General features: G+C 68.4%; 105 protein-coding genes, 1 tRNA gene, 1 pseudogene and 1 riboswitch (1 of these 108 only partly in view). Of the genes and pseudogenes, 42 read left to right on the top strand and 65 right to left on the bottom strand.

Annotated elements, in window-relative coordinates; all coding sequences use genetic code 11:
• Nucleotides 1–158: 158 nt before the first annotated feature.
• Entirely contained in the window at nt 159–1961 is a 1803-nt protein-coding gene (locus ACQ3HB_RS00005) for a glycoside hydrolase family 13 protein (RefSeq protein WP_430916600.1), read from the top strand.
• A gap of 253 nt (nt 1962–2214) precedes the next feature.
• Here ACQ3HB_RS00005 and treZ read toward each other — a convergent pair whose 3' ends face one another.
• The 4 genes from treZ to ACQ3HB_RS00025 form a co-directional block, all read right to left on the bottom strand.
• Nucleotides 2215–4107 (bottom strand): malto-oligosyltrehalose trehalohydrolase, encoded by a 1893-nt coding sequence (gene treZ, locus ACQ3HB_RS00010; RefSeq protein ID WP_430916601.1) that lies wholly within the window; start codon nt 4105–4107, stop codon nt 2215–2217.
• The gene (gene treY, locus ACQ3HB_RS00015; RefSeq protein ID WP_430917738.1) at nt 4104–6650 is read right to left on the bottom strand and encodes a malto-oligosyltrehalose synthase; all 2547 of its coding nucleotides are present in this window, start codon (nt 6648–6650) and stop codon (nt 4104–4106) included. Before treY ends, treZ begins: the two co-directional genes overlap by 4 nt.
• A gap of 20 nt (nt 6651–6670) precedes the next feature.
• Nucleotides 6671–8788, bottom strand: a complete 2118-nt coding sequence (gene glgX, locus ACQ3HB_RS00020; RefSeq protein WP_430916602.1) for a glycogen debranching protein GlgX — start codon at nt 8786–8788, stop codon at nt 6671–6673.
• Between the two features lie 249 nt (nt 8789–9037).
• Nucleotides 9038–10231 carry a serine/threonine-protein kinase gene (locus ACQ3HB_RS00025; RefSeq protein WP_430916603.1) on the bottom strand — a complete coding sequence of 398 codons (1194 nt, stop codon included), beginning with the start codon at nt 10229–10231 and terminating at the stop codon, nt 9038–9040.
• 284 nt (nt 10232–10515) lie between these two features.
• On the opposite strand from ACQ3HB_RS00025, the gene poxB reads away from it, so the two are divergent.
• Together poxB and ACQ3HB_RS00035 are read left to right on the top strand one after the other, a co-directional pair.
• Nucleotides 10516–12249 (top strand): ubiquinone-dependent pyruvate dehydrogenase, encoded by a 1734-nt coding sequence (gene poxB / locus ACQ3HB_RS00030; RefSeq protein WP_430916604.1) that lies wholly within the window; start codon nt 10516–10518, stop codon nt 12247–12249.
• Between the two features lie 175 nt (nt 12250–12424).
• Nucleotides 12425–13150 (top strand): VIT1/CCC1 transporter family protein, encoded by a 726-nt coding sequence (locus tag ACQ3HB_RS00035; RefSeq protein WP_430916605.1) that lies wholly within the window; start codon nt 12425–12427, stop codon nt 13148–13150.
• 70 nt (nt 13151–13220) lie between these two features.
• Here the strand turns inward: ACQ3HB_RS00035 and ACQ3HB_RS00040 are convergent, their stop codons facing one another.
• On the bottom strand, nt 13221–14858 hold the full coding sequence (locus ACQ3HB_RS00040; protein WP_430916606.1) for an MFS transporter: 1638 nt from the start codon (nt 14856–14858) through the stop codon (nt 13221–13223).
• Nucleotides 14848–15879 (bottom strand): glutaminase A, encoded by a 1032-nt coding sequence (gene glsA, locus ACQ3HB_RS00045; protein ID WP_430916607.1) that lies wholly within the window; start codon nt 15877–15879, stop codon nt 14848–14850. Before glsA ends, ACQ3HB_RS00040 begins: the two co-directional genes overlap by 11 nt.
• Before the next feature lie 185 nt (nt 15880–16064).
• On the opposite strand from glsA, the gene rfbB reads away from it, so the two are divergent.
• Nucleotides 16065–17063 (top strand): dTDP-glucose 4,6-dehydratase, encoded by a 999-nt coding sequence (rfbB, locus tag ACQ3HB_RS00050; protein WP_430916608.1) that lies wholly within the window; start codon nt 16065–16067, stop codon nt 17061–17063.
• 378 nt (nt 17064–17441) lie between these two features.
• Here the strand turns inward: rfbB and ACQ3HB_RS00055 are convergent, their stop codons facing one another.
• Together ACQ3HB_RS00055 and ACQ3HB_RS00060 are read right to left on the bottom strand one after the other, a co-directional pair.
• A complete protein-coding gene (locus ACQ3HB_RS00055) occupies nt 17442–19073 on the bottom strand; it encodes a M23 family metallopeptidase (protein ID WP_430916609.1) in 1632 nt (543 codons plus the stop codon).
• 269 nt (nt 19074–19342) lie between these two features.
• On the bottom strand, nt 19343–20167 hold the full coding sequence (locus ACQ3HB_RS00060) for an inositol monophosphatase family protein (RefSeq protein ID WP_430916611.1): 825 nt from the start codon (nt 20165–20167) through the stop codon (nt 19343–19345).
• Nucleotides 20168–20486: 319 nt separating this feature from the next.
• On the opposite strand from ACQ3HB_RS00060, the gene ACQ3HB_RS00065 reads away from it, so the two are divergent.
• Complete coding sequence (locus ACQ3HB_RS00065) at nt 20487–21491, top strand: aldo/keto reductase (RefSeq protein ID WP_430916613.1); 1005 nt, start codon at nt 20487–20489, stop codon at nt 21489–21491.
• Between the two features lie 45 nt (nt 21492–21536).
• On the opposite strand, the gene ACQ3HB_RS00070 is transcribed toward ACQ3HB_RS00065, so the two are convergent.
• From ACQ3HB_RS00070 to ACQ3HB_RS00100, 7 genes are all read right to left on the bottom strand, one after another.
• On the bottom strand, nt 21537–22328 hold the full coding sequence (locus ACQ3HB_RS00070) for a GntR family transcriptional regulator (protein ID WP_430916615.1): 792 nt from the start codon (nt 22326–22328) through the stop codon (nt 21537–21539).
• Between the two features lie 66 nt (nt 22329–22394).
• A complete protein-coding gene (locus ACQ3HB_RS00075) occupies nt 22395–22727 on the bottom strand; it encodes an L-rhamnose mutarotase (protein WP_430916617.1) in 333 nt (110 codons plus the stop codon).
• Nucleotides 22727–24328 carry a sugar ABC transporter ATP-binding protein gene (locus ACQ3HB_RS00080; RefSeq protein ID WP_430916618.1) on the bottom strand — a complete coding sequence of 534 codons (1602 nt, stop codon included), beginning with the start codon at nt 24326–24328 and terminating at the stop codon, nt 22727–22729. Before ACQ3HB_RS00080 ends, ACQ3HB_RS00075 begins: the two co-directional genes overlap by 1 nt.
• Nucleotides 24328–25350, bottom strand: coding sequence for an ABC transporter permease (locus ACQ3HB_RS00085; RefSeq protein WP_430916620.1), 1023 nt, complete (start codon nt 25348–25350; stop codon nt 24328–24330). The genes ACQ3HB_RS00080 and ACQ3HB_RS00085 overlap by 1 nt, the downstream gene beginning before the upstream one ends.
• Nucleotides 25347–26477: an ABC transporter permease gene (locus ACQ3HB_RS00090; RefSeq protein WP_430916622.1), complete on the bottom strand. Its 1131-nt coding sequence runs from the start codon at nt 26475–26477 to the stop codon at nt 25347–25349. Before ACQ3HB_RS00090 ends, ACQ3HB_RS00085 begins: the two co-directional genes overlap by 4 nt.
• Nucleotides 26474–27628 carry a mandelate racemase/muconate lactonizing enzyme family protein gene (locus tag ACQ3HB_RS00095; protein WP_430916623.1) on the bottom strand — a complete coding sequence of 385 codons (1155 nt, stop codon included), beginning with the start codon at nt 27626–27628 and terminating at the stop codon, nt 26474–26476. The genes ACQ3HB_RS00090 and ACQ3HB_RS00095 overlap by 4 nt, the downstream gene beginning before the upstream one ends.
• A 22-nt stretch (nt 27629–27650) precedes the next feature.
• Nucleotides 27651–28709: a sugar ABC transporter substrate-binding protein gene (locus ACQ3HB_RS00100; RefSeq protein WP_430916625.1), complete on the bottom strand. Its 1059-nt coding sequence runs from the start codon at nt 28707–28709 to the stop codon at nt 27651–27653.
• Between the two features lie 269 nt (nt 28710–28978).
• On the opposite strand from ACQ3HB_RS00100, the gene ACQ3HB_RS00105 reads away from it, so the two are divergent.
• Nucleotides 28979–30457 carry a peptide MFS transporter gene (locus ACQ3HB_RS00105; protein ID WP_430916627.1) on the top strand — a complete coding sequence of 493 codons (1479 nt, stop codon included), beginning with the start codon at nt 28979–28981 and terminating at the stop codon, nt 30455–30457.
• Between the two features lie 74 nt (nt 30458–30531).
• Here the strand turns inward: ACQ3HB_RS00105 and ACQ3HB_RS00110 are convergent.
• Nucleotides 30532–30613 (bottom strand) — tRNA-Tyr (locus ACQ3HB_RS00110).
• A gap of 224 nt (nt 30614–30837) precedes the next feature.
• Between ACQ3HB_RS00110 and ACQ3HB_RS00115 the strand changes: the two genes are divergently transcribed.
• The gene (locus tag ACQ3HB_RS00115; protein ID WP_430916629.1) at nt 30838–31326 is read left to right on the top strand and encodes a YajQ family cyclic di-GMP-binding protein; all 489 of its coding nucleotides are present in this window, start codon (nt 30838–30840) and stop codon (nt 31324–31326) included.
• Between the two features lie 36 nt (nt 31327–31362).
• On the opposite strand, the gene ACQ3HB_RS00120 is transcribed toward ACQ3HB_RS00115, so the two are convergent.
• The 8 genes from ACQ3HB_RS00120 to ACQ3HB_RS00155 all read right to left on the bottom strand — a co-directional run bounded on the left by ACQ3HB_RS00120 (nt 31363) and on the right by ACQ3HB_RS00155 (nt 40031).
• The gene (locus ACQ3HB_RS00120; protein WP_430916631.1) at nt 31363–32397 is read right to left on the bottom strand and encodes an alpha/beta hydrolase; all 1035 of its coding nucleotides are present in this window, start codon (nt 32395–32397) and stop codon (nt 31363–31365) included.
• 43 nt (nt 32398–32440) lie between these two features.
• Entirely contained in the window at nt 32441–33394 is a 954-nt protein-coding gene (locus tag ACQ3HB_RS00125; RefSeq protein ID WP_430916632.1) for a hypothetical protein, read from the bottom strand.
• A 148-nt stretch (nt 33395–33542) separates the two neighbouring features.
• Nucleotides 33543–34901 (bottom strand): FAD-dependent oxidoreductase, encoded by a 1359-nt coding sequence (locus tag ACQ3HB_RS00130; protein WP_430916634.1) that lies wholly within the window; start codon nt 34899–34901, stop codon nt 33543–33545.
• Nucleotides 34902–35017: 116 nt separating this feature from the next.
• Nucleotides 35018–36082: a polyprenyl synthetase family protein gene (locus ACQ3HB_RS00135; RefSeq protein ID WP_430916636.1), complete on the bottom strand. Its 1065-nt coding sequence runs from the start codon at nt 36080–36082 to the stop codon at nt 35018–35020.
• Between the two features lie 64 nt (nt 36083–36146).
• Nucleotides 36147–36584, bottom strand: a complete 438-nt coding sequence (locus ACQ3HB_RS00140; RefSeq protein ID WP_430916638.1) for a hypothetical protein — start codon at nt 36582–36584, stop codon at nt 36147–36149.
• A gap of 166 nt (nt 36585–36750) precedes the next feature.
• Nucleotides 36751–38310 carry an APC family permease gene (locus ACQ3HB_RS00145; protein ID WP_430916640.1) on the bottom strand — a complete coding sequence of 520 codons (1560 nt, stop codon included), beginning with the start codon at nt 38308–38310 and terminating at the stop codon, nt 36751–36753.
• 254 nt (nt 38311–38564) lie between these two features.
• Nucleotides 38565–39269 (bottom strand): bifunctional demethylmenaquinone methyltransferase/2-methoxy-6-polyprenyl-1,4-benzoquinol methylase UbiE, encoded by a 705-nt coding sequence (gene ubiE / locus ACQ3HB_RS00150; RefSeq protein WP_430916642.1) that lies wholly within the window; start codon nt 39267–39269, stop codon nt 38565–38567.
• Nucleotides 39270–39467: 198 nt separating this feature from the next.
• Nucleotides 39468–40031 carry a DUF402 domain-containing protein gene (locus tag ACQ3HB_RS00155; protein ID WP_430916644.1) on the bottom strand — a complete coding sequence of 188 codons (564 nt, stop codon included), beginning with the start codon at nt 40029–40031 and terminating at the stop codon, nt 39468–39470.
• 184 nt (nt 40032–40215) lie between these two features.
• Here ACQ3HB_RS00155 and ACQ3HB_RS00160 point away from each other — a divergent pair, with 184 nt between their 5' ends.
• Nucleotides 40216–41466, top strand: coding sequence for an isochorismate synthase (locus ACQ3HB_RS00160; RefSeq protein WP_430916646.1), 1251 nt, complete (start codon nt 40216–40218; stop codon nt 41464–41466).
• A 204-nt stretch (nt 41467–41670) separates the two neighbouring features.
• Here ACQ3HB_RS00160 and ACQ3HB_RS00165 read toward each other — a convergent pair whose 3' ends face one another.
• The 3 genes from ACQ3HB_RS00165 to ACQ3HB_RS00175 form a co-directional block, all read right to left on the bottom strand.
• Entirely contained in the window at nt 41671–42552 is an 882-nt protein-coding gene (locus tag ACQ3HB_RS00165; RefSeq protein WP_430916648.1) for a polyphosphate kinase 2 family protein, read from the bottom strand.
• Between the two features lie 272 nt (nt 42553–42824).
• Nucleotides 42825–44645 carry a 2-succinyl-5-enolpyruvyl-6-hydroxy-3-cyclohexene-1-carboxylic-acid synthase gene (gene menD, locus ACQ3HB_RS00170; RefSeq protein ID WP_430916650.1) on the bottom strand — a complete coding sequence of 607 codons (1821 nt, stop codon included), beginning with the start codon at nt 44643–44645 and terminating at the stop codon, nt 42825–42827.
• A complete protein-coding gene (locus ACQ3HB_RS00175) occupies nt 44642–45145 on the bottom strand; it encodes a PLD nuclease N-terminal domain-containing protein (RefSeq protein WP_430916652.1) in 504 nt (167 codons plus the stop codon). The genes menD and ACQ3HB_RS00175 overlap by 4 nt, the downstream gene beginning before the upstream one ends.
• 71 nt (nt 45146–45216) lie before the next feature.
• Here ACQ3HB_RS00175 and ACQ3HB_RS00180 point away from each other — a divergent pair, with 71 nt between their 5' ends.
• On the top strand, nt 45217–45783 hold the full coding sequence (locus ACQ3HB_RS00180) for a DUF4229 domain-containing protein (RefSeq protein WP_430916654.1): 567 nt from the start codon (nt 45217–45219) through the stop codon (nt 45781–45783).
• Here ACQ3HB_RS00180 and ACQ3HB_RS00185 read toward each other — a convergent pair.
• The 4 genes from ACQ3HB_RS00185 to ACQ3HB_RS00200 form a co-directional block, all read right to left on the bottom strand.
• Complete coding sequence (locus tag ACQ3HB_RS00185) at nt 45724–46767, bottom strand: 1,4-dihydroxy-2-naphthoate polyprenyltransferase (RefSeq protein ID WP_430917740.1); 1044 nt, start codon at nt 46765–46767, stop codon at nt 45724–45726. The genes ACQ3HB_RS00180 and ACQ3HB_RS00185 overlap by 60 nt on opposite strands.
• Nucleotides 46768–47050: 283 nt before the next feature.
• Complete coding sequence (locus ACQ3HB_RS00190; protein ID WP_430916655.1) at nt 47051–48184, bottom strand: AMP-binding protein; 1134 nt, start codon at nt 48182–48184, stop codon at nt 47051–47053.
• Nucleotides 48185–48408: 224 nt separating this feature from the next.
• A complete protein-coding gene (locus ACQ3HB_RS00195) occupies nt 48409–49329 on the bottom strand; it encodes a 1,4-dihydroxy-2-naphthoyl-CoA synthase (RefSeq protein WP_430916657.1) in 921 nt (306 codons plus the stop codon).
• A gap of 25 nt (nt 49330–49354) precedes the next feature.
• Nucleotides 49355–50815, bottom strand: a complete 1461-nt coding sequence (locus ACQ3HB_RS00200; protein WP_430916659.1) for a hypothetical protein — start codon at nt 50813–50815, stop codon at nt 49355–49357.
• A gap of 171 nt (nt 50816–50986) precedes the next feature.
• Between ACQ3HB_RS00200 and ACQ3HB_RS00205 the strand changes: the two genes are divergently transcribed.
• Complete coding sequence (locus tag ACQ3HB_RS00205) at nt 50987–51961, top strand: o-succinylbenzoate synthase (protein ID WP_430916661.1); 975 nt, start codon at nt 50987–50989, stop codon at nt 51959–51961.
• 247 nt (nt 51962–52208) lie between these two features.
• On the opposite strand, the gene ACQ3HB_RS00210 is transcribed toward ACQ3HB_RS00205, so the two are convergent.
• Nucleotides 52209–52667 carry a hypothetical protein gene (locus ACQ3HB_RS00210; RefSeq protein WP_430916663.1) on the bottom strand — a complete coding sequence of 153 codons (459 nt, stop codon included), beginning with the start codon at nt 52665–52667 and terminating at the stop codon, nt 52209–52211.
• Nucleotides 52668–52862: 195 nt separating this feature from the next.
• Complete coding sequence (gene xylB / locus ACQ3HB_RS00215) at nt 52863–54260, bottom strand: xylulokinase (protein WP_430916664.1); 1398 nt, start codon at nt 54258–54260, stop codon at nt 52863–52865.
• 385 nt (nt 54261–54645) lie between these two features.
• Here xylB and ACQ3HB_RS00220 point away from each other — a divergent pair, with 385 nt between their 5' ends.
• Complete coding sequence (locus ACQ3HB_RS00220; protein WP_430916666.1) at nt 54646–55578, top strand: carbohydrate kinase family protein; 933 nt, start codon at nt 54646–54648, stop codon at nt 55576–55578.
• A gap of 204 nt (nt 55579–55782) precedes the next feature.
• Here ACQ3HB_RS00220 and ccsB read toward each other — a convergent pair whose 3' ends face one another.
• From ccsB to ACQ3HB_RS00245, 5 genes are read right to left on the bottom strand one after another with little or no spacing between them, the layout of a single operon-like run.
• On the bottom strand, nt 55783–56841 hold the full coding sequence (gene ccsB / locus ACQ3HB_RS00225; RefSeq protein WP_430916668.1) for a c-type cytochrome biogenesis protein CcsB: 1059 nt from the start codon (nt 56839–56841) through the stop codon (nt 55783–55785).
• Nucleotides 56838–58478, bottom strand: a complete 1641-nt coding sequence (gene resB, locus ACQ3HB_RS00230) for a cytochrome c biogenesis protein ResB (RefSeq protein ID WP_430916670.1) — start codon at nt 58476–58478, stop codon at nt 56838–56840. The genes ccsB and resB overlap by 4 nt, the downstream gene beginning before the upstream one ends.
• A complete protein-coding gene (locus tag ACQ3HB_RS00235; protein ID WP_430916672.1) occupies nt 58462–59208 on the bottom strand; it encodes a cytochrome c biogenesis CcdA family protein in 747 nt (248 codons plus the stop codon). The genes resB and ACQ3HB_RS00235 overlap by 17 nt, the downstream gene beginning before the upstream one ends.
• The gene (locus ACQ3HB_RS00240) at nt 59205–59828 is read right to left on the bottom strand and encodes a TlpA family protein disulfide reductase (protein ID WP_430916674.1); all 624 of its coding nucleotides are present in this window, start codon (nt 59826–59828) and stop codon (nt 59205–59207) included. The genes ACQ3HB_RS00235 and ACQ3HB_RS00240 overlap by 4 nt, the downstream gene beginning before the upstream one ends.
• 3 nt (nt 59829–59831) lie before the next feature.
• Nucleotides 59832–60467, bottom strand: coding sequence for a histidine phosphatase family protein (locus ACQ3HB_RS00245; RefSeq protein ID WP_430916676.1), 636 nt, complete (start codon nt 60465–60467; stop codon nt 59832–59834).
• Nucleotides 60468–60792: 325 nt separating this feature from the next.
• On the opposite strand from ACQ3HB_RS00245, the gene aspS reads away from it, so the two are divergent.
• The 3 genes from aspS to ACQ3HB_RS00260 all read left to right on the top strand — a co-directional run bounded on the left by aspS (nt 60793) and on the right by ACQ3HB_RS00260 (nt 63265).
• Entirely contained in the window at nt 60793–62133 is a 1341-nt protein-coding gene (aspS, locus tag ACQ3HB_RS00250; protein ID WP_430916678.1) for an aspartate--tRNA(Asn) ligase, read from the top strand.
• A gap of 156 nt (nt 62134–62289) precedes the next feature.
• On the top strand, nt 62290–62472 hold the full coding sequence (locus tag ACQ3HB_RS00255) for a YegP family protein (RefSeq protein WP_430916680.1): 183 nt from the start codon (nt 62290–62292) through the stop codon (nt 62470–62472).
• On the top strand, nt 62402–63265 hold the full coding sequence (locus tag ACQ3HB_RS00260) for a putative protein N(5)-glutamine methyltransferase (protein WP_430916682.1): 864 nt from the start codon (nt 62402–62404) through the stop codon (nt 63263–63265). The genes ACQ3HB_RS00255 and ACQ3HB_RS00260 overlap by 71 nt, the downstream gene beginning before the upstream one ends.
• A gap of 126 nt (nt 63266–63391) precedes the next feature.
• Here ACQ3HB_RS00260 and ACQ3HB_RS00265 read toward each other — a convergent pair whose 3' ends face one another.
• Together ACQ3HB_RS00265 and ACQ3HB_RS00270 are read right to left on the bottom strand one after the other, a co-directional pair.
• A complete protein-coding gene (locus tag ACQ3HB_RS00265) occupies nt 63392–63700 on the bottom strand; it encodes a Dabb family protein (protein ID WP_430916684.1) in 309 nt (102 codons plus the stop codon).
• Nucleotides 63697–63960 carry a glutaredoxin family protein gene (locus ACQ3HB_RS00270; protein ID WP_430916686.1) on the bottom strand — a complete coding sequence of 88 codons (264 nt, stop codon included), beginning with the start codon at nt 63958–63960 and terminating at the stop codon, nt 63697–63699. The genes ACQ3HB_RS00265 and ACQ3HB_RS00270 overlap by 4 nt, the downstream gene beginning before the upstream one ends.
• 138 nt (nt 63961–64098) lie before the next feature.
• Between ACQ3HB_RS00270 and ACQ3HB_RS00275 the strand changes: the two genes are divergently transcribed.
• Nucleotides 64099–64404: a helix-turn-helix domain-containing protein gene (locus ACQ3HB_RS00275; RefSeq protein WP_430916687.1), complete on the top strand. Its 306-nt coding sequence runs from the start codon at nt 64099–64101 to the stop codon at nt 64402–64404.
• A gap of 12 nt (nt 64405–64416) precedes the next feature.
• Here ACQ3HB_RS00275 and ACQ3HB_RS00280 read toward each other — a convergent pair whose 3' ends face one another.
• The 4 genes from ACQ3HB_RS00280 to ACQ3HB_RS00295 all read right to left on the bottom strand — a co-directional run bounded on the left by ACQ3HB_RS00280 (nt 64417) and on the right by ACQ3HB_RS00295 (nt 65949).
• Nucleotides 64417–64725, bottom strand: a complete 309-nt coding sequence (locus ACQ3HB_RS00280) for a hypothetical protein (protein ID WP_430916688.1) — start codon at nt 64723–64725, stop codon at nt 64417–64419.
• Nucleotides 64726–64963: 238 nt separating this feature from the next.
• Nucleotides 64964–65062 (bottom strand): 30S ribosomal protein bS22, encoded by a 99-nt coding sequence (locus ACQ3HB_RS00285; RefSeq protein WP_003792170.1) that lies wholly within the window; start codon nt 65060–65062, stop codon nt 64964–64966.
• 150 nt (nt 65063–65212) lie between these two features.
• Entirely contained in the window at nt 65213–65407 is a 195-nt protein-coding gene (locus ACQ3HB_RS00290) for a helix-turn-helix domain-containing protein (RefSeq protein WP_430916689.1), read from the bottom strand.
• A gap of 119 nt (nt 65408–65526) precedes the next feature.
• Complete coding sequence (locus tag ACQ3HB_RS00295) at nt 65527–65949, bottom strand: ArsR/SmtB family transcription factor (RefSeq protein ID WP_430916690.1); 423 nt, start codon at nt 65947–65949, stop codon at nt 65527–65529.
• A 71-nt stretch (nt 65950–66020) separates the two neighbouring features.
• Between ACQ3HB_RS00295 and ACQ3HB_RS00300 the strand changes: the two genes are divergently transcribed.
• Nucleotides 66021–67463 (top strand): TrkH family potassium uptake protein, encoded by a 1443-nt coding sequence (locus ACQ3HB_RS00300; protein ID WP_430916691.1) that lies wholly within the window; start codon nt 66021–66023, stop codon nt 67461–67463.
• Entirely contained in the window at nt 67456–68127 is a 672-nt protein-coding gene (locus ACQ3HB_RS00305; protein ID WP_430916693.1) for a potassium channel family protein, read from the top strand. Before ACQ3HB_RS00300 ends, ACQ3HB_RS00305 begins: the two co-directional genes overlap by 8 nt.
• A 244-nt stretch (nt 68128–68371) precedes the next feature.
• Here the strand turns inward: ACQ3HB_RS00305 and ACQ3HB_RS00310 are convergent, their stop codons facing one another.
• Nucleotides 68372–68827: a GNAT family N-acetyltransferase gene (locus ACQ3HB_RS00310; protein WP_430916695.1), complete on the bottom strand. Its 456-nt coding sequence runs from the start codon at nt 68825–68827 to the stop codon at nt 68372–68374.
• An 82-nt stretch (nt 68828–68909) separates the two neighbouring features.
• On the opposite strand from ACQ3HB_RS00310, the gene ACQ3HB_RS00315 reads away from it, so the two are divergent.
• Nucleotides 68910–69515, top strand: coding sequence for a TetR/AcrR family transcriptional regulator (locus ACQ3HB_RS00315; RefSeq protein WP_430916697.1), 606 nt, complete (start codon nt 68910–68912; stop codon nt 69513–69515).
• Nucleotides 69512–70891, top strand: a complete 1380-nt coding sequence (locus ACQ3HB_RS00320) for a GNAT family N-acetyltransferase (protein ID WP_430916699.1) — start codon at nt 69512–69514, stop codon at nt 70889–70891. Before ACQ3HB_RS00315 ends, ACQ3HB_RS00320 begins: the two co-directional genes overlap by 4 nt.
• A 238-nt stretch (nt 70892–71129) precedes the next feature.
• Here the strand turns inward: ACQ3HB_RS00320 and proC are convergent, their stop codons facing one another.
• Nucleotides 71130–71972: a pyrroline-5-carboxylate reductase gene (gene proC / locus ACQ3HB_RS00325; protein WP_430916701.1), complete on the bottom strand. Its 843-nt coding sequence runs from the start codon at nt 71970–71972 to the stop codon at nt 71130–71132.
• Between the two features lie 43 nt (nt 71973–72015).
• Between proC and ACQ3HB_RS00330 the strand changes: the two genes are divergently transcribed.
• On the top strand, nt 72016–72537 hold the full coding sequence (locus tag ACQ3HB_RS00330) for a hypothetical protein (protein WP_430916703.1): 522 nt from the start codon (nt 72016–72018) through the stop codon (nt 72535–72537).
• Nucleotides 72538–72726: 189 nt separating this feature from the next.
• On the opposite strand, the gene ACQ3HB_RS00335 is transcribed toward ACQ3HB_RS00330, so the two are convergent.
• Complete coding sequence (locus ACQ3HB_RS00335; RefSeq protein WP_430916705.1) at nt 72727–73914, bottom strand: MarP family serine protease; 1188 nt, start codon at nt 73912–73914, stop codon at nt 72727–72729.
• A gap of 152 nt (nt 73915–74066) precedes the next feature.
• Between ACQ3HB_RS00335 and ACQ3HB_RS00340 the strand changes: the two genes are divergently transcribed.
• Complete coding sequence (locus ACQ3HB_RS00340; RefSeq protein ID WP_430916707.1) at nt 74067–75026, top strand: cation diffusion facilitator family transporter; 960 nt, start codon at nt 74067–74069, stop codon at nt 75024–75026.
• A 255-nt stretch (nt 75027–75281) separates the two neighbouring features.
• Here the strand turns inward: ACQ3HB_RS00340 and ACQ3HB_RS00345 are convergent, their stop codons facing one another.
• A complete protein-coding gene (locus tag ACQ3HB_RS00345) occupies nt 75282–76310 on the bottom strand; it encodes an NAD(P)/FAD-dependent oxidoreductase (RefSeq protein ID WP_430916708.1) in 1029 nt (342 codons plus the stop codon).
• Nucleotides 76311–76427: 117 nt separating this feature from the next.
• On the opposite strand from ACQ3HB_RS00345, the gene ACQ3HB_RS00350 reads away from it, so the two are divergent.
• On the top strand, nt 76428–77063 hold the full coding sequence (locus ACQ3HB_RS00350; RefSeq protein ID WP_430916710.1) for a helix-turn-helix domain-containing protein: 636 nt from the start codon (nt 76428–76430) through the stop codon (nt 77061–77063).
• Between the two features lie 155 nt (nt 77064–77218).
• Here the strand turns inward: ACQ3HB_RS00350 and tadA are convergent, their stop codons facing one another.
• A complete protein-coding gene (gene tadA / locus ACQ3HB_RS00355; protein ID WP_430916711.1) occupies nt 77219–77692 on the bottom strand; it encodes a tRNA adenosine(34) deaminase TadA in 474 nt (157 codons plus the stop codon).
• A gap of 52 nt (nt 77693–77744) precedes the next feature.
• Between tadA and upp the strand changes: the two genes are divergently transcribed.
• Nucleotides 77745–78377: a uracil phosphoribosyltransferase gene (gene upp / locus ACQ3HB_RS00360; RefSeq protein WP_430916713.1), complete on the top strand. Its 633-nt coding sequence runs from the start codon at nt 77745–77747 to the stop codon at nt 78375–78377.
• Nucleotides 78378–79013: 636 nt separating this feature from the next.
• Nucleotides 79014–79748 carry a winged helix-turn-helix domain-containing protein gene (locus ACQ3HB_RS00365; protein WP_430916714.1) on the top strand — a complete coding sequence of 245 codons (735 nt, stop codon included), beginning with the start codon at nt 79014–79016 and terminating at the stop codon, nt 79746–79748.
• Between the two features lie 315 nt (nt 79749–80063).
• Here the strand turns inward: ACQ3HB_RS00365 and ACQ3HB_RS00370 are convergent, their stop codons facing one another.
• The 3 genes from ACQ3HB_RS00370 to ACQ3HB_RS00380 are packed head-to-tail and all read right to left on the bottom strand — an operon-like array spanning nt 80064 to nt 82827.
• Nucleotides 80064–81062, bottom strand: coding sequence for a DMT family transporter (locus ACQ3HB_RS00370; protein ID WP_430916715.1), 999 nt, complete (start codon nt 81060–81062; stop codon nt 80064–80066).
• Nucleotides 81062–82294, bottom strand: coding sequence for an AI-2E family transporter (locus ACQ3HB_RS00375; RefSeq protein WP_430916717.1), 1233 nt, complete (start codon nt 82292–82294; stop codon nt 81062–81064). The genes ACQ3HB_RS00370 and ACQ3HB_RS00375 overlap by 1 nt, the downstream gene beginning before the upstream one ends.
• A complete protein-coding gene (locus ACQ3HB_RS00380; protein WP_430916719.1) occupies nt 82294–82827 on the bottom strand; it encodes an Asp23/Gls24 family envelope stress response protein in 534 nt (177 codons plus the stop codon). The genes ACQ3HB_RS00375 and ACQ3HB_RS00380 overlap by 1 nt, the downstream gene beginning before the upstream one ends.
• A 119-nt stretch (nt 82828–82946) precedes the next feature.
• Here ACQ3HB_RS00380 and ACQ3HB_RS00385 point away from each other — a divergent pair, with 119 nt between their 5' ends.
• The 9 genes from ACQ3HB_RS00385 (at nt 82947) to ACQ3HB_RS00425 (ending at nt 91429) form a co-directional block, all read left to right on the top strand.
• Nucleotides 82947–83555, top strand: a complete 609-nt coding sequence (locus ACQ3HB_RS00385) for an RNA polymerase sigma factor (protein ID WP_430916720.1) — start codon at nt 82947–82949, stop codon at nt 83553–83555.
• Nucleotides 83552–84403: an Asp23/Gls24 family envelope stress response protein gene (locus ACQ3HB_RS00390; protein ID WP_430916722.1), complete on the top strand. Its 852-nt coding sequence runs from the start codon at nt 83552–83554 to the stop codon at nt 84401–84403. Before ACQ3HB_RS00385 ends, ACQ3HB_RS00390 begins: the two co-directional genes overlap by 4 nt.
• Nucleotides 84400–84735, top strand: a complete 336-nt coding sequence (locus ACQ3HB_RS00395) for a hypothetical protein (RefSeq protein WP_430916723.1) — start codon at nt 84400–84402, stop codon at nt 84733–84735. Before ACQ3HB_RS00390 ends, ACQ3HB_RS00395 begins: the two co-directional genes overlap by 4 nt.
• A 238-nt stretch (nt 84736–84973) precedes the next feature.
• Nucleotides 84974–85894: a GNAT family N-acetyltransferase gene (locus ACQ3HB_RS00400; RefSeq protein ID WP_430916724.1), complete on the top strand. Its 921-nt coding sequence runs from the start codon at nt 84974–84976 to the stop codon at nt 85892–85894.
• Nucleotides 85891–86811, top strand: a complete 921-nt coding sequence (locus ACQ3HB_RS00405) for an MBL fold metallo-hydrolase (RefSeq protein WP_430916725.1) — start codon at nt 85891–85893, stop codon at nt 86809–86811. The genes ACQ3HB_RS00400 and ACQ3HB_RS00405 overlap by 4 nt, the downstream gene beginning before the upstream one ends.
• A 324-nt stretch (nt 86812–87135) precedes the next feature.
• The gene (locus ACQ3HB_RS00410) at nt 87136–87567 is read left to right on the top strand and encodes a MarR family winged helix-turn-helix transcriptional regulator (RefSeq protein WP_430916726.1); all 432 of its coding nucleotides are present in this window, start codon (nt 87136–87138) and stop codon (nt 87565–87567) included.
• Between the two features lie 257 nt (nt 87568–87824).
• On the top strand, nt 87825–89363 hold the full coding sequence (locus tag ACQ3HB_RS00415; protein ID WP_430916728.1) for an AlkA N-terminal domain-containing protein: 1539 nt from the start codon (nt 87825–87827) through the stop codon (nt 89361–89363).
• A complete protein-coding gene (locus ACQ3HB_RS00420) occupies nt 89360–89863 on the top strand; it encodes a methylated-DNA--[protein]-cysteine S-methyltransferase (RefSeq protein WP_430916730.1) in 504 nt (167 codons plus the stop codon). Before ACQ3HB_RS00415 ends, ACQ3HB_RS00420 begins: the two co-directional genes overlap by 4 nt.
• Before the next feature lie 195 nt (nt 89864–90058).
• Nucleotides 90059–91429, top strand: coding sequence for a cryptochrome/photolyase family protein (locus ACQ3HB_RS00425; RefSeq protein ID WP_430916732.1), 1371 nt, complete (start codon nt 90059–90061; stop codon nt 91427–91429).
• Between the two features lie 233 nt (nt 91430–91662).
• Here ACQ3HB_RS00425 and ACQ3HB_RS00430 read toward each other — a convergent pair whose 3' ends face one another.
• Nucleotides 91663–92406 carry a LuxR C-terminal-related transcriptional regulator gene (locus tag ACQ3HB_RS00430; protein WP_430916734.1) on the bottom strand — a complete coding sequence of 248 codons (744 nt, stop codon included), beginning with the start codon at nt 92404–92406 and terminating at the stop codon, nt 91663–91665.
• The gene (locus tag ACQ3HB_RS00435) at nt 92403–93737 is read right to left on the bottom strand and encodes a sensor histidine kinase (protein ID WP_430916736.1); all 1335 of its coding nucleotides are present in this window, start codon (nt 93735–93737) and stop codon (nt 92403–92405) included. Before ACQ3HB_RS00435 ends, ACQ3HB_RS00430 begins: the two co-directional genes overlap by 4 nt.
• A gap of 185 nt (nt 93738–93922) precedes the next feature.
• Between ACQ3HB_RS00435 and ACQ3HB_RS00440 the strand changes: the two genes are divergently transcribed.
• Complete coding sequence (locus ACQ3HB_RS00440; protein WP_430916738.1) at nt 93923–95065, top strand: ABC transporter permease; 1143 nt, start codon at nt 93923–93925, stop codon at nt 95063–95065.
• Nucleotides 95066–95198: 133 nt separating this feature from the next.
• Nucleotides 95199–95921, top strand: coding sequence for an ABC transporter ATP-binding protein (locus ACQ3HB_RS00445; RefSeq protein WP_430916740.1), 723 nt, complete (start codon nt 95199–95201; stop codon nt 95919–95921).
• Between the two features lie 241 nt (nt 95922–96162).
• On the opposite strand, the gene ACQ3HB_RS00450 is transcribed toward ACQ3HB_RS00445, so the two are convergent.
• From ACQ3HB_RS00450 to thiM, 3 genes are all read right to left on the bottom strand, one after another.
• A complete protein-coding gene (locus tag ACQ3HB_RS00450) occupies nt 96163–97869 on the bottom strand; it encodes a bifunctional hydroxymethylpyrimidine kinase/phosphomethylpyrimidine kinase (RefSeq protein ID WP_430916742.1) in 1707 nt (568 codons plus the stop codon).
• Nucleotides 97870–97985: 116 nt separating this feature from the next.
• Nucleotides 97986–98627, bottom strand: coding sequence for a thiamine phosphate synthase (gene thiE / locus ACQ3HB_RS00455; RefSeq protein ID WP_430916744.1), 642 nt, complete (start codon nt 98625–98627; stop codon nt 97986–97988).
• A 173-nt stretch (nt 98628–98800) separates the two neighbouring features.
• Entirely contained in the window at nt 98801–99679 is an 879-nt protein-coding gene (gene thiM / locus ACQ3HB_RS00460) for a hydroxyethylthiazole kinase (protein WP_430916746.1), read from the bottom strand.
• A riboswitch (TPP riboswitch) is annotated at nt 99662–99763 on the bottom strand. Its footprint overlaps the gene before it by 18 nt.
• Nucleotides 99764–99794: 31 nt before the next feature.
• Between thiM and ACQ3HB_RS00465 the strand changes: the two genes are divergently transcribed.
• Nucleotides 99795–100427 carry a DUF1349 domain-containing protein gene (locus ACQ3HB_RS00465; protein WP_430916748.1) on the top strand — a complete coding sequence of 211 codons (633 nt, stop codon included), beginning with the start codon at nt 99795–99797 and terminating at the stop codon, nt 100425–100427.
• Nucleotides 100428–100431: 4 nt separating this feature from the next.
• Here the strand turns inward: ACQ3HB_RS00465 and ACQ3HB_RS00470 are convergent, their stop codons facing one another.
• Nucleotides 100432–101148 carry a helix-turn-helix transcriptional regulator gene (locus ACQ3HB_RS00470; RefSeq protein ID WP_430916750.1) on the bottom strand — a complete coding sequence of 239 codons (717 nt, stop codon included), beginning with the start codon at nt 101146–101148 and terminating at the stop codon, nt 100432–100434.
• Nucleotides 101149–101221: 73 nt separating this feature from the next.
• On the opposite strand from ACQ3HB_RS00470, the gene ACQ3HB_RS00475 reads away from it, so the two are divergent.
• A complete protein-coding gene (locus tag ACQ3HB_RS00475) occupies nt 101222–101962 on the top strand; it encodes an alpha/beta fold hydrolase (protein WP_430916752.1) in 741 nt (246 codons plus the stop codon).
• Nucleotides 101963–102117: 155 nt separating this feature from the next.
• On the opposite strand, the gene ACQ3HB_RS00480 is transcribed toward ACQ3HB_RS00475, so the two are convergent.
• Genes ACQ3HB_RS00480 through ACQ3HB_RS00495 form a run of 4 tightly spaced genes read right to left on the bottom strand, consistent with a single transcriptional unit; the run spans nt 102118 to nt 105343 of the window.
• Complete coding sequence (locus ACQ3HB_RS00480) at nt 102118–102813, bottom strand: zinc metalloprotease (RefSeq protein ID WP_430916754.1); 696 nt, start codon at nt 102811–102813, stop codon at nt 102118–102120.
• Complete coding sequence (locus ACQ3HB_RS00485; protein WP_430916756.1) at nt 102794–104266, bottom strand: hypothetical protein; 1473 nt, start codon at nt 104264–104266, stop codon at nt 102794–102796. The genes ACQ3HB_RS00480 and ACQ3HB_RS00485 overlap by 20 nt, the downstream gene beginning before the upstream one ends.
• A gap of 17 nt (nt 104267–104283) precedes the next feature.
• Entirely contained in the window at nt 104284–104574 is a 291-nt protein-coding gene (locus ACQ3HB_RS00490) for a hypothetical protein (protein ID WP_430916758.1), read from the bottom strand.
• A complete protein-coding gene (locus ACQ3HB_RS00495; RefSeq protein WP_430916759.1) occupies nt 104567–105343 on the bottom strand; it encodes an ABC transporter ATP-binding protein in 777 nt (258 codons plus the stop codon). Before ACQ3HB_RS00495 ends, ACQ3HB_RS00490 begins: the two co-directional genes overlap by 8 nt.
• A gap of 853 nt (nt 105344–106196) precedes the next feature.
• Here ACQ3HB_RS00495 and ACQ3HB_RS00500 point away from each other — a divergent pair.
• Together ACQ3HB_RS00500 and ACQ3HB_RS00505 are read left to right on the top strand one after the other, a co-directional pair.
• Nucleotides 106197–106313, top strand: a pseudogene (locus ACQ3HB_RS00500) (IS30 family transposase); the annotation flags it as partial.
• Between the two features lie 67 nt (nt 106314–106380).
• A complete protein-coding gene (locus ACQ3HB_RS00505; protein WP_430916761.1) occupies nt 106381–106821 on the top strand; it encodes a DUF1622 domain-containing protein in 441 nt (146 codons plus the stop codon).
• A 38-nt stretch (nt 106822–106859) separates the two neighbouring features.
• Here ACQ3HB_RS00505 and ACQ3HB_RS00510 read toward each other — a convergent pair whose 3' ends face one another.
• Nucleotides 106860–107522: an HAD family hydrolase gene (locus ACQ3HB_RS00510; protein ID WP_430916762.1), complete on the bottom strand. Its 663-nt coding sequence runs from the start codon at nt 107520–107522 to the stop codon at nt 106860–106862.
• 98 nt (nt 107523–107620) lie between these two features.
• Nucleotides 107621–109579 carry an MSCRAMM family protein gene (locus ACQ3HB_RS00515; protein ID WP_430916764.1) on the bottom strand — a complete coding sequence of 653 codons (1959 nt, stop codon included), beginning with the start codon at nt 109577–109579 and terminating at the stop codon, nt 107621–107623.
• 110 nt (nt 109580–109689) lie between these two features.
• Here ACQ3HB_RS00515 and ACQ3HB_RS00520 point away from each other — a divergent pair, with 110 nt between their 5' ends.
• Both ACQ3HB_RS00520 and ACQ3HB_RS00525 read left to right on the top strand, forming a co-directional pair.
• Nucleotides 109690–110178, top strand: coding sequence for an acetyltransferase (locus ACQ3HB_RS00520; RefSeq protein WP_430916766.1), 489 nt, complete (start codon nt 109690–109692; stop codon nt 110176–110178).
• Nucleotides 110175–110888, top strand: coding sequence for a ComEA family DNA-binding protein (locus tag ACQ3HB_RS00525; RefSeq protein WP_430916768.1), 714 nt, complete (start codon nt 110175–110177; stop codon nt 110886–110888). The genes ACQ3HB_RS00520 and ACQ3HB_RS00525 overlap by 4 nt, the downstream gene beginning before the upstream one ends.
• A 60-nt stretch (nt 110889–110948) precedes the next feature.
• On the opposite strand, the gene ACQ3HB_RS00530 is transcribed toward ACQ3HB_RS00525, so the two are convergent.
• Nucleotides 110949–112154 carry an alpha/beta fold hydrolase gene (locus tag ACQ3HB_RS00530; RefSeq protein ID WP_430916770.1) on the bottom strand — a complete coding sequence of 402 codons (1206 nt, stop codon included), beginning with the start codon at nt 112152–112154 and terminating at the stop codon, nt 110949–110951.
• Nucleotides 112155–112314: 160 nt separating this feature from the next.
• Between ACQ3HB_RS00530 and ACQ3HB_RS00535 the strand changes: the two genes are divergently transcribed.
• Nucleotides 112315–112965, top strand: the start of a protein-coding gene (locus ACQ3HB_RS00535) for an FAD-dependent oxidoreductase (RefSeq protein ID WP_430916771.1). Its footprint extends 843 nt past the window's final position; 651 of the gene's 1494 nt are visible here — the first part of the coding sequence; the start codon lies at nt 112315–112317; its stop codon lies beyond the right edge, outside the window.

The following is a 112965-nucleotide window of genomic DNA, read 5'->3' on the forward strand; positions in this document are numbered from 1 at the left end:
GAGGCGGGTCCGGGGCGCGCCCGCGGCGCGGACCCGCGGGCGCGCGAGCGCATCGCGCCGACACAAGGGAAGGCCAGGGGAAGGCCAGAGGAACGACGGAGACGGAGCAGCGGCACGGGCGGCATGAAGCCGTCGGGGCGATGCCGTAGGGTGTGCCCATGGATGCTGCATCGCCCACGCCGATCGACCGTCAGAACCCCACGAACACAGGCTCGGAATGGTGGCGGTCAGCCGTCATCTACCAGATCTATCCGCGCTCCTTCGCCGATGCGAACGGCGACGGCATCGGTGATCTCCCCGGCATCACTGCACGCCTCGATTCCCTGCAGGACCTGGGCGTCGACGCCATCTGGCTCTCCCCCTTCATGACGAGCCCCCAGCGCGACGCCGGCTACGACGTCGCCGACTACTGCGACGTCGACCCGCTCTTCGGAACACTCGCCGACTTCGATGCGATGACCACGGCAGCGCACGCACGCGGCATCCGCGTCATCGTCGACCTCGTCCCCAACCATTCCTCGAGCGACCACCGCTGGTTCCAGGAAGCCCTCGCGGCAGGCCCCGGTTCGGAGGAGCGCGCCCGCTACCTCTTCCGCGACGGCAAGGGCGAGCACGGCGAGATCGCACCGAACAACTGGGACTCCGTCTTCGGCGGACCCGCGTGGACCCGCATCACGGAAGCCGATGGAACACCCGGCCAGTGGTACCTCCACATCTTCGACTCGTCGCAGCCCGACTTCGACTGGAACAACGAGTGGGTGCGCGAACAGTTCCGCGGCATCCTCCGCTTCTGGCTGGACCGCGGGGTCGACGGCTTCCGCGTCGACGTCGCCCACGGCATGATCAAGGCCGAAGGGCTCCCCGATTACACGCCACCCGTTGCCGGCGGCAGCATGGGCGGCGGAGCGGTCGTCGTGGACGCGGCGCACGTCGATGCCACGCTCGTCGGCGCATCCGGCAGCACACCGCCTGTCGGCCTCGAACCGCAGATCGACGCCACCTGGCCCGAATCCGCTCCGTACTGGGGTCAGGACGGCGTCCACGAGATCTACCGCGACTGGCACGAGGTCCTCGCGGCGTACGACGGCGATCGCGTCCTGTGCGCCGAGGCGTGGGTCGACCCCCTCGAGAAGATGGCCCTGTGGGTGCGTCCGGACGAGATGCAGCAGGCGTTCAACTTCCCGTACCTGGAGACGCCGTGGAACGCGGCGGCGCTCCGACCGATCATCGATGAATCGATCCGCGCATTCGGCGCGGTGGGTGCGCCGAGCACGTGGGTGCTGTCGAACCACGACGTCGTCCGTCACGCATCCCGTCTCGCCCTCACGGCCGAGAATCCGCAGGGGCATGGCATCGGCCCGAAGTCGCCCGGCCAGCCGGTCCGCGAGGTCGGTCTGCGCCGTGCGCGTGCGGCGAGCTCGCTGATGTTCGCACTGCCGGGCGGAGCATACGTCTACCAGGGCGAGGAGCTCGGGCTGCCAGAGGTCATCGATCTCCCGGACGACGCCCGTCAGGACCCGACGTGGTTCCGCACGAACCACGAACGCTACGGTCGTGACGGCTGCCGTGTGCCGATCCCGTGGGAGGCCGGCCACCCCGCGTACGGTTTCAACACGACGGGCGCCGCCTGGCTGCCGCAGCCGGACGACTGGAACGACTACGCCCGCGATGCGCAGTTCGAGGTCCCCGGTTCGACGCTCGAGCTGTACCGGACGCTCCTCCGTCTGCGACGTGAGCACACGCTCGGCCTCGGGGCGATCACGTGGCTCGACGGGCTGCCGGATGCGGTCGTCGCCCTCGCGAACGGCCCGGTGACGGTGCTCGCGAACACGGGCAATGAGCCGGTCGCTGTTCCGGAACGACTCCTCGAGACGGACGTCCTCGTTGCGAGCGGTCCGTTCGACGGTGCGACCGTTCCGGCCGACACGACGGTCTGGTTCGCGACGCCGACCGCCGGCTGATCGCTCCGCCCTTCGACAGGCTCAGGGACCGGGTTCCGACTCCACCGTCCGGTCTCCGCGCTGATACCACCGGTCACTGAGCTCCACCGTCCGGTCACTGAGCCTGTCGAAGTGCACCCCATCGAGCACAACTCCTTCAATTCCGACACAGGGCCGAACAACATCCCCGGAATTCCGCGGGTCCGCCCGCCGCCGAACACCGGATCGAAGGAGTTATGCTCCATCACCCTTCGACAGGCTCAGGGACCGGGCGTCACGGGACCAGGATCGCTACGGCGTGGGCGGCCAGACGAAGACCGGACGGAGCCGGCTCGACGACGCCGAACGACTCGCGCAGCGCATCGTGAGGCACCGCGATGTCGGCCACGACCGGCTCCGACCCGAAGTTCACGACGACCGTGGCGGACCCGCGCCGCACGATGAAGAGCCCCGTCGTGGCATCGGCCGTCGCCGACGACTCCGCGAACACCGCACCCTCACGCGCCGAGAACGCCGGCACGCTGCGCCGCACCTCCACGATCCTGCGGTACCAGTCGAGCAGCACGGCATGGCGTCCAGACGCGAGCTCGTCCCAGTCGAGCACGGAACGACGGTAGGTCTCCGGGTCCTGCGGATCGGGCACCGACGCCTCATCCCACCCCATCCTGGCGAACTCCGCCTTCCGGCCCTTCGCCGTCGCCTCCCCCAGCTCCGCCTCCGGATGCGAGGTGAAGAACTGCCACGGCGTCGATGCGGCCCACTCCTCCCCCATGAACAGCATGGGCGTGAACGGCCCGAGCAGCGTCAGTGCCGCGGCGATCGCGAGCTGCCCGTCGTCGAGCGTCGCAGCGAGGCGATCACCGATCGCACGGTTGCCGATCTGGTCGTGGTTCTGGTTCGAGACGACGAGCCGCCACGGCGACGTCGCGTCCAGGTCGAGCGGGCGTCCGTGGTGCCGCTCCCGAAAGCTCGAATACGTGCCGTTGTGGAAGAAGCCCTCGTTCACGACCTTCGACAGAGCCCCGAGCGGCGCGAAGTCGGCGTAGTAGCCGCTCGTCTCTCCAGTCAGCGCGACGTGCAGGGCGTGGTGGAAGTCATCGCTCCACTGCGCGTCGAGGCCGTAGCCGCCTGCACCTCCCACACCGCCGGGACTGCGCGGGGTGATGAGCCGTGGGTCGTTGAGGTCTGACTCCGCGATGAGCGTCAACGGCCGGTCGACGGCATCGGACAACGCCTGGACCTCCGCCGCCAACTCCTCGAGCACGTGGGTTGCGCGTGAGTCGTGCAGGGCATGGACCGCATCGAGTCGCAGACCGTCCACACCGTACTCACCGAGCCACATGAGCGCGTTGTCGATGATGTACCGCCGCACCTCATCGGAGTCCGGGCCGTCGAGATTGAGCCCTGAACCCCATGTGTTCCCCGCGCCGTCCGAGAGGTACGGGCCGAACCGGGGCAGGACGTTGCCCGACGGCCCCAGATGGTTGTAGACGACGTCCTGGACGACCGCGAGGCCCCGCCGATGACAGGCGTCCACGAATCGCCGGTACCCGTCCGGGCCGCCGTACGCCTCGTGCACGGCGAACCAGAAGACGCCGTCATAGCCCCAGTTCCACACGCCGTTGAACGCGTTGACGGGGAGGAGCTCGACGGCGTCGACACCGATGGACACGAGGTGGTCGAGCCGTTCGATCGCGCCGTCGAAGGTGGCTGCGGGGGTGAACGTCCCGATGTGGAGCTCGTAGACGACGGCGCCCGTCAGGTCGCGGCCGAGCCATGCTGGACCGCCTTCGGCCGGTGCACCGGCGGCAGGTGCTCCGGCGGCCCGCGCCCACACCTGCGAACGCCCGTGGACACCATCCGGCTGCCGACGTGAGCGCGGGTCAGCGAAGGGTCCCTCGCCGTCGACGACGTAGGCGTACCGGTCCCCCGCGGCCGCGACGATCGGCAACCCGTCGACGAGTGCAACCCACCAGCCATCGCGTCCGTCGGCGCGGCCCGTGTCGCGGACCATCGGGATGCGCTCCGCTTGCGCGACCGGGTCGACATCCGCAGGACCGCCGAGCGCGAGCTCCAGATCGACCCCTGCTGCGTCGGGCGCCCACACGGGGAAGCCGTCCGGAACCGTGGTGACGATGCGATCGGCGGGAGGCGGGAGTGCTGTCATTCGATGTGTTCCGTTCTGCCGCCCGTGTCGGGTTCGGCTTCGATGTCCGTACCGGTGTCGATGTCCGTACCGGTCCCGGCGGTCTGGGCGCCACCGTCGTCGACCGTCAGCACCGCGACGGGATAGCGGGCGAGCAGCGAGGCGACCGAGATCATCCGCCCGCCGCCTTCCAGAGCGTCACCGCGGTCGGTCCCGACGGTCGATCCGGTGATCACGTCGACGAGCACTCCGTTCGGCACTTGCACGGTCGTCCCGCGCCAGCCGCCGGCTTCGGTGAGCCGATGCGAGAGCCGCGTCGCGACGGTCACGACGCCGCCGCGGGAGAACGCGACGACGTGCTCGGCGGCCGGCCCGCGCGACAGGAGCGGCTCGTACCCGGTGAAGCGTTCCGGGTGGTCGCGGCGCAACCTGAGCACCCGGGAGGTCACGAGCAGTTTCGCCGCCCCGTCGAGATCTCCTTCGAGTGAGGGCAGCCAGCCCGCGTCGAGGCGGCCGAGCAGGCGTCGGCGGCTCTCGAAATCGACCGGCCGACGGTTGTCCGGGTCGACGAGCGACCGGTCCCACAGCTCCGAGCCCTGATACACGTCCGGAACACCGGGCATCGTCAGCTGGATCGCCTTCGCGCACAGGGCGTTCGACCGTCCGGCGGCGTCCAGCTCGCCGACGGCTGCAGCGACCGCCGCGTACGCGCGACGACGATCGAAGACGGCGTCGACGCTCGCGTGCAGCTGCGCCTCGAACGCGGTGTCCGGATCGATCCAGCTCGTGGCATCGCCCGCCTCCCGTGCGGCCTTCTCGGCGTACGCGTGGAGTCGTTGCCGACTGATCGGCCATGCTCCCACGACTGCCTGCCAGAGCAGCTGTTCGAGTGCACGATCCGGGAAGCCGATGGCGCCGTGCAGCGTCGCGACCGTCTCCGCCCAGCGCTCCGGCTGTTCGGAGATCGCGCTGATCCGCGCACGGACGTCCTCGCTGCGTTTCGTGTCGTGCGTGCTGAGGGTCGTGAGCGATGCCGGCCAGGACTCCTGCCGGACGAGCTGTCGCCGATGGAACGCGGCCTGGTCGATCGCGAACTCGGCTGGATCCGCTCCCACCTCGGTGAGTGAGGTGAGCGCCGTGAACCGGTAGAACGCGGTGTCCTCGACGCCCTTCGCCATGACCATGCCGGAGGTCTGTTGGAACCGGATCGCGATCGGGTCCTCCGGGTCGCGCAGACGGACGGCGAGCGCGTTGATGGGTTCGGACAGTTCCGGACGGGTGCCGACGGCCGAGCGGATGGCCTCCTCCGGCCGATCCGCGCCCTCCGGCAGGTAGCTCCGATAGACCGGGAACGCGGCGAGCAGTTCGGCGAGCGCATCGATGACGACGTCGTCGGGGAACGCTGGCTCGGGATCTGCGGCACGGGCGAGACGCGCGAGCCGCCGCACTTCGGAGCCGAGGATGCCGTCGGCGATCGCGCGCTTGGTCCCGTGGACGAGCGTCTCCCACACCTGGCGGGTCTGTCCGGTCGATGCGACCTGTCCGGTCGATGCAGCCGCCGACGAGCCGACGAGCGATGCCGCCCCACCGATGCCGGCGAGCCGTCCGAGGGCATCACGCGCCGACGGGTCCACGAAGAGGCGGTCGACGTCGCCGAGCGCGTCGTAGCCCGTCGTCCCCGCGGTCGCCCAGTCGGAGGGGAGCGCTTCGTCGCCCTCGAGGATCTTCTCGACCCACACCGGTGCACCGCCGGTGAGCCCGGCGAGGCGTTCCAGGTACCCGGCCGGATCCTGCAGCCCGTCGGGGTGGTCGACGCGGAGGCCGTCGGCGAGCCCGTGCTCGAACCAGCGGCGGATCTCGACGTGCGAGTCGTCGAACACGTCGGGGAGTTCGACGCGGATGCCGGCGAGCGAGTTGACCGCGAAGAACCGGCGGTAGTTGAGCTCGGTGTCGGCCCGCCGCCAGTTGACGAGTTCGTAGTGCTGGCGGTCGTGCACCTCCTGCGCTGAGGCGCCGTCGTCCGCGCTCCCCGGCGCGATCGGGAATCGGTGGTCGTAGTAGGCGAGCGCACCGTCGACGAGCTCGAGCGCATCGAGTTCGCCTGCCCCGTGGCCGTCGCCGTCGCCGAGCACCGGCAGCCGGACCCGGCCACCGCCCGCTTCCCAGTCGATGTCGAACGCGTGGGCCGTGGGCGAATCCTGCCCCAGTCGCAGGAGCTCCCACCACCACGCGTTCTCCTTCGGCGTGGCGACGCCCATGTGGTTCGGGACGATGTCGATGAGCACGCCGAGCCCGGCGTCGTGCGCCGCGGCGGACAGGGCCTCGAGCCCCGCCTCGCCGCCGCGTGCCGCATCGATCCCCCGATGGTCGACGACGTCGTAGCCATGCGTCGATCCCGGCTCGGCCGGCAGCACGGGCGAGAGGTACACCCAGCCGACGCCGAGGTCCTGCAGGTAGTCAACGATGCCCGCCGCGTCCTGCAGCGTGAAGTCCGCGGTCAGCTGGAGCCGGTACGTGGACGTCGGGACGGCTGTCCGAGCGGCCGTCGGACCGGCCGTCGGAATCGGCTCAGGAGCGCCCGTGCTCACGGGAGGACGTCCTCGTCGTGGGCCGCGTCGTCATCGGGCGCCGCGGCGGCATCCGCAGCGACGGCGGCAGCGGATCCCGACGAACCGAGCAGCGTGAACGAGGTCCCCTGCACGATGACGGTCGGTGCTCCGGTGTCGAACGACTGCTCAGGATCGCTGGACTCGACGAGCTCCCACGGCGCGCCCGGCGCATCCGGCACGTCGAATTCGACACCGTTCTCGGCCGCATTCAGCAGGAGCGCGAACGCCGTGGACTTGGCGTGCCGGAAGACGAAGGCGATCGATCTGGCGTCCGGGTTCTCCCAGTCCTCCTCGCTGAACGGCTGGCCGTCGGAGCGGACGAGGAGCACGCGATCGTCGGAAGAGGACTCGGGGCCCTGCCTGAACCAGTCCGGACGGAGCGCCGGTTGCGCGCGGCGCAGGGAGATGAGCCGCCTCGTGAACGCGTGCAACGATCGATCGGCGTGCTCCCAGTCGAACCACGACACCTCGTTGTCCTGGCAGTAGGCGTTGTTGTTGCCGCCCTGCGTCCGTCCGATCTCGTCGCCGCCGAGCAGCATCGGCACCCCCGCGGACAGGAGGACGGTCGCGATGAGGTTGCGCCGCTGCCGGTCGCGACGCGCGAGCACGCCCGGGTCATCGGTGGGCCCCTCCGCACCGTTGTTGCTTGAGCGGTTGTCGTTCTCGCCGTCCTTGCCGTCCTCGCCGTTCGCAGCGTTGTGCTTGTGCTCGTAGGAGGTGAGGTCGGCGAGGGTGAATCCGTCGTGCGCGGTCACGAAGTTGAGGCTCGAGAGCGGCGAGCGCCTCGACGCCTCGTACACGTCCGGGCTGCCGAGCACGCGCTGCGCGAGGGTGCCGAGAACGCTGTCAGAGCCGATCCAGAAGTCGCGGACGTCATCGCGGAACTTCCCGTTCCACTCGGACCAGCTCGCCGGGAACCCGCCCACCTGGTAGCCGGCGGTGTCCCACGGCTCGGCGATCATCTTGATGGGCGCGAGCACGGGATCCTGCTCGATGAGGGAGAGGAACGCGCTGTGGATCTCCGCAGCGCCGTCCTGCCTCGTGAGCGTCGTCGCCAGGTCGAAGCGGAAGCCGTCGATGTGCATCTCGGTCACCCAGTAGCGCAGCGAGTCCATGATGAGCCCGAGCGCGGCGGGGTGCCCGACGTTGACGCTGTTGCCGGTGCCCGTCGTGTCGAAGTAGTGCTCCAGGTCGTCCTCGACGAGCCGGTAGTAGGCGGCGTTGTCGATGCCCTTGAGGGAGAGCGTCGGACCGAGGTGGTTCCCCTCCGCCGTGTGGTTGTAGACCACGTCGAGGATCACTTCGAGGCCTGCCGCATGGAACGCCTTGACCATCGCTTTGAACTCGTCGACCTGCCCGCCCTCGTCGCCGACGGAGGAGTACTCGCCGTGCGGTGCGAAGAAGCCGATCGAGTTGTAGCCCCAATAGTTGCGGAGGCCCTTCTCGGCGAGGTGCTGGTCCTGCACGAACTGGTGCACGGGCAGCAGTTCGACGGCCGTCACCCCGAGGTTCTTGAGGTACGCGATCGATGCGGGGTGCGCGAGGCCCGCGTACGTCCCGCGGATCTCCTCCGGCACCTCCGGGTGCAGCTTCGTGAAGCCCTTCACGTGCACCTCGTAGACGATCGTCTCGGCGAGCGGCGTGCGCGGAGCCTCATCGGGCGCGCCCTCGTCCCAGTCGAAGGCGGTGGGGTCGGTGACGACGCCGAGCGGCACGAGACCGGCCGAATCCGTGTCGTCGCGCGTCTCCGGGTCGTCCTGCCTGTGGCCGAACTGCGCCTGACCCCACTCGTAGGAGCCGGACACGGCCGTCGCATGGGGATCGAGCAGGAGCTTCGCGGGATTGTGCCGCAGTCCGTTCGCCGGATCCCACGGGCCGTCGACGCGCAGCCCGTACTTCGTTCCGGGGACGAGCCCGTCGACGAGGTCGTGGAAGACGTGGCCGGTGCGCTGGCGCAGACGCGTCTGCGTCTCCTCGCCGTCCGGGCCGATGATGCACACGGTCACGGTGTCCGCCGTCTCCGAGTAGACGGCGACGTTCGCGCCGTCCCCTCGCACGGTGACACCCAGCGGGTAGGGGGTCGAGAGCGGCATGGCGCCCTTTCACTCGGAGCGGACCGGACGACCACAGGTGCGATCGAACGGGCGGTCACTGCTGGATGATGCCAGCATGCACCACCAAGGCCTCGCAGTCACGAGGTGGGGCGGGGATTGTCTGCGGATCGTCGTCCTGGTAAGCGCTGCCAGAGTCGCAGGAGGTCGATCGCCTGAGGCGGGTCGAGGACCTGCCGGACGGCGTGGCGGCACGCGGTCGCCGACCCGGGCGACCTGCCGATGGAGCGGTCAGCCGCGGAACAGGAGCGTCGCGACGACGCCGAGCACGATGCCGACGACGCCGGAGCCGACCGCGATGAGGGTCGCGATGCGCGGGGGCACACCACGGTCCGCGGCGGCACGGGAACGTGCACGCACACGACGCCCGCGACGGATCCGCGACGCCGACCAGATCTCCCGCAACGAGGTCGCGACCTCGTGCGCCATGGGCCGCTGGGAGGGGTCGCGCGACGTCATCGACGACAGGAGCGGATGCCAGGCGGCCGGAAGATCAGCAGGGATGACGGGGTCGCGGTGGAGGCGTGCGACGGCGGCTTCGACGACGGTGCCGTCGAACTCGCGACGACCGGTGAGTGCCTCCAGCAGCAGGAGACCGAGCGAGTACACGTCGCTCTCCGCGCCGATCGGGCCGCCGTTGACCTGCTCGGGCGAGAGGTACGAGGCCGTGCCGACGAGGAGGTCGGTGTTCGTGAGCCTGGAGCCGCCGATGAAGTGCGCGATGCCGAAGTCGGAGAGCTTCGCGAGGTTCGCGTGGCCGAACGCCGAGACATCGCTGAAGAGGACGTTCTCCGGCTTCACGTCGCGGTGCACGATCGACTTGCTGTGGATGAACGCGAGCGCGTCCGCGAGCTGCGAGCCGAGCGCGGCGGCGTCGCGCGGGAGCATCGGTCCCTCCTCCAGCCGGTCGGCGAGGGTCGCGCCCGGGATGTACTCCATCACGAGGAAGCGGTGCTCGACGCCGCGGTGCAGGATCGATCCTGAGTCGTAGAGTTCTACGAGTCCCGGATGGCGGAGCTCGCCGAGGAGCCGGATCTCGCGTTCTTGGCGGAGGCGGTCGTTCGCCGTCGCGGTCTCGTCGCGGAACAGTTTCACGGCGACTTCGCGCGCGAGGAGCGCATCGGTCGCCCGGTACACGTTGGCGGTCCCGCCCACGCCGAGCCGGTCGCCCAAGCGGTACCGGCCGTTCGAGAGGCTGGGGGCGCTCGCGTCCTCGGTGCCGACACCGACCGCGAATTCGATGGACTCGCCGGAGCCGACGAAGCCCAGGAGGTCGTCCGGGCCGTCCGGGACTGCCGCGTGGTCCCCCGTGTACCGTCCGGAGCGGTCGCCGGTCCGGCCGGCCCGATCGCTCGTTCGGCGCGCGGAACCGGCCGCCGATGCTTCGGCTGCGCCTGCCTCGGGTTCCGGGGCGGTTTCGGTCACGGCGTGCTCCTCGCGGGGTTCGATGGTGCGGTCTGGTGGCCGCCCCTCCGCGTTTCGGCAGGCTGTTCCATCAACCACCGTACGTTCCGATGCTGTTTCGCGCTATTCGACAGGCGAGGGTTGATCAGACGCGACGCGACTGCTACCGCGTCCGACACCTGCCTGGCAACCCCGTGCGAGGGCGGCCGGTCGGGTTGCGCCGCACCCGCCGCAGCGGAAGCATGGGAGGCGATGCGGCTCCGGCATCCGTCCGTCTGCCGCTCCACCAGTCGCAGGGGAGAACCATGGCCACGGTCGCGGAAACAGTCGTCGCAACACTCAAGGCGAGCGGGGTGAAACGGGTCTACGGGATCCCCGGCGACTCGCTCAACGGTTTCACGGACGCGTTGCGGATCGACGGCGACCTCGATTGGGTGCACGTCCGCCACGAGGAGGCCGCAGCCCTCGCCGCCGCCGCCGAAGCGGAACTCACGGGCGAGCTCGCCGTGACCGCCGCGAGCTGTGGGCCAGGCAACCTGCACCTCATCAACGGCCTGTACGACGCCAACCGCTCGCGCGTGCCCGTCCTCGCCATCGCCGCGCACATCCCGAGCTCGGAGATCGGCAGCACCTACTTCCAGGAGACGCACCCGCAGGACCTCTTCCGCGAGTGCAGCGTCTACGTCGAGCTCGTCTCGATCCCCGAACAGTTGCCGCGCGTCCTCGAGATCGCGATGCGCACGGCCGTCGAACGTCGCGGAGTCGCCGTCATCGTCGTGCCCGGCGATGTGATGCTGCAGCAGGCGGTCTCGACGGCCGCCTCCGTCATCCGCGCCGCGTCACCGCGCATCCTGCCGTCCGAGGACGAGCTGACACGCGCCGCCACGATCCTGAACGGCGCCAAGAAGGTCACGATCCTCGCCGGTGCGGGGACCGCTGGCGCGCACGCCCAGCTCGTCGCCGCAGCCGACGCCCTCGCGGCGCCGATCGTCCACGCCCTCCGCGGCAAGGAGCACGTCGAGTACGACAACCCGTTCGACGTCGGGATGACCGGACTCCTCGGGTTCTCGAGCGGCTATCGGGCGATGCTGTCCTGCGACGTCCTCCTGATGCTCGGCACCGACTTCCCCTACCCGCAGTTCTACCCGGACAAGGCGACCGTCATCCAGGTCGACGTCCGCGGCGAGCAGATCGGGCGGCGGCATCCGGTCGACCTCGCGCTCGTCGGAAGTGTCAAGGACACACTCGACGCGCTCCTCCCGAAGCTGCAGCACAGCACCGACCGCAAGCACCTCGACGACGCCGTCAAGCACTACACGAAGACGCGGAAGGGGCTCGACGAGCTCGCGACGGCCGACCACGACGACCAGCCGATCCACCCGCAGTACCTCGCGAAGGTCGTGAACGACATGGCGTCGGACGACGCCGTGTTCATCCCCGACGTCGGCTCGCCCGTCGTCTGGGCGTCCCGCTACCTCACGATGAACGGCAGACGTCGACTCATCGGCTCGTTCAGCCACGGCACGATGGCGAACGCGGTCCCGCACGCGATCGGCGCGCAGGCATCGCACCCGGGTCGTCAGGTCGTCGCGCTCTCCGGCGACGGCGGGCTGACGATGCTGCTGGGCGAGCTCATCACCCTCACGCAGAACAAGCTGCCGGTGAAGATCGTCGTGTTCAACAACTCCTCGCTCAACTTCGTCGAACTCGAGATGAAGGCGGCCGGGTTCGTGAACTACGGCACCGAACTCGTGAACCCGGACTTCGCGAGGCTGGCCGAGGCGATGGGGATCCACGGCGAACGCGTCGAACGCGCGAGCGATGTGGAGGGCGCGATCAAGCGGGCCTTCGCACATGACGGCCCCGCGCTCGTCGACGTCGTGACCGCCCGTCAGGAGCTGTCGGTGCCGCCCGCGATCACGGCGGAGCAGGTGAAGGGCTTCACGCTCTACGCGCTGCGCACGGTCATGTCCGGGCGCGGCGACGAACTCCTCGACCTCGCGAACACGAACATCCTGCGTCGTCTGACCAGTCGCTGAGCCGCACTCCGGTCACTGTGCCGCCGCTCCGGTCACTGAGCCTGTCGAAGTGCCCCCGAACCACCCCACCGGTCACTGAGCCTGTCGAAGTGTCCCCTCCCCCGAACCGCCCCACCGGTCACTGAACTTCTCGAAGTGCGAGAACATCCCGCCTGTTCGGGTGTTGGATGGAGGCATGAGCGACACTCCCGCAGCCCTCCACCCGCACGAGCCGCACGCGGCCGGTCTCGCCGGTCGCCTCAACTGGTTGCGGGCGGGCGTGCTCGGCGCGAACGACGGCATCGTCTCGGTCGCCGCGATCGTCGTCGGTGTGGCTGGCGCGACGGGCGACACCGGCCCGATCCTGACGGCCGGCCTGGCCGGCCTGGTCGGCGGGGCGATCTCGATGGCGCTCGGCGAGTACGTCTCCGTCTCCAGCCAGCGCGACACGGAACGCACGCTCATCAGGAAGGAGCGACGCGAGCTCCACGAGATGCCCGAGGAGGAGCTCGCCGAGCTGCAGGCCCTCTACGAGGGAAAGGGGCTGAGCCCGTCGACGGCGAAGCTCGTCGCCGCCGAACTGACCGAGCACGATGCGCTTGCCGCACACCTCTCGATCGAACTCGGCATCGACCAGGAGGACCTCGCCAACCCGTGGCACGCGGCGCTCGCATCCGCTGTTGCCTTCACGATCGGCGCGCTCCTGCCGTTCCTCACGATCCTGCTCCTGCCCGCGGACATCCGCATCCCGATCACCTTCGCCGCCGTCCTCGCCGCCCTCGCGCTCACGGGCGCGGTCGGCGCGAGGCTCGGCGACAGCCCGATCCTCCGGCCGATGATCCGCGTGGTGGTCGGCGGCGCACTGGCCCTCGGCATCACGTTCCTGCTCGGCACCCTCCTCGGCACCGCGGGCGTCGTCTAGCCGGCTCGCGAGGGATCGCATGCGGCGAGTTCAGGCTGGGGCTGACGAGCCGCATGCGACCCCTCGCGGGCTAGGACGTGGGTGAGACCGGGGCCGGGTCGGGGATCTCGTGCGGGCGGTACTTGGGCAGGCGGCTCGCCGGCAGGATGGCCAAAGCACTCACGGCGGCCAGGATGAGCAGGCCGAGCTTCAGCGCCGACAGGCGGGCCTGCGTGTTCACGGCGACCGCGGCGTCGAGCTGCGCGGGCGTCGCATCGGTCGAGTCCGCGAGCGTCGTCCGCAATTGGTCGTTGCTCACGAAGTTGACGCTGTCGAGGTCCACCTGCGAGACGAGCTCCGGCGGGAGGTCGACGTCCGCGACGACCGCCGTCCCGACGTTGAACGCGAGGATCGTCACGAGCAGCGCCCCGGACACCGCGGTACCGACCGCCGAGGCGAGGTTCTGCGTCGTACCTCGCACGGAACCGACGTCGCCCGCGAGTTCCTTCGGCGCCGCTGTGACGAGCACGTTGAAGACGAGCGTCACGAGCGCGCCCTGCCCCACCCCGAAGACGAAGAGGCCGAGGATCGTCGGCAGCGTCTCCCAGTCGTTCGTCACGACGATCGCCAGCCAGAGCAGCGCCACCGTCGTGAGGCCGAAACCGACCATGCCGATCGTGCGCGGCGGGAACCGTTTGTACAGCCGGACCACGAGCGTCGCCGTGACGAACACCGTGAGGTTGAACGGCATCATCGCGAGCGAGGTGTCGAACGGCGTCCGGCCCTGGACGATCTGGATGTAGAGCGGCACGGTGAAGTTGAGGGCCGCTTCGAGCGACACGACGACGAACATCGCGTAGACGGCCGCCCGCTCCCGTGACGAGCCGAGCACCGCGAGGCTCACGAGCGGCACCTTCCCCGCTTTCGTGCGACGTTTCGTCCAGAGGAAGAACGCCTGGCCGAGGATCACGCCGAGCACGATGAGGAGCGGAGCAGGGGACAGACCGACGACGTCGAACGGTGCAGCGGCGGTCGCCTCCAGCACGCCCCACCCGTTCAGGTTGTTGAACCCGAGGGTGAGCGCCACGATGCCGCCGCCGATGAGGACGGCGGCGACGAGGTCGATCTTCACGGCCGGGTTGCCGGCGTCGGACCGCAACCGGAAGCTAAAGAGGAACACGGCGACCGCGAGGGCGAGCACGATGCCGAACACCGGTCGCCAGCCGACGAACGTCGCGAGCGTTCCGCCGACGAGGAACGCGCTGACCCCGGCGAGGGCGCGAGCGGAGCCGAGCGACCCGATGGCCGTCGCCTGCTGCGCCCCGCGGTAGTTCTCGGCGATCAATGCGACGAGGGACGGCACGATGATCGCGGCCGAGGCGCCGGCAAACGCCTGCGCCGTGATCACCCAGGCGACCGTCGGCGCGAGGATCATCAACGTCGCGGACACGGCGAACAGTGCGACGACGATGCGGAACATGATGATCCAGCCGACTCGCTGCCCGAGCTTCGCGCCCACCATGACGAGGGCTGCGACGACGAGCCCGTAGGTGACGATCGCCGTGCTCACACTCGTCGGCGGCACACCGAAGTCGGCGACCATCCCGCCGAGCGAGACGGGCAACGCGGACACGTTGAACGACATGAGGATCTGGGCGAGGAAGAGTCCGACCATCGGGACCCAGGATGTGCGCGCCTCGGGCGCCGCCTCTGTCTGTTCAGTGCTCATCGTGTGCTCCTTCCGAGGTCCGCTCGGCGGTCGGATGGGTGGCCGATGCGAAGATGTTGAGTCCCAGCGCGCGGGACAGGTATGCGGTGGCGCGCTGGCCCCGCACACTGTTGCCGGCCGAGTCGAGGCGAGGCGAGAAGACGCCGATCCCGCCTTTGCCCGGTGCGATCGTCACGATGCCGCCGGCCACGCCGCTCTTGCCGGGCAGCCCGATCTCGAACAGCCACTCGCCGGAGCGCTCGTACAGGCCGGTCGACGCCATGACGGCCAGGGTGTCACGGCACACCTCCGGCGAGACCACGCGCTCACCCGTGACGGGATTCACGCCGCCGTCGGCCAGGGTCGCGCCCATCACAGCCAGGTCGCGCGCTGTGACGAGGAGTGCGCACTGCTTCGTGTACACGTCCACGACGGCGAGCGGATCCCGTTCGATGCGCCCGTAGCTCTCGAGGAGCCTCGCGATCGCACGGTTGCGCTGGTTCGTCGCCGCCTCTGATTCGTACACGACGGCGTCCAGTTCGAGCCGGCGTCCGGCGAATCGGGACAGACCCGCCTGCACCGCCTCCCACTGCTCCTCCGGGGTGTCGCCCGGCATGAGCGCGGTGGTCGCGATGGCGCCCGCGTTCACCATCGGGTTCATCGGGTGTCCGTCGTTCAGTTCGATCGCGACGATCGAGTTGAACGCGAGACCCGTGTTGTTCACGCCGATGCGCTCGCGCACGACCTCGTGTCCGAACCGCTCGCAGACGAGGGCGTAGACGAACGCCTTCGAGATCGACTGGATGGAGAACGCGACGTCCGCATCGCCCGCGGAGTGGATCTCGCCGTCGACCTCCGCCACGCACACGCCGAACAGTTCCGGATCGACCGTCGCGAGCACGGGGATGTAGTCGGCCACGACCCCCTCGGCGTGGTCGCGGCTGCGACGGTGTGCGAGCGCCACCTGCTGCTCCACCGCCTCCCAGCCGGGGAGTGCGCCCGTCGAGACCTGCTGTTCGACGCCCTGCGAGTCGAGTTCCATCCGTCTGCCCCTCTCGGGACGATGCGATGGCGATGCGATTCCGTCCCGTTGGAATCATCATGCTGCTCGGGTGGCGTCGAGCGATAGACCATCCCGCAACGTCGTCATCGGGCCATCAGGCGACACCTGGAGCGCAAGACCTGCTCAAAGGCACGATCCAGGGGCCATGGGTAGACTCGTGTACCGTGTCCAGACTTCTCGTAACCGGCGGCGCCGGATTCATCGGCTCGAACTTCGTCCACTACGTCCTCGACAACACCGATCACACGGTGACCGTCCTCGACAAGCTCACCTATGCAGGCAACCGCGCCTCGCTCGACGGGCTGCCGGAGGACCGGTTCCGGCTCGTCGTCGGCGACATCCAGGACGCCGCTCTCGTCGACCAGCTCTTCGCCGAGCACGATGCCGTGGTGCACTACGCGGCCGAATCGCACAACGACAACTCGCTGCACGACCCGCGTCCGTTCCTGGACACGAACATCATCGGCACGTACACACTCCTCGAAGCCGCTCGCAAGCACGGCACCCGCTTCCACCACATCTCCACCGACGAGGTCTACGGCGACCTCGAGCTGGACGACCCGGAGCGTTTCACCGAGGACACCCCGTACAACCCGTCGAGCCCGTACTCCTCGACGAAGGCCGGCAGCGACCTCCTCGTCCGCGCCTGGGTGCGTTCGTTCGGTGTGAAGGCGACGATCTCCAACTGCTCCAACAACTACGGTCCGTACCAGCACGTGGAGAAGTTCATCCCGCGCCAGATCACCAATGTGCTCGGCGGCGAACGCCCGAAGCTCTACGGCACCGGCGAGAACGTCCGCGACTGGATCCACGCCAACGACCACTCCTCCGCCGTCCTCACCATCCTGGAGAAGGGTGTCATCGGCGAGACGTACCTCATCGGCGCCGACGGCGAGAAGAACAACAAGGACGTCGTCGAGCTCATCCTCACGCAGCTGGGCCAGCCTGCCGACGCGTACGACCACGTCAACGACCGTCCCGGCCACGACCTCCGCTACGCCATCGATTCGTCGAAGCTCCGCACGGAGCTCGGTTGGACGCCGTCGTTCAGCGACTTCGAGGCCGGCCTCGCCGACACGATCGAGTGGTACCGCGACAACGAGTCATGGTGGGCGCCGCAGAAGGCCGCGACCGAGGCGAAGTACCAGGAGCAGGGTCAGTAGGCCCAACTCCCCGCAGTTCGCCGAACACACACGAACGGGCCCGCTCCTCACGGAGCGGGCCCGTTCCGCTGTCCTCGGGCGGTACCCGTGGTCAGGCCTTGCCTGTCCCGGACGGCCCAGCGTCGCCCTGCCCGCACCGCATCCCCCTACCCCACCCCGAGTCGATCATGCATAACTCCTTCGATTTGCACGGCTCGACGTCGGCAATCCGCGGAACGACGCGGTTCGAGCGTGCATGCGCGGCCGAAATGAAGGAGTTGTGCGCGAGGGTGGATGGCGCAGGCGGACGATGACCGCGAGGAGTGGGGATGTACAGGGAGCCGACGAAGCACGGGATCCGCAGAGTGCAGACGAAGCCTGAAAAGCAGGGAGAAGACGCTAGTTGACGTTGGCGTAGAGCCACTCGAGCGGGTCGACCCAGGTCACGCCGTCGAGGCGGATCTCGAAGTGGAGGTGCGGGCCCGTCGACATGCCGGTGCTGCCGGTGAGGCCGATGATCGTGCCGACCTTGATGGCCTGGCCCTCGACGACCTTGGTGGAGCCGTGCTGCATGTGCGCGTAGACGCTGGAGACGAGCTTGCCGTTGATCGTGTGGTCGACGATGATGTTGACGCCGAGCGAGCCTTCGCCGTCTTCGACGTGGCGGACGACGCCGTCGGCGATGACCTGGATCGGTGCGCCGTCGCCGGGGTTGAAGTCCTGGCCGTGGTGGTCGCTCGAGCAGCCGGCGCAGTCGCGGGCGCCGAAGCGGTCACCGATCTTCACACCGACGGCGAACGGCCACTGGATGGTACCGTTCGGGTCGTTCGTGAACGTGTTCGCCGGGCGGATGCCCATCGCGGCGGCGGCTTCCTCGATCGTGCTCGTGGAGTAGTCGTCTCGTGTGAACGTGAGTTCCGCGGAACCCTCGCTCTCGACGGACTGGCTCTTGGCCTTGTTGCTCTGGCCGTCTCCGTCGCCGCCGATCTGCTGTGCGGTGACGGTGGCTGCGGCGACGTCCTCTGCGGTGAGGAGCGCGTTCGCGGGAAGTGAGGTTGCGACGGCCATGAGGGCGACGAAGCCCATCGCGGCTGCGGCGAAGATCTTGGTCGCGCCCTTGCGGACGGGCTTGCCGCGAGACGCGGACGGCTTGGCGACGGCGACAGCGGTCGAAGCCGATGCGGGAGCCGATGTCTTCGCGGGACGCGTCTGCTTGGGAGCCTTCGGGGCCTTCTTCGGAGCACCCTGGGCTCCGCGAGCTCCGCGGGCCGAGGCTCGCTTGGCGGCGTCGGGCGAGCGGCGCTCACGACGCGATGCGGGCTGAGCGTCCGCTGCGGAAGCGTCGATGTCGTCGTCCGAGGGCTCGTCATCCGAGGACTCGTCGGTCGCCTCGGGTGCGTCCTGCAGAAGACGGGCAAAGGGGAGCTCGGTGTCGGGAGTGACGGGCTCTGCGGCGACGGGGACGCCCATCGCGGCGAGGACCTCGTCGAAGGAGGGCTGCACCTGAGGTGCGGGCTCCGGGTAGTGCACGAAGAGCTCTGGGTTCGTCTGCGGCGTCGCGGATGCTGCCCGCGAGACCGGCGCTTCGGTTGCCGGTGCGGCATCGGCGGCCGGTTCAGCGGCGGGAGCTTCATCTGCAGGGGCGGCGACCAGGCCGTCGATCGTGAGCGTCTCGACGATCTCGTCGGCACGGGTCTCGTCCGCGGGAGCTTCAGGGGCCTGCGCTTCGGGAGCTTCGACCGCAGGCGTGTTCACTGCGGGAGCTGCATCCGATTCGTCTGCGGCGTCGAGCGGCTCGGGTGCCGGTGCGCTGAGGATGGGGATGGCCGCCGTCGCCGGCTGCGCGTTGGAGCCTTCCTGACCCTGCTGCTCCTGCCCGAGAGTGGGAGCCGGAGAGGTGCGCTGCCACGTGGAGAGGAGGGGCTGCGCGATGGCCGAAGCTGCTGCTGCACGCTCGCGTTCGCGGAGTTCGCGACGGCTGAGCGGAGGCGCCTCGACCACGGTCGGTTCCGTGTTCTCGGCAGCCGTCACGACCGGTTCCTGAGGGTCCGGAAGCACAGGGCTGTCCTCAGGCGTGGCATGTCGGGGCAAGAGCTAGGGATCTTTCGGGTGGAGGCGGACAAGACGCTTCCGCGGGGGGATCGCGAAAGTAACGAATTCATAAATGCTAGCAACGGCTCCCTGGAAAAGCCATGGCAGCGATCCTTACATTCAAATGAAATCCTGATCAGACGGCAAATGAGAGTTCTCTGAGAGAGATGATTCCCGCCGTGAACGAACTCTCCCGGCGGTCATCGGCATCAGCTGCCGGCGTCGCCGCGAGCGAATCCGTGCTCTGCGAGCAGACCTTCGAGCACAGCGAACAGGGGTTCGTCCGCCGCCATGACGAGTGCGCGCGTCGCGGGCGATCCGCCGAGCCCGGCGACGGTCGCTCCAGCCTCCGACGCGATGAGTGCTCCGGCGACCTGATCCCACGGGTGCAGGCCGCTCTCGTAGTACGCGTCGAGTCGACCGTTCGCGACGTTGCAGAGGTCGAGCGCTGCGGATCCGATGCGCCGGATGTCGCGGAACGTTCCCAGGAGCGCTCCGACCACGGCCGCCTGCTCGACACGACGCTCCGCACTGTAGGAGAAGCCGGTGCCGAGGAGCGCGAGGTTGGGGCGGACATCGCGATTCACCTCGAGTACACGCCCATTGAGTCGAGACCCCAGACCGAGCCCGGCCGTGTACGTCTCCTCCAGCACTGGGTTCACGACGGCTCCCGCGAGCGCGTTCCAGGTGGCGGGATCCGGATCCCCTTCGACGACGCCGATGCTCACGGCGTACGCGGGGATGTCGTAGAGGTAGTTGACGGTGCCGTCGATGGGGTCGACGACCCAGGTGAGACCGCTCGTACCGCGTTCGGCGCCCGTCTCCTCGCCGAGGAAGCCATCGTCGGGGCGGGCTGCGGCGATGCGCGCGCGGATGAGGTGCTCCGACTCGCGGTCGGCGCGCGTCACGACGTCCTCCGCGGAGGATTTGCTCGCCGCCACCTCGACGCCTTCGCGACGCCTGGTGCGGATGAGCGCACCGGCTTCCGTGGCGATGTCGGTGGCGATGGTCAGGAGTTCGTCGATACCGGTCACTCGTCCATCGTCCTCTGTTTTCGGCACGACCTCGACACGGCTTCCCGCGAGAGCGGAGGACTCCTGTCGACATGCGCCCGGTCACTGAGCCTGTCGAAGCGCCTGAGCCCAACCCTTCGACGAGCTCAGGGACCGGGGCATCAGCGACCCGGCTCCACTCATAGACATCGGACGGTTCACCGCAAGTGCGGAGAAATATCGACAGAGTGAGTTGTATCAGACAGAATAGATCCGACCTTCTCGGCGATCGCGACTCCGCAATTCGATCGAGAACGCGCTCGGAGCCGAGCCTGGTCCCGCAGAGAGAGCCGGTGCCGATATGAGTGCCCGACAGCCAGAATCGCCCGGACCGCAGGCCACCGGCGCACGCCCCGCAGCCGACCTCGACTTCGGCCCGCTCGGCTTCGGCTCGGCGTCCATCGGCAACCTCTACCGCGCGGTCGACGACGACCATGTCGATCGCGCCCTCGAAGCAGCGTGGGACAGCGGCATCCGCTACTTCGACACGGCCCCGCACTACGGGCTCGGCCTGTCGGAACGCCGTCTGGGCGCGTTCCTGCGCGAGCGTCCGCGCGACGAGTACCTCGTCTCGACGAAGGTGGGTCGCCTCCTCGCCCCGAACCCCGCTTTCGCGGGCGGGCGCGACGATCAGGGCTTCGACGTCCCGGACGACGCCGTTCGCGTCTTCGACCCGAGCGAGGCGGGCGTCCGGAAGAGCCTCGAGGACTCGCTCGAGCGCATGGGACTCGATGCGATCGACATCCTCTACCTGCACGACCCCGACGTCTACGATCTCGACCGCGGCCTCACGGAGGCGCTGCCCGCCCTCGCGAAGCTGCGCGATGAAGGCCTCGTCCGGGCGATCGGCATCGGCGTCAACGATGCGGCCGTGGCCGCCCGAGCCGTGCGGGAGGGCGACCTGGACCTCGTGATGATCGCCGGCCGGTACACGCTCCTCGAACAGCCCGCGGCAGAGGAACTCCTTCCGGTCTGCCTGGAGCGCGGCGTGCGCGTCGTCGACGCCGCCGTCTTCAACTCCGGCCTGCTCGCCACGAACACCCCGTCGGCCGACGCGAGCTACAACTACGGCACCGTGCCGGCGGACGTCCTGGCACGCGCCCGCGAGCTCGCCGCGGTCTGCGCCGAGTTCGGCGTCGATCTGCCCGCTGCGGCTCTGCAGTTCCCGCTCCGTCACCCCGCCGTCGCGACAGTTGTTGTCGGCACCTCGAACGCCGATGCCGTCCGCCAGAACGTCCAGCGGGCGAACGCGCCCATCCCCGACGCCCTCTGGGATGCGCTCACCGCCCGCGGCCTCATCGCCTGACCCGTGCCGCCCTGCCGCTGACGACGGTGGCGTCGGACCGAGGCCCTACGTCCCCGACAGTTCGTGGAGCAGGGCGACGACGGGCTCGAAGCGCAGCCGTGACGACTCGATGTGCTCGCCGATGAGGCGCGCAGCATCGGACGAGCGGTGGTCGATGATCGCCTCCGCGATGCCGGTGTGCTCGTCGATCGCCCGCGAACCGGAGCCGTTCCGGTAGTACGCGCTGAACGCCTCCCTGATGAGCGCGGCCTCGTCGGCGGTCCGCGGGCTCACGGTCCTGGACGCGTGGTACAGCCGCAGGAAATGCAGATGGAAGTGCGTGCGCTCGAACGACTGCACGATGAGTTCGTTGCCCGCCAGCTGCGCGATGAGCGCGTGGAAGCGCGCGTCGTGCTCCGTGAGCGCCGTGTATGCGTCCTCGCCCTCCGGCCCGGCCTCGCTCAGGACGGCGGTGCGTCCGCGATCGAGTTCGTCACGGAGGGCCGCGATGCCGGCGTCGTCCACGACCGTCGCCGCCTGCTCCGCCGTCCACGGCTCGATGAGCATGCGGAACTGCGACAGCTCCACGAACTCCTTCGCCGTCAGGAGTGACGTCGCGAAGTAGCCGCGAAGCGGCGTCTTCACGGCGAGTCCGTCCGATTCGAGGCGGGCGAGGGCTTCGCGCACCGGTGTCGGTGAGACGCCGAGTTCTGCGGACAGGGCGTCGATATTCATCCGCACGCCAGGGGAGATCGTATGGTCGAGCAGCATCGTCCGGATGACGAAGTAGGTCTCGTCGGACAGCACGGAACGCGAGATGCGCGGCGGCAGCTGAACGCTCACGGTGACTCCAGCCACGAGGGGGACAAACTCCTTGCAGAGTAGTACAGCTGTCGGAGGGACGGCCTCCGACCAGGCGGTCGCCTACGCACCCGAGCGCTGCGCAGCGAGATCCCACACCTCCTCGAGCGGGGTCATCGCCGATCCGCCGTCGGCATCTCGGAAGACCTCGACGAAGCAGCCGATGCGCGCCTGCCACGCGGTCTGGGCCGGATCGCCGTCGAGTCCCGCCATCGCCGCGTCGAAGTCCTCGCACACGACCAGGTGGAAGAGCCGGTCGCCCGAGCGCCAGATGGTCCAGTCGTGGATGCCGACGCGCGCGAAGCTCGCCACGAGGTCGTCCGGGATCCGCTCGTGCGCCGCCCGGTAGCCGTCGACGAGCCCCGGCCGGATGATCGAGTGCAGGGCGACACGCATCAGACCGTCTCCGTCCCGGTGGATCCGACGACCCCGCCGTCGCCGCCGACCCCGGCCCGCTGCCCGTGGATGAGCCGGATGACGGCTTTGCTCATGTCGTCGTAGTCGTGCGTGTTGTCGATCTCGCCGGCGATCACGAAGTCCTGCATGACCACGATGCGGTCCACGAGGGTGACCGTCTCGGCGAGGTCGCTCGAGATGACGACGATCGCCTTGCCCGCCTCCGCCAGTCGCCAGATGAGCTGGTAGAACGCGCCCTTCGTGCGGACGTCGATCCCGATCGTCGGTTCGTCGATGATGAGGATCTCGGTGTTCGCCGCGAGCCATTTCCCGAGCGACACCTTCTGCTGATTGCCACCCGAGAGCTGCCCGACGAGCTGGTCGCGCGAGGACACCTTGATGTCGAGGGAGGCGATGAACTCGTCGGCCGTCGCATCGGCGGCGCGCTCTCGAACGACCCCGAACGCGTTCGACAGCTTCCGCAGGACCGTGACGGTGAGGTTCTTGCCGACGGTCTGATCGAGGAACAGCCCTTCGGCTTTGCGGTCCTCGGTGACGTAGCCGATGCGATGCCGGTCGAGCGCGTCGCCGACGGATCGGATGGTGGTCACCCGACCGTTCACGAGGATCTCGCCGCCCGTGATCTTGTCGAGCCCGAGGAGCGCTCTCGCGAGTTCGCTGCGCCCTGCGCCGACCAGGCCGTACATGCCGAGGATCTCCCCCGGCCGCACGGCGAAGTCGATGCCGCTGTGCCCGCTCGCGGTGTCGATGCCGCGGAGTTCCAGGGCGGGAGTTCCGGACTGCAGCGGCGGCCGTTCCGGGATGTCGAGTTTCGCGAGGGTGCGTCCGACGAGGAGATCGACGATGCCGTCGCGCGTGTAGTCGGCGAGCGACGCGGATTCGAGCACGGACCGGCCGTCACGGAAGATCGTGACGGTGTCGCAGTGGGCGAAGACCTCCTCCAGCTTGTGACTCACGAAGAGGATCGAGCGGCCCTGATCCGCCAGCCGGTGCACGACGTCGAAGAGGAGCTTCGACTCGGTCTCGCTGATCGACGCCGTCGGTTCGTCGAGGAGGAGCACCGCGCTGTCCGCGTACAGGCCGCGCGCGATCTCGATGAGCTGCGTCTGCGCGGGCGAGAGAAGGCTCGTCGGGAGGGACGGGTCGATCGGGAACTCGAGCAGGTCGAGCACCCGCGCGGCGCCCTCCCGAACCTCCTTCCAATCGACCCGTCCCCCACGCTTCGGGGTGTTGCCGAGGACGATGTTCTCGGCGACCGTGAAGTCGGCGATGACGTTGCGCTCCTGGTGCACGACGCCGATGCCGGCCATCGTCGCGTCGTGCGCGGAACGGAACGTCCGCGCCTCCCCGCGCACGAGCAGTTCGCCGGAGTCGGCCGGTTGGATGCCCGTCAGGATCTTGATGAGCGTGGACTTGCCGGCTCCGTTCTCGCCGAGCAGTGCGTGCACCTCGCCGCGCTTGAGCGTCAGGTTCACGGCGTCGAGGGCGCGGACGCCCGGGAACGTCTTCGTGATTCCACGCGCTTCGAGTGCGAAGCCCTGCTCGGCGACCGTGCGGTCGATCGTCTGCTGGTCCGACATCAGCGTGCTCCTTCAACGGCTCGGACGGCTGCCGTGGGCGGCGCGTCTGGCGGGGTGGGGCGGCGGCCGGTCCTCGGTCGGTTCGTGCGCACCCGATCGAGGGCGACGGTTCCGAGGACGACGGCGCCGATCACGAGGTTGACCCAGCTCGGGTCGAGCTGGAACGCCGCGCGGGCGCTGTCGACGAGACGGACGATCGTCGCTGCGAACACGGTCCCGAGCACGGCCACCGTTCCGCCGACGAGCGAGACGCCGCCGATGATCGGCGCTGCGAAGCTCGAGAGGAGCCAGTCGCCGCCGATGCTCTTGTTCGCCCCGGGGAGCGAGGCGAGGACGAGGAGGGCCGCGACCCCGCAGAGCAGACCGGACAGTGCGTGCGCCGCAACGAGGCTGCGGTTGTTGGAGATGCCGCTCAGCGTCGCCGCCAACGGGTTGCCGCCGCTCGCGAGCATCTCGCGGGCGAAGAGCATGTTCCGGTACACGAGCGAGAGGACGATCGCGATGGCGACGGCGATCCAGAAGATGAGCGGGATGCCGAGCGGACGCGCGGTTCCGATCAACTGCAGTTCCGGCCAGGCGTTCGCCGTGATCGTCCGGGTGCCGACGAGGGCGTACTGCGCTCCGCTCAGAATGGTCATCGTCGCGAGCGTGACGACGAAGCCGTTGATCCTGGTCAGGACGACGAGCAGACCGTTCGCGAGTCCCGCGAGGAGACCGATGAGGATCGCCGCGATGCCGCCGAGCCAGCCGGGCAGGCCGAAGTCGGCGATGAGGATGGCGGCGAGGCACGCGGAGAAGCCGCCGATCGCGCCGACCGCGAGGTTGAGCTGGCCCACGGCGAGCGTCGCCATCTGTGCGAGCCCGATGACGATCGGGATGGCGAGGAACTGGAAGAACGTCTCGACGGAGATGGGGCTGAGGAACCCGCCGCCGGACTGCGCGGTGAGGATGATGACGCCGACGACGATGACGCCCGCGAGCGTCGCGTTCTGGCTCTTCAGAGTGCGCGCGAAGCGTTTCACGAGGACACCACCGCCTCTCCGGTGCGTTCGACGGACGGTTGTCGGGCGGCTCGCAGTTGCGACCGCTGGCCCATCACGTCGCGGACCCGGTCGGCGGAGAGCGCGAGCAGGAGCACGGTGCCGAGGAGGATGTTGAGCCCCTCGATGCCGACGCCGAAGATGAGCAGGCCCTGCCGGATGACGACCGTCAACGTGATGCCGAGGAACGTGCCGATCACGGAGACGTAGCCGCCCGCGAGGAGCGTGCCGCCGAGGATCGGGCCGAGGAAGGACTGGAGCATGAACTCCTGGCCGATGCCCGGCGTGAACGATCCCGTGCTGGCCGCGAGCATGAACCCCGCGAGTCCCGCGAGGACTCCGGAGAGCGTGTGGACGAGGATGATGCGCGCGGCGACCGGGATGCCCGAGAGGAGCGCCGCCCGATCGCTGCTCCCCGTGAGGAGCGTCTCACGGCCGAACCGCATGCGGGAGAAGAGGAACCCGATGACGAGCATCGCGAACAGCGCCACGAAGAGCAGGAGCGGGATGCCGGCCGGACCGCAGGTGTCGCCGATGCACAGATCGGAGGTCTTGAACCGGCCGAACTCGTTGAGCCCCGGCACCTGTACCGTGATGGCCGAGCCCGCGCTGACCCGTGCGTAGACCGTCGGGACGAGGCCGAGGAGCGCGAAGCTCATCGCGAGGGTCACGACGAAGGAGTTGACGCCGGCCTTCGCGACGAGGACGCCGCAGATCGCCCCGACGAGCCCGCCGGCGAGGAGCCCTGCGAGCAGCCCGACGATGAGCGGAACGCCGAACGCCTGGAACGTCATGCCGGCGACCATCGCACCGACGGCCGCCATCCCGCCGATCGCGAGGTTCATCTGGCCGACCGACAGCACGACCATCTGCGCGAGCCCCACGACCGTGAAGATCGCGATGTTCGTGAGCATGGGGGCGATGACGAACTGCGTGGAGAAGAACATCGGCTGGATGCTCCCGATCACGATGACGAGCACCGCGATGAGGATCAGGAGGCCGATGCGGTTGTCGCCGAGGAGCGCACGACCCCGGCGACGGGTGTCGGCGCCGCGTGCGTTCCGGTCCTTCGCCGTGCGCGGGGCCTTCGGTGCGGTCGAGACGCTCATGCGACCCGCCTCCCGTCGATCGCGTCGTCGTCCCAGTCGATGCCGAGCCCCGGCGTCTCCGGCGCGACCGCGAGGCCGTCCCGGATCTCGAGTTCGTCACGCGTGATGCCGCGCAGCTGCGGGATGTGCTCGACGTAGTGACCGTTCGGGACCGCCGCGACGAGGCTCACGTGGAGCTCCATCAGGAAGTGCGGGCAGACGACCGTGTTGTACGCCTCCGCGAGGTGTGCGACCTTGAGCCACGGCGTGATGCCGCCGATGCGGGCGACGTCGACCTGGACGACCGATGCCGCGTCCCGATGCAGGTAGTCGCGGAACTGCGCGATCGAGTACATCGACTCCCCCACGGCGATGGGGATGCTCGTGGAAGCGGCGAGGCGTGCGTGCCCGCTCACGTCGTCGGCCGGCAGGGGCTCCTCGAACCAGAAGAGGTCGGCGTCCTCGAACGCGGCTGCCCGACGCACCGCTTCGGCCGCGGTCATCGACTGGTTGGCGTCGACCATGATGTGGAAGTCCGCGCCGACGGCATCGCGCACCGCGAGCAGCCGCTCCCGGTCCTCGGTGACCGACGGCTTGCCCACCTTGAGCTTCACGCCCCGCAGGCCCTTGGCCTGCGATTCGAGGGCTCCCGCGACGAGGTCGCCCTGAGAGAGGTGCAGCCAGCCGCCCTCCGTGTCGTACAGCGGCACCTCGCGACGATACCCTCCGGCCATGCGCCAGAGCGGTTCGCCCGTGCGCTTGCCGCGGACGTCCCACAGCGCGGTGTCGATCGCGGCGAGCGCGAGCGAGGTGATCGCCCCGACCGTCGTCGCCCGCGTGGACCGGAAGAGCGTGGTCCAGACGGCTTCGATCGCGCGGCTGTCGAGACCGATGAGCGACGGGATCAGGTGGTCGCGCAGCATCGACAGCACCGCGCGACCCCCCGTCCCGATCGTGTAGGAGTACCCGACACCCGTGAGTCCGTCGGCGGTGTCGATCTCCACGAAGATCGTCTCCTGCTTCAGGAAGCTCTGGACGGCGTCGGTGCGTACCGTCTCGACCTCGAGGTCGATGAGGGAGGCGCGGGCGGCGGTGATCGCGGCGGCCCCGGAGAACGCGGCCGTGAACGCTCCCGCGTTCGTGGGCGCACCGGTGGTGGTGATCGCAGTCATGATGTCGAGTGCTCCAGTGTCGTCACTTGCAGGTGAGCAGGTCGCTCTTGAACGTGTCCATGAGCTTCGTCGTCTCGGCCTTGCGCTCGTCGTCGTACGTCTTCACGTTGTCCTTCGTGACGACGAACGAACCGGAGTCGATGACGACGCCCGGGTCCTTCATCGTGCAGGCCTTCGTCTGCAGCTGGCCGAGCGTCCACGAGCCCACGTAGGCCTGGCCGACGGGGTTCTGGACGACGGTCGCGGAGACGGAGCCGTCCGCGATGCCGCTCAGGATGACGTCGTCGTCGTCGATCGCGACGACCTTGATGGGGAGACCGGACGCCTTGACGGCCGACGCCGATGCGACGGCCGGGTTGTACGCCGTGGAGACGAAGCCGTTGATTTCCGATCCCTTCGCGGCGAGGAGGTCGGCGACGGCCTTCTGCGCGGTCGAGAGGTCCTTGTCGATGTCGGTCACGGCCGGCAGCAGGGTGACGGATCCGCCCGTCTCGGCGACGGCCTTCTCGACGCCCTTGATGCGGCGTTGAGTGTTGGCGTCGACGTTGTTGCCGGTGAGGTGGACGAGCGTGCCCGTGCCGCCCATCGCATCGATCGCGGCTTTCGCGGCCTTGTATGCGGCGACCTCGGTGTCGGTGGAGAGGCAGAAATCGGCCTCGTTGACGTCGCCCGCGGGACAGGACGCGAGCGATGCGACGGCGAAGCCCTGGTCCTTGAGGGACTTGAACGTCGTGTTGATGTCGGTGGGCGAGACGCCGAAGATGCCGAACGCGTTGACGCCCTGGGCGGCGAGGGAGTTGAGGACCTCGTTCTGCTTGGACTGGTCCCACTCGGCCGTCTCGTTGACGGCGACGCTGCCGAGCCCGAAGTCCTTCGCCGCTTCCTTGCCTGCGGCGGCCCACGGCTGGAAGTACGGGTGCGATCCGCCCGGTACGAGGGCGACCTTCACCGACTCCATCCCGCCGGAGCCTGCGCTGTCGGCGGTTCCGGCCGATTTGCTCGTGCACGCTGCCGTGGACAATGCCAGGGTGATTGCTGCGGCGGCGAGCAGGCCGCGGGTGACCTTGCTGCGAACGATCATGATTCCTCCACTCTGAGAAACACTTCGAAAATAGAATATCCAATAGGATCTGTACTTGAGGAGCCTATCGCCGGCGCCGCGGTTGTCAAGGGTCGGATCAATACCGACCACTATCAGGCAGTTTCGCCGCAGCTCCTCGTTCCGCCGACGCTAACATCCGATGTCTACCCTGCGGGCGTTCCGAGACCGGATCGTGATGTGAGCCTGAAACTCGATGAGGCTACGTATCTAACATTGACGGGTGATCGTGATGTGAAACGATGGTTTCCATGAACACCACCCCCACGACCGAGCACCCACCGCAGCCGGGCGGGGACGCGAAGGCCTTCTTCGGCCAGCCCCGAGCGCTCGCCAACGTCTTCGGCGTGGAGATGTGGGAACGCTTCTCCTTCTACGGCATGCAGGGCATCCTGCTCATCTACCTGTACTTCTCCGTCACCGACGGCGGCCTCGGCGTCGACAAGGCGACGGCGGCCGGCATCGTCGGAGCGTACGGCGGCAGCGTCTACCTGTCCACGATCCTCGGCGCGTGGCTCGCGGACCGTGTCCTCGGCTCGGAACGGGTCCTCTTCGCGGGCGCCATCGTCATCATGGCCGGTCACGTCGCCCTCGCGATCATCCCGGGCGGCGCGGGAGTCGTCGTCGGCCTCATCCTCGTCGCCTTCGGCAGCGGCGGACTGAAAGCCAACGCGACCCGCATCGTCGGCACCCTCTACGGCGAGAAGGACCCCCGACGCGACGCCGGCTTCTCGATCTTCTACCTCGGCATCAACCTCGGCGGCTTCCTGGGGCCGATCCTCACGGGACTCGTCCAAAGCACTGCCGGCTTCCACTGGGGCTTCGGACTCGCTGCCGCCGGCATGGCCGTCGGGCTCATCCAGTACTCGTTCGGCCGGAAACGCCTCCCCGACGAGGCCCGTGCGGTCCCGAACCCGCTCCCCCGAAACCGCCGTGCACTCATGGCCGGCCTCGCCGCGGCGTTCGTCGTCGTGGCCATCGTCCTCGTCGTCACCGGCGTCGTGACCGCGGAGAACCTGCCGCTCGTCATCATCGGGCTCGTGATCGTCGCCGCCGTGTCGTACTTCGCGGTCATGCTCTCCTCGAAGCTCGTCTCCAGTACGGAACGCAGCCGCCTGTTCGCGTTCATTCCGCTCTTCATCGCGAACGCCGCGTTCTGGTCGCTGTACCAGCAGCAGTTCACGGTCCTCACGATCTACTCGGACGAACGCCTCGACCGGAACCTGTTCGGCTGGGAGTTCCCGATCCCGTGGGTGCAGTCGATCAACCCGATCTTCATCATCATCCTCTCGGGCGTCTTCGCGGCGATCTGGACGAAATGGGGCGACCGTCAGCCGTCCACGCCCGTGAAGTTCGCGGCCGGCACGATCCTCATGGGGCTCGCGTTCCTCCTCTTCCTCGCCTGGGCGGGCGGCGGACCCAACAGCACGCCGCTCATCGCGATGATCGGCATCCTGCTCGTCTTCACGATGGCGGAACTGCTCATCTCCCCGGTCGGCCTGTCCGCCTCCACGAAGCTCGCACCGCACGCCTTCGAGGCGCAGATGGTCGCGCTGTACTTCCTGTCGGTCTCCCTCGGGACGGCGATGGCGGGGCAGCTCGCGAAGCTGTACACGCCGGAGACGGAGACGGCCTACTTCAGCGTCATCGGCGGTGTCGCGATCCTGATCGGCATCCTGCTCGCCGTCTTCAGCCCGATGGTCCTGCGCCTCATGAGGGGCGTCCGCTAGTCGGCCCGGAACCGTGTGGAACGAGAACAGCCCCGCTCCTCGGAAGGAGCGGGGCTGTTCTGTACATCTGCCTGTGGCGAGTGAGGGATTCGAACCCCCGAAGGCTGAGCCGTCTGATTTACAGTCAGATCCCTTTGGCCGCTAGGGTAACTCGCCAGGGCGCGCCCGACCAACTTGCATCAGCCAACCGAAAGCGCTTCACAAGAATACTCGTCAGAGCCCCTGACGCGAAATCGGCGCGGAACGGTGGTCCGGATGCCCGGAAGCACAGTGTGGAACCGCGGCACCAACGCCTGGAAGCACAGGGCAGAACGGCGACTCAACCGCCCGGGAACCCAGCGCGGCCTGGACCCGGAGACGAGGCCGGGTAGCATGGTGGGATGGCAGATTCATCGTTTGACGTCGTGAGCAAGGTCGACAAGATGGAGGCGGACAACGCCCTCAACCAGGCGCACAAGGAGATCGAGCAGCGCTACGACTTCAAGAACGTCGGAGCATCGATCGCCTGGAGCGGCGAGAAGATCCTGATGAAGGCGAACACCGAGGAGCGCGTCAACGCGATCCTCGACGTCTTCCAGTCGAAGCTCATCAAGCGCGGCATCTCGCTCAAGAGCCTCGACTCCGGCGAGCCGTTCGCGAGCGGCAAGGAGTACCGCATCGAGTCGACCCTCAAGGAGGGCATCAGCCAGGAGATCGCCAAGAAGGCGAACAAGCTCATCCGCGACGAGGGCCCCAAGTCGGTCAAGTCGCAGATCCAGGGCGACGAACTGCGCGTCTCCTCGAAGAGCCGCGACGACCTCCAGGCCACGATGGCGCTCCTCAAGAACGCCGACCTCGACATCGACCTGCAGTTCACCAACTACCGGTAACCACCGCTCGGCCGGCTCCGCGGTACTCGGCGTCGATCAGCGGTTCGCGGGTTCCTCCCGCAGATACGATCGCGCCCATCGCCTGATGTCGGCGAACGCATGCGCCCGCACGTCCTCCTCTGAGAGGAACACGTCGTGCAGTGCGCCGTCGAGTCTGGCGATCGTCACGAGCCTTCCGAGGTCGAGCGCTCGTTGGGCGACCCCGACGACGTCGAGCGCGACATCGCTGTGCCGCATCGCCTCCGTCCACCTCGGCAGGAGGGTGCTGCGTGCCGAGAGCAGGGTGAGCACGGGAATCGCGAGTTGCAGGCCAGCGTCGACGGTCGTCTGACCCCGGAGGATCGCGTTCAACCAGCCCGGGTGGAGCGGGAAGCCGTGGAGCGGCCGCCAGTCCAGGTTGTAGTCCCACTCGCCGTCCATCGTCTTCGAGACCGATCTCGTGTAGAAGCCGAGGTCGACGACGGGGAGCTGCGCGAGCGGGTCGATCCTCGCGCCCACCTGGATGATCGGCGCGATCGTCTTCCGCCCGATCTGCCGCGACTGGAACTCCAACCACGGGCTGTTCAGGATGAGCGCGGTGACACGATGCTGGTGCCGCGCCGCCCACAGGCTGAGCGTGAGGCCGCCAGTGGAGTGCCCGAGGAGGACGAGCTTCCGGCCGTTTCGCTTGCCGCCGTTTCCGCCGGACGAGCCGTGCCCCATCGCCTCGAGCGCGGCATCGATGTCCTCGTCGTACGTCGCGAGGCTGTCGGTGTAGCCGGGCGTCTGGTGCTCACGCAGACTGCGCCCGTACTTGCGGAGGTCGAGCGCGTAGAAGCGGGCGCCGAGGCCCGACCAGAACTGGGCGAGGTGGGTCTGGAAGAAGTAGTCGGACCAGCCGTGTACGTACAAGACGTCGACCCCGTCCGCGACGTCGGGGAACAGGAACTCCTCGAGCTGTTCGAGCGGACTCGGCCGATGGCGAACGAGCGTCGCGACGACCTCGCCCTCCGTGTCCGGTTGGAGCTCAAGAGTGAGCTGCTGGAACCCGTCCCCCAGCAGATCCGGTTGCCACGCACGCGCTTTCCCCATCACCCCACCCTAGGGGTACGGTGTCGGCGCGTGCGTGAACCGACTACTGCTGAGGCTGCTGCGGATACCCCTGCGCCTGCTGCTGGCCGGAGGGGTCATGACCGTACGGCGCCTGCGCGGAGGGCTGGGCGTTGGGCTCCGGACGGGTGCGCCCTGCGAGCGCGTTCGTGGCGATGTCCGCACCGATCGTGAGGAAGCCCGCCAGGTAGACGCCGTAGATGATCGGGCCGAAGAAGCCGTTGTTCACGAAGTAGGCGAAGCCGAGGTTGTCGTTGATCGACCGGACGATCGTGGCGACGGCGACGAACACGAGGAGGACGACGGTGCCGGCTGCGGCCGCGAGACCGATCGAGGTGAGCAGGCTCTTCGCGTCGTAGGCGGCGGTCAGCGGCTTCACGTAGACGAGGACGACGAACGCAGCGGCGCCCCAGATGATGAGGTTGAAGAGGTTCGCGCCGAAGCTCAGGAGCGACTCGCCGGCGTACTGCGAGAAGTACGGGGTGAAGAACGCGCCGATCAGGCCGACGAGCGCGAGCACCAGGCCGAGACCGGCCGCGATGCCCGTCGCGACGAGCGCGGCACGGATCTGCGGGGCCTTGGCGCTGGGCACGCGCGGCGCAGCGGGCGCCTGCCCGTACTGCTGCTGCTGGGGCTGCTGCCCGTAGCTCTGCTGTTGGCCGTACTGCTGCTGAGGCTGCGCGTACTGCTGCTGGCCAGACTGCGGCTGACCCGGCTGCCCCTGCGCCTGACCGTACTGCTGCTCGCCCGGCTGCGGCTGGCCGTAGGGGTACCCCGGCTGCTGCGCCTGTCCGAAGTTCGGCTGCTGACCCGTCTGCTGCGCCTGCTCCGGCACGCGCTCACCGTACTGGGGCGGCTGCTGCTGCGCTGGGGCCTGCGGGGCGATGAACGGTGGTTGCGACGGCGGAACCGGCGTCGGCTGCTGCTGCTGCTGAGGGGCCACCGGCGGGACGTTCTGAGGCGCGTTGGGGTCGGTCATGCGTCCAGCATAGTGAAGCGCGGAGCGCCGATCGGCGAGCGTGACGACGTGCGACGAAGACGCGTCACGGCCGGTCGCGGAGCGGAGGAACACCGATGGCGCGTGCCCTTGCGGAGCACGCGCCATCGACTCGGAAGCGCTCCCGCGACTACTCGTTCCGGGAGATGCGGACCATCTCGTCTCGTGGGACGACCTTGATGCGTGCACGCTCGTGCGGTGCGCCGAGGGCGATCTCGTGCTCGTCGAGGTGGTGCCAGCCGTCGAGATCGGTGAACTTCACGCCGCGCTCGTCGAGCAGCGCGACGATCGATTCCTCGCTCGGGTCGACGGGCGTCCACCAGTCGGCCTGGTCGTTGATGACGTGACTGATGGTCTCCATCGCGTCGGACTTCGTGTGGCCGATGAGGCCGACGGGGCCGCGCTTGATCCACCCCGTCGCGTAGACGCCGGGCACGCGCTCGTTGCTCCCGGCCTGGAGGACCTTGCCCTCATGGTTGGGGATGACGCCGTGGATCTCGTCGAACGGGACGCCGTCGAGCGGGCTGCCGAAGTAGCCGACCGCGCGGTACATCGCCTGGATGGGGATCTCACGGATCTCGCCCGTTCCGACCACGCCGCCCTCGCCGTCCGGCTGCGTGCGCTCGTAGCGGATCGCTGCGACCTTGCCGGTGCCGTCGTCGACGAGCTCGAGCGGCTTCGCGTAGAAGTGGAGGTGCAGGCGACGCGATGCCTCGCCGACCTCGCGCTTCCGCCACTGCTGCAGCACGCGGTCGATGACCATGACCTGCTTGTTGCTCGTGACCGCTGCCTTGGACGCCTCGTCGTAGTCGAAGTCCTCGTCGTACACGATCATGTCGACGTCGCGCAGCTCCCCGAGCTCACGGAGTTCGAGCGGCGTGAACTTGACCTGCGCCGGGCCGCGGCGGCCGAAGACGTGGACGTCCGTGACGGGCGACTGCTTGAGCCCCTCGTACACGTTGTCGGGGATCTCCGTGCTGAGGAGGTCCTCGGCGTGCTTCGCGAGGATGCGCGAGACGTCGAGCGCGACGTTGCCGTTGCCGAGGACGGCGACGGACTCCGCTTCGAGCGGCCACGTGCGCGGAACGTCCGGGTGGCCGTCGAACCAGCTGACGAACTCGGCCGCGCCGTAGGAGCCGTCGAGGTCGACGCCGGGGATGTCGAGGGGTGCGTCCTGGATGGCGCCCGTGGAGAAGATGACGGCGTTGTAATGGTGCTTCAGGTCATCGAGCGTGATGTCGGTGCCGAAGTTCACATTGCCGAAGATGCGGATGTCACCGCGGTCGAGCACGTCGCGGAGGGCGTTGATGATGCCCTTGATGCGCGGGTGGTCCGGGGCGACGCCGTAGCGGACGAGTCCATAGGGCGCCGGGAGTTGCTCGAAGAGGTCGATCGAGACGTCGAACTTCCGTTCCGCTTTGAGAAGGATGTCGGCGGCGTAGATGCCGGCGGGTCCTGCTCCGACGATGGCCAGCCTCAGCTTGGTCACGGATGGTTCCTTTCCTCAGCCCACAGTGGGGTTCTCGACTTCGGCACCTCCGGGTCGTTCCGCTCGGAACGATCCGGGCGCGGGCCCGCCAGAGGGCGTGGGTTCCGCGCGCCGACTCAGCTCGTGCGGTCGACGACCGCCTCGGCGAAGTTGATGAGCGACTTCTTGACGGAGCCGTTCGGCAGCGGCGCGATCGAGGCGATCGCATCGGCAGACCACTGGCGCGCCTCGGTGAAGGTGCGCGCCGTCACGGCGTGCTCGCGCAACTCCGTGACGAGGTCGGCGAAGACCGCCGGGTCGTGGTCCGCCTGGTTGGCGACCTCGGCGTCGATCCGCGCGACGAGCGACGCCGCAGCCGGGTCGGCGAGCGCTTCGAGCCGGAGGTACAGCATGGGGAGCGTCACGACGCCGGCGCGCAGATCGGTTCCGGGGACCTTGCCGGTCTCCTCCGGCTGCGGCGAGAGGTCGATGACGTCGTCGATGAGCTGGAAGGCGATGCCGATCTTCTCACCGAAGTCGACGACGGGCTGTTCGAACTCGGCGGGCGCACCGGAGAAGATGACCCCGCTCCGGGCGGCGGCGGCGATGAGCGAACCGGTCTTGTCCGAGAGGACCTGGATGTAGTGGGCGACGGCGTCCTCACCGTCGCGCGGACCGATGGTCTCGTGCAGCTGACCGAGGACCAGGCGCTCGAAGGTGCCGGCCTGCAGACGGATGGCTCGTTCTCCGAGGTCGGCCATGAGCTGGCTGGCGCGGGCGAAGAGCAGGTCGCCCGTGAGGATGGCGGTGTTGTTGCCGAAGACCTGGTGCGCGCTCGGAACGCCACGACGCTTGTCCGCATCGTCCATGACGTCGTCGTGATAGAGCGAACCCAGGTGGGTGATCTCGATGGCTTCCGCCGCGAGCAGCACTTCGTCCGTGATGCCGTTGCCGAGCTGCGAGATGAGCAGGGTGAGCAGCGGGCGGATGCGCTTGCCACCGGCTTCCAGCAGGTAGCGGGCGGTCACGTCGACGAGGTCGTCCGTGAAGGCGAGCTGACGTTCGAGCCCCGCTTCGAGACGATCGATGCCGTCGTCGATCGTCCGGGCCAGCTTCTTGTCGGCTCCGGACGCGAAGACGCGCTCGGTCAGTCCGACCTGGCCGGCCAGGCTGCTGACACGTCGGGTCGCGCTGGGATTCACAGGACTAGCCTATCCGTGTTCTGTCGGGGAACCGTGCCTGTCACAGGACATCCGCACGTGCGGATCAGCGCACACGCATCCCGTTCGAGTCGAAGAACTCGAGGTGGGACATCGTGCGGGCGAGCCCCTGCACCATCGCGTAGCCGTCGGCGTTCAGCGCAGGCCACGTCCAGGAGGTCACCGCGGGAGCCGACGGGAGCGCCGCTTCGAAGAGCGCGGCCTCCACACCGGTGCCGTGGTGCTTGGCGCGGACGACGACCTCGACCACCTGACCGGTGCTGCCCATCGTCGTGAACTGCAGCCGCGAGCCGGTCGCGTCGTCCCGCACGATGAACTCCCTCGTGCCGAGCGTGTCCGGCGGGATCTCGGTCGTGTCGAAGCGGTCGTACGGACGGCCGATGGTCGTCTTGGCGCGGCGGATCTGCAGGATCACGACGAGGGCGAGGAGCCCCACGATCGCGATCCCCCACAGCCACGGGCCGCCTGGGAGGTTGTCGAGCATGCACCCAGTATGAAGGCTGGTCCCTGAACGTGTCGAAGTCCCCCGCCACCGCCCCGGTCACTGAGCCTGTCGAAGTGCTCGCCCACCGCCCCGGACATTGAGCCCGTCGATGTGCCCCGGTCACTGAGCCCGTCGAAGTGCCCCGGTCGCTGAGCCCGTCGAAGTGCTACGTCAACCCGCCGTCCACCGAACGCCCGTACTCGATCGACTCCTCCGGCACGAGCACCTCGGTGTCGCGGTTGAGGCTCTCACCGCGGAAGAACGGCTTCGACGACGTCCGCGTCCACCACAGCAGCATCAGCACGAACCCGAACGCGAGCGAGCCGACGCCGATCACGAACGTGCCGCCGACGCCGAAGAGGACCGTGTACCCGTAGTCCACGGCGAACATGTCGATGCAGCTCTGCACGAACGCGTACGTCAGCATCAGCGCACCGAGCAGCGGGAAGAGCCCCTTGAACACGAAGTCCCGCGCCGACCGGAACAGCACCTTCCGGAAGTACCAGACGCACGCGTACCCGGTGATCCCGTAGTAGAAGGCGATCGCGAGGCCGAGGGACAGGATCGAGTCGGCCAGGATGTTCTCGCTCACGAACGTCATGCCCACGTAGTAGACGATCGCGACGATGCCCATGACGAGCGTCGAGAACGACGGCGTCTTGAACGTCGGATGCACCGTCGAGAAGCGTTTCGGCAGCGCCTTGTACGCGGCCATCGCGAGCGTCCCGCGGGCCGTCGGGAGGATCGTCGTCTGTGTGGAGGAGACCGCGGAGATGAGTACCGCGACGACGAGGATCCACGCCCACGGACCGAGGATGAGGTCCTTCAGCGCCAGGAAGATGTCGTTCGCGTTGTCCTCGTTCCCGAGGCCCGTCCCCGTCGTGCCGAGGCCCGCGTAGACCATCGCCGCGACCGTCACCGTCACGTAGGTGATGAGGAGGACGACCGTCGAGATGAGGGCTGCGCGGCCGGGGATCTTCTGCGGGTCCTTCGTCTCCTCGTTGAGCGCGAGGCACGTGTCCCAGCCCCAGTAGATGAACAGGGCGAGCAGGACGGCCTCGGTGAACCCGTGGAAATCGGTGAACGCGAACGGGTTGAACCAGTCGAGGGAGATCGGCGTGGCGTCTGGGGCGGACCCGTTCGCCGCGCCGAGGAACGCGAACACGGCGAAGAGGACGAGCGCGAGGTACTGGACGGCGAGGAGGATGTTCTGGATCCTCTCCCCCAACTCGATGCCGCGATAGCTGACCCAGGTCATGAGCGCGATGAACACGACACCCGTCGCCGTGACGAGGGGTACGTTCTGAGCGAGCGAACCGTCGCCGATGAGCAGCCACAGGTATTGGCCGGCGACCTGCGCGAGGTTGGCGAGGACGACGATGCCCGCGAGCGCGACACCCCACCCGCCGATCCAACCGGTGACAGGGCCGAAGGCCTTCGTCGCCCAGGTGAACGTCGTGCCGCAGTCGGGCACGTCCCGGTTCAGTTCCCGGTACGCGAAGGCGATGAACAGCATCGGGATGAATGCCACGATGAACGCGATCGGCGCCTGCGCACCCACCGCGAGGACGACGAATCCGAGGGTCGCGACGAGCGAGTAGACCGGGGCTGTGGAGGCGAGGCCGATGATGACCGAGCCGAACAGGCCGAGCGTGCCTGTCGCCAGGCCTTTCCCACCCGTGGCCTGGGGTTGTTCCGGGGACCGCGCTGTGTCGTGTGCCGTCATGACCGAAAGCTAGTGGGCGCCTCGGCGTGTGTCAATGGACCCGATCGGGGCACGTGCCCTCAGCCCGGTCCCTGGGCCCGACACCCCGCCCCGGTCCCTGAGCCCGAGTCTCCGGTCCCTGAGCCCGTCGAAGGGTTCACGTCTGCAGAGCCCTGCCCCGGTCCCTGAGCCTGTCGAAGGGCGCACATCCGCAGAGCCCCGCCCCGGTCCCTGAGCCTGTCGAAGGGCACACGCCACCGGCCGGAGCTCCCGGATCAGAGCGGCTTGACGCCCCGATGCAGCGCGACGATGCCTCCGGTCAGGTTGCGGTAGGCCACCCGCTCGTACCCGGTTTCGCGCAGCCAGCCGGCGAGCTCCTGCTGCTTCGGCCAGGCGCGGATCGAGTCGTTGAGATACGTGTACGCGTCTGCGTTGGAGCTGGCGATGCCCGCCACGATCGGCATGACGCGTTCCAGGTACAGGTTGTACGCGGCGCGCATGGGGGCGATGACAGGGGTCGAGAACTCGCAGATCACGATGCGGCCGCCTGGCTTCGTCACGCGGAACATCTCGGCGAGCGCGTCCTTTGGGCGGACGACGTTGCGGAGCCCGAACGAGATCGTGGTGGCGTCGAATTCCGCGTCGGCGAACGGCAGCTTCGTGGCATCGGCTTCGACGAATTCGATGTTGGGGACGTCGCGGTACTTCTCGCGGCCCACGGCGATCATGCCTGGTGAGAAGTCGGCGGCGACCACGTGCGCGCCGTTCTTCGCGAGTGATGCTGAGGACGTGCCGGTGCCTGCGGCGAGGTCGAGGACGCGTTCGCCGGCGGTCGAGCCGACGGTGCGCGTGGTGACGATGCGCCACAGGGTGTCGTTGCCAACGGACAGCATCGCGTTCATGCGGTCGTAGTTGGTGGACACGTCGTCGAACATGGCGGAGACCTGCTCCGGCTGCTTGGACAGGTCTGCGCGATTCACTCGTTCATCCTAACCGCGCCCCCTGGCCGTCCAGCCCGAGAGGTGTTTTCACAATTCAGGAACATCTGCAGAATTCAGGAGAGTTCGGGACGCCACGCCGATCGGATGTCCTGAATTCTGCAAACGGTCCTGAATTGTGCAAATGGGCGTGCGGGGGGGGGGCGAGCAGCTCAGCGCGCACGAGTCGGCACGGGCGGATCAGCGCGGGAGGGTCGCGAGGACAGCGAGCCAGCGGAAGGGCGTGCGGTCGAACGGCTCGATGCGCGACTCCACCTGGACACGGAGGGCCGCCGCGGCGGTCTCCGTGAGCTCCATGACATCGGCGGGGTACGACATCGCCTTCGCGTGATCCTCGAACTCGTCCTCGTCGTCGATCCAGGTGCCGCGGTCGTCATCGGTGCGGATGACATCGAGGTCCATGTCGATGCCGGACTGCCGCTCCGGGGTGAGGACGACGTCCGCCGCGAGATCGATGTAGACCTCCACGCGGTCGTGGTGGCCCGGCGGGTAGAAGGTCGCCACCCAGGGCGTGCCGTCCGGGACGAGGGACACGTTCGGGGTGTCTGTGATGAAGCTCGCGCCGGGCCGGCTGCTCAGGGTGCCGGGATGCTGCCCGAACCATTGGCCGTACTTGTCCTCGCCCAGCCAGACCGCTGGCACGGACCAGTGTTCGGCGCCGTCCCATTTCCGGAACTGGAACACGAACCGGTCCCCCGTGCTGAACGTGCCGCCGTCCTCGTGCCCACCCGCGCCCTCGCCCATCCCCACACCCTAGCCCGCGAGGTGTCGCACATGGCCGGTCCGCGGGTGTCCGAACTGGCCGTTCGTGACCCCTCGCGGGCTGAGGCTGGGAGACGGATCGGAGAGAGATGGGAGGCAGACGGGAGTCGTACAGGAGGGCGAGCGCGCGGGAAGGGCGGCGAGCGGCGAGGCGTAGGGTTGAGGGGTGACCACATCACTGACCTCGTCACTGGTCGCAGAGACCGTCCCGATCGACGACCCGCGCCAGCTCCTCCCCCTCGCCGACACCGCGAACCCGCTGTTCTGGGTGCGCAAGGGGTACGGCATCGTCGGCATCGGCGAAGCGCTCCGTTTGGAATTCTCCGGACCCGATCGGATCACCGATGCCGCAGCCGCCTGGCGAGAGGTCGCCGCAGCCGCCACCGTGAGCGATGCGGTCCGCCGCCCCGGGACCGGCCTCGTCGCGTTCGGCACCTTCGCGTTCGACGACGAGTCCTCCGCGACGAGCGTTCTCATCGTCCCGCGCACGATCGTCGGTCGCCAGGCCGGATACAACTTTGTCACGCGCATCCGCCCGTCGGACGAGCCGGACGCACGCACATCGTCCGTCAGCTCCAATGCGACCGGGTACGGCCCCGAGTACCGCATCCAGTTGCAGCCGGGCGCGCAGTCGGCCGAGGGCTTCCGCGCGTCCGTCGAGGCCGCCGTCGCGCACATCCGCGCCCAGGATCTCAGCAAGGTCGTGCTCGCCCGCGACATCGTCGGGCACCTCCCAGCGGAAGCCGATCTCCGCCGCGTGCTCTACGACCTCGCCCTCGGTTACCCCGACTGCTGGACCTACTCCGTCGACGGTTTCATCGGTTCGAGCCCGGAGACCCTCGTCCGCGTCGACCACGGTTCCGTGTCCGCACGCGTCCTCGCCGGCACGATCTCGCGCGGGCCGGACGCGGACAGCGACCACGACCAGGCGGTCGCCCTCGCGACGAGCGCCAAGGACCAGGACGAGCATCAGTTCGCCGTGCAGAGTGTGCTGCAGGCGTTGCGCCCGCACAGCCCGCACCTGTCGACGAGCGAGGTGCCGTTCACCCTCAAGCTGCCGAACCTGTGGCACCTGGCGACCGATGTCGAGGGCCGGTTGTCCGACGGCGCGTCATCGCTCGACCTCGTCGCTGCACTCCACCCGACGGCTGCGGTCGCCGGGACGCCGACGCCCGCCGCGCTGGAACTCATCCGGGAACTCGAACCGTTCGACCGCGGTCGCTACGCGGGTCCCGTCGGGTGGGTCGATGCCGCTGGAGACGGCGAGTGGGCGGTCGCCCTGCGATGCGCGCAGGTGACGGATGATGGTGACATCACCGCCTACGCGGGTTGTGGCATCGTCGCGGACTCCGATTCCGAGAAGGAGTTGCTCGAGACGCGGATGAAGTTCCGTCCCGTCGTCGAGGCCTTCCGCTAACCGGCAGGTTCCCTGCCCCGCCCTCGCCCACTCCCTTCAGGGATTTGCACAATTCAGGAACATCCGCACAATTCAGGATGATCCCGCGCGCCACGCCGGTCGATCATCCTGAATTCTGAAAATCGTCCTGAATTGTGAAACCACCGAGGGTGCACTACCCGGGTGGGGCTGCGGGCGGCGGCGCGCAGGCGGGTCAGGCAGACGTCAGGTGGTGGCGAGACGCGCCTGCTCGACGGCGATGTCGTAGTCGGGCAACGGCCACTTCGGATCGATGCCACGGAGCGTGTCGATGAGCAACCGCTGCACGGCGATGCGCGCGAACCACTTGTGATTCGCCGGAACAACGTGCCACGGCGCGAGCGTGGTGCTCGTCCGCTCGAACACGTGCTGGTACGCCTCCTGGTACGCCGGCCACAGCTCGCGCTCGTCGACGTCGCCCGGGTTGTACTTCCAATACTTGTCAGGCCGGTCCAGCCGCTCGGCGAGGCGCGCCTTCTGCTCGTCGGAGCTGATCTGCAGCATCACCTTCACCACGCGGATCCCACGCTCCACGAGCCCCTGCTCGAAGTCGTTGATCGCCCCGTACCGGCGCTCGATCTCCTCGGGCGGCGCGAGCTGACGGACCCTGCCGATGAGCACGTCCTCGTAGTGCGAACGGTCGAAGACGCCGATGCGCCCGGCGCCCGGAACACGCGACTCGATGCGCCACAGGAAGTCGTGGCCGAGTTCTTCCTTCGTCGGCTTCTTGAACGCAGCGAGGTCGACGCCCTGCGGATCCACCGCGCCGACGACATGCCGCACGATGCCGCCCTTGCCGGCCGTGTCCATCGCCTGGAGGACGAGGAGGACCGAGTCGGTCGCGCCACCCGTGCTCGCGGCGAAGAGTCGCTCCTGCAACGCGGACAGCTCGGGAACGCCCTGCGCCAACTCGGCTTCGGCGTGCTTCTTCTTTCCGGAGAATCCGGGGGTGGAGGACGGATCGACGTCGGTCAGCCGGAACCCGGGCCCGACACGCAGCGCCGTCGCGGGATCATCCGACCACGATGACGGAGACTTCGGGACCTTGGCCGGCTTCGTTGCGCTCATCTGCCCATTCTGGCCTCGCGGCATCACGAAAGTCGAGGCATCACGAAATCCGAGGCATCGCGAAAGTCGAGGCATCGCGAAATCCGAGGGATGAGCCGGCATAAACGCGCCCGGCCCGGACATGAGTGCCCTGCCCGGCCGTTCCTCGGCCCGGTGGTCGCGTCCGCCCCAATACGCATAACTCCTTCGATCCGGACCACAACGCCCGCTCGCGCCCCGGAATGACGCGGTCGCCCCGTGGGACGTGTCGAAATCGAAGGAGTTATGCGTGATCAGCGACGAGGCAGCGGCACCTCGACGAGCACGGGACCGGAGACGGGGGTCGTGAACGCCTGGTCGAGCTCGCCCCGTGTGGCGGCGCGGACGTAGGTCCAGCCGTATGCGGCGGCGAGGGCGGCGAAGTCGACCGTCTGTGGCGTGTACTGCACGCGGTCGAACGCTGCTTCCGGCGCGGACGACGCGACCTCGAGGGAGTCGAAGATCGTGCCGCCGCCGTCGTTGCCGACGACGAGTTGGAGACGCGGACGCTCTGAGCCGTCGAGGAGGAGGGCGCCGACGTCGTGCAGGAGGGTCAGGTCGCCGAGGAGGACGCGCGTCACACCCGTCGCACCTGCGGCCTGGCTGGCGAGCGCGATGCCGGTGGCCGTTGCGACGGTGCCGTCGATGCCCGCGAGTCCACGGTTCGCGTGCACGGGAATCTTGCGGCCGTGGACCAGCCCGTCGGCGACGCGGATGAGCCGCGAGGCGCCGAACAGCAACCGGTCGTGCGGCCACGTCGCGCGCCACACGGCGTCCACGAGCAACTCCCGGGTGACGGGCTCTCGAACCGCGTCGAGCTCGGCGCGAACCGAAGCGAGCCTCGTGGACGGGGTCTTCGAGTGCAGGCCCTCGAGGTCGGGCGCGGCCGGAGAGAGGTCGGGGACGAGTTCCCGCGAACCGACGACCCACGCGCCGAGCCAGGATCGATCGGACGGACCGTCCGCGACGGTGACCGAGGAGGCGATGTGGTCCGCGAGCCGACCCGGGTTGTAGACCTCGGCACCCGTCGGAGCGACGATGACGGTCTCGACACCGGGCGTCTGGAGGAGCATCGGCACCTCGCGGCTGAGCGTGGGATGACCGAACACGATGACGCGTTCGACGGCCGCGCGGTACTCGTCGTCGCGGAGGAGCTCTCGATAGGCGACGACGACGTTGCGGCCGAACCGCGACCCGCTCGACACCTCGGCGATGAGCGGCCAGCCACCGACGGCGGCCAGCGCCTCGGCATCCGGGCCGGCACCGTGACCGGCGACGACGAGCGTGCGCGGACCGCGCTCGAGGACGAGGGCGGGACGGCCGGGGAATGGGGTGCGACGCCCTTCGACAGGCTCAGGGACCGGAGAGGTGTGCCCGTCGACAAGCTCAGGGACCGGAGAGGTGTGCCCGTCGACAAGCTCAGGGACGTGGGACGGAAGCTCGGGGACCGGGGACGTCTCGTCCTCGGGACCCTCAGGGTCCTCGATGTCGGCATCGGTAGAGGTGACGATCGTCCCGGACAGCGGTTCCCGGTACGCGAGGTTCACATGCACGGGCCCCGGGACGTGCTCGTCCGTGGCGGCGGCGACGGCCGATGCGGCGAGACGCGCCATCGCATCGGCTTCCTCCGGAGCGCCGACGGGCGCCGCAACGTCGATGGCCAGCCGGATGGCCGACCCGTACAGGCCGTTCTGGTCGGTCGTCTGGTTCGCGCGGATCCCGTGGAGTTCCGCGGGGCGATCGGCGGTGAGCACGATCATCGGCACGTTCGAATGGTGCGCTTCGAGGACGGCCGGATGCAGGTTCGCGGTCGCGGTGCCCGAGGTCGTGATGACGACGGCCGGCAGACCGGTCTCGAGGGCGAGCCCGAGCGCGAGGAATCCGCCGACCCGCTCGTCGATGCGCACGTGGACGCGGGCGAGCCCGGCGTCGTCGAGGGCAGCGCCGGCGAGCGCGAGCGCCTGCGATCGAGAGCCAGGCGAGACGACGAACTCGGTCACCCCGAGATCGACGAACGCGCGCAGCAGTGCGGCCGCGGCGGCACTCGCAGGGCTCGGGAGTCCTGCCGGGGTCATGAGGCGCTGGGTGTGCCGGGCGGCTTCCTGCCCGGGCCGTCATCCGGGTGGTCCGTGTGCTCAGTGTCGTCCGGGTGCTTCGGCTTCGACGCGCCGTTCCCGTGAGACCCGGGCCCTGCAGCGCCGGTGCCGGTCGATCCGGTTCCCCCTGCGCTCGGGCGGCCGTCGGTCGACGGGGAGGCGTTGTCATCGTCGAGGCGCTTCAGCTCGTCCTCGAGATCGTGGATGCGCTTCGTCTGCGCGCGGTCGCGATCCAGCTTGCGGAGGAAGTCGGGGTCGTCGTCGGGAGCCTTGCCGCGGGGCGGAGCCTTCGGAGCGCGAACCCGACCGATGATGAACCAGAGCGCCGCGCCGATGACGGGCAGCAGGAGGATGGCGATGATCCAGGACGGCTTCGAGATGCCGCGTACCCGTTCGCGAGGCATCGTTGCGCAGTCGACCACCGAATAGACGATGAAGACGACGGCCGCAACGGCGAGACCGATCAGGAGACGAACCATGTACCCATCGTAAACGTCAGGCAACACCTGTGTCTGGGGTTGCGGTCAGGGATCACGCCTACACTTGTGGGGTGAATCGCATCCCCCCGGTCGTCAAGTACACCGTGCTCCGCCTGCTGGCCTTCATCGTGCCCCTCGCGCTGCTCCTCCTGCTCACCCCGCTGCAGGGTTGGGTGTCAGCCGTCGTAGCGGCGATCGTGGGCCTGTGCGTCTCGTACATCTTCCTGCGCACGCCGCGCGACACCGTCGCCACCGAGCTCTATGAGCGTCGCCACGGCGAGAAGCCCGTGCCGCACGCCGATGAGGACTCCGAGGATGCAGTCCTCGACGGAGCGGCATCGGCGGCGCCCGCTTCGCCCGCTTCACCCGCCGTTGCAGGCGATGCCGGGCTCAGCGGGTCAGGAACCGATGCCGGGTCAGGAACCGATGCCGGGCGTCTAGAAGAACGCCAGGCAGCAGCGAGTTCTGCATCACCCGCCGTTGCGTTCGACTCCGGGTCAGGAACCGATTCCGGGCGTGTAGAAGAACGCCAGGCAGCAGCGAGTTCTGCATCACCCGCCGTTGCGTTCGACTCCGGGTCAGGAACCGATGCCGGGCGTGTAGAAGAACGCAAGGCCGAGGATCACACCGAACGCTAGCTGGACGACGCCCGTCAGCTTGAGGACGAGGATGAGTTCCCTCGGCGTCTTGCCGAAGATCGTGATGACGCATGCGGGAACCGCGGCGAGCAGCACGAAGAGCACGAACCACGCGACCGGGTAGAAGAACGCCAGGAACACGCCGATCCCGATGGGGACGAGCAGGAACAGGCAGAACAGGATCTTCGACACGACCGGTCCGACGAGCACGGACAGGGTCCGCTTGCCGACGCGCTTGTCCTGGTCGAGGTCGCGCAGGTTGTTGACGGTCAGCGCCGCGCAGGAGATGAGGCCTGCGGCGACGGCGCCGAACCAGGCCTCCTGGTTGAGCGTTCCGACCTGCACGAACGTCGTGCCGAGGGTCGCGACGAGTCCGAAGAACACGAAGACGAAGACCTCGCCGAGCGCGAAGTAGCCGTAGGGGCGCTTGCCGCCCGTGTAGAACCAGGCCGCGAGCAGCGCCGCGACACCCACGGCGATGAGCCACCAGAACTGGGTGAGGATCGTGAGCACGATGCCGGCGACCGCGGCGATCGCGAAGAAGACGAGGGCGACGGTGAGGACCGCGCGGGGCTTGGCCGCACCGGAACCGGTCAGGCGGCTGGGACCGACGCGCTGGTCGTCGGTTCCGCGGATGCCGTCGGAGTAGTCGTTGGCGTAGTTCACGCCGATCTGCAGGGCGACCGCGATCACGAGGCAGAGGAGCGCGCGGATCGGGTGGTAGACGCCCGCTCCCGCGGCGATGGAGGCGGCGCCGGTACCGATGATGACGGGCGAGACCGCCATCGGGAGGGTGCGGAGGCGTGCGGCTCCCACCCAGTCGCCGAAGCGCGCCGGACGGACCGGGGCCGCTTTGCGTCCGCCGCTGCGAGCGGGGTTGCCTGACCGGCCTCCGTGCGCTCCACGCCCCGCGAGGGTGTTGCCAGGGTTCAGTCTCTGCTGTTTCGGCGCTGTCGGCCGTGCTCCGTTTGCCACGTCGGCGATTCTACTTCCCGGGCCTCGGCCTCCGCTGCAGGACGTGGTGCTCGACGCTCTTCCGCGGTCCCTGAGCCTCTCCCGGTCCCTGAGCCTGTCGGAGGGTCAGAGCCCGAGGAGTCACCACTTCGACAAGCTCAGTGACCGGGGTGCTGGTCCCCAGCCGGCGACACTTCGACAAGCTCAGTGACCGGGGCCTTGGTCCCCAGCCGGCGACACTTCGACACGCTCAGTGACCGGGGTGCTGGTCCTCAGCCGGCGACACTTCGACAGGATCAGTGACCGGGAGCGATCAGCGCGTGAGGAGGGCGCGGAGGGCCTGCACGTCGGGCTTGCCGCTCGCGAGCGTCGGGATCGCCGCCACCCGCTCGAGCCGCACCGGACGCGCGTGTCGTCCCACCGCATGCTCCACGGCCGTGCGTGCGTCATCGAGTGTGCCCGCCCCCGCCGTCACGACGACCGAAGCCTGCCCGAAACGCTCGTCGTCGATCCCCAGCACCACGGCATCGGCAAGCCCTGGGATCGAGCGCACCGCCCGCTGCACCCGGTCGAGGGAGACGTTGATGCCGCCGCTGATGATGACGTTGTCGGCGCGGCCCGTGATCTGCACGGCGCCGTCGACGAGGCGCGCGGTGTCGCCTGTGCGATACCAGCGACGGCCGCCCTCCTCGGGGAAGGCCGCGGCGGTCCGGACGGGATCACCCAGGTACCCCTCCGCGAGGACGGGTCCGGAGAGTTCGAGGACGTCGTCGATGAGCCGGGCGTCGACCCCGGCGAACGGGACGCCGTCGTAGACGCATCCGCCGCTCGTCTCGCTCGAACCGTAGCTGCGGACGATGCGGAGGTCCAGCGCGTCGGCTCGCTCCCGGAGCTCGAGCGGTGTCGACTGTCCGCCGACGAGCAGCCCATGCATGCCGCGGAGGGTATCCCGGACGGTCGTGCTCACCTCGGCGGCGCTCACGAGGTCGGCGAGTTGGGCGGGCACGAGCGCTGCGAAGAGCGAGTCGCCTGTCATCCGTTCAACATGTCGGCAGAATTCGGCGACGTCGAACGGTCCCGGCTCGAGGATGACGGGGGTCGTGCCCTCGGCGATCGAGCGGACGAGCACGTTGATCCCGGCGATGTAGTGGGCCGGGAGGGCGAGCAGCCACTGGCGTTGCCCGTGTCCGCCGAGCGCCGCCCCGGAGCCCGCAGCGCTCTGGAGGAGGGCGCTCGTGGAGAGGACGACGCGCTTCGGCTCGCCCGTGGAGCCGGAGGTCTCGACGATGACGGCGACCTTGCGCTCCACAGCGTCAGGGAGGCCCTGCGGCATCGGTGCGTCGAGGCGGGCGGGCAGGACCGCGGGTCCCGACCCGTCGAGCGCGCGGTGGAGTGCGTCGAACAGTTCGGCGGGTTCGGCGGGGACGACCTGCAGTGCTCTCGTCATCCATTCACCCTACGCCCGGTGGTCCTGGTCGCTGAGCCCACACCGATCCAGGCACCCGGTCACTGAGCCCGTCGAAGTGCACCACCGATCGAACCTCACCCTTCGACAAGCTCAGGGACCGGACCACACCGATCCAGGCACCCGGTCACTGAGCCCGTCGAAGTGCACCACCGATCGAACCCCACCCTTCGACAAGCTCAGGGACCGGAAGAGGACCGGGTCGCTCAGAACTGCCAGGGGTACGGCGACCAGTCCGGTGCGCGCTTCTCGAGGAACGAGTCGCGCCCTTCAACCGCTTCGTCCGTGCCGTACGCGAGCCGCGTCGCCTCACCCGCGAACACCTGCTGGCCCACGAGCCCGTCATCGACCGCGTTGAACGCGAACTTGAGCATCCGGATCGCCGTCGGCGACTTGCCCATGATGGTCCGCGCCCACTCGATGCCCGTCTTCTCGAGGTCCTCGTGCGGCACGACGGCGTTGATCGCCCCGGCCTGCAGGGCGCGCTCTGCGTCGTACTCGCGGGCGAGGAAGAACACCTCGCGAGCGAATTTCTGCCCCACCTGGCGGGCGAAGTACGCGCTGCCGTACCCCGCATCGAACGAGCCGACATCGGCATCGGTCTGCTTGAACCGTGCGTGCTCGCGGCTCGCGATGCTGAGGTCGCACACGACGCCGAGCGAGTGCCCGCCACCGGCCGACCAGCCGGGGACGAGGTTGATGACGACCTTCGGCATGAAGCGGATGAGGCGCTGCACCTCCAGGATGTGCAGGCGGCCGTTGCGCGCGGCATCGACACCGGTCGCGGTCTCGTCGCCTTCGCCCGTCGCGTACTGGTAGCCGTCGCGGCCCCGGATGCGCTGATCGCCTCCGGAACAGAACGCCCAGCCGCCGTCCTTCTCGCTCGGCCCGTTGCCCGTCAGCAGCACGACGCCGACCCGCGGCGACTGCCTGGCGTGGTCGAGCGCGCGGTAGAGCTCGTCCACGGTGTGCGGCCGGAACGCGTTGCGCACCTCGGGGCGGTCGAATGCGACGCGGACGAAGCCGCCGTCGATCGAGCGGTGGTAGGTGATGTCGGTGAGGGCCTCGAAGCCGGGAACGGTCTCCCATTCGGCCGGATCGAACAGTTCGGACACGTTGTCGCTCATCCCCCCACCCTATTTCCTCCGTGCGCTACTTCGGCTTGTCGAGGCCTGCGTAGGGCGCCAGCGCGTCGATGAAGGCCTTCCGATCGGCGGCCTTGAGGAGCGACGACGAATCGATGTGGAACTCGATGCCGTCCGGCGCCATGTCGTAGTAGTCCACGTCGAATTGCCGATCCTTCGTGACGGACCCGGTCGTGTCGAGGGAGAGGTCGATGACGTCCGCGGAGAAGCTGTCCTGCGACCCGATCGCATCGTAGGTGTGCAGCGTCCAGCGCGCCTGCGTGTCGAGCGTCTCGCCGCCGTACGTCTCGGTGAGTTCGCCCGGCTCACGCCACGCCGCCGGAGCGTTCTGGAAGTCGAGGTTCGCGATGCCGTGCCGCAGGCCGACCTGACGGATGAGCTCCACCACCCGGTTCTTGTCGTCGAGGGAGGTGACCGTGGTCGTCGTCTGCCAGACAGGCGCCGTGTAGCGGAAGAGCATCGAGTCGCCACCGAATCCGTTGTGGTCCGGCTCGGTGACGGCGCTCTGGCGCTCGACCCATTCGAATCCGAACTCGGCCGTGAGCGTCTCGCGCAGGTCGAGGAGCAGGGCATCGGATTCGCTTGCGAAGGTCTCGTAGTCCGGGCCGCCCAGGATGTCCTTCGCATCGGCGTACTTGGAGCCGGGGTATGCGTCCCAGATCGGGTCCCAATCGTGTTCGGCAGCCGATCCGGCCTCTGGGCCCCCGGTCGCGGCCGTCACCACGCCGCGCACCCCCGTCGCGACGAGCGGGTTCACGAGGAGCGTTACGACAACGGCGGCGATGCCGAGGCGCCTGGCCGTCCTCCGACGGACGACGGCGATGCCGCCGACGAGGAGGCAGAGCTCCACGATGGCGATGAGCACGATGGCTCCGACGAGCGCCCACCCGACCGCGCCCGGCTCGAAGAGGAACACGAGGAGGACGGACAGGAGGCCGATCACGATCGAGAAGACGAGGAGGATTGCGGGCAGGACGCGGGTGCGGAGCGGGTCTCGGGCCGCACCGGCGGCGGCGGACGGAGCGTCCGACCGTGTGGGGCCGGCCGGTTGGCGGGAGCGGTCGTCGTCCAGGGCTGATCCCGGTCGGTTCGCCGGCGCAGACGGGTCGGACGTCGTCGCTGCGGCGGAGCCTCTGGAGTCGGCAGGGTCGGACGTGGCCCACGGGGATCCCGACGCCAGCAGCGAGTCCAGATCGGCCGGCCTGGCCTGCGCGGGGTCGGGCTGACGGACGGACCCCGGCCGCGGAGGCGCATCGGGGTCGTCCGGCCGCCCATCGCCCTCCGGGGCGGCCGTGGACCAGCTCGGACCGGTATCCGGGGAGTCGTCGTCGTTCCGGAACAGCGGCGGAGGGGCGATGAACTGTGTTTCGGGCTCACGCTCTGCCGCCGAGCCGGTCGCGCCAGGTGCTGCGGCCTGCGGCGGGGCTGGCTGACCGGGCTTCGGACTGCGGCGGGAGAACAACGGCACGCGTCGATTGTGTCATGGGCGGTCGGAGCGGTCGGGTGCCGGTGAGCGCGCTTCGACAGGCTCAGTGGCCAGGACCGGGGGGACGCGACCGGGCGCCGGTCCCTGAACCTCTCGAAGGGCGACGAGCTCGGTGTCCAGGCGGCCGGAGCCTCCGTGAGCGATGATGGGTGCATGCTGCCCGACATCGACGACCTGCTCCGCACCGCCCGCGTGGTGGCCATCCCGCTCGCAACGAGGTTCCGCGGGATCGACGTCCGCGAGGTGGCGCTGTTCCGCGGGCCGGCCGGGTGGACCGAGTTCTCCCCGTTCCTCGAGTACGACGATGCCGAGAGCTCGGCATGGCTGCGCGCCGCCATCGATTTCGGCTGGAACGAGACGCCCGTCCTCCACCGCGACAGCATCCGCGTCAACGCGACCGTGCCGTCCGTCGCCGCGCACGAGGTCGCCGGCGTACTCCATCGCTTCCCTGGCTGCAGGACCGCCAAGGTGAAGGTCGCCGAGCGCGGGCAGATGCTCGCCGACGACATCGCCCGCGTCGCCGCCGTTCGCGAAACGCTGGGTCCGGAGGGTCGGATCCGGATCGACGCCAACACCGGTTGGAACGTCGACGAAGCGGAACGCGCCATCCACGCCCTCGCACCGTTCGACCTCGAATACGTCGAACAGCCGTGCGCGACCGTCGAGGAACTTGCGGAGATCCGCGACCGCGTCGCCTACATGGACGTGCTCATCGCCGCCGACGAGAGCGTGCGCAAGGCGTCGGACCCGCTCGCCGTCGCCCGAGCGGGGGCCGCCGATCTGCTCGTCGTGAAAGCGCAGCCGCTCGGCGGGATCCGTTCCGCGATCGACATCGCAGCGGAAGCCGCCCTGCCGATCGTCGTGTCGAGCGCACTCGAGACCTCCGTGGGCATCTCGATGGGCGCGCACCTCGCGGCCGCTCTTCCCGAGCTCCCGTTCGACTGCGGGCTCGCGACGACGGCGCTCCTCACGGGCGATGTGACCCGGGGCCGGCTCGATCCGCTCGACGGCGCGATTCCGGTGCGTCGGGTCGAGGTCGACGCAGCGCTCCTCGATCGATTCGAGGCATCGCCGGAGCGTCAGCGCTGGTGGCTCGATCGCATCCGCCGTACCCGCGCGCTGCTGTAGCGAGCGCGGATCCGTGGCGTGCACTTCGACGAGCTCAGTGACCGGACCGAACCCGCACCCGGTCCCGACCCCGGTCCCTGAGCCTGTCGAAGGGCCACACTCCGGCGAGCACTCACTTCGACGAGCTCAGTGACCGGGCCGAACCCGCACTCGGTCCCCGAGCCCCTCCCCGGCCCCTGAGCCTGTCGAAGGGCACACGTCGCAGAGGCCAGTACGTCGACGAACTCAGCAACCGGAACCGACGGCCCTAGACGAGCGTCGCGGACTGCTTCCGGTCGACGAGCGGCGCGATGCCCTCGTAGAAGAACGGGATGCTGTCCTCCGGTCCGTTCGCCGCACGTCCGGCGACCTTCCCCATCACCATCACGCCGACCTGGAAGTCCGGCTCCCCGATGACGAGGACGAACGGATCCGAGTCCGCCGCGCGCAGGTAGCGGCCGCCGAACTCGCGACGCGCGACCTCGAACACGTACGACGAGGCGATGAAGTGCAGTTCGTCCGGCAGCGGGACGCCCTGCGTGTAGAAGTCGTCGAGGACGTTGTCGACCGCTTGGAGCGACGTGCGGGAGTAGTCGAGGGCGCCGTTGGGGACGGGCGAGCCGTCGCCGCGGAACGCATCCACGAAGTCAGATGCCTGCTCGGCCATCGCATCCTCGATCGTCGCGGGCATCGGTTCCGGCTTCGGCTTGCGTGTGAAGAGTCCCATGCGGCCACGGTACCTTCGCCCCGGCGGCGACCCAAACCGCCTCGCCTACCGACCGCAGACCGCCACCCACCCGACCGACCGCCCACCCAGACCTCCGTTTTCGTGCAATACGGCCGTTTTCGAGGGCACTTCTTGCACGAAAACGGAGGTCTGGGGGGGACGCAGGGGCGCGGGGCGGTGCGGCGCGACGCGGGCTCAGCGCGTGCGGGCCGCGTACTGCTCCCGGATGATCGGACGGTGATCGCGGGACGGCGACGCGATGATGTCGACCGCCCACGAAGGCCTGGTGCCCGTCAACGCCCACGCCGCCTGCACGGCGGCGCCGTCGGCCACGTACTCCCCGGGCCTCGGCACGACGACCTGCGCATCGAACACCTGCGCGGCGATCGCCTGGACGGCCGGGTTCTGCGCCGCACCGCCCACGAGGAGGATCCGGGTCTCCCGGACGCCGACGCCCCGGAGCGCGTCGAGACCGTCCGCGAGCCCGCACAGCATCCCCTCGATCGCAGCGCGAGCCAGGTTCGGTCGGGTCGTCGACGCCATCGTCAGGCCGAGGAGGCTCGCCGTCGCATCGGGCAGGTTCGGCGTCCGCTCGCCTTCGAAGTACGGCACGAGCACCACACCGCCGGCACCGGGAGCTGCTTCCAGCGCGAGCGAGGCGAGGCCGTCGTTGTCGACGCCGAGCACCTCGGCGATCGACCGCAGGACGCGCGCAGCGTTGAGCGTCGCGATGAGCGGCAGGGAGGCGCCGCTCGCATCCGCGAACCCCGCAACCGTGCCGGACGGATCCGCGACGGGATCGGGCGTGACGGCGAAGACGGTCCCGCTCGTCCCGATCGACACGACCACGTCGCCCGATTGCGCGCCGAGGCCGAGCGCTGCGCCCGCGTTGTCGCCTGCGCCAGCCGCGACGATCATCCCGTTCGTCGCCGTCCCGGACCACTCCCGCGGCCCGAGCACCTTCGGCAGGACGGCCTCGTGGCCGAGCGAGCTCACGAGCAGCTCGACGTCGTACACACCACGTGCCGGATCCCAGTAGCCCGTGCCACTCGCATCGGATCGGTCGGTGCTCAACGCGTCCAGATCAGGGCCGAGTTCGCTCTCGCCGCCGGGACCGTAGCCGAGGAGACGCCAGCTCAGCCAGTCGTGCGGGAGGGCGACGGCCGCGACTTTGGCTGCGTTCTCGGGTTCGGCGTCGCGCAGCCACCGCAGTTTCGTCGACGTGAACGATGCGACCGGGACCGATCCTGTGCGCGCCGCGAGCCCTTCCGCGCCGTGCTCGGCGATGAGGTCGGCGGCCGCAGCCGCGGACCGGGTGTCGTTCCAGAGCAGCGCGGGCCGGATGACACGCCCGTCGACGTCGAGGACGATCATGCCGTGCTGCTGCGCGCCCACCGAGATCGCGGAGACGTCGTCGATGCCCCCGGCTTCGGCGATCGCCGTCTGCAGAGCGGTCCACCACACTTCCGGGTCGACCTCCGTGCCTTCGGGATGGGCGGCACGCCCCTGACGGATGAGCGCTCCCGTCTCGGAGTCGCGGATGACGATCTTGCAGCTCTGGGTCGAGGAATCGACGCCGGCGACGAGGGGCATGTCGGCCTTTCGGGGGTCGGTGCAGCGATGACGATGACGCGGCACCGACGGGTGACGTCGCAGTTCGCCCGACACGCCTCCTGCAGCGCGGCGCCGGACCCGGACCGGGTCGGCGACCATCCACGCCTTCGTGCGCGCCGACTCGACCTCCGACTCGGTGCTCCACTTCACGATAGAGGCAGACGCGCCGCTCGACCTACCCGCTCGTCTCGGCGTACCACGACCGATACGCTGCCGTTGACCGGAAGACGCGGCCCCGGGCGCGGTCCCTGAGCCGCACGTCCGGCCCCTGAGCCGCACATCCGGTCCCTGAGCCGCACATCCGGTCCCTGAGCCTGTCGAAGGGCCCGACCACCCCGACCACCCCGACCCCGAAAGCGCGCACATGATCACCGTCATCGGAGAATCCCTCATCGATCTCGTCGGCACGACCCCGCACGTCGGCGGCAGTCCGCTCAATGTCGCGATCGGGCTCTCCCGGCTGGGACATCCCACTCGCTTCGTGACGCGCTTCGGCCGGGATGAGTACGGTGCTCTCATCGCTGCGCACCTGGCCGCGGATGACGTCGCCCTCACGCTCGAACCCGACGCCGGGCGGACGAGCGTCGCCACGGTGCACCTCGACGAGCGGGGCGCAGCGAGCTACGACTTCGACCTCGACTGGTCGCTGCCGGCCGTCGACGAGGTGCTCCGCGTCGAGGCGGACGCACGTGCAGACGCCGATGCCCCGTCGCCGACGCTCACGCACGTCGGTTCCATCGCCACGACCCTGCAACCGGGTGCTGCGACGGTCCTCGAACTCGTCGAACGGCTGCGTCCAGCGTCGACGATCACGTTCGATCCCAACGCTCGTCCGACGATCGTGGGCGATGTCGCGTACGCGGTCGCGCAGGCGGAGGCGTTCGTGCGGGCCAGCGATGTCGTGAAGGCGTCCGACGAGGACCTGCTGTGGCTCTACCCCGATCGGAGGATCGAGGAGACGGCCGCGGCCTGGCTCGCACTCGGACCGGCCGTGGTGGCCGTCACGCGCGGTTCCGAGGGCGGCTACGCCGTCGCCCGCAGCGGCGCCGTTTCGGTTCCATCGGTCCGCACGCAGCTCGTCGACACGGTCGGTGCGGGCGATTCATTCATGGCCGCGATGCTGTGCTGGGTGGTCGACAACGGCCTCGACGGTCCTGCCTCACGTGACGCCCTGCGCGCTGTGTCGGCGGAGCAGCTGCAGGATCTGCTGGGCTTCGCCGCATCGGCCGCCGCGATCACGGTCTCCCGTGCCGGTGCGAACCCGCCCACGCGGGCCGAGCTCGCCGCCGCCCTCTAGCCCTGTCCCGAGCCCCTACCCCTACCCCGACATCCCGAGTGGTTGCAGAATTCAGGAACATTTTCACAATTCAGGACGATCGGCCGGCGCGTCGGGCGGAATCATCCTGAATTGTGCGGAAGTTCCTGAATTCTGCAACCACTGGGGTGACGGTGGAGCGCAGAGGGTCGGGCAGAGCGCGGGCTCGCAGAACCCAGCGGAGGCCTAGAGGCCGCTGTACGCGTGCAGACCCTTGAAGAAGACGTTCACGACGGTGAAGTTGAACATCACCGCGGTGAAGCCGATGATCGCGAGCGTCGCCGCACGCGATCCGCGCCAACCGCGCGTCGCACGAGCGTGGATGTACCCGGCGTAGATCACCCAGATGATGAAGGTCCACACCTCTTTGGTGTCCCAGCCCCAGTACCGGCCCCAGGCGCGCTCCGCCCAGATGGCGCCTGCCATGAGCGTGAACGTCCAGAAGATGAAGCCGACGATGTTGATGCGGTAGGCGAGGTTCTCGAGGCGCTCCGCCGTCGGCAGCGTCTGCACGAACTTGAGCTTGGTGCTCACACCCGTGAGGGCGAGCCGCTCACGACGCTGCTGCAGGAGCTGCACGACCGAGAGCGCGAAGCCGATGGCGAAGAACGCCGTGCCGAGGCTCGCGACGAACACGTGGATGACGAGCCATGCCGACTGCAGTGCGGGCGGCAGTGGGACGACCTCGACGTAGAAGTTCGCGGTCGCGAGGCCGAGCAGGACGGTGACGAGACCGACGATGAAGGTGCCGAGGAAGCGGACGTCGACGCGGGTGAGCACGGCGAGGAACACGGCGATGATGAGCAGCGTGCCCGTCATCGCGAACTCGTACATGTTGGCCCACGGCACACGACCGGCTGCGATGCCACGGGTGACGTCCGCGGTCAGGTGCAGCAGGAACGCGATAACGGTGAGCGAGACGCCGACGCGCAGGCTCGGCGACTTGCGGACCGGAGCGGCCTCGCCGTCGACGGCGCCTGCACCGGAACCACGGCCCGCGGGGCGCGCGGCCGTCAACGTCGAACCACCCCGAGCGGATGCAGCGGAGGCAGAGGCAGGAGCGGATGCAGAAGCACCTGCGACGGCCCCGACGACCTCACCCGATTCGGCGCGGGCAGCGGCGTCTGCAGCTGCGGTGACCTCGGCGCCTCGGCGCGCGAGGTCGAAGGCGAACGCGATGAACGCCAGCGCGTAGACGGCGACGGCCGACCACAGGCTCAGGTTGGAGATTTCGACGAGGGTCACGGGTTAACACTACCTTCGGGCGTTGGTGCGTGGGAGGCTGCGAATGCTTGGACGGCGCGTTCCAGACCGGGGTCTTCGCCGCGCGCGAGACCGGCGTACTGGAGGGTGACGGTGCCGTCCTCGGCCGGTATCGCCTTCACCCAGACACGGCGCCTGGGCACGAGCAGCGAGGTGATGAGGCCGGAGAGCCCGAGGACCGCGAAGAGCAGGACCCACACCTGGGTGGGGTCGTGGTGCACGTCGAACGAGGCGAACCGCTTCACGGAGCCGGCGTAGTTGTCCGTCGACGGGTTCTTGGCGACGTTCTCGAAGGTGACCGTGCCAAGGCCGTTCGGGAGTTCCGAGCTCTGGCCAGGGGCGAGTTCGATGGAGTCGACGCCGGTCGATCCGCCGGTGATCTGCTTCATGTCGTCGACGTTGAGCGAGTACACCGACTTCGGCACGCCCGCGTTGATGCCGAGGTCGCCCTCGTACACGTTGAGCGTGAGCATCGGGTAGGCGAGGTCCGGGTACGAGGAGAAGAACGGCGGCTTCGATGCGGCCTGGGTCGGGTAGAAGAACCCGATCATGCCGATCTGCTCCGCGAGTCCGTCCGGGACCTTGACGACGCCGAGCGAGGTGAGCTGGGCGTCCTGCGGGAGGAACGGGATCGAGTCGCTGAACACGACCTCGCCCTTGGGGTTCTTGACCGTGATCGTCGGCGCGTAGCCGTTGCCGAGCAGGTAGACGTCCGTTCCGGCGAAGCGCAGCGGGTCGTTGACCTTGATGGTCGCCTTGCGGGAGTCGCCGTTCGGGTCGGTCGCGGTCACGTTGGCGCGGTAGTCGGTCGCCTGGCCGTACGCGTTGAGGTTCTGCGTCTCGTAGGTCACGCCGAACGAGTCGAGCGTGAGCTTGTAGGGCGCGAGGGTGTCCGGGTCGAAGAACCGGCCGGGGTTGAAGGAGTCGAAGTCGATGAGGCTGTTGACGAACGTCTGGCCTTCGACGAGCACTCGCTGCCCGGCGAATCCGTATCCGCCGCCGAAGCCGACCGTGATCAGGATGCCGACGAGCGCGGAGTGGAAGACGAGGTTGCCCGTTTCGCGCATGAAGCCGCGTTCGGCGGAGACGGAAGCCGTGCCCTTCGCATCGAAGCGTTCGACGCGGTAACCCTGGCGGCGCAACTGCTTGGTCGCGGCATCGATGAGCTCCGTGGGGGTCTGCTCGTCGCCGACCGTGCGCGCTTCGAAGGCGGAGAGCCGTTCGAGTCGTGCAGGCGTCCGCGGCGGGCGTGAACGGAGCGCCTGGAAGTGGTGCTTCGTGCGCGGGATGACGCAGCCGATGAGCGAGATGAACAGCAGGATGTAGATGGCCGAGAACCACGCCGAGCTGTAGACGTCGAACGCCTGCAGTTTGTCGAGGAACGGCGCCGTGTCCGGGTTGTCGGCGAAGTACTGCGTGACGCCGTTGGGGTCGCTCGATCGTTGGGGCACGAGGGAGCCGGGGATCGCGGCGATCGCGAGGAGGAGGAGCAGGAACAGCGCGGTGCGCATGCTCGTGATCTGCCGCCAGATGAACCGCAGCCAGCCGACGAATCCCAGCCTGGGCTGGTTGATCGTGTCGGGTGCGGGTGAGTCGATGTGATCAGAGGGGCGTGACAATTCCGGTCAACACCCCCTGCAGCGAATACATCCAGGCGGACCAGAGACCAGACACCATCAATACACCGATCATGATGAGCAGCACTCCGCCGATGATGTTGATCACGCGGATATGCCGTTTGAGGAATGTCATCGAACCGGTGACCCAGCCGAGGCCGAGGGCCACGAGGAGGAACGGGATACCGAGTCCGATGCAGTAGAACAGGCCGAGCAGGGCGCCACGCCAGGCCGAACCGCCGGAGAGGCTGAGGGCGCTGATGGCGGTGAGGGTGGGGCCGAGGCACGGCGTCCACCCCACGGCGAAGACGATGCCGAGCAGCGGTGCGCCGGCGAGACCGGTCCGGGGAGCCCAGGACGGTTTGACGGTCCGCTGCAGGAAGGTGAGCTGGCCGATGAAGATGAGGCCCATGACGATCACGACCGCGCCGAGGATGCGGGTGATGAGGCCTTCCCATTCGACGAGCCACGCGCCGACGGTACCGACGAAGGCCGCGATGCTCACGAAGACGACCGTGAAGCCGAGGATGAAGAGGCTCACGCCGAGCAGCACGCGACGGCGTCCTGCGCCGGTCTTGGCAGCATCGGCGCTCGTCATGCCGCCGACGTAACCGAGGTAGCCGGGGACGAGGGGCAGCACGCACGGCGACAGGAACGACAGGAGACCGGCCGCGATCGCGATGGGGATCGCGACGAGCAGCTGACCGCCGTAGACGATGTCGCCGGGTGTCACTTGTTCGCGCTCTCGGCGACGGTGTCCCGGATGAGCGTGTCGAGGATGGTGCGGTCCTGGAGCTGGCCGAGGATACGTGCGGCGACGCGGCCTTCCGCGTCGAGCACGATCGTGGTCGGCACGGCGTTCGGTGGGACGCTGCCCGTGAACGCGAGCTTCGCTTCACCGCTGTCGACGTCGAGGATCGACGGGTAGGTGATCCCGAACGTCGTGTTGAACGCACGTGCGGAGTCGGCGGTGTCGCGGACGTTCACGCCGACGAAGCTCGCTCCGTTGCCCTGATAACTCTCATTGAGCGACTGGAGGTCTTTGGCCTCGGCGCGGCACGGGGCACAGGCTGCGTACCAGAAGTTGACGATGAGGACCTGGCCGGCGTAGTCGGCCGAGGAGATCTGTTCACCGTTCTCGCCGATGCCGGAGAAGCTGATCTTCTCGCCGCGGTCGGCTGCTTTGATCTCGGTGACGCTGCCGTCGCCCGCGACGTAGCCCTTGCTGCTGCCTTCGCGGTACTGCTCGGCGAGGGGGTCGTTGCTGCACGCGGTCAGGAGGAGCCCGGCGACGGCGAGCGGTGCGATGACGGTCAGCAGGCGCCGACGGAGGCTGGTTCCACGGGAGCGCACGTCCTACACCGCCCCGACGTCGGTCGAGCCAGCGGCGAGGAACGCTGCGGGATCCGTGTAGCCGACCTCGCGGAAGCCGTCGGTGGTGCGCTCGAACGTCGTGATGCTCGAAAGCGCGCAGCGACGTTTGCGGGGGTCGTGACGGAACGGGAGCCCTTCGACCCAGCTGTGCATCATCCAGATGGGGAGCTGGTGGCTGACGATGACGGCGTCGCCGCTGTCCGTCGCACGCCAGGCGCTCTCGACGGCCGCGTTCATGCGGTTGACGATCGACGCGTACGGCTCGCCCCAGCTGGGCTTGGACGGGTTGCGGAGCTTCGGCCAGTTCACCGGGTTGCGGAGGGCGCGGCTCATCCGCTTGCCTTCGAATTCGTTGAAGGGTTCGATGACGCGGTCCTCCGGGATGATCTCGAGGCCGAACCGTTCAGCGATCGGTGCGGCCGATTCCTGTGCGCGCTGCAGCGGTGAGGCGTACAGGGCGATCACGGGGCGTCCGCGTGCGGCGAGGTCGTCTGCTGCTGCGAGCGCCATGCGCTGTCCGAGCTCAGACAGTCGGAATGCGGGGAGTCGACCGTAGAGCACACGAGAAGGGTTGTGCACCTCGCCGTGACGCACGAGGTGGATCTGGTCGGCTACCACCCCTCAAGTGTACGTTTCCGGAAGCTGCGCATTCGCCGTGATCCCTTCCGCATCCGGATCAGCGGAAAGTCGGGTACCCCACTGTCCAGTCCCTCGTCTCTCGGCCTCGAGCACAACTCCTTCGATACTGTTCCGCGATGCTGTCCCGTCCCGAACAGCTCCGCATCGCGCATAACTCCTTCGATTCGACGGCCTCGCCGGAATCGGGCGCGTGTTTCCGGGGCTGCGCCCGAGCCGATGTCGAAATCGAAGGAGTTGTGCTCGAAGGAGTTGTGCGTGATGCCGGCCAGAAGTGACGGAGGCGCAGCACGGCTAAGCTGTCACGGTGACTGAACGCGTTGTTGTGAAGAACCTGGCCGCCCTCCCAGACGGTCCCGTGACCGTGTCCGGATGGGTCGAGACCGTCCGCGATCAGAAGAAGGTGCAGTTCATCGTCCTCCGCGACGAGTCCGGCGCCGTTCAGCTGGTGAACCCCGCGACCCGCGAGGTCGATCCGGAGGTCGAGGGTTCCGCGGAGCGTGTCGCCACGACGGAAGCGATCTCCGCGCTCACGCACGGCTCCTTCATCACCGTCACGGGTGAGCTGAAGCACGACGAGCGCGTGAAGCTCGGCGGCATCGAGGTCAAGCTCGCGACGCTCGAGATCGTCGGAGAAGCCCTTCCCGAAACGCCCATCGCGGCAGACTCATCGCTCGACAAGCGCATGGACTGGCGCTTCCTCGACCTGCGTCAGCCCAAGCAGGCGCTCATCTTCCGCATCCAGACCACGTTCGAGCACGCGCTCCGCCAGTACTGGATCGACAACGACTTCATCGAGATCCACACCCCCAAGCTCATGGCGAGCGCAAGCGAATCGCGAGCGGAGCTCTTCGAGGTCGACTACTTCGACACGAAGGCGTACCTCGCGCAGAGCCCGCAGTTCTTCAAGCAGATGGCGCAGCCGGCCGGCTTCGGCAAGGTCTTCGAAGTGGGACCCGCGTTCCGCGCCGACCCCTCGTTCACGAGCCGCCACGCGACGGAGTTCACGAGCGTCGACGCCGAGATCAGCTGGATCGACTCCCACGAGGACGTGATGACGCTGCACGAGGAACTCCTCGTCGCCGGCTTCACGGCCGTCAAGGAGAAGCACGGCGAGCAGATCAAGGAACTGTTCGACATCGACCTCGAGGTCCCGTCGACGCCGTTCCCCCGCATCCCGCTCGCCGAGGCGAAGCGCATCGTCGCCGAGCGCGGCTACGAGGTGCCCCGCGCCGACGACGACATGGACCCGGAAGGCGAGCGCCAGATCGCGGCGTACGTCAAGGAGACCTTCGGCCACGAGTTCGTGTTCCTCACCGACTACGCGTCGAGCATCCGGCCGTTCTACCACATGCGCAACGAGGACGATGCGGAGCTGACCAACAGCTACGACCTCATCTTCAACGGCGTGGAGATCTCGACCGGCGCCCAGCGCGAACACCGCGTCGACGTCCTCATCGAGCAGGCCAAGGAGAAGGGTCTCGACCCTGAGGAGCTCGGCTTCTACCTCGACTTCTTCCGCTACGGCGTCCCGCCGCACGGCGGCTTCGGCATGGGCCTCGCGCGCGTGCTCATGCTCATGCTGCACGAGACGTCGATCCGCGAGGTCACCTACCTCTTCCGCGGCCCGACGCGCCTCGCCCCGTAACCACAGCGCAGAGACGGCCCCGCCGCTCGATCCGCTCCACCGGACCCCCGCTATCCAATGGATGTCGGGGGTCTAGTGCATCCGGGACACCCGCTCTATATTGAGTCGAGACGACGCCGTCAGGGGGTCGCATGGTGCAACTGAGGAGACGTGCAGATGGCTGGCAAGTTCGAAGTGTTCCAGGACAAGAGCGGTGGGTACCGCTTCAACCTCAAGGCCTCCAACGGGGAGATCATCGCCAGTTCGGAGAGTTACGTCGCCAAGGCGAGTGCGCTCAAGGGCATCGAGTCCGTGCGGAAGAACGCAGCCGACGCGGAGATCGTCGAGCGGGACGCCTGAGGCGCCGCAACTGACTTCCCTCACCCACGCCGACCTCGTCGGCAGCCTGCGAGCGGCGGGCTGCGTCTTCGCTGAAGACGAGGCGGAACTGCTCCTCGCGGAGGCGCGCTCACCCGGCCACCTCGAGGAGATGCTGACGCTGCGCGTCGACGGGCTGCCACTCGAGCACGTCCTCGGGTGGGCGGCGTTCCGCGGGTTGCGGATCCTCGTCGACTCGCGCGTCTTCGTGCCGCGGCGCCGCACCGAGCTGCTCGTCGAGGAGACGGTCCGGATCGCTCCCCAGGGCGCCACGGTCGTGGACCTGTGCTGCGGCACGGGCGCGGTCGCGACCGCGCTCCTGAACGAATTGACCGATGCGCGTGTCATCGCCGCGGACATCGACCCGGCCGCCGTCGCGAGCGCTCGCCGCAATCTCGAAGCACGCGGCGGAACGGTCCTCCAGGGCGACCTGTTCGATCCGCTCCCGCGTGAGTTGCGCGGCACGGTGGACGTCATCGTCGCCAACGCACCCTATGTCCCGACCGAGGCGATCCAGCTCATGCCGCAGGAAGCGCGCGAGCACGAGGACATCGTGGCGCTCGACGGCGGTGAGGACGGACTCGACATCCAGCGCCGCGTCGTCCTCGGCGTCACTGAATGGCTGCGCCCGGGCGGGTGGCTCATCATCGAGACGAGTGAGAGCCAGTCACTCCTGACCGCAAGCCTGTTCACGGCCGTCGGCCTATCGGCGCGCATCGTGCGTTCCGAGGAGCTCGACGCAACTGCGGTCGTCGGGCATCTCCCCCTCGACTAACCCCAAACCTCCGTATTCGTGCAACAAGTGCCCTCGAAAACGGCCGAATTGCACGAAAACGGAGGTTTCGCGCGTCGGGAAGTTGGAGCGTGGTGTCGGGGTGGCGCGGCGGACGACCGAGGCGACTCAGTCGAGCTGGAAGTCCACGGCGGAGCGGGCGGACACGTGCTGCTTCACGATCGCCACGACACGCTGGTGCTCGGGGTGCACCTGGTAACGGTCGAGCGATTCGAGGCTCGGGTAGTCGCCGACGAGGACGACGTCCCAGTTGCTCTCCGGGTAGGCGATGTTGCGACCGACCTGCAGGGCGATGATGTCGTCGGGCATGAAGCCGGTGAGCGCTTCGAGCTCCTGCTTGAGCACGGCGAACGAGGCGTCGCGGCCGGCGTCGTCGGTGGCGTTCAGCTTCCAGCTGACGATGTGGCGAATGGTCATCGTGTCTCCAGGAGGGCGGTGCGGAGGCGGTCGGGATCGATACGCCAGTAGTTGTGGACCTTGCCGTCGATGAGCAGCACGGGGATCTCCTCCCAGTGCCGGTCGTACAGTTCCGTGTCGTCGAGGATCGACACCTCGTCGAGGGTGATCTCGGGGGCGCCCTCCGGCAGGGCTCCGATCACGTCGGTGATGACCAGGCGGGCGTCGTCGCACAGGTGGCATTCCGGCTTGCTGACGAGGGTGAGTTGAACGCGGGACACGTCACTAGCCTATTCGTCGTGCGCTGCACCGATGCACCTCCATGTCATCGGATCGTGCGATGCTTCTGTACACAGGTGTTGGATTCACTGGAGTGGTTTGCTCTGGTTCGACCGCAACGAGGCGCGTAGTCATAAGTGGTGGTCGAACATTCCGAAGCAGCGAAGATCCTCGGCGAACGTCTCCGTTCGGCCAGGCAGGAACGTCAGCTGACGCTCGAAGACCTCGGCGAGCTCGCCGAGATGCACTGGACGAACATCGGCAAGATCGAGCGGGGTCAGGTGCACCCGAGCGTTGAGACCCTGGTTCGCCTCAGCAGCGCGATGGACCTCGATGCCGCACAGTTCGTGCAGGGCTTGAACGCCGACATGTACCCGGGCCGCACCCACAAGCTCACGGCGAAGGACCTCATCGCAGCGCGCAAGCAGGAGCACGGCACCGACTGAGTCGATCCGCCCTCAGAACGTCACCCGCCAGAGGTACTGCACGCCGTCGGGGCGGAACCACGACACCTGCATGCTCGACCGGTGCTCGAGCTCGTCACCGAGCACGTGCAGCTCCAGTGCGCTGCCCACGGGCAGTCGGCTCGGCCGGATCGGCGCCAACAACCCGGGACCGAACAGACGCACCGTGACCCAGTGCACGGGCTCGACGCCCACGTTGCGCAACCGGAATCTGGGCGCGTCCTCCCGCTCGACCTCGAACGGCACTCGGTAGGCGGGCTCTCGACGGTTCGAGCGGACGATGACCTCGACGAAACGACTCATACCCGCACGCTACGGACCACCAGCGACGCCAGACGGTCCCCAACGGGCCTCCCGGATCCACCTGTGGAGAACTCACCCTGACGATCCCCTGTGAGGCAGCCTCAACCGCATCGGATCCGCGGCGAAGCGCCCGACGATCACGGCCGGAGACTCACGGATCCGGGACAGGAGCGCACGCCAAAAAGCGCCAGGTCCAAAGTGGACCGGCGCTCTTGGCTGACGCGAAGAAGTCTTTCGACTACTTCTTGTTGCGACGCTGGTGGCGGGTCTTGCGAAGCAGCTTGCGGTGCTTCTTCTTCGCCATACGCTTGCGGCGCTTCTTGATAACAGAACCCACGGATAACCTCACAAAATTGGGGGTATGGCCGCACGATTCGCGGCCGAGAGAACGAATGCCTGGGAAGAGTCTAGCTGATCAGAAAGGTGCGTCGTTCACCGCACGTCCGCTGAGGCCTGGTAGTGACGGCCTCCGAGGACGATCGATGCGTCAACCGACGTCGGACACGGGACGCTGCATCACTGCCTGCACCGCCGTCTCCGGCACCCGGAACGACTTCCCGAACCGGATGGCGGGAAGCTCACCGGAGTGCACCATGCGGTACACGGTCATCTTGGACACACGCATCACGTCGGCCACTTCGGCCACCGTGAGGAAACGCATGTCCGACACGTCGTGCGACATGAAACCCTCCTGGATCGACACCCCTGGGCACAGGGGTGCTGACAGAACACTCTACGGGTTGAGGCGTCATCCTGTACATCCCCTGTGCGTCACTCGTCGGCTAGCGCCCGGGCAAACGGCTAGCGCTGCAGCTTCTTCGTGACCGCGTGCACGGCGTTCGACACCGCGTGCGTCGTGTCCGCGGCGACCTTGCCGACGGTCCCGGCCACGGCCTTCGCCTGCTCGGGAAGGGACAGCGCCGCGAACGAGGCATCGTCCTCCCCCGCATAGTCGACGCTCAGGAACGGGATGAGCCAGTCCTCGATGTCCTCGAGCGGCGCGTAGTCGAGGCTGTAGTAGCGGTGCTGCCCCTCCTCGCGGACCTCGACGAGGCCGGCCTCGCGGAGCACCTTCAGGTGCTTCGACACGGTGGGCTGGCTGAGCCCCAATTGCGCGACGATCTCGGAAACGCTCGTCCCTTGCGCACTGCTGTGACGGTCGAGCAGCAATGACAGGATGTCGCGACGCGTGGTGTCAGCGATCACATCGAAAATGTCGGCCATAGGCTCAACGATAGTGACCCCACGCGGGGAGTACCATGACACCGGCACAGACTGGGACGACGAGGGGCCACATGAGCGGCAATGCGATGCAACAGCGCCGGGAGATCACCGCGCGCCACGGCTTCGCCAGGATCCGCGAGATCATCAGCGATTTCGCCGCGAAATCGACCTCCAGGTTCGCGATCCTCGTCTTCTCGTTCCTGATCCTCGTCTTCACACTCCTCTTCTCACTCCCGCTCGCGAGTTCCAGCGGAAAGGTGACGCCGCTCGCCGACGCCCTCTTCACGGCGGTGTCCGTCATCTGCGTCACGGGCCTGTCGACGGTCGACATGGCGACCCACTGGTCGCTCTTCGGACACATCCTCGTGTTCATCGGCGTGCAGATCGGCGCGCTCGGCGTCCTGACGCTCGCCTCGATCCTCGGCTTCATCATCGCGCGACGCCTCGGCCTCCGGCAGAAGCTCATGGCGGCGAGCGACACGAATCCGATGCGCTCCCACCACGGACCCGTCGCAGAGGGCCAGGCGGTCCGCCTCGGCGAGATCGGCAACCTGCTCGTCACGGTCGCGGTCAGCGCCCTCGTCATCGAGGCAGGCCTCGCGATCCTCCTGTTCCCGCGCATGCTGCTCGACGGCGTCAACGTGTGGGATGCGATCTGGAATAGCTTCTACTACGCGGCCATGGCGTTCACGAACACGGGGTTCACCCCCAACGCAGAGGGTCTCGCCCGGTTCGAGAACGACTACTGGTTCCTCACGATCCTCATGCTCGGCGTGTTCCTCGGGAGCATCGGCTTCCCCGTCATCTACGCGATCAGCCGCAACTTCCGCCGGCCGCGTCGCTGGTCGCTCCACGTGAAACTCACCCTCATCACCACGGGGATCCTCTTCGTCCTCGGTGCGATCCTCTTCATCGTCCTCGAATTCAACAACCCCAACACCTGGGGTAAATGGAATCTGTGGGACACGATCTTCCAGGGCTTCTTCTTATCGGCGATGACGAGATCCGGCGGTTTCTCGACGGTCGACATCAGCCAATTGAACGGATCGAGCCTGCTCGTCGCGGACATGCTGATGTTCATCGGCGGCGGATCCGCATCGACCGCCGGCGGCATCAAGGTCACGACCCTGGCCGTGCTGTTCCTCGCCGCATTCGCAGAGGCGCGCGGCAACGACGGCGTCGAGGTCTTCGGCCGCCGCATCCCGCAGGACGTCCTCCGCGTGGCCGTCAGCGTCGTGCTGTGGGGCGCGACGATCGTCGCGATCTCGACGATCACACTCCTGCAGATGACGAAGGCCCCACTCGACCATGTCCTCTTCGATGTCATCTCCGGGTTCGCGACCACTGGCCTGAGTACCGGCCTCGCCGCGAATCTGCCCGATGCCGGCGTCTACGTCCTGGCTGCCACCATGTTCCTCGGACGCGTTGGTACAGTGACTCTCGCCGCAGCAGTCGCCGCGAGCCAGCGAGCCCAGCTGTACAAACGACCGGAAGAGAGGCCAATCGTTGGTTGACCGCATCAAACACGACGCCCCGGTCCTCATCATCGGTCTCGGCCGGTTCGGTGCCGCGTGCGCCGGCGAACTCGACCGGCTGGACCGCGAAGTACTCGCGATCGACGACAACTCCGACCTCGTCCAGAAGTGGTCCGAGCGCGTCACCCACACCGTGCAGGCCGATGCGAAGAACATCGAGGCCCTGCGGCAGATCGGCGCGCAGGACTTCTCCGTGGCCGTCGTGGCCGTCGGTTCGTCGATCGAGGCGAGCGTGCTCATCACCGCGAACCTCGTCGATCTGAAGATCCCGCAGATCTGGGCGAAGGCCGTCTCGCAGTCGCACGGCAAGATCCTCGCCCGCGTGGGCGCGAGCCACGTCATCTACCCGGAGGCCGAGGCGGGCGAGCGCGTCGCCCACCTCGTGTCCGGCCGGATGCTCGACTTCATCGAGTTCGACGACGACTTCGCGCTCGTCAAGATGTACCCGCCGAAGCCGATCCGCGGACTGAACCTCACCGAGTCCGGGGTGCGGTCGAAGTACCGGATCACCGTCGTCGGCGTGAAGTCGCCCGGCAAGCCGTTCACCTACGCGACGGCCGAGACCGTGGTCTCGAACCACGACCTCATCATCGTGTCGGGCACGTCCGCGGACATCGAGCGCTTCGCGAGCCTCGACAACTAGCCTCGGCTCCTCCTCCTCCTCCTCCTCCTCCTCCTGCCCTGCTCTGCCCTGCTCACATCGAGCACAACTCCTTCGATTTCGACAGTGCCGATCGCAGAACCGCGTCTTTCCGGTGTTTCCCATCCGAGCCGGGGTCAGATCGAAGGAGTTGCGAACAGACGCAGGGGCGCTTCGACGGGCTCAGCGACCAGAAGGCGGGCCCTGAGCCCGTCGAAGGGCAGCCCAGCGAGCCGGGGTCCGACGATCAGAGGGCGCGAGCGTAGCAGAGGGAGATCTCGCTGCCGATGTAGGGGCCGAACGCCGGGATCGCAGTGTAGCCCTCACGTTCGTAGAAGCGGATGGCGTCTGGCTGGGCCGTCCCCGTCTCGAGCTTGAGCTCGCTGAGGCCGAGCCTTCGCCCCTCGTCCTCGAGCGCACGCAGCACGGCGACCGAGACGCCCGTCCCCCGCGAGGCGGGCGCGACGTACATCCGCTTGATCTCGGCGCTCCTCGCATCGAGTCGTCTCAGGCCGCCGCAGCCGACCGGCATGCCGTCTGCGTCACGGGCGACGAGGAACACCGTGATGTCACCAGCGCTCGGCGGCGATCCCGGTTCGTGGTCGTCTGAGCCGTAGCGCTCGTCGAGCTCGGCGCGCTGTGCGATGCGGAGAGCCGCGCCGGCCGGGTCGTCCCACGCCATCGCTGTGATCGTGACTGCCATCGTGAGCTCCTCGCCTCGTTCATCCATCGCCACCGTTTCCGTAACGAACAGTACGGTAACATCTGTTACGAGGTGATGCCACATGGCGAAACGACGCGATGCCGACGAACAGGCCGGACGGATCTCGGAAGCGCTCTGGGACGTACTGTCCACATCGGGCCCGCAAGGGTTGACGCTGCGGGCGGTCGCCGAGCGCGCCGGCTGCACGACAGGGCTCGTCCTGCACCGGTTTCCCGACAAGCGCGCGCTGCTCCTCCACGCCAGGGACCTCCTGCACGCCAGGACCGCAGAGCACACCGAGGCCGTCGAGGCCGCGGCGGTCGATCCCGTCGACGCCGTCCGGGCGGTCCTGACACAAGCGCTCTCGCTCACACCGGCGACGCAGCAGGAGGCGCGCGTCTGGCTCGGCTACCTCGCCGCGGCACTCGGCGACGATGAGCTCGCCGAGCGGCACCGGGCGGGCAACGACGTCTTCGTGGCGCGCATGCGTCGGCTCGTCGCGGCGGCCAGGCCCGACTGGTCCGAGTCGCGCAGCGTCAGCACGGCGACGGCGCTCATCGGTCTCGTGGAGGGGCTCAACGTCCTCAGCACCGCCGACCTCGACCGCTACTCCCCCAAGGCGCAGCTCGCGGCACTGGAGCGCGCGCTCCAGGCGTTCGAACTCGCGCGTGAGGAGGCTCCGCAGTGAACGGCGCCGTCGCCCCGGCAACGGCGTTGACGATCATCGAGTGGACACCGGGCGACGGCATCGACGGCACCGAACACATCGACGGCACCGAACACATCAACGGCACCGAACACATCGACGGCTTCAGAGCATTGCTCGCCTCGTACCATCTGGCGACCGAGGCGGAGAAGACCGCGCACGGGCTCAGCGACCCAGCTCGCACTGTGGACGATCTCCCCGAGCGGTATCGCGCCGAGGTCACCTCCCCGTGCGCCGCCTTCGCCGGCAGAACGGTCCTCCTGGCGGTCTCCGACGACGTCGCGATCGGCTGCGCGATCCTCTCGGGGACCGGAGCCCCAGGCGGCTCAGGCGCCGACTCCTCCGGCGCGGCCTCTGACGGCGACTCCTTCTCCGCCACGGCCTCCCGTGGCGCCTCCGCTGCTGCGTCCTTCGACGCCGCCTCCGGGTCTCCATCCGTCGAAGGCGCTCCCGCCGCCCTCAGCCTTGACCTCAGCCGCCTCTGGGTCGATCCCACCGCACGACGCACGGGCGCGGGCGGCGCGCTCGTCCGGCATGCCCTCGCCCTGGCCGAGGAGCGCGGCGCCGCATCGATCCGCCTGTCCGTGTGGTCATGGCGGTCCGACGCGATCGCGCTCTACCGCCGCAACGGCTTCGTCGACGTCCCGAGCTGGGACGCCCGGCCCGAGCTGGTGTGCTTCGAACGGCGATTGTCGATGCGACTCCCGGACGCCCCGGGTAGTCTGCTCCCACCGCGAACCATCCCGGACATCCGACGCAGAGGCGAGGGCACCGTGCACGAATCCGATGCGACGAGCAGTCCCGCGGACCCCACCGCGGACATCCCCTCGGCGTTCCGGGCGGATTCCCCGTACCTCATCCGCGAGGTGGTCGAATCGGACTGGCCGCACCTGCGCGGCCTCCGCCTGGAGATGCTCGAGGACACGCCCATCGCGTTCGGCGAGACCATCGACGTCGCCAGGACCCACGACGATTCGGAATGGCGGATGCGGGCTCGCCGCGGCATGCCGCCGCACACGATCCTGCTCGCGGCGACCCTGCGCGACGGCGGCCGGTGGGTCGGCACGATGGGCGGCTTCGTCCAACGCGAGCCCGATGCTCGCGGCCCGCTCCTCGTCGGCGTGTACGTGTCGGCGGACCATCGCGGACGTGAGCACGGCGTGGCCGAGGCGATGATCGCCGAGGTCGAACGGTGGGCCGCTGAGGAAGGTGACTCGCTGCGGTTGCGCGTCCACGAGGACAACGCGCGCGCGATCGCCTTCTACCGCCGGCTCGGGTACGAACCGAACGGGCTGCGCGTGCCCTACATCCTGGACCGCTCCCGCGACGAGATCGAACTGGAGAAGCGGCTGCGCTGAGGTCGGGGCACTTCGACAGGCTCAGTGACCGGACGGTGGAGCTCGGCGACCGGGTGATGGAGCTCAGTGACCGGACGGTGGAGCTCAGTGACCAGAAGGTGGACGCGCTTCGACAGGCTCAGCGACCGGGTGATGGTGCTCAGCGACCGGGTGATGGCGCTCAGGACCGGTCGACGGCGCTCAGCGACCGGAAGCGGGAACCCGGTCCCTGAGCCTGTCGAAGGGCGACCCCACGGAATCAGGCCTTCGACAGCTCCTGGGCCCGCGCGATCGCGGCAGCGGTCGCCTCGTCGAACATCTCCTTGAGGCCGGCCTGCTGCATCACGGCGAGCGCGCGCTCCGTGGTGCCCTTGGGGCTCGTGACGTTGATGCGCAACTGCTCGGGCGACTCGTCCGATGCGGCGAGCAGCTCGGTCGCGCCGCGGAACGTGCCGCCGACGAGCACGGCCGCCTGCTCGGGCGTGAACCCGAGCCCCTCAGCCGTCCGCGTCAGCTCCTCGATGAGATAGAAGACGTACGCGGGACCAGACCCCGAAATGGAACTGAGCGCATCGATCTGCGATTCCGGGACCACCACGACCTGGCCGACCGTCTCGAAGAGCGCCTGCACGGTCGCGAGGTCGTCATCGCTCGACCGCGTGCCTGCGGCGACTCCCGTGACGCCCAGCCCGACGAAGGACGGCGTGTTCGGCATCGACCTGATGACCGACACCGAGGCCGGCAGCAACGACTCGAACGTCGCCACCGTGACACCCGCTGCGATGCTCACGACGATCGCGCCTGGCTGCAGCTCGTCGGCGATCTCGCGCAGGAGGTCCGGCACCATCGCGGGCTTCACACCGACGAGGACGACCTTCGCGGAACGCACCGCGCGCACGTTGCCGTCCGGCTCGTTCTCGAGGGCGATCGACGTCACCCCGGGCAGTTCGGCGAGCGCCTCGGCTTTCGCTGCGGTCCGGTTCGTGACGGTGATCCCGCCGTCGACCGAGACATGGGGCTGCGCGAGTCCGCGGAGGATCGCACCCCCCATCGAACCGGCTCCGATGATGGCGATGCTGGGCAGGGAAGTGGTCTCGGTCACCCTCCGAGTCTAGGCTTGCAGCGTCACGGGGAGGAGAGCGCACATGGCTTCGTTGGAGGACAATCCGCTGTTCGCAGCCGTCGACCGGGTCGCCGGAGGTCGCAAGGCCGGCGTGAAGATCACCGAGGACGCCCGCACCCATCCGAAGACCCGTCGGGCGTTCACCGCGATCGCCTGGCTGCTCGCAGCGGAGTTCGTGATCGGCATCGCCGCCGTCGTCGTCGCCATCGTGCTGCTGTCGAACGGTGCGGAGGTGCCGTGGTCTGTGTGGATGCGGAGCCTCGTGGTGCTCGCGATGACGGCGACGCTCTTCTACTTCGCGTGGAGGGCGGCGGCCGGGTACGTATGGGCGTATTCGCGACTTCGGCTCTTCAGCAAGATCTTCCCCGTCGTGACCCTCGTGATCGCGGCCATCCCCGGGTTCTATCCGCTCTGGATGGTGACCGAGCAGATCGTGTTCAGCCTCATCCTCATCGGAGTCGCCGACTACCTCGACTCGGATCACATGCGCGCCACCTTCCGCGCGCCGGTGGACCCGGAGCCTTCCGCGCCTGCCGGTCACTGAGCCGCACCCCATCACTGAGCTGCACCCGGTCACTGAGCATCTCGAAGTGCTCCGAACCCACCCTTCGACAAGCTCAGGGACCGGCCGTCCGATCGCTCAGTCGGGAACCGGTCACTGAGCTGCACCTGGCCACTGAGCCGCACCCGGTCACTGAGCCTGTCGAAGTGCCAGCCCCGACGACCCCGCACCCTACTTCGTGATGCAGGTCCCCGACGGCACCGCTTCCGTCAGCGCACCCGCTTGAGCGACGACGGGCAGCACCTCGTCCATCGCGAGCGCGTACCCGATGGGCGCGGAGTTGGCGTCGCGCGCGAAGACCACACCGGCGACGTGGCCGTCCTCGGTCAGCAACGGTCCGCCCGAGTTGCCCGGCCGGACCTGGCCGGAGAGCGTCACGACCTCGCGCGGTGCCGGGTTCTGTCCGTGGATGTCGGCGACGAGGCTCGGACCGACCGTCATGACGCGGGCTCCGCCCATCGTGTACGGACCGCCGAACGGGTACCCGGCGACGACCGCGACCGATCCGGGCGCCGGATTCGGTGCGAGGGGCAACGTTCTGGCACCGAGGCCGTCGACGCGGACGACGGCGAGGTCGTCCACCGGGTCGAAGTACACGATCGTCCCAGCGCGCGGCACGGAGTCCGGCACCTCGACGATCGGTTCGCGGACACCGGCGAGGACGTGCGCGTTCGTCATCACGAGGTCGTCGGCGAACACCCACCCGCTGCCCACCGAGCCACGCCCGCACCCGACCGCGTTGCCGCTCACACGAACGACCGATGCGCTCGCCGCGACCAGCGCATCGGATCGCGTGTCGACATCGGGAACCGAAGGAACCTCGCCAGTGCCGCCGAACGCCTCGATGACGCGCTGCGCACCGCCGTCGATCACGGTCGCGCGCAATTGGGCGAGCGCGGCCGTCACGGGGTCGGGTGTGTAGCGGTCGATGGCGCGGATGACGGCCGAGGACCCGACCGCCTGGGAGAGCACGGGGATGCCGAGCGAGCCGACGCCGACCGCGGCGGTCACGACGACGAGCGCCGTGACGACGACGTTGAGGACCGCGCCGAGCAGCCGTTCGATGCCTCGCAGCGGGGTCTTGTGGAGCGCGGAGCCGATGAAGCCGCCGATGGCCGCGCCGATCGAATAGCCGAGCGCGAGGAGCACGAGAGCCGCGCCGACCGCCGCCAGTCCCCGCCATTCCGGGGCCGGCACCCAGCCTGCGACGAGTGGGATGGCGAAGAATGCCGCGACACCGCCGGCGATGAGTCCGATGAGGCTGCCGAGGCTGCCGATGAGGCCCGTCCGCCACCCACGGACGGCGAACGCGATGAGCAGCACCACAAGCACGATGTCGAGAATGGTCCCTGGCTCCATCCAGTGATCCTCCCATCCCCCGCCGTCCGGTAGCTCCGGGAACACTGGGAGACGCGCCCGGAAACCACTCCCCATCAGGTGTCGGCCTCCCCCTAGAATTGCCTTCTCGTCACGGCGTCTCCGTTCGAGGCCCGATCGAAGGAGTTCCACACATGAGTGCTTCCGGCGGCAACAGGGCGATCATCGCGGCGTTCTCCGCGAACCTCGGCATCGCCATCACCAAGTTCGTCGCCTGGGCCTTCTCCGGCTCGTCCTCCATGCTCGCGGAGGGCGTCCACTCACTCGCCGACTCCGGCAACCAGCTGCTCCTCCTCCTCGGCGGCCGCAAGTCGAAACGCGCCGCCGACTCCGAGCACCCCTTCGGCTACGGCCGCGAACGGTACGTGTACGCGTTCGTCGTCTCGATCATCCTGTTCTCCGTCGGCGGCGTCTTCTCCGTCTATGAAGGCATCGAGAAGCTGACGCACCCGCACCCCCTGGAGAACTGGTGGTTGCCGATCCTGGTCCTCGCGATCGCGATCGGCCTGGAGAGCTTCTCCCTCCGAACTGCGGTGAAGGAGAGCAACCCGCTCCGGGGGAAGCAGACGTGGGTGCAGTTCGTGCGCCGCGCGAAGGCTCCGGAACTGCCGGTCGTGCTCCTCGAGGACGTCGCGGCGCTCACCGGTCTCCTGTTCGCGCTCATAGGCGTCGGGCTCACGGTCGTCACCGGCGACGGGACCTGGGATGCCATCGGCACACTCGCGATCGGCATCCTGCTGATCCTCGTCGCGATCGTCCTCGGTGTGGAGACGAAGAGCCTGCTCGTGGGCGAGGGCGCGACGGATGCGGACCATGCCGCCATCGCCGCGGCGATCGAGGGTAGCCCGGAGATCGAGAAACTCATCCACATGAAGACCCTCTACCTGGGGCCGGACGAGCTCCTCGTCGCCGCCAAGCTCGGGTTCGCGAAGGACTTGCCGCTCGGCGAGGTCGCGAGGGCGATCGATGCCATCGAGCAGCGTGTCCGGGCCGCTGTGCCGATCGCTCGGGTCATCTACCTCGAACCCGACGTGTACCGTGCACCTGCGGCGCCGTTGCCGACCGAGGCGATCATCCTCAAGAGCGAGGACTGAGCGCCGACCGGCTCTGTGCTCTTCCGCCCGGTCCCTGAGTCCTCGCGCCAGGCCCCCGAACGCCACCCCTCGATCTCTGAACCTTCCCGCCCGGTCCCTGAGCCTGTCGAAGGGCCCCATCGAGCACAACTCCTTCGAATTCGACACTGCGGAACGGCCCCCACCCGGAAATCCGCGGATGTTCAACCGCGACAGGGTCGAATCGAAGGAGTTATGACGGCGCACTTCGACAGGCTCAGCGACCGGAGCATGCGCTCAGCGAAGCCGGGCGCGGTACCGCTCGACGTCGGCAGCGACTTCCTCGTTCACGAGCTCTGCGTTGATGATGGCGCCGGCCATCATCCCCGTGCCAGCCGCCAGGACGACCTGCGCCATCGGACTGCTCACGTTGCCGATCGCCCACACGCCCGCAACAGGCGTGCGCCCCTGCTCATCGGCGACGACGTACGTGCCGTATCCGGACGGGTGCACCGCCGGTTCGATGCCGAGCCCGGCGAACGCATCGACCCTCGGCGAGAATCGCGGAGCCACGACGACCGCCTCGACGGCGTGCACGGTCCCGTCCTCCAGCACGAGGCCGGACAGGGCGCCGTCGTCGACACGGACGGAGGACACGATGCCGCGGATCACGGGGATGTCGCGCGCGGCCAGCTGCTCCAGCTCCTCCTCGCTCGGCTCGGGGGCGGTCCCGAGGAACAGGGTGACGTCATCGCTCCACTGGCTGAACAGGATCGTCTGGTGCATCGCCATCGATCCGCTGCCGAGGACGCCGATCTTCCGGTCGCGCACCTCCCAGCCGTGGCAGTACGGGCAGTGGAGGACGTCGTGCCCCCAGTGCTCGAGGAGGCCGTCGACGGGCGGAAGCTCGTCGCGGAGGCCGCTCGCGATGATGAGGCGCTTGCCGATCCGGAGAGTCCCGTCGTGCAGAGTGACCGCGAAGCCGTCGTCGGTGCGTTCCGCGTTCTCGACGACCCCGGAGACGAACTCGACGCCGTACTGCGCTGCGTCCTCGCGTCCGATGCGCTGGAGGTCGAGCGGGTTCAGGCCTTCGCGCGTGAGGAAGTTGTGCACGCCGTCCGCAGGGGCGTTGCGCGGGTCGCCTGCATCGACCACGAGGATGCGTCGGCGTGCTCGGCCGAGTGCAGTCGCGGCGCTCAGGCCGGCCGCGCCGCCTCCGACGATCACGACGTCGTAGTCGTCACGGGCGGCCGATGGCACGGCGGATGCGGCCGGGGCGGGCGCTGTTGATGAGGTTGGCGTGGGTGCGGGGGTTGGCATGGTCATCGCGGGGTCCTGACTCTCGATTCGTCGAGCCGTGGCGTCGCATCGGCTCGTGTCCCCATCGTCGATCCGACTTCGCTGAAACGACAAACTTCGTTGCCGAAGTGGCAAACTGGTACCATGACTCCGAGCACCCACGACCACCGGCCCAGCCGCCCAGCGGGCGCCACGACCGAGGAGGTCCTCTCCGCCGTCGGCCCGCGGCTACGATCGCTGCGCCTCATCAGCGACAGGACGCTCGCGGAGCTCTCCGCGCAGACCGACATCTCCGTGAGCACCCTCTCCCGCCTGGAATCCGGCCAGCGGAAGGCGACCCTGGAACTCCTGCTCCCACTCGCCCGCGCCTACGGCGTGCCGCTCGACGAACTCGTCGGCGCACCCGCGACGGGCGATCCGCGCATCCACATCCGACCCGTGAAGCGCTACGGGATGACGATCCTGCCGCTCAGCCGGGGCGGCGAGGAGGGAACGGGGGTGCAGGCGTTCAAGCACGTCATCCCGGCGAGCTCGCCGCTGCTCGAACCGACTCCGCAGGTGCACGAGGGGTACGAGTGGATCTACGTGCTGGGCGGGAAGCTGCGGCTCGTCCTCGGCGAGCACGACCTCATCCTCCCCGCCGGTGAGGCCGCGGAGTTCGACACCCACACGCCGCACTGGTTCGGGCGCACCGCCGACGGTGCCGTCGAGTTCCTGAGCCTCTTCGGACGGCAGGGCGAGCGGATGCACGTGCGTGCGCGTCCCGCCAAGCGCCCGTGAGCCCGCCGCCCGCACTCCCTCGTTGGTCAAGCACAACTCCTTCGATCTCGACATCGCCGAATCAGGATCCCCGGAATTCCGCGGGTCCAGATGATCCGACTGTGCGAAATGAAGGAGTTATGGTGGTCACAGGGAGGCCCGACGAGACGGATTCGTCAGTCGATCGGCTCCGGAGCCCCGCGGAAGAAGTCGGTGAGCAGGGCGGAACAGGTGTCGGCCTCGACGCCCGCGAACACCTCGACGCGATGATTCAGACGGCGGTCCCGCAGGACGTCGTAGACCGATCCGGCGGCCCCCGCCTTGTCGTCCCACGCACCGAACACCACTCTGGGAATCCGTGCAGCGAGGATCGCTCCGGCGCACATCACGCACGGTTCGAGCGTCACGACGAGCGTCGCATCGGTCAGGTGCCAGTCCTTCGTCGCTGCAGCCGCGGCCCGGATCGCTAGCACTTCGGCGTGCGCCGTCGGGTCCTGATGCAGCTCCCGCTCGTTGCGGCCGACCCCGATCACCGTGCCGTCGGCATCGAGCACGATCGCCCCGACGGGGACGTCGCCCCCCTCCAGAGCGAGCCGCGCCTCAGCGATCGCCGCGGCCATCCAGCCCGAGAACTCACCCGGAAGGTGCATGCGTCCGCCTTCCTGAACCGTGGAAACCGCCTGGAACCGATAGATTGAGCCTATGCGAGTGCACGTAGCCGATCATCCCCTCATCACCCACAAGCTCACGGTGCTGAGGGACAAGCGCACCCCGTCACCCGTGTTCCGGGCGCTCACGGAGGAACTCGTCACACTTCTCGCGTACGAGGCGACGCGTGAAGTGATCGTCGAGGAGGTCCGCATCGAGACCCCCGTCACCGAGACGGTCGGCGTCCGCATCAGCGAACCGCGTCCGCTCGTGGTCCCGATCCTCCGTGCCGGTCTCGGCATGCTCGAGGGCATGGTCAAGCTGCTCCCCACGGCCGAGGTCGGGTTCCTCGGAATGGCGCGCAACGAGGAGACCCTCCAGCCGACCACGTATGCGGAGCGTCTGCCGGACGACCTCTCGGACCGTCAGTGCTTCGTCCTCGACCCGATGCTCGCCACGGGCGGTTCGCTCGCTGCCGCCATCGACTTCCTCTTCGCTCGCGGCGCCGTGCACGTGACCGCGATCTGCCTGCTCGCCGCCCCCGAGGGCCTCGAAGCGCTCGACAAGGCGACCGCCGGCCGCGATGTCACGATCGTCCTCGGTGCGCTCGACGAGAAGCTCGACGAGAACGGCTACATCGTGCCGGGCCTCGGTGACGCGGGCGACCGCCTCTACGGCCTGGTCTGATCCCCTCGCGCGTGCTCTCCCTTTCGCCCTCACCTTTTTGCCTGTTCACAATTCAGGAACATTTGCACAATTCAGGATGATTCAGGCCGACGCGCCGCTCGATCGTCCTGAATTCTGCAGAAGCTCCTGAATTGTGGAAACCGCGAGTTGTGGGATCCACAGGTCGGGGCACCAGTGACGATGCGCAAGGCGAGGGGACGCACGACGTCACCCGCGCACACGCTGGGAAACACCACGCAATAAAACGTCATCTGGCGCAAAGACTTGACACATGCGGCCAGTTCCGGTTTGATTTCCAACTATGACGACCAACGCGCCCACCCCGACCTCCTTCGAGGCCCCTGGGAACGCCGGCATGATGATGCCCGGCGGCGCTGTCATGTGCTGTCGAATGTGTCGCTAACCCGACCGCTCCAGCGAAGCACCCCTCCCGAGGAGCAGGTGCGCTGACGAGCTCAGCCGAGTTCAGAGCCCCGAACACGCGGGCCGAACTCCCGGATGACCGGGCATCCGCCCACCGGCCCCAGGGCCACCACCGAATCGCGGAACCGTCCCGAGCCGAACGACCGGCAGGACGAACCCAGGAGCCAGAGCTCCCGATTCACCGAAGCATCATCACTTCAGAGGATTCATCCCATGTCTCTTGCAGCCGTTCAGACCAGCCACACCGCCAGCCACACCGCCGCACACGCTTCCAGCCGTGCGCTGAGCGTGGCCGCCGACAACGCACGTCCCACCTCCGCGCCGCACGTCCGCGCCGTGCCGGCCGGGCCCGAGGCTCGCGGCTTCGTGCTCTACGTCGGACTCGACGAGGCAAAGGCAGCAGCAGCCGGCACGAGCCTTGGCGAGATCGTCGAAGCGATCAAGGCCCTGACCGCCCAGTTCGCTCCGAGCTCTGAGACGCACGCAGCCGTCGCCCTCGCCCCTCGCGGCGCCGGTGGACGCGACATCGACGTGGTCCGCCTCGCCCTCCAGGACCCCTCCGCCCTCGCCGCCAACCGCCAGGCGGTCGAAGAGGAGCAGGACCGCGCACTGGACGGGGTCGTCGTCGACATCTCGCGCAAGCGTCTCGTCCTCGACAACGAGGTCGCGCCGCTCACCTACAAGGAATTCGAGCTGCTCCAGTACCTCGTGCTCCGCGAGGGCCGCACGATCGAACGCGCCGAGCTCATCTCGTCCCTGTGGCGCGCCGGAGATGACGAGGAAGTCCCGAACGAGCGCACGATCGACGTCCACGTCCGTCGCCTGCGTTCCAAGCTGGGCCGGTACGAGGACATCGTCCGCACGGTGCGCGGCGTCGGCTACCGCTTCGACCGTCACGCCGACGTCTCGATCCGCTACGCGAGCACGCCTTCGCCCGACCTCTTCTGAGTTCGACCGGCTGGTTCTCACCTTCCGGCGCCACCATAACTCCTTCAATCCGAAGGCATCCCCGACCAGCATCCGCGGAAATCCGGGGGCCGCCGGACGGCGTGTGTTCGGATTGAAGGAGTTACGCGCCGCATCGCAGCACTTCGACAGGCTCGGTGAGCGGGCCACTTCGACAGGCTCGGTGACCGGGCCGCTTCGACGGGCTCGGTGAGCGGGCCACCTCGACGACCCCAGCGCGCAAGCCACTTCGACTGGCTCGGTGAGCAGGCCGCTTCGACAGGCTCAGCGACCGGGACCGGCCCGGCGGGGACGCAGTCAGTCGGCGGGAGCCGCCACGGGCGCAGGCACCGGCCTCGTCGCAAGCTTCCACACGCCGTACACCGCCATCGCACCGGCCACCACGAAGGCGACGAGCGCGTACCAGGGCGCATTCGACGCCTCACCGAGCACCACGATGCCGATGCCGACGGCCACGATCGGATCGATGACCGTCAGTCCGGCGACCACGAGCTCCGGCTGGCCCGTCTGGTGGGCCTTCTGCACGAAGAACCCGCCGAGGAGACCGGCTGCGGCGAGCGCGATGATCCCGACGACTGTGAGACCTTCGAAGTTCTGGGTGATCACCCGGTTGATGACGACCTTCGCAAGCGTCACCACGAACCCGTAGAGCACACCGGCTGCGACCACGAAGAACACCGTTCCGAGCTTGGTGCGGAGGAACACGTACGCCGCGACGAAGCCGAGGATCACGATGCCCAGCATCACGAGGATGATGATGAGCTGCGGCTGCTGGATGGGCTCCTCCACGGCGTACAGCGCCGCGGTGATCACGAACAGGCCGATGCCGACGACGCAGAAGATCATCGCGTGGATCTGCGCCTTGTCGATGCGCGTGTGCGTCAGCCGCGCATTCAACAGCGCGGTGATGACGAGTGCGATCGCCCCGAGCGGCTGCACCACGATGAGCGGTGCGAAGCCGAGCGCGACGAGCTGGAACACGACCGCGAGGCCGAGGAGCAGCGTCCCGATGACCCAGGACGGTCGACGCAGGAGCTTCGGGAGCTGGCGCAGGCCGAATGCGGACGACGCGGCTTCCACCTTGCCGACGCCACGCGACTGCAGCTGTGTGCCGACCGCGAGGAACACCGCTCCGACGAGCGCGAACGGGATGCCGATGGCCTGGTATGGCGTCACCGAGATCGTGGGGATGTCGACCTCGAACGAGAACCCGTCGCGCACGACGAACGCGCCGCTGAGGGCGAGCGCAGACACCACGACCCAGTTCACGGCCGTCGTGGCGATCGGTCCCGCCATCAGCTGTTCACCACCGGGGCGACATCACCCTTCCGAGTCGCCGGTGCCACTTTGGAGTCCTGTGCGGGGAAGATGACCTTCTGGACGATGATGATGACCGAGGCGGCGACCGGGATGGCGACGAGCGCACCGAGGATGCCGCCGATCGCACCACCGGCGACCGCTGCGATGACCACGAGCGCGCCGGGGACGGCGACCGCACGGTTCATGATGCGCGGGCTCAGGATGTACGCCTCGATCTGCATGTAGACGAGGTAGTAGATGATCGCGATGAGCGCGGTCACGGGCGACACGAACAGGCAGATGACGCTGTTGATGATCGAGGCGCTGAGTGTTCCGACGAGCGGGATCATCGAGCCGATGAAAGCGATCAGGGCGAGTAGCGGCGGGAACGGAGCGCCGATGATCGACAGGAAGATGAAGCTCAGCACGCCGTTGACGAGTGCGAGCCCGACTTGCCCGACGACGTAGCGTCCGACCGCCTGCGTGATCTCCTCGAGGACCTGCGCGAAGCCCTCGCGGCGGTAGGCGGGGACGAAGCGGTAGGTGACGCGTTTCATCGATCGCAGTGACGCCATGAAGTACAGCGTGAGGATCAGGACGATGATCGAGCCCGTCACCCCGCTCGCGATGCCGGTGCCGACGGCGAGGATGCCGCCGCCGATCGACAGGAGGTTGTTCGGGTCCTTGATGAAGTCGACGGCATCGCCGAGGGTCTTGTCGATGTCGAAGTTCGATCCGACGACGCCCTGCACCCAGTGGACGAAGTCGCTGTTCACGAAGTCGTTCGAGATCTTCGGGAAGTCGTTCACGAGGTTCGAGATCTGCGTGACGAGGAGCGGGACGATCGCGAAGACGATGCCGGCGAACGCCAGGATGACCGCGAGGACGATGATGGCCACGGCAGCTCCGCGCGGCAGTTTCTTCTCGAGCCAGGCGACGAGGGGGTCGAGGCCGAGCGCGAGGAAGAGGGCGACGCCGACGTAGATGAGGGTGGTGCTGAGCTGCGAGACGATCGAGCCGAGCAGGAGGGCGACGAGGACGCCGATGCCGCCGACGAGGCCGATGCGGAATGCGTTGATGCGGATCGACGGTCCCGATTCCGGTGTGCCGTTGATCGCCGCGGCGGACGTGCCCGCCGCCGCGGGGCTCGGTTTCGCGCTGCGCGCCGCCTGGTCGGACTGGCGGTCGGTGCCTCGCGACGGCTTCGCCGCACGCCTCAGCTTCTTCATCACAGCGCTCCCCCTTCGTTCGTCGCGGTGTGCTCCGCGGCGTCCTGTGTTCCAGTGTGGCCCGAACCGGCCGGTTCCGCAGCAAAATCGCTGTCGTTCGCGCCGGCTGCCGCAGCGCCGGAGGCGGGAGCGTCGGCAGCCGAGGCGTCCGCCACGTGCACGTCGTTGACGGTCACGTCGATGTCGCCCACGGACATCCCGAGCAGGACGGTGACGGCGTTCGCGATCTCCCGGCGAACGGCATCGGCGACCTCGTGGACGGGGTGCGGGTACTCGACGACGATGACGGCGGTGACCGAGACGACGCCCTCCGCGTTCGTGACGGTGACACCCTGCGAGGCGTCGGCCGTGCCGATCACCTCGCGCAGCATCCCGAGGGCACGCGTCGTGCTGTCGCCGAGGGCGTAGACGCCCGGGACGGAGGAAGCGGCGAGCCCGATGACCTTCCCGATCACCGAGTCCTGGATGACGGTCGAACCGGGTACGTTGTCCGCACCCGCCGCTCCGTCCGTGTCCGGCTGGAATCTGTACATCGTGCTTCTCCTTCGTGCGGCGGCCGTCAAGACCGTCCCTCTGTGTTTACAGTAGTGAGACGGAGCCCGATGGGAAGATGTCACGATCGAATTCGAATTCGTGGTACAGCGGGTCTCCGATGGCGGACGACGACTGGCGAGGCGGGCGGAAGATGGCGGATGTGACGCAGCGCGTCGGTCCGAGCCCGCTCGACCGCGCGAGCGACCGCACCCTCGTGGAACGGTGCATCGACGGCGACACCCGCGCCTTCGAGACGCTCATCACCCGGTACGGCCGCATGATGAAAGCGTACGCGGTGCGTCTCACGGGCTCGCCGGCCGATGCGGACGACGTGGTGCAGGAGTCCTTGATCTCCGCGTGGAAGCGCATCGACACCCTCGCGGACGGCGACCTCGTGAAGAGCTGGCTCATGCGCATCGTGAGCCGCCGGGCGATCGACCTCATGCGGCAGCGGCGCGATGCGGATTCCACGGACGACGTGATGATCGAGTCGCCCGAACGCGACGGGCCGGAGCGTCGCGCCGAGGCGTCGTCGCAGCTGGACGCGCTCTCCGCATCGCTCGACCGGTTGCCGGAGGGGCAACGTCAGTCTTGGGTCCTCAGGGAGATCGGCGGATACTCGTACGAGGAGATCGCCGAGCAACTGGGGCAGACGACGGCGAGCGTGCGAGGCAATCTCGCCCGTGCTCGCGCAACACTCGTTCGAGAGATGGAGGGCTGGCGATGACCGACGACACCGATCCCACCATCGAGGGCGGGGCTGCGCAAAGCGGGGCCGGCGGCGGCTCCGGCGCTCCCGACATCGAGATGCTCGGCGAGTACTTGGATCGCGGCATGACACCCGCCGATCCAGCGATCGACGAGTCCCCGGAATCGCAGCGCGTGCTGCGTTCGCTCCGGCAGGTCCGTTCGCTCGCGGCGCCGCTGCTGGAAGCCGACGCGGCCGCGGTGACTGCGCTGGACCAGAACTGGATCCGCGGCATCATGGAGAACATCGGGCGCGAGGCGAAGGCCGGTCGCGACATCCCGTTCGCCGCCGCCGACGAGTCCTCGAAGCTCATGATCACCGAGGGGACCGTGCGCGGTCTCGTGCGCGATGCGGGAGACGCGACGCCCGGCATCCTCGTCGGACGGGTCATCCTCGACGGCGACGTCACCCGGGTGGGCGCGCCGATCGCCGTCCGCGTGACGGTGAGCGCCGGACTCGGGCGGCCGATGGCGGAGACGACGGAGCAGTTCCGCCGGAACGTGCACGCGGCGCTGCGCCGGCACACGGACCTCGTCCTGACGTCGATCGACGTCGTGGTCGACGACCTCCACGAGGACCTGGGCGGAGCGGGTGCGGGGAAAGCGGGTGCGGGGAAGACGACCGACGCACCTGGCGCAGTGCCGCTCGATGCGGCCGACGCACCCGACACGGCTTCGCCCGGCGAGCCCACGCCTGGGGCGGCTCGGCGCGACGCACCCGCACCCGACGCGACTTCACCCGACGCACCCGCACCCGACGCGACTTCACCCGACGCACCCGACGCACCCGACGCACCCGACGCACCCGACGACGGAGGATCCCGATGAGCGACGACACCCGCACCACTGCCATCGCGCTCGATGCCGTCGTGGCCGGCGTTGCGGGGGTCGTCGGCGTCTACGCCGCCGAGCCCGCGCTCGTGCGCGCCGCGAAGGAGACGCTCGGCGTCATCGTCGGCACCCCTGAGGTGCGTGCCCTCGTGAGCGTCAAACGCATCCGTGGCGCGGTGACCGTGGAGACGAACATCGCCGTCGCCGCCGACGCGGTCGCTCCCGCTGTCGCCGCCGCCGTCCGCGACGCCGTGACCGCTGCGCTCCCAGCGCTCGACGCCGTCGGCGAGTGCACGGTGACGGTCCGCGTCATCGACGTGCGCCCCTGACCTCTCCCGCCTGCGGCCCGGCCCGGCCGTCTGCTCCCGGAACCCCGCTCAGCTCACCCATCTCCTGCATCGCACTGTTCACAACTCAGGAGCACCCCGGCGTGTCGGCCCCGACACGCCGCCGCACGGGCGCGACACGCCGCGCCCGTCCTGAGTTGTGAACAGAGCAACAGGTGCGGCTGCACGGCATCCGCACAGCTGATCGCGCGGCCGAGGGCGTATCCTCCCGTGTGCCGTCGTGCAGGTCGACGGCGAGGAGGACAGCACCATCACCGAGACGACGCCCATCACCATCACCACCTTCACCGACGGATCGGCGGGTTCCGGATCACCGGACCCGCAGCCCGCGAATACCCCGACTCCGGATGACCGGCACGCGGCCCCCGCAGTCCGGTCCCACCTCCTCGACAACGTCGTGTGGCACGCGCTCACCGGTCCGCAGAGCGCGTTCGCGACGACCGACAGCGGCCGCGCCCGACGATTCACAGCCGATGTGACGCCGATGGCGGGAGTCGATGACCCCACGGATCCGGCGGCATGGGCGGAACTTGCTGCGCTCCTCGGCGACGAGGCGACGATCATCGCGTTCGAACCCGGATCGCCGATGCCGGAGGGCTGGGAATCGCTCGAACGGTTCACCGGACTGCAGCTGACGGACGATGAGTTCGCCGCGGAGTCGGTCTCTGGATCGGTGTCGACTCCGGTCGTGGCCGAGACAGCCGAGCTCTTCGCCCCCTTCCCCATCGTCCGCCTCGGCGTCGACGACGTGCCGCGCATCCTGGACCTCATCGACCGCGCCAAGCCGGGGCCGTTCCTCCCGCGCACGATCGAGATCGGCGCCTATTTCGGGATCTTCGACGGCGAGGTCCTCGTCGCGATGGCCGGCGAACGCCTCCGCGCGCCCGGCTGGGTCGAGGTCAGCGCCGTGTGCACCGACGCCGACTACCGCGGACGCGGATTCGCGGCGCGCCTCGTGACGGCGGTCGTCGAACACGTCCATGCGAGTGGCGACCGTGCGTTCCTGCACGTCGTCGAGGGCAACCCGGCCAGGAAGGTCTACGAACGGCTCGGGTTCCGCGTGCGCAACACGAGCGACGTGCATCTGATCCGGCCGCTCCGCGCCGCAGTTGCCGGTGACCACGCCGGCTCCCACCGATGAGCGCAGCTGCGGGCGGTCGCATCCGTTCGATGACGGAGGTCGCGCCCGGCGTGCACTTCGTCGAGGGCCCTGCGTCGAACTGGACCGTGCTCGTCGGGCACTCCGGCGGCACTGGCGATACTGCGAGCAGGGCCGCGAGCACGGCCGCAGGCGCTCCCGCGTCCTCGACGGACGACACCGCATCCGCACCGCGCGTCGTCCTCATCGACGCCGGGTACCCGAAGGACCTGCCACTCGTCGAGGAGTCGATCCGTCGCGCCGGCGGGAAGGTCGACGACCTCATCGCCATCCTCATCACCCACGGCCACAGCGACCACATCGGCACCGTCGCACCGCTCGCCCGCCGCACGGGCGCGCACGTCTACGGCCATCCCTACGAGCACGGCAACATCACGAGGGCCGAGCTACACCAGATCGGCATCGGCGACATCCTCCCGCTGCTCTGGAAGCCGCGCATCGCCCGATGGGTGACGCACGCGATCGGGGCCGGCGGGTTGTCCGATGTCGGTGTCGAACGTGTGCAGGGGATGCCGGAGTCGGCAGGCGGCGTCGTTGCCGGGAACCGCGCGGTCCGATGGCCGGCCGCGCACCTCGCCGGCCACCACATCGTCCAGATCCCGTCGGCAGGTCACACGCCGGGCCACAGCGGCTACTGGCTGCCGGAGCACGGCGTGCTCGTCGTGGGCGACGCGATCGTGTCCGCGCACCCGACCACGACGGTGACCGGCCCGCAGCTCCTGCCGGCGATCTGGCACACCGACCCGCTCGAGGCGATCCGCGCCATCGACACGTTCATCGACATCGATGCGACCGTCGTCCTGCCCGGCCACGGCCCGCTCCTGCGGTCGTCCCCCGCCGACGTGGTGCGGCGCGCGACAGACACGCTCCACGCCGCGGACCCCGATCGGGCCCGCTGAATCGCCCCGTCGTTGCACCGTTTCAACGCGCTCGGAAAACTCTCAGTAAAAATAACGGTTCGGTAACTAGCGCTCGTTACCGATCCGTTATACAGTTCAAGAACGTTAGTTGTTTTGCTGTGGCAACTGACGGAATGTGATTGCAGGACACTCTTGGTGCAAGGGAAACGAGAGCCGGTCGGGAGCCTCTTCGACCGGCTCTCATCCGTTAACGGGCACATCCCCAGGAGGTTCTCCACGGCTTCCGGGTCAACCCGCTGCCAGATGTCGTCCGTCCGGACTAGATTCGGGGTGCGGAGCGTTGTGCTCCTGCAGGGAGGCATCATGGACGAGAGACGGCTGGCGGTCACCGCTTGGGAAGCGCTGTTCCGCGCCCAGGTGGACGTCATGCGCCATCTGTCGCACGACTTCCCGAGCCACGGCATCTCCCTCAACGAGTACGACGTCCTGCTCACGATGTCGCGGGAACCGGACCGCCGCGTCCGACTCCGCGACCTCAACACGCAGGTCCTCCTGTCACAGCCGAGCATCAGCCGCCTCGTCGACCGCCTGGTCGCGCGCGGACTCGTCGGCAAGTGTCCCGACCCGGACGACGGCCGCGGCACCTTCGTGCGGATGACCGATGCGGGGTACGACGTGTTCCGCAAGGTCGCGCTCGAACACGGCGCGGCCATCGCCGAACGGGTCACGACATCGCTCAACCCCGATGAGATGAGCGCACTCGCCGCGCTCAGCAACAAGCTCCGCGGCAGCTGAGCCGCACCTCCCGACGGTCACTCAGCATCACCCCGGTCGCTGAGCCTGTCGGAGCGCACCCTCATCGCGCATAACTCCTTCGATCCGGACCACGTCCGAGCGACGACCCGCGGGTTTCCGGGGACGCTGAGGTTTGCAGCGATCGGATCGAAGGAGTTGCGCTCGATCTGCGCGCGCCGTGGGTCGGGCGGATTGGACTCCACAGCCATGTCCGATTTCCGCTGGCAGGAGCCTCGGAGGGGTGCGAGACTCGAAGCATGGACTTCGACGAACGGTATCGCGCCATCCAGGCGAAGGACACCCGATTCGACGGGCAGTTCATCACCGCAGTGCGCACGACGGGCATCTACTGCCGCCCGTCCTGCCCGGCACGCACGCCGCATCCGCAGAACGTGACCTTCTACGCGACGAGCGCCGCCGCCCACGAAGCCGGCTACCGAGCATGCAAGCGTTGCCTCCCGGAAGCCGTCCCCGGAACGCCGGACTGGAACCTCCGGAACGACCTCGCCGCCCGCGCGATGCGACTCATCGCCGACGGGGTCGTCGAACGCGAAGGGGTCCCCGGACTCGCAGCCACGCTCGGCTACTCAAGCCGACACCTGACGCGCATCCTCACGCAGGAACTCGGCGCCGGTCCGCTCGCGCTCGCCCGTGCACATCGCGCCCACAACGCCCGCACGCTCCTCACGGGGACCGAACTGCCGTTCAGCGACATCGCGTTCGCCGCCGGTTTCTCCAGCATCCGCCAGTTCAACGAGACGATCAGCGAGGTCTTCGAACTGACGCCAGGCCAGTTGCGCTCGAAACATCGCGGCACCCCGGGAACGGAGCCGGGCACCATCCGGCTCACGCTCCCCTATCGCGAACCATTCAACGCGGCCGGCGTCTTCGGCTGGCTGGGTCCGCGCGCGGTCGAAGGCGTGGAATCAGCCGGGCCGGATCGCTACGCCCGGCTCCTCGCGCTCCCCGGCGGCGTCGCCTGGTTCGAGGTGCGGGAAGAGGCGGGCGCGCTGACGCTCACCGCGGAGGTGGCGGAACTCGCCGACCTCCCCGTCCTCGTCTCACGCGTCCGACGACTGTTCGACCTGGATGCGGATCCGCAGGCGATCGATGCTGCGCTGTCGGTCGATCCGCGGCTGGCGGCGTCGATCGAAGCGACACCGGGAATCCGACTGCCGGGTGCGGTCAGTGCGGAGGAGATGCTGTTCCGGGCGATCATCGGCCAGCAGATCACGGTCGCGGCGGCGCGGACGGCGCTCCGACGGTTGACGGAAGCCGTCGGGTCGACGGTCGAACCACGGCACGGGCTCAGCCGGTTGTTCCCGACCGCCACGCAGATCGCGGAGGGTGGGCGCGCTGCGCTCGTCGGACCGAAGGCTCGTATCGAGACGGTGATCGGCGTCGCCGAGGCACTCGCGTCGGGCGAACTGACGATCGGCTTCGGCGACGACCGCGCCGCACTCCGCGATCGTCTCCTCGCTCTCAAGGGCATCGGCCCGTGGACGACCGACTACGTGAGTATGCGCGTCCTCGGCAATCCCGATGCATTCCTCCCCGGCGATGTCGCGGTGCGGACGGGCGCGGGACGGCTCGGCTTCCCGAACGCGGCGGGTCCGCTCACCGTCGAGGCCGCGGCGTTCGCGCCATGGCGCTCCTACCTGTGCCTGCACCTGTGGAAGGCGGCGGCGCTCCCCGCGTCCGCGTTCCCGGCATCGGCTCCTCCATCCACCCCCGCCACCGCAACACGAGCGGTCCTCCAGACATCCGCCGACTTCGAGAAAGGTCCAGCAGCATGACCACCATCCACCAGACCATCAGCACCCCCGACGGCCCGTTCACGATCATCGCCCGCGAGGAGGACGGTGCCGTGCTCGCCTCCGGCTGGAGCGACGACGTGCAGGTGATGCTCGATCGCATCCGCCCGGCCGATCGTCTCGCTTCGTCCGTCCCCGGCGAGATCGCGGCGAGCGCGGCTGTCCACGCCTACTACGCGGGCGACCTGTCCGCGATCGACGACGTTCTCGTGGCTCAGTCCGGCGGCCCGTTCCGGACGCACGCCTGGTCCGTGCTGCGGACGGTGGAGGCCGGGCATCCCGTCACCTACACGGAGTTCGCTGCCGCGTCGGGTCGGCCTTCCGCTGTTCGGGCCGCGGCGAGCGCGTGCGCCACCAACGCCCCGGCGCTCTTCGTGCCGTGCCACCGGGTCCTGCGCACCGACGGCTCGCTCGGCGGTTTCGCCTGGGGCCTCGATGTGAAGCGCTCACTGCTCGCCCGCGAGGCCGCCCTCAGCGCCTGACGGGGCCCGTCTCCCATCTCCTGTTCCTCCCTCCTGCCCCTCCACCCGACCCCGGCGATTTTCACAATTCCGGAACAACTGTGACAGGAGTGACGACGGAAACGCTTACCGGCCCGAACAAGCGCTTTCCGGCCCAAAACTTCCGGAATTGTGCAACCCCGGGGGTGGGGTGGGCGGGACGCGTAGGGTGGAGGAATGCCCGACTCCCCAACGATCGTCTGGTTCCGTGAGGACCTCCGGCTGGCGGACAACCCCGCCCTCACCGCAGCGCTGGAGCTCGGCGCACCGATCATCTGCCTCTACGTCCTCGAAGAGGACACGAACGACCTCCGACCGCACGGCGGCGCATCACGCTGGTGGCTCCACGGCAGCCTCGAAGCCCTCGGCGCGGACATCCGCTCGATGGGCGGCACACTCCTCCTCCGGCGAGGCGATGCGGCGGCGATCATCGACGAGCTGGTCGAATCCAGCGGCGCGGGCGCGGTCCTCTGGAACCGTCGCTACGGCGGACCCGAACGAGAACTCGACGCACGCATCAAGGCGTCGCTCCGCGAACGCGGGCTCGACGCCCGCAGCTTCTCGGCGATGCTCCTCGCGGAACCGTGGGAGATCACGACCGGCCAGGGCAATCCGTACGCCGTGTTCACCCCGTTCTGGAACGCGTGCCTGACCGAGTTCGCACGCAACCCGCCACGACATCCGTTGGATGCGCCCGAGCGGATCGACGGACCGGCCGATGCTGCGCACCTCCACAGCGACAAACTCGCCGCGTGGCGCCTGCTCCCCACGAAACCGGACTGGGCCGGCGGCTTCCGCGACAGCTGGACCCCCGGTGAGGCCGGCGCGCACGAGCATCTCGCCGACTTCATCGACGGAGCGATCATCGGCTACGCGAACGATCGCGACGTGCCCGCCAAGCCCGCGACATCGCGTCTCTCACCGCACCTGCGCTTCGGCGAGATCAGCCCGAACCAGATCTGGTGGGCCGCCAAGGACGGGCGTCGACGGCTCGGCGATGACGGCGCCGTCTTCCTGAAGGAGGTCGGCTGGCGGGAGTTCGCCCACCACTGCCTCTACGCGTTCCCCGCGCTCGCCACCGAGAACTGGCGCTCCTCCTTCGACGCGTTCCCCTGGCCGGACCCCGACGAGGAGGCCTTCGAAGCCTGGACGATGGGCCGCACCGGCATCCCCCTCGTCGACGCCGGCATGCGCGAACTCTGGCACACCGGCACCATGCACAACCGCGTGCGCATGGTCGTCGCATCGTTCCTCACGAAGAACCTGCTCATCCACTGGCGCCGCGGCGAGGAGTGGTTCTGGGACACGCTCGTGGACGCGGATCCCGCATCGAACCCGTTCAACTGGCAATGGGTCGCGGGGAGCGGGGCCGATGCTGCGCCGTACTTCCGCATCTTCAACCCGGAACGACAGCGGGAGCGGTTCGATGCCGATGACACGTACATCAAGCGGTGGGTGCCGGAGTACGGGACCGATGCGTATCCGGAGCCACTCGTCGATCTGAGCGTGACGCGGCAGGCGGCGCTGGCGGCGTACAAACAGCTGTAGGGCCTGACCGCCTGACCCTGAGCCTGCCGACGGGCCGACCCCGGACCGGACGCTGAGCCTGTCGAAAGGCGCACCCTGCGGGACCTCACCCTTCGACAAGCTCAGGGACCGGGGACCGTATCCGACCGGTCCCTGAGCCTGTCGAAGGGCGTGCTACTCGGGATGCCCTTCGACAAGCTCAGGGACCGGGGAGGCTCAGGGCCCGAGGATGCTCAGGGACCGGGCAAGCCCGGTCAGCGGGGGCGGAAGAGGCCCTGTCGCTGGGCGGCGGCGATGGCGGACGACCGGTTCGTGACGTCGAGCTTCGTGTAGATGTGCGCGAGGTGCGACTTGATCGTCGTCTCGCTCACGTGCAGCCTGGCGGCGATCGCCTGGTTGGTGAGGCCTTCGGCGGCGTTCGCGAGCACCTCGATCTCGCGGGCGCTGAGCGCCGTCTGCGGAGCGCTCACGCGAGCGACGAGTCGGGTGGCGACCGCGGGTCCCAGCACGGAGCGACCGGCGACGGCGGACCGGATCGCGGCGATGAGATCATCCGGCGGCGAGTCCTTCAGCAGGTACCCCGCGGCGCCGGCCTCGATGGCGCCGAGGATGTCGGCATCGGAGTCGTAGTTCGTCAGGACGAGCACGCGCGGCGCATCGATCGCTCCGCTGATCGCGCGGGTCGCTTCGATGCCGGACATGCCGTCGCCGAAGCTGAGGTCCATCAGGACGAGATCCGCGCGCGACGGGACCGACTCGTCACCACCGGCCGAGGCACCAGCACCGGAAGTGGAGTCCGCCCCAGCACCGGCCCCCCGCAGCGCGAGCCCGACCGCCTCCTCGGCGGTGGACGCCTCGGCGACGACGTCGAAGTCCGGGACCGTCCCGAGCACGGCGCGGAGGCCGGCCCGGACGATGGGGTGGTCGTCGGCGATCACGATGCGGATGCGATCCTCGCCTCCAGCGATGTCGGCAGTTCCCGGCTGTTCGTGGCTCATGCGTCCTCCTCGAATCGTGCCGTCACGGTCGTCCCCGTGCCCGGTGCACTCCGCAGGTCGAGCGATCCGCCGAGTTCCTCGATCCGCTGGCGCATCGCGACCAACCCGAACGAACCGCCGGCCATCCGATCTCCCGCGCCGCCCACGATCGACGGTTCGAAGCCGATCCCGTCATCGTCCACGTCGAGGATGACTTCGGAGTCGAGGTAGCTGAGGGTGATGTCGGCTCGGGACGCCTCGGCGTGACGGATCGCGTTGGAAACGGCGCTCTGCGCGACGCGCAGCAGGCAGGTCTGCACGGACGTGCTGAGGTCGATCGGGTCGCCGGTCACGGTGAAGGAGACGACGGGGCCGCCCTGCGCGGTGGTCGTCGCGGCGAGGCGGGACAGCGCGTCGGCGATCGTGCTCCCGGCGAGGGCGGGCGGGCTGAGCTCGTCGATGAGGCCGCGCGTCTCCGTGAGGGCCGTCGCGGCGGCGGCCCGGGCGCTCCGCAGGTGGTCGGCGGAACGCGGCGGATCGATCTCGGCATCGCGTTCGGCCGCGTGGAGGAGGAGTTGGATGCTCGACAGCGCCTGCGCGACGGTGTCGTGGATGTCGCGCGCCAGTCGTTCCCGTTCGGCCAGTTTCCCGGCTTCGCGTTCCGTGGCGGCGAGCTGTTCGCGAGTCGCGACGAGTTCGACGATGAGCTGTTCACGCGCCTCCGCCTCCCGCGCGAGCGCCTGATAACCGAGGCCGATCGCCACCGCGACCGCCGCCCCGACGATGGGCCCGACGACCCCGCCGAGGCTGAACCCGGAGTGGGCGCCGATCGCGATGATGGCTGCGGCGGTCGATGCGAGGACGGCGACGACCGCGAGCCGCCAGCGCAGCAGGTGCAGGTAGAGGAAGAACAGCGGGAACACGAGGTAGGCGGCATCGAGGCTCACGAAGACGAGGGCGATCCACTCGATGCTGAGGACCGCGAGCCAGACGCCGATGATCAGCCGTGCGGGGCGTGCGGCAGGGGCGCTGGCAGCAGAGGCGGCAGCGGCGGCACCGACACCCGCTCCCACCACCTCCCCTCGCTCATCCGCCGACACCCGTCGCATCCGCGCCCGGGAACCGAACACGGCTCCGAGCAGGTACGTGCCGAGCATGACCGCGGTCAAGACGATCGAGACGACGGAGTACGGGCCGGGCACGAGGACCGCACGCACGACCACGACGAGGGCGAGCGCCGCGAAGAGGACGTGCAGCCCGGCGTTCAAGGCCGTGAAGACGGGGCTGAACGCGGAGTGGTCCGTCCGCGGCGAGCCCGCTCCGAGAGCCCCGGCGGGAACCGATTGCGTCATCCGCCCAGCGTACGGGGATCGACCCGGAATCGGATCGTCCGAAAGGTGGAAGGAACGCTCCATACTCCCGCCGCCGGAGAGCATCATCCCGGCCGATGCCGCGGGAGCGGCCGGAAGCGAGGCTGGAACAGTGCACCACCCGACCGGATCCGCCGGCCGGCCGACGGGTGCATCGAGGAGGTTCCATGTTCGTCGCCTGGCGTGACATGCGATTCGCGACCGGACGGTTCGTGCTGATCGGCGCGGTCGTCACACTCATCACCCTGCTCGTGGGGTTCCTCAGCGGGTTGACCGCGGGACTCGCGAATCAGAACATCTCGGCGGTGACGGGCCTCGGCGCGAACAGCATCGTCTTCTCCGCACCGGCCGACGGCGAGCAGGCGAGCTTCTCCGACTCCGTCGTGACGAAGGACATGGCGTCGGACTGGGCGGCCGTTCCCGGCGTCGATCGCGCTGAGCCCATCGGCATCACGCAGACACGGCTGGAAACGGACGACACCCGCACCTCGGTGTCGCTCTTCGGCGTCGAGCCGTCGTTCGGGGCCGATGCGCCGAGCGCCGACGGCGAGCTCCGTCTGAGCGCCGCCGCCGCCAAGGAGCTCAAGGTCACGACGGGTGACAGCGTGTCGGCCGGCGCGAAGCAGTTCACGGTCGAATCCGTGGGCGACGACGCCTGGTACAGCCACACACCCGTCGTGTGGATGACGGCCGCGGACTGGCGGACGATGGCCGCAGCGATGTCGGGAGCCGGCGCGGCTCCGACGACCGGAGCCGAGGCGGGAACGGCCGGAACGACGGCCTCCGCTGCATCCGGCGCTCCGTTCGCGACCGTCATCGCCGTCTTCGGCAACCCGACCGGCGCAGCGAGCGATGCCGCGGACGCGCAGGCGGGAACGGTCGCGAAGCCGATCATCCCGGCGCTCATGGCGATCGGTTCCTTCCGGTCCGAGATCGGCTCGCTCCTGCTCATGGTCGCGATGCTCTTCGGGATCTCGGCACTCGTCATCGGCGCGTTCTTCACGGTCTGGACGATCCAGCGCCGCGGCGACGTCGCGATCCTCAAAGCGCTCGGCGCGACCACGAAGCGACTCACGGCCGATGCACTCGGGCAGGCGTTCGTGCTCTTGCTCGTCGGCGTGGGTGTCGGGATCGGGCTCACCGCTCTGCTCGGCTCGCTCGCCGGAACCGCGCTGCCATTCGTCCTGAGCCCGCTCACGACGCTCGCGCCTGGGGTGGTCATGATCGTCCTCGGTCTGGCCGGCGCCGCGTTCGCGCTCCGCTCCATCCTCACGGCCGACCCGCTCACAGCGCTCGGCGGCAACCGATGAGCGCGCCCCGAGACGGCCGGTCACTGCACCCCACCCGGTCGCTGCATCCAACCGGGTCACTGCACCCGACCCGGTCACTGAGCCTGTCGAAGTGCCCCACCCACACCACGCCCACCACTCCAGGAGGCACCAGATGATCCAACTGACCGACGTCACCCTCACCTTCCCCGACGGCGACTCGACCGTTACCGCCGTCGACCACGTCAGCCTCACCGTCCCGCCCGGGACCGTCGCCGCGCTCACCGGCCCGTCCGGTTCAGGCAAGTCGAGCGTGCTCGCGGTCGCCGCATCGCTCATCCGTCCGGACAGTGGAACGGTCGAGGTCGCGGGCATCGATGTCACGGCACTCGACCGCGGGGCCGCCGCGGAGTTCCGTCGCACGACGCTCGGCATCGTCTTCCAGCAGTCGAACCTCATCCCGTCACTCACGGCGATCGAGCAACTCACCGTGATGAACGAGCTCGGCGGACGCGGCAGCCGTGGGCGCCGGGCCGCTGTTCGCTCGCGCGCGTTGGACCTGTTGGAGGAGGTCGGTCTGAGCGATCATGCGGGCAAGCGGCCGCATCAGCTGTCGGGTGGTCAGCGACAGCGGGTCAACGTGGCTCGGGCACTCATGGGCGGGCCGGCGGCGCTCGTCGTCGATGAGCCGACGAGCGCTCTCGATCACGAGCGCGGCTCGGCGATCATCGACCTCATCCTGCGATTGACCGAGGAGGCGCACACGTCCACGCTGCTCGTGACCCACGATCGTTCGCACCTGGATCGGATGGACCAGGTGCTCACGATGCGGGACGGCGCGCTCGTCGCTGCTCCTGAGGATGCGCTGCGTCTCGCGCCCACGCTGGCCGCACGCTAGGGGTTCCTGGCAGTTCGACCCCCCTCGACAGGCTCAGGGAGCGGATGCCCGGTCACTGAGCTTGTCGAAGTGCCCGCATCGCGCATAACTCCTTCAATTCGAGCACGGCCCGACCGCAGACCTCCGGAATCACGCGGATTTCGACCGGGCCCTGCTCCGAATTGAAGGAGTTGTGGTGGTGCGGGGACGGGGTGAGTCGGCGTTCAGAGGGTCGGAGGAGGTCGAGGGAGGTCGTAAGCCGTCAGCGTGTGAGCGGGTCCGCGAAGAACGCCTCCTCATGCGCCGACGACACCAGGAACGCCTGCCGCATCCGCTCGCGACCCGCATCGGTAGCCCGGACGGCGGCCTCACCCGCGATGTCGATCGCGCGCTGGTTCGAGATCGCGAACGCCGGGTCCGCATACGTGTCCAGCCACCCTGCGAACGGGTGCTCCGGATGCGACCGGCTCACGAGCCGTTCACCCAGGTCCTGGTAGATCCAGTAGCACGGCAGCAGTGCGGCGACGACGAGGCCGTAGTCGGTGCTCTCCGCCGCGGTGAGCAGGTGCGACAGATACGCGGCCGTCACAGGTGTCGGTGCAACGTGTATGCCGCTCTCGGCATGTTCGATCAGCCAGGTCCGATGCAGTTCCATCTCGGCGACGATCGAGCCGCTCGCGCCCTCGGCCCAGAAGGCCTGCTCCTCGGTGGTCGGCGCGAGCTGGCTCGCCCTCGCGAGCACGCGCGCGTACTCCCGCAGGTAGATCGCATCCTGAGCGAGGTAGTCGGCGAACGCGGTGCGGTCGAGTGTGCCGTCGGCGAGGGCGCTGATGAACGGGAGCTCGTCGATGCGCGTGCGCAGCGGTTCGATCTCCACCCACCAGGCGTCGGTGATCGATGCTGCGGCGACCGAGGCCGGATCGGCATCGACCGCCGTGTGGGCGGAGAGGGGTTCCACCGGTCGAGAACTCCCAGGCGCCGCTTCGAGAACCGTCACCGGAACGGTCACGGCGCCCGCAGCCATCGCGTCGGCCGCGTCCCACAGCTGGGCGAAGTGGTTGATGGGGCCGTTGCCGCCGCCGACCTCGAGCTCGTCCGCACGTTCGAGGCTGACGGTCAGCCATGCCTTCGCCTGCCGCAGCGCCTGCTCCCAGTCGCCGGTGCGAGCGACGAGCGTCGCCATCGCGCTCGAGAGCGAGCAGCCCGTGCCGTGCGTGTTCGACGTCTGCACTCGTGAACCGGCGACCTCGACGACCGTGCGCCCGTCACCGAGCGATCCCGATGCGTCGACGAGCGCGTCCGGACTCTCAGCACCCTCCAGGTGCCCGCCCTTCACGAGGACGACGACGGAGTTCCGGGCGGAGACCGCGAGCGCCTGGGCGATGGCTCCAGCCCAGTCGATTGCGACGGGCTCCCCCGCCAACACGGCCAATTCGGGCAGGTTCGGCGTCACCAGGTCGACGGACGGGAGGAGCGCGAGCACCGCGGCCTCCGCGTCGGCGCGCAACAGTCGATCCCCACTCGTCGCGACCATCACCGGGTCGAGGACGATCGGACCGAGCGCCGTGCCGCTGGATGCGTTCGCGGCGATCCAGGATCGGACCGTCTCCACGACGTCGATGCTGCCGAGCATCCCGATCTTCACGGCATCGATCACGACGTCGTCGCTCACCGCATCGAGCTGCGCGCGGAGGAACTCGGCGGGCGGCGTGTGGACGCTGCGGACGCCGTGCGTGTTCTGCGCGACGAGCGCCGTGACGACGGCCATGCCGTAGCCGCCGTTCGCCGCGATGCTCTTGAGGTCCGCTTGGATGCCGGCGCCGCCGCTCGGATCGGTGCCGGCGATGCTGAGGATGCGCGGGTGGGGGCCCTTCGACAGGCTCAGGGACCGGGAGTCGGAGTCAGCTGCATCGCCCTTCGACAAGCTCAGGGACCGAGGATCAGAGGCATCGCCCTTCGACAAGCTCAAGGACCGAGGATCAGAGGCATCGCCCTTCGACAAGCTCAGGGACCGGGGGGCGGAGTCAGCTGCATCGCCCTTCGACAGGCTCAAGGACCGGGAGTCGGGCAGGGAGCGGGGATCGCTCACGCGCGGGCCTCCGTCCACGCGGCGCGGAAGGCGGCGGCCGCTTGGTCGGGATCATCGGCGGCGCAGATCGCGGAGACGACCGCGAGTCCGGCGGCACCCGCCCGCCGGAGCGCAGCGGAGTCGTCGAGGGACACCCCGCCGATCGCCACGCACGGCAGCCCGGTCGATGCCGCGAGCGCCCGGAACCCGTCGACCCCGAGCGGTGCGGGGTGGTCGGGCTTCGTCGAGGTCGGACGGATGACGCCGACGCCGAGGTAGTCGACGGTGCCGGTCGGCAACGCCGCGACGGCCGCGAAATGCGCAGGCGTGTTGGCCGTGAGGCCGAGCATCGCATCCGCCCCGATGATCCGTCTCGTCTCGAGCACGGGCAGATCGCTCTGGCCGACGTGCACGCCGTCGACTCGCGCGCCGGCCGCGCGGGCGGCGAGGAACACGTCCACCCGATCGTCGACGAACAACAGCGCCCGCCCATCGATGACGGCGCTCGCCGCGACGGTCAGCTCGAACAGCTCGCGTGCCGTCCCGGATTTCTCACGCAGCTGGATCGCCGTCGCGCCGCCGTCGACCGCGCGCCCGATGACCTCGAGCACGCCCCGCGGGCCGCTGAGCTCGCGGTCGGTGACGAGGTAGGTCGACAACGCGTCCGCGTCGAGACGCCCGACACCGCGCGCCCCGCTCCTCGAGCCCTCCGAACCCCCGGTCCCTGAGCCTGTCGAAGGGCCCGCCACATCCGAACCCCCGGTCCCTGAGCCTGTCGAAGGGCTCCCCGCAGCATCCGCCGACGGCCCCACCCGCACCGCCTCCCCCGCGCTCACGCGATGACCGCCAGCCGCCGCACGGCATCGGCGTCGATGAGCGACAGCTGGTCGAGGAAGGCGACCGAGAAGCTCCCCGGCCCGCGCGATTCGGCCGCGGCGAGCTGGGCGGCGATCGTGTACGCGGCGGTCGCGGCGACAGTCGTCACGAGCCGGTCCTCGTCGAGGGACGCGAACCCGGCCATGACCGATCCGAGGGCGCAGCCGCCGCCGGTGACGGCGGTCAACCAGACGTGGCCGTTGCTCACGCGGACGGTGCGTGTGCCGTCGGTGATGACATCGGTCGGTCCGGAGATCGCCACGACGGATCCAGCCGTGCGGGCGAGCACGCTGGCGGCTTCGAGGGCGCTCTCGGCCGTGTCGGTCGCGTCGACGCCGCGGCCGCCTGCGCCGAGGCCTGCGAGCGCGATGATCTCCGACGCATTGCCGCGGATGATCGTCGGGCGCAGCGCGAGCAGTTCCGCGGCGAGCGCCGTGCGGACCGGAAGGGAGCCGATCGCGACGGGGTCGAGGACCCACGGCGTCCCCGCATCGGATGCGGCGGCAGCGGCCTCCAGCATCGCCTCGCGGGGTTCGGCGTGCGGTGTGCCGAGATTGACGAGCACCCCGGAGGCGATGCGGGCGAACGGCCCTGCCTCTCTCGGAATGTCGACCATCGCCGGCGCGGCGCCGAGTGCGAGCAGGATGTTCGCGGTGAAGTTCGTCACGACGGCGTTCGTGATCGACTGCACGAGAGGGGTGCGCGAACGCAGCTCATCGAGCAGCTCGGCCGAGCGTTGGGCGAGCGCCACCTGGTCGATGACGTCACCGCCGTCGACGGCCTGGGTGGACGGGTGGGCAGACTGCTGCGGTGTGCGAATGCTCATTCGCGACATCCCTTCGCTAGTACGAACTAGATCAGGTTCGACGGGTGTGTTCTCAGCCCGCTCGATTCGCGTCGGGCACCCCGTGTCACTCGCCACCACCCTAGCGCGCCGGTATCGTGATGCCGTGACCGATGACGTGAACCAGTCCGATCCGACCGCCGCTTCCGCACCGACCCCCGTGCCCTGGGGCGTCGGCGTGTGGACGCACGAACCCGCGGAGGCCCGAGAGGACGGCGACGAGCTGCTCGTGACGGCCGTCGAGGGAAGCGATGCCTGGCGGCACACCTCCTACGGGTTCGTCCACGATTCCGAGCACGCACTCCTCACCCCGCTCGCCGCCGACACCGCGGTCGAGGTGTCGTTCACGGCGGCGTTCTCCGCGCAGTTCGATCAGGCGGGCGTGTTCCTCCGCAGCGACGACGAGCACTGGATCAAGGCCGGGGTGGAGTTCGCCGACGGGCTGCCGCAGGTGGGCGCGGTCGTGACCGACGTCCGCTCGGACTGGTCCGTCGCCCCCGTCCCGTCATGGGCCGGCCGTCTGGTCACCGTGCGGGCGAGTCGCTCGGGCGACGCCGTGACGATCCGCGCCCGCGTCGATGAGGAGGCGTGGTCGCTCGTCCGCGTCGCTCCGTTCGCCGCGGACGCCCTTGTAGCCGCGGGCCCGTTCTGCTGCGCGCCGACCCGCCCCGGCCTCACCGTCCGCTTCCACTCCTGGCACGTCACTCCCGCCGACGCCGCCCTCCACGAGCCGGCTTAGCTGCCTAGCTGGACGAGCCAGCGCGGTCGCTTCGGCCGTGCACCGGTCTGGCGTTCGCCGGCGGTTCTCCGACCTCGTCGACGGTGTGGGTGCCGCAGGCCGTCGTCGTGATGCTGGCCCGCTCGATGCGCGACACGGTGAACCAGCGCATCGCATCACGCAGACGGCACCACCCCACCAGGTACCACCGGCCGTTCGTGGAGGCGAACAGCACGGGTTCGACGTCGCGCACCGTCGTCGTTCCGTCTCCAGCCGTGTAGCGGAGGCGGATGACTCGCTGCTCGGACATCGCCTCCTCGAGCGCCGATCTGATCGCGCGGGACGACGAGCGGGGCGCGTCGACCCAGACCCGGCCGGCGAGCTCGTCGGCTCGTGCTCGCGTCGCGGGATCGAGGACGTCCAGGATCTTCCGCACACCGGCCGCAGCCAGATCGGAGTACGGTGCGTCGGGCGCGGCGGACACGGCCGCCATGAGCGCTACGGCTTGAGCCGGCGACAGGCTGACGGGCGGCAGGGTCGCCCCTTCGGCCAATCCGTAACCACCGCCCGGACCGGGGCGTGACCAGAGCGGTGCGCCGCTGTTCGCGAGCGCGGCGAGGTCTCGCTTGACGGTGCGCACCGAGACGTCGAATTCCCTTGCCAGCCGCTCGGCAGAGGATCCCCGCGATCCGCTGCGTCGCAGCATCTCGGAGAGGGCGTGGAGTCGTTCGCTTCGCTTCACGGTGCAACTCGCAGCACATTCATGACAGAAATAGTGACATACACCTGCGCTCGACGCCGAGGAGAGTGGAGACATGACCCCTACGACGAACGCTCCGACCACCATCCTCATCCCCGGCCACTGGCTGGGCGCCTGGGCCTGGGCGGAGGTCCTCGATCATCTGGAGACGGGCCACTCCCGGACCGTTGCGATGACACTGCCCGGCCTGGACGCTGACGACCCCGACCGCGCCACCGCGACGCTCGACGATCAGGCCGCCGCGATCCTCGACCTCATGGCCAGCCTCGGTGTCTCCGAGCAACGACCCACGACGCTCGTCGCTCACAGTGGCGCGAACAGCCCCGTCAGCCTCGTCCTCGACCGCCACCCCGAGCTCGTCCAGCGGGTCGTGTGGGTCGACTCCGGCCCCGTCGCTGCGGGAAGCGTCTTCGCCCCAGACCTCCCGGAGTCAGTGCAAGAGCTGCAGCTGCCGCCCTTCGACGTCCTCGGCCAGCAGGCGAGCCTCGACGGTCTGAGCGAGGAAGCCCTCGAGCGCTTCCGGGCCCGCGCCGTCCCGGAGCCCGGCCCCGTGCTCCGTCAGCCCGTCGAACTCACGAACGATGCCAGGCGCACGGTCCCGACCACCCTGGTGTGCTGCTCGGTCCCGAGCGCGCAGGTGCTGGAGCTGGCCAGGGCGGGTCACGCCATGTTCGCCGAGGTCGCGAGCCTCGAGCATCTCGATGTCATCGACCTCCCGACGGGTCACTGGCCCATGTGGAGCCGTCCCCGCGACCTCGCCGAGGCCATCCAGTCGGCGGCGCCAAGGACCAGCTGAGCGTTGTCGAACTCAACTTCGCGACCTTCAAGCAATGGCAAGGCATCGCCAATCGCTGCGACAAACTTCACCATCACCTACCGCGTCGGAGCAGTCTTCCGGCTGCCATCACCGTCTGGACCAAAAGCGCCAGTAGGCACGGCCTAGCGCGAGAGCTACCGGAGGCGCCTCCGATAGCTCTCGCGGAGGTTGGCTCCGTCACCGATGGGCGCTACGAGTAGGACGAAGTGGCCGAGAGCGATTGCGAGCCAGGCGAAGTATGGGACCGGGAAGACCCATGCAATCGGGAGCAAGAGCGCGGCGATAAAGAGGGGTGAAGCGGGGCCCGCGATGATGACGGCACGGTCTGGTCTGCGAGGAAGGGGGAGTCGGACGAGATGAGACTGGATACCTCTTCGAACCAAATAGGCGGGGGTCTCTGGTCCGGTGATGATGCGGTAGGCGGCGACATGGCCTGCTTCGTGGGTGAGCACTGATAGCAGGAACATGAGGAGCATCGAGCCGAGGGCGATGAAGGCGCCGAGGGAGAGTAACAATCCCCCCGCGATGAGAGCGGCAGAGGCACTTAGTTCGGCCGTCATGCCCTTTGCGTTGTGGCTGATCGATAGAGCCAGCGCCGGTAGCAACTTCGGTGGGAGCAGCTCCGTTCGGTATTGCGGCACAAAGAGGAGAGGAACATGCCTGGTCTTGATCGTGAGGTATCGATACTCACTGATCAGACCGTATTCGTAGGCCAGATGACGGTGGTTTTGAGGGATGGTGAGGCTGAGTTCGTCGCTGATCCAAGCCTTCGAGAGGACGTATACCCCAGGGGTCCGGGAGTCGATCGTTCTATACGCGACGAACATCATCGGCATTCTGATTCGAGGCGACTATCCGGTAGGTCGCTAGTAGAAGGATTGCAGCGAGGACGGCCAGAATGTTTGCCGCAACGGTGCCGATGGAGTCGGCCGCCCAGGACAGGCCCACGCTGATGCTGATGTAGAGAAGCGCGGCGGTGAAGCCGGAGACGGTGGTTGAGAGAGGCTGTTCTTCGCTATAGGGAACCAGTGTGCCAGCGAGCAGTGCTGCGCAGAACGCGAGGAGTGCTCGCGAGAGGATTGTTGGAACAGCTTCTATCGGCACCATCGCAAGCAGGAGCTCGATGCCGATGGTGCAGATCCCGAGGACGCTCGAGATGAGGAGCGCACTGAGCATCTTCGGCATCGTCCACCACAATCGCTCACCTTGCAGCTGAGCGCCGATCCAATGTGTGCGCAGCGTCCGTCCGACGGCATATACGCTGAGGTAGGACGGCAGAAGCGGGATCGCAGTCGCTAGAAACATGGCCGAGTCGTTCAAGAGTGGGTTGTTCAGCATCCACTTCACGAGTCCGATCGACGGGATGATCGCCAACACGGTCAGGATCGCCTGCGGCGTGCGGATCGCGATCAGAGTCTCAGCCCACACTGAGACGCCAAAGGGGGTTGGGTGAGGATGGGTGTTGGGGAACAATCGAATCACGGCGGAACCGACGTCCTGCCGGTAGAGTGCAGCCGACGCAGCCAAGCAAGAGATTGCGACGAGAATCCACGCCCCCAAGCCGACTCCTACAAGCAAGGTGGATTCCGCGACGAGGTTCGCTGCAATGCGATTGGGCAGTAGGTCTCGCCAAGAAAACGGATCACTGTTCACCGGTCCAAGCGCGAAGACGTCTCCAACCATCGACAGCATCCCCAACGCAATGGTTGCGCCGGCGGCGATGGCGGAACTGTATTGTTGCGGAAGCCTTAGGAACCTCGTCAGAGAGCTGCTGACGATCGTGAAGACTGCGACGACGATGGTTTGCGTGAGTCCAACTACGATCAGCAGCAGCGCTATGGCAAGAGCGATATGTCCGGGGTCTGCGTACATCTTGACGACAACGGCAATGGAGATGCTTGACAAGGCGATACTGAAGACGAGCCCCAGCACAAACAGGGGTGCGAGTTGGCCGGCTCGTGCGATGTGCCGATGAATGGGCAATAGGTCGAGCAACGTCTGTAGCGCGGTGCGAGCGGGCATTGTAACGCAGAGTATCGAGGTGATCAACGTCGCCGTCAAGATCGCGCCCCCAAAGGCGGTGCGGAGGATGTTTCGTCGCAGTATGGCTGGTATGTCGACTGTGAGCTGGCCTGCACTCGCGACACCCAACAGCAACCCGAATAGCGCCGCGACGGCTGACCCGCCGCAGACGCATACGATCAGGCGACGCTCGCTGACGCGAAACATAATTGCGATTTCACGCGTCCACAGGCGCACAGTCATCTGAGCGACCGCAGACACTGCTCCTCGTGAGCTCACTATGTTGACACCTGTGGCGTTCGCTTCCGGGGTCCCCGCAGCGAGCCGATGACTGAAAGTGCGGCGATTACTAGGACAATGACGAGCATCCCGATCCCGTTGGGTTCGAAGTTGAGGGCGGGCAAGTCGTTCTCGGTTGTAAAGAACGCTTTGAATACGCCGGGGATGATGACCTCGGTCTTGGTCATCCAGGCGTATCCGACGCATGCAACAAGGGCGATGAAGAGAATGGACGCGCCAGCGAGGAACCCGACGATTGCTCCGAGCGTTGCTTTCACAAAGTTAGACATGGTTGGGCCTCTCAAATAGGTTCTCAATTGACTGGCTCCGAGCTGCACTGTCTCGGAGTAGACCAGTGACGCCGAGGAAGACATCTTCCAAGGTTTCTGACTCAGGGTGAGCAGAGACCAGAAGGGTGGGGCTCCCTGATGCGACCGTGATCCCAGCACTCATGATCGTGACTTCGTCACAGTCTCGTTGAGCCCGGAGCATGTCGTGAGTTGCGATGAGCACCGATCCTCCGCCGTGGGTGAACGAAACGAGGAGACCGCGAAGTACAGCGGCGGCATCCGGGTCCAGCCCACGGAACGGTTCGTCAAGAATCAGTACTTGAGGGTGGTGCATTGTTGCTGCCACGATCTGGATCTTTCGCCGCATGCCGTGTGAGTACTCCGAAATATGTTGTTCGAGGTCGGCGTCGATGCCTAATGCTTGAGCGAGCACGGCGGCGTGTTTCGTGTCGTTGCGTTTCCGCATGGCATCGTGGAACTCGAGGTACTCGCGACCGGTGAGGGAGCCCGGTAGGGGCAGATCATCGGGAGCAAATCCGAGTAGACCGCGGGACTTCTTGCTCTCGATCGCAACTCCGGCAATCGTCACAGCGCCTGTATCAGGGGCGAGTAGGCCGGTGAGAATGTGGAGGCAGGTTGTCTTCCCGGAGCCGTTAGGTCCGAGAAGGCCGTGAATCTGACCAGGCTCGATAGACAGCGAGAACGCGTCGAGCGCGGTCTTTCCCCGATACGATTTCGAGAGTTCGAATGCGTCCAGCGTTGCGATCAACTTTGCTCCCTCCACATTCCCAGCTAGCGCTACTTTGCGCAGTACGCCTTCCAGGTGCCGCCGGCGTCCCAGCTCGGCATATCGAGCGCGGGGAAGCCACCCTGATTCTGGCAAGTGATCCACCACGCCACCGCCAGACCGACGGCGAGAATCAGGGCGATCGCAATTGCAACGATCCACACCCATCGGTCCACTCGGACACGTCCCAGACGGAGTGACACGAGATCGAACGGCTTCACGGTAGCGGCTCGGGTCATTGGCACAAACGCTGTTGTCATTCTCTTCACCAATCTATTGATTCGATGTTCGAGGCTGCAGGTGCGGCCTCGACTCTCGACCTGCACCAATGACGGTGCACGTCAAGCCTGTTTCACGTGGGTGATGGAGTGCGCTCAGCTCGAGTGCACCTCACGCACGCCAGGAGCCGAACTACATCCTCAACTCGGCGCCAGGGGTTTCATGTGAACTCCTTTACACACAACACACGTCGAGTCACTCGGCAAAACAGCACGTCCGGCGACTCTGATACCGAATCTAGAACTCCAAGAGTTCTTAAACAAGTAGCTTAAACATCAAGCTTCTGGTATGACTCATGGTCTGTTACTCCCGAGGTCGAGACTGCCGTCGCGGCTGGCAAGCCTGCTAGTCCGGGATCGACCTGTTCATGGCCGAACGCTGCTGGTGCCGCTGATCGCCAGCGGGGTCGCACCGGTGCCATCGCGGCGAACCAGGGTGACGCCTAACGAGCGCTCGCTTCGGAGCCGATGATAGTGAGCGCCTGCTCATCCCCGCAGAGCGCGAGGCGAGGGGACAAGACAGGACTTCGTCAAGTCCGTATCGGGACGTGTTCACTATCAGTCAGCGCCCGCCAGAGGTCGCCGACCGGGCGGTGCCTGTGCACGGGGAAGGAGAAGTGATCGTTGGGCCGGGGTCGAAGTCCGCGATCGGGACGCTCCTGGAAGCATCGAGCCCGAACCGTTTGCGACACCTCGCGAGCCGAGCGGGACCGACGGGGCGCGGCAGGGCAGAATGGCGGCGTGGACCACGACAGTGTGACGGGCTTCTTCGAAACGGTGACGATCGTCTTCGAGGTGCTCGGCGTCGGCGCGATGGTCGTCGGGTTCCTCGTCGCCGTCGGCATCTCGATCCGCGTGTGGCTGCGATCGGGCGATGGCGCACACGCCTTCAAGACGCTGCGGGAGACGATCGGCGGCGTCATCCTGCTCGGTCTGGAGATCCTCGTCGCCGCCGACCTCGTGAAGACCGTCACCTCGACGCCGTCGCTCACCGATGCCGCCGTGCTCGCGCTCATCGTGCTCATCCGCACGGTCCTCAGCTTCTCCCTCCAGGTGGAGATCGACGGCGTCGCCCCGTGGAAGCGTGCGCTCGTCACGGGCCCGCAGGTGCTCGCGAACGCCGTCCGCTCCGGCAACGCCGGGCCCGCTGCTCAGACGGAACCGGTGACCGACGCCCGCTGAGGGCCACACGCCGAACCCGCCGCTCTCGCGACCTTCGACTACCAGGTGCGGCGGATGAGCTCCGGCAGTTCGCGCATGTCGTGGAACACGTGGGTGTCCGGGCCGACGAGCCGTTCCTCCGTGATCACACCGCCCGCGTACGCGTAGACCCGCATCCCGGCAGCGCGTGCAGCGGCGACGCCGACGGGCGAGTCCTCGATGACGATGCAGCGCGAGGGATCGATGCCGAACGACGCGGCCGCGTGCAGGAACAGTTCCGGGGACGGTTTGCCCACGGCGACGTCGCTCGCGCTGAAGATTTTGCCGTCGAAGTGGCGGAGCAGGTCGGTGTGCTCGAGGTTCCGGTTGATGTCGTCGTGCGCACTGTTGGAGGCGACGCAGATGGGCGAACCGGCTTCGAGGATCTCGACGATCGCCTCGGCGACGCCGTCGACCGCTTCGAGCTCGGTCGCGCACGCGTCCCGGAACTCCTGCCCCCACCGGTCGATCCAGTCGGGTTCGAGCGGGCGTCCGAGGTGCGCTTCGACCTTCGCCAGGTACGTCTCATAGGAGGCGCCGACGAGGTGCTCGTGGATGTCGGCTTCCGTGTAGTCGCTGCCGGCCTCCTGGAGGAGGCGCAGGTTGACCCTGACCGAGATCCGTTCGGTGTCGACGAGGGTTCCGTCGCAGTCGAAGATCACGAGGTCGGGGTAGTCGGTCATGCACCCGAGCCTAACCGGCCGCCGGCCACCCCTCACCCGTCGGGTGTGGGCTGGGGATGGTCGAGGCGGTGTCGATGCGAGGGCCGAAGACCTCGCGCCTACGACCGGTTGCGGATCCGACGGCCGATGACGATGCCCGCGCCCGCGAGGATGGCGACGAGGGCGATTCCTCCCGCGACCCACAGGATCGGCGTCACACCGGTCGAGGACAGTTGGCCTGCGTGCGGGGCGACCGTCGCGACGTCGGTCGCGGTGGGGCTCGGCGTCGGCGTGGGGGTCGGCGTCGGGATGACCGCGTCGGCGACGAGGATGAACGGATCGACCGTGACCGCCGCGCCGGAGCCGTCGATCTCGACCGTGCGGTCGAGCGGGCCTCCGGCCGTGTATCCGTCGGGAACGGTGAGGGTGAGTGTGTACGTGCCAGGGGGGAGCGCGCCGAGCGAGTACCCGCCATCGGGATCGGTCGTGATCGTCGTCGGTCCCTCATCCGTGCTGACGGTGATCGTCGCGCCGGGGACGGGGTCGTCTCCCGCGACGACGACGCCGCCGAAGCTGCCCTCCTGACCGAGCTCGAAGTCGACGCCGGTGACGTTCGCGGCGGCGACCGTCTCATCGCGACTCTCCGGTCCGACGATGACGTATCCGGACGGGGTGAGCACCGTGACCGTGTAGTCGCCGGCGGGCAGACGGGGGAACGAGTACGAGCCGTCGGAACCGGTGACGGCGCTGATCGGATCGCCTGAGCCCGTCACCACGACGGTCACGCCGGCCACTCCGGCACCGCCGGCGACGACGGTCCCGGACAGCGTCGGGTTGGGGACGAGCGTGAAGTCCTGGCCGGTGATCGGCGTCTCCGAGTCCACAGGGACGGTGAACGGCAGCGTGTCGACCGGGGTCGTGTATCCGGGCGGGGGTGTGACGGTCACGACGTGATCGCCCACGGCGACGGCGTCGAAGAGGTAGTTGCCTGCCGAATCGGTCGTGACGGGGTCGAGCCCCGGGATCGTGACGACGGCGCCCGCGATCGGCGTGCCCGAGGGGTCCTTCACGGTTCCGGAAACGGGGACCGGGATGATGTCTCGCACTGTGAAGTCCACGACGGCGTCGGCCGTCGTGAGGTCGGCCGGGGCCCGCGAGGCGCCGACCGCGATCTTGCCGGCGGGGACGACCGTCTCGACGATGTACCCGTCGGTCGCGATGAATCCCGGGAAGGAGTACGCGCCACCGGCGGCCGTGGTCGTTGTGGAGACGACCGTGCCGTTGCGGTCGACGAGGCGGACGTCCACGCCGTCGAGCGGACCGGTGTTCTGATCACTGACGACGCCGCTGATGTCGCGGGCGAGCGATGCGAACCAGGTCTGATAGACGGGGAAGCCGGATCGGCGGGTGAAGACGAAGCTGAGCGAGGAGATCTCCGTGGAGGGCTCGAACCAGGCGGCGGCGCCGGAGGTGTCAAGGGCTGCGGCGTTGCCGGTGAGCGTCTGCGTCGCAGGGTCCCACGCCGGCACGTCATCGGCTGCCCCGGTGCAGGGGGGCTTGCCCACGACACCGGGAGCGCAGTAGTTGAACGAGCTCTGGTAGCCGAGCTCCGCAGCGGTGAGCGGGATGCCGTCCGGGCCGATCGCCTTCACCTGCACCTTGTCCGCATCGATGTCGCCGAGGACGAACGTCCAGCCCGACGGAGGCGTGGGGGTCGCGAAGGAGTAGGTGGTGGTCGACGGGGCGACGGCCGTGTCCGCCTTCGGCCGGAGGTTCAGGTACGGCTTGCCGACGCTCGAGCCGTACTTCGCGCCGACGGGCGTGCCCTGCGAGAGCCACGTGGAGGCGCCGGAGATGACGCCGATCTGGCCCGAGCGCGAATCCGTCTTGATCGTCGCGGTGAGTGCGGGCTGCCCGGCGAGGGTCATCGATCCGGTGAACGCGCCGCTCGTTCCGACGAGATCGGTCCACGACGCCCACGTCCCCGTCGTCGCCGCACTCGCGGGGATGGCGCCGGTGAAGACGGTTGCGGCCGCTGCGAGCAGCGCGAGCGAGGTGATGGCGAGCCGACGTCTCATGGTGTCAGGCTAAAGCATCCCCACTCGGGGGCCAAGGGCCGGCACATCACATTTCGACGTACGTCGCGCCGGCCCGCTCAGTCGGTCGTTCGGCTGGCTAGGCTGGAGGCATGGACGCCATCACGCCAACGGATTCGGCCCCGATCCGGCTGCGGGTCGCCGTCGAAGCCGACGGGCCGGCGATCACCGATGTGTGGGAGCGTGCCGTGCGCGCGACCCATACGTTCCTCTCTGAACAGGACATCGCGGGCTTCCTCCCGAAGATCCAAGACGAGTACCTGCCCGCCGTCGAGGTGATCGTCGCCGTCGACGAGCTGGACCGGCCGACGGGATTCATCGGCGTCGACGGCAGCCACATCGAGATGCTGTTCGTGGACCCCGACCTGCACCGCAACGGCATCGGCACTGCCCTCCTCGAACGAGTGATCCGCGAGCGCGGCGCCCTGACGGTCGACGTGAACGAGCAGAACCCCGACGCCGTCGACTACTACGAACGCCGCGGCTTCGCGCAGACCGGCCGCTCCGAACTCGATGCGGACGGCAACCCGTTCCCGATCCTGCACCTCGCACGACGACCCGATGAGAAGGACCAGGCATGACCTCGACGGAACCACGCACCGGTCTCGGCTGGACCCTCCTGCGCAGCATCTGGGTGATCCCGAGCATCGTCGGACTGGGCATGTTCACGTGGGCCGGATTCCTCTACGTGGGGATCGCCGCTCGCCGTCGTTCCTGGTTGATCGCGTCGGCAGCGTGGCTCGCCGCCGCAATCGCCGTCGGATGGATGGTCACGGAGTTCGAGTCCAACACGCTCGGCGGACTCGTGATCATCGGGATCTGGGCCGGCGGCGCCGTGCACTCGCTGCTCGCGAACCGTGAGTGGCTGCGCCGATTCGCGCCGCAGCCCGCGATCCCGGTCGTGCGTGAGAACGCCGTGCACCTGCCGCCGCCGCCTGCGCTCCCAAAGCAGGCGCACGCGCGCATCGACCTCAACACGGCGTCGTCCGCGGACTTCCAGGAGCACCTCGGCGTCGACCAGGCGTGGGGCGACTACCTCGTCCAGTTGCGGGCGCAACGTGGCGGATACCGATCGGTCGACGAACTCCTGACGGCTGCACAGCTTCCCGCCGAGGTGTTCCTCGAGGGGCAGGACCGCTTCATCGTCGGCGAGCTGCAGGCGCCCGCGCATCCCTCGGTCATCCCTGCGACTCCGAGCGCATCACCGACCCCGACCACGGCGCCCGCAGCTGCACCAGCGCCGCAACCGGCGCCATTCCCCGCTCCAGGCCAGGCCGGCCCGACGCCCTGAACCGCCCGTCCGCCTCGAATCGCATCGGCTTCAGCAGACCTGCCCCAGCATGCATCGGTCTCAGCAGGTCGAGGTCGTCGTGCCCGCGAACGCCGCGCTGAAGAAGTCGAGCACGGCCGGCACTGCCCGCAACGCGATCAGCCCGTGCCCGGTGTCCGGGTAGGTGCGTGAATCGACGGCGGTGCCGATCGCGCACTCCGTCCGAACGAATCCGGCGGTCGCGGTCGGGTGTACGAGCGTGTCGGAGAGTCCTTGCGCAACGAGCAACGGTGCCGGGATGCGGACCGAACCCGGCGTGTTCTCGCGCAGCATCGTGGCCCACGGCTCCGTCGTCCCCGGATCGTTGACGACATAGGTCCCGAGGAGTTTCGCGGCGATCCCGTGCAGTTCGTCGTGGCCGCTCACGAGGCAGAGCTCGTCGAGGACGGCCGTCTGCCGCACCCCCTCCGGCGACAGGATCGAGTCGAGCGAGAGCCCCGGATACCGCTCCCGATAGACGGAGGCGTAGGCCGAGAAGGCGTAGGAGCCGATCGTGATGCCGGAGACGGTGCCGATGTCGTCGCGGAGCAGCGCCGCGAGGTCGGCCGCGGGTGCGGCGACGGCCGCGGCGACGAGATGCAGTTCGGGCGCGTAGCTCGCAGCGTCCTGGGCCGCGAACAACGCCGCCTGCCCGCCCTGCGAATGCCCCCACAGGAGCAGCTGATCGTTGGCGCCCGTGCCCGGCAACGCGCGGGCTGCGCGTGCCGCATCGAGCACGCTGTTGCCTTCCGTCTCACCGATCAAGTACGCGTCCGGACCCGGCAGCCCCATCCCCGGGTAGTCGGTCGCTGCGACGACGTACCCGGCGCCCACGAGCGCATCGAGGCCCTCGATGAGGTCGAACGGGTCGATGCTGAGCGACGGCGCGCAGTGGACCGCTGCGCCCGTCGTCGGGTGTCCCCACGAGACGATCGGCCGCCCGCCGGGAGGGGTCGGCGCGTCCGGCGCGACGACGACCCCCGAGACGAGGACGTCCGCGCCGAACAGATCCGTGCTGTGGTAGATGATCCGCCATGCCCGCATCCCGTCGCCGATGCTCGCGATCGGTTCCGAACGGTAGATCGTCCCCGGTGCGCCGGCCGCATGCGGTTCCGGAACCGACATGAATCCCGGATCGCCGGCCTCCTCGATGATGCTCTCCGTGATCCGCCGGTCGACCGACGACGTGCACGCGAGCACGGCGATCACGACGATGACCGTCTGCAAGGCGAAGAAGCGTCTGTGCATCGTGCTGCCAACCAGTGTCGCGGGAGTCCGCGCTCCCGATGTGTGAACGCTAGCACCGGCGCGGACGCCGGTCCACGCATCGGCCGCTCGTCGCTGTCAAGGGTCTGCCAGAGGCGCGACCACACGGTTAGCGTGAGGGTTCGGCGACGGAAGGATGCGCATGACCTCGTTGTGGCTCGATCGCACCAGCACCATCCCCACGGACGCTCCGGACGGGCCTGGGAGCGAACGTCGATTCGACGAGATCGTCGTCGGCGCAGGCATCACCGGACTCGTGACGGCGCTCCTGCTGGCGAGGGCCGGGCATCGGGTCGCCGTCCTGGAGGCCCGCGAGGTCGGTGCCGTCGCGACGGGCAATACGACCGCGAAGCTGAGCGTCCTCCAGGGCGCCCACCTGCAGCGGATCAAACGACGCACGTACCAGGCCGTCGTGCAGGCGTACGTCGATGCGAACCTCGCCGGCCAGCGATGGATGCTCGATTTCGCGGACCAGAACGACGTGCCCGTGGAGCGAGTCGATGCCGTGAGCTACTCGACCACGCACGCGGGGGTGGAGACGATCCGCCGAGAACTGGCCGTCGCTCGGTTAAGCGGTCTGCCCGTCGCATCGGCGAACGACGTCGACCTGCCCTTCCGGACCACGGCGGCCGTCGTCCTCCCCGACCAGGCGCAATTCGATCCGATGATCGTCCTCGCGGCTCTCGCGGCGGAGTTCCGGGGACTCGGCGGTCGGATCATCGAGGGCGTCCGGGTGACGGGGGCCCGTGCGACGAAACCTGTGGAGGTCTCCACGACGGCCGGCGGCTTCGAG

Origin of the sequence: Plantibacter lichenum (assembly GCF_050587525.1) — a bacterium.
GTDB lineage: Bacteria > Actinomycetota > Actinomycetes > Actinomycetales > Microbacteriaceae > Plantibacter.

Bases quoted from the DNA above. Each gene is read 5' to 3' on its own strand.
- ACQ3HB_RS00280 (WP_430916688.1), bottom strand. From the start codon at position 64,725: ATGAGTCGTTTCGTCGAGGTCATCGTCCGCTCGAACCGTCGAGAGCCC.
- ACQ3HB_RS00005 (WP_430916600.1), top strand. From the start codon at position 159: ATGGATGCTGCATCGCCCACGCCGATCGACCGTCAGAACCCCACGAAC.
- ACQ3HB_RS00220 (WP_430916666.1), top strand. From the start codon at position 54,646: ATGATCACCGTCATCGGAGAATCCCTCATCGATCTCGTCGGCACGACC.
- ACQ3HB_RS00155 (WP_430916644.1), bottom strand. From the start codon at position 40,031: ATGGGCGAGGGCGCGGGTGGGCACGAGGACGGCGGCACGTTCAGCACG.
- ACQ3HB_RS00080 (WP_430916618.1), bottom strand. From the start codon at position 24,328: ATGTCGGACCAGCAGACGATCGACCGCACGGTCGCCGAGCAGGGCTTC.
- thiM (WP_430916746.1), bottom strand. From the start codon at position 99,679: ATGTCGCGAATGAGCATTCGCACACCGCAGCAGTCTGCCCACCCGTCC.
- ACQ3HB_RS00510 (WP_430916762.1), bottom strand. From the start codon at position 107,522: ATGACCGACTACCCCGACCTCGTGATCTTCGACTGCGACGGAACCCTC.
- ACQ3HB_RS00090 (WP_430916622.1), bottom strand. From the start codon at position 26,477: ATGAGCGTCTCGACCGCACCGAAGGCCCCGCGCACGGCGAAGGACCGG.
- xylB (WP_430916664.1), bottom strand. From the start codon at position 54,260: ATGCCCCTCGTCGCCGGCGTCGATTCCTCGACCCAGAGCTGCAAGATC.
- ACQ3HB_RS00255 (WP_430916680.1), top strand. From the start codon at position 62,290: ATGGCTGGCAAGTTCGAAGTGTTCCAGGACAAGAGCGGTGGGTACCGC.
- ACQ3HB_RS00370 (WP_430916715.1), bottom strand. From the start codon at position 81,062: ATGGCGGGACCGATCGCCACGACGGCCGTGAACTGGGTCGTGGTGTCT.
- ACQ3HB_RS00430 (WP_430916734.1), bottom strand. From the start codon at position 92,406: ATGAGCCACGAACAGCCGGGAACTGCCGACATCGCTGGAGGCGAGGAT.
- ACQ3HB_RS00420 (WP_430916730.1), top strand. From the start codon at position 89,360: ATGACCACCATCCACCAGACCATCAGCACCCCCGACGGCCCGTTCACG.
- tadA (WP_430916711.1), bottom strand. From the start codon at position 77,692: ATGCACCTTCCGGGTGAGTTCTCGGGCTGGATGGCCGCGGCGATCGCT.
- ACQ3HB_RS00490 (WP_430916758.1), bottom strand. From the start codon at position 104,574: ATGTCTAACTTTGTGAAAGCAACGCTCGGAGCAATCGTCGGGTTCCTC.
- ACQ3HB_RS00445 (WP_430916740.1), top strand. From the start codon at position 95,199: ATGATCCAACTGACCGACGTCACCCTCACCTTCCCCGACGGCGACTCG.
- ACQ3HB_RS00105 (WP_430916627.1), top strand. From the start codon at position 28,979: ATGAACACCACCCCCACGACCGAGCACCCACCGCAGCCGGGCGGGGAC.
- ACQ3HB_RS00115 (WP_430916629.1), top strand. From the start codon at position 30,838: ATGGCAGATTCATCGTTTGACGTCGTGAGCAAGGTCGACAAGATGGAG.
- ACQ3HB_RS00350 (WP_430916710.1), top strand. From the start codon at position 76,428: ATGACTCCGAGCACCCACGACCACCGGCCCAGCCGCCCAGCGGGCGCC.
- ACQ3HB_RS00120 (WP_430916631.1), bottom strand. From the start codon at position 32,397: ATGGGGAAAGCGCGTGCGTGGCAACCGGATCTGCTGGGGGACGGGTTC.
- ACQ3HB_RS00520 (WP_430916766.1), top strand. From the start codon at position 109,690: ATGGACGCCATCACGCCAACGGATTCGGCCCCGATCCGGCTGCGGGTC.
- ACQ3HB_RS00425 (WP_430916732.1), top strand. From the start codon at position 90,059: ATGCCCGACTCCCCAACGATCGTCTGGTTCCGTGAGGACCTCCGGCTG.
- ACQ3HB_RS00145 (WP_430916640.1), bottom strand. From the start codon at position 38,310: ATGACGGCACACGACACAGCGCGGTCCCCGGAACAACCCCAGGCCACG.
- ACQ3HB_RS00175 (WP_430916652.1), bottom strand. From the start codon at position 45,145: ATGGTTCGTCTCCTGATCGGTCTCGCCGTTGCGGCCGTCGTCTTCATC.
- ACQ3HB_RS00210 (WP_430916663.1), bottom strand. From the start codon at position 52,667: ATGGGACTCTTCACACGCAAGCCGAAGCCGGAACCGATGCCCGCGACG.
- ACQ3HB_RS00525 (WP_430916768.1), top strand. From the start codon at position 110,175: ATGACCTCGACGGAACCACGCACCGGTCTCGGCTGGACCCTCCTGCGC.
- ACQ3HB_RS00300 (WP_430916691.1), top strand. From the start codon at position 66,021: ATGAGCGGCAATGCGATGCAACAGCGCCGGGAGATCACCGCGCGCCAC.
- poxB (WP_430916604.1), top strand. From the start codon at position 10,516: ATGGCCACGGTCGCGGAAACAGTCGTCGCAACACTCAAGGCGAGCGGG.
- ACQ3HB_RS00195 (WP_430916657.1), bottom strand. From the start codon at position 49,329: ATGAGCGACAACGTGTCCGAACTGTTCGATCCGGCCGAATGGGAGACC.
- ACQ3HB_RS00440 (WP_430916738.1), top strand. From the start codon at position 93,923: ATGTTCGTCGCCTGGCGTGACATGCGATTCGCGACCGGACGGTTCGTG.
- ACQ3HB_RS00040 (WP_430916606.1), bottom strand. From the start codon at position 14,858: ATGAGCACTGAACAGACAGAGGCGGCGCCCGAGGCGCGCACATCCTGG.
- ACQ3HB_RS00265 (WP_430916684.1), bottom strand. From the start codon at position 63,700: ATGACCATTCGCCACATCGTCAGCTGGAAGCTGAACGCCACCGACGAC.
- ACQ3HB_RS00375 (WP_430916717.1), bottom strand. From the start codon at position 82,294: ATGAAGAAGCTGAGGCGTGCGGCGAAGCCGTCGCGAGGCACCGACCGC.
- ACQ3HB_RS00075 (WP_430916617.1), bottom strand. From the start codon at position 22,727: ATGCGTGTCGCCCTGCACTCGATCATCCGGCCGGGGCTCGTCGACGGC.
- ACQ3HB_RS00205 (WP_430916661.1), top strand. From the start codon at position 50,987: ATGCTGCCCGACATCGACGACCTGCTCCGCACCGCCCGCGTGGTGGCC.
- ACQ3HB_RS00340 (WP_430916707.1), top strand. From the start codon at position 74,067: ATGAGTGCTTCCGGCGGCAACAGGGCGATCATCGCGGCGTTCTCCGCG.
- ACQ3HB_RS00515 (WP_430916764.1), bottom strand. From the start codon at position 109,579: ATGAGACGTCGGCTCGCCATCACCTCGCTCGCGCTGCTCGCAGCGGCC.
- ACQ3HB_RS00095 (WP_430916623.1), bottom strand. From the start codon at position 27,628: ATGACTGCGATCACCACCACCGGTGCGCCCACGAACGCGGGAGCGTTC.
- ACQ3HB_RS00365 (WP_430916714.1), top strand. From the start codon at position 79,014: ATGTCTCTTGCAGCCGTTCAGACCAGCCACACCGCCAGCCACACCGCC.
- ACQ3HB_RS00410 (WP_430916726.1), top strand. From the start codon at position 87,136: ATGGACGAGAGACGGCTGGCGGTCACCGCTTGGGAAGCGCTGTTCCGC.
- ACQ3HB_RS00065 (WP_430916613.1), top strand. From the start codon at position 20,487: ATGAGTGCCCGACAGCCAGAATCGCCCGGACCGCAGGCCACCGGCGCA.
- ACQ3HB_RS00290 (WP_430916689.1), bottom strand. From the start codon at position 65,407: ATGTCGCACGACGTGTCGGACATGCGTTTCCTCACGGTGGCCGAAGTG.
- menD (WP_430916650.1), bottom strand. From the start codon at position 44,645: ATGACCCCGGCAGGACTCCCGAGCCCTGCGAGTGCCGCCGCGGCCGCA.
- ACQ3HB_RS00190 (WP_430916655.1), bottom strand. From the start codon at position 48,184: ATGACGAGAGCACTGCAGGTCGTCCCCGCCGAACCCGCCGAACTGTTC.
- ACQ3HB_RS00330 (WP_430916703.1), top strand. From the start codon at position 72,016: ATGGCTTCGTTGGAGGACAATCCGCTGTTCGCAGCCGTCGACCGGGTC.
- ACQ3HB_RS00390 (WP_430916722.1), top strand. From the start codon at position 83,552: ATGACCGACGACACCGATCCCACCATCGAGGGCGGGGCTGCGCAAAGC.
- ACQ3HB_RS00310 (WP_430916695.1), bottom strand. From the start codon at position 68,827: ATGGCAGTCACGATCACAGCGATGGCGTGGGACGACCCGGCCGGCGCG.
- ACQ3HB_RS00385 (WP_430916720.1), top strand. From the start codon at position 82,947: ATGGCGGACGACGACTGGCGAGGCGGGCGGAAGATGGCGGATGTGACG.
- ACQ3HB_RS00140 (WP_430916638.1), bottom strand. From the start codon at position 36,584: ATGCTCGACAACCTCCCAGGCGGCCCGTGGCTGTGGGGGATCGCGATC.
- ACQ3HB_RS00380 (WP_430916719.1), bottom strand. From the start codon at position 82,827: ATGTACAGATTCCAGCCGGACACGGACGGAGCGGCGGGTGCGGACAAC.
- glsA (WP_430916607.1), bottom strand. From the start codon at position 15,879: ATGGAACTCGACTCGCAGGGCGTCGAACAGCAGGTCTCGACGGGCGCA.
- ACQ3HB_RS00345 (WP_430916708.1), bottom strand. From the start codon at position 76,310: ATGACCATGCCAACCCCCGCACCCACGCCAACCTCATCAACAGCGCCC.
- upp (WP_430916713.1), top strand. From the start codon at position 77,745: ATGCGAGTGCACGTAGCCGATCATCCCCTCATCACCCACAAGCTCACG.
- ACQ3HB_RS00395 (WP_430916723.1), top strand. From the start codon at position 84,400: ATGAGCGACGACACCCGCACCACTGCCATCGCGCTCGATGCCGTCGTG.
- ACQ3HB_RS00435 (WP_430916736.1), bottom strand. From the start codon at position 93,737: ATGACGCAATCGGTTCCCGCCGGGGCTCTCGGAGCGGGCTCGCCGCGG.
- treZ (WP_430916601.1), bottom strand. From the start codon at position 4,107: ATGACAGCACTCCCGCCTCCCGCCGATCGCATCGTCACCACGGTTCCG.
- ACQ3HB_RS00415 (WP_430916728.1), top strand. From the start codon at position 87,825: ATGGACTTCGACGAACGGTATCGCGCCATCCAGGCGAAGGACACCCGA.
- glgX (WP_430916602.1), bottom strand. From the start codon at position 8,788: ATGCCGCTCTCGACCCCCTACCCGCTGGGTGTCACCGTGCGAGGGGAC.
- ACQ3HB_RS00480 (WP_430916754.1), bottom strand. From the start codon at position 102,813: ATGATGTTCGTCGCGTATAGAACGATCGACTCCCGGACCCCTGGGGTA.
- ACQ3HB_RS00530 (WP_430916770.1), bottom strand. From the start codon at position 112,154: ATGCACAGACGCTTCTTCGCCTTGCAGACGGTCATCGTCGTGATCGCC.
- ACQ3HB_RS00475 (WP_430916752.1), top strand. From the start codon at position 101,222: ATGACCCCTACGACGAACGCTCCGACCACCATCCTCATCCCCGGCCAC.
- ACQ3HB_RS00100 (WP_430916625.1), bottom strand. From the start codon at position 28,709: ATGATCGTTCGCAGCAAGGTCACCCGCGGCCTGCTCGCCGCCGCAGCA.
- ACQ3HB_RS00125 (WP_430916632.1), bottom strand. From the start codon at position 33,394: ATGACCGACCCCAACGCGCCTCAGAACGTCCCGCCGGTGGCCCCTCAG.
- ACQ3HB_RS00295 (WP_430916690.1), bottom strand. From the start codon at position 65,949: ATGGCCGACATTTTCGATGTGATCGCTGACACCACGCGTCGCGACATC.
- ACQ3HB_RS00035 (WP_430916605.1), top strand. From the start codon at position 12,425: ATGAGCGACACTCCCGCAGCCCTCCACCCGCACGAGCCGCACGCGGCC.
- ACQ3HB_RS00335 (WP_430916705.1), bottom strand. From the start codon at position 73,914: ATGGAGCCAGGGACCATTCTCGACATCGTGCTTGTGGTGCTGCTCATC.
- ACQ3HB_RS00315 (WP_430916697.1), top strand. From the start codon at position 68,910: ATGGCGAAACGACGCGATGCCGACGAACAGGCCGGACGGATCTCGGAA.
- ACQ3HB_RS00405 (WP_430916725.1), top strand. From the start codon at position 85,891: ATGAGCGCAGCTGCGGGCGGTCGCATCCGTTCGATGACGGAGGTCGCG.
- ACQ3HB_RS00165 (WP_430916648.1), bottom strand. From the start codon at position 42,552: ATGAGCGCAACGAAGCCGGCCAAGGTCCCGAAGTCTCCGTCATCGTGG.